This window comes from Paenibacillus sp. CB74, from assembly GCF_055687625.1.
In genome coordinates this window covers 346,028-461,370 of record NZ_JBVMUS010000002.1, presented here as the reverse complement: position 1 = coordinate 461,370, position 115,343 = coordinate 346,028, and the positions used below count along the sequence as shown (strand labels likewise).

The 115,343-nt window shown below is 38.5% G+C and carries 111 protein-coding genes, 3 pseudogenes and 1 riboswitch (2 of these 115 running past the window's edge); of the genes and pseudogenes, 77 read left to right on the top strand and 37 right to left on the bottom strand.

Annotated elements, in window-relative coordinates:
- The 17 genes from ACX9NY_RS32340 to ACX9NY_RS32260 form a co-directional block, all read right to left on the bottom strand.
- On the bottom strand, positions 1-435 hold the 5' end (the start) of the coding sequence (locus ACX9NY_RS32340) for a GGDEF domain-containing protein (RefSeq protein ID WP_472479758.1). 768 nt of this gene lie to the left of the window's left edge; the window shows 435 of its 1,203 coding nt (coding positions 1-435); the start codon lies at positions 433-435; the stop codon falls past the left edge of the window.
- The gene (locus ACX9NY_RS32335; RefSeq protein ID WP_472479756.1) at positions 383-3,766 is read right to left on the bottom strand and encodes a DUF5704 domain-containing protein; all 3,384 of its coding nucleotides are present in this window, start codon (positions 3,764-3,766) and stop codon (positions 383-385) included. Before ACX9NY_RS32335 ends, ACX9NY_RS32340 begins: the two co-directional genes overlap by 53 nt.
- 9 nt (positions 3,767-3,775) lie before the next feature.
- Positions 3,776-5,113 (bottom strand): S-layer homology domain-containing protein, encoded by a 1,338-nt coding sequence (locus tag ACX9NY_RS32330; RefSeq protein WP_472479754.1) that lies wholly within the window; start codon positions 5,111-5,113, stop codon positions 3,776-3,778.
- A gap of 83 nt (positions 5,114-5,196) precedes the next feature.
- Complete coding sequence (locus ACX9NY_RS32325; RefSeq protein WP_472479752.1) at positions 5,197-6,273, bottom strand: hypothetical protein; 1,077 nt, start codon at positions 6,271-6,273, stop codon at positions 5,197-5,199.
- A 21-nt stretch (positions 6,274-6,294) separates the two neighbouring features.
- On the bottom strand, positions 6,295-8,100 hold the full coding sequence (gene ltrA / locus ACX9NY_RS32320; protein WP_472479750.1) for a group II intron reverse transcriptase/maturase: 1,806 nt from the start codon (positions 8,098-8,100) through the stop codon (positions 6,295-6,297).
- A gap of 696 nt (positions 8,101-8,796) precedes the next feature.
- Complete coding sequence (locus ACX9NY_RS32315) at positions 8,797-9,360, bottom strand: hypothetical protein (protein WP_472479748.1); 564 nt, start codon at positions 9,358-9,360, stop codon at positions 8,797-8,799.
- A gap of 12 nt (positions 9,361-9,372) precedes the next feature.
- The gene (locus ACX9NY_RS32310) at positions 9,373-9,759 is read right to left on the bottom strand and encodes a hypothetical protein (protein ID WP_472479746.1); all 387 of its coding nucleotides are present in this window, start codon (positions 9,757-9,759) and stop codon (positions 9,373-9,375) included.
- A 66-nt stretch (positions 9,760-9,825) separates the two neighbouring features.
- Positions 9,826-10,302 (bottom strand): ABC transporter permease, encoded by a 477-nt coding sequence (locus tag ACX9NY_RS32305; RefSeq protein ID WP_264932540.1) that lies wholly within the window; start codon positions 10,300-10,302, stop codon positions 9,826-9,828.
- Between the two features lie 24 nt (positions 10,303-10,326).
- Positions 10,327-10,806: an ABC transporter permease gene (locus ACX9NY_RS32300; protein WP_472479744.1), complete on the bottom strand. Its 480-nt coding sequence runs from the start codon at positions 10,804-10,806 to the stop codon at positions 10,327-10,329.
- 17 nt (positions 10,807-10,823) lie between these two features.
- On the bottom strand, positions 10,824-12,908 hold the full coding sequence (locus ACX9NY_RS32295; protein WP_472479742.1) for a hypothetical protein: 2,085 nt from the start codon (positions 12,906-12,908) through the stop codon (positions 10,824-10,826).
- A gap of 4 nt (positions 12,909-12,912) precedes the next feature.
- Positions 12,913-14,688, bottom strand: a complete 1,776-nt coding sequence (locus ACX9NY_RS32290; protein WP_472479740.1) for a pilus assembly protein CpaF — start codon at positions 14,686-14,688, stop codon at positions 12,913-12,915.
- Positions 14,688-15,521 carry a chromosome partitioning protein ParA gene (locus ACX9NY_RS32285; RefSeq protein ID WP_472479738.1) on the bottom strand — a complete coding sequence of 278 codons (834 nt, stop codon included), beginning with the start codon at positions 15,519-15,521 and terminating at the stop codon, positions 14,688-14,690. The genes ACX9NY_RS32290 and ACX9NY_RS32285 overlap by 1 nt, the downstream gene beginning before the upstream one ends.
- A gap of 2 nt (positions 15,522-15,523) precedes the next feature.
- Positions 15,524-16,201 carry a hypothetical protein gene (locus ACX9NY_RS32280; RefSeq protein ID WP_472479736.1) on the bottom strand — a complete coding sequence of 226 codons (678 nt, stop codon included), beginning with the start codon at positions 16,199-16,201 and terminating at the stop codon, positions 15,524-15,526.
- A 15-nt stretch (positions 16,202-16,216) separates the two neighbouring features.
- Positions 16,217-17,305 (bottom strand): SAF domain-containing protein, encoded by a 1,089-nt coding sequence (locus ACX9NY_RS32275; protein WP_472479734.1) that lies wholly within the window; start codon positions 17,303-17,305, stop codon positions 16,217-16,219.
- A gap of 19 nt (positions 17,306-17,324) precedes the next feature.
- Entirely contained in the window at positions 17,325-18,722 is a 1,398-nt protein-coding gene (locus ACX9NY_RS32270) for a hypothetical protein (RefSeq protein WP_472479732.1), read from the bottom strand.
- Positions 18,703-18,969 carry a helix-turn-helix transcriptional regulator gene (locus tag ACX9NY_RS32265; protein ID WP_472479730.1) on the bottom strand — a complete coding sequence of 89 codons (267 nt, stop codon included), beginning with the start codon at positions 18,967-18,969 and terminating at the stop codon, positions 18,703-18,705. The genes ACX9NY_RS32270 and ACX9NY_RS32265 overlap by 20 nt, the downstream gene beginning before the upstream one ends.
- Before the next feature lie 157 nt (positions 18,970-19,126).
- Entirely contained in the window at positions 19,127-19,861 is a 735-nt protein-coding gene (locus ACX9NY_RS32260) for a hypothetical protein (RefSeq protein WP_472479728.1), read from the bottom strand.
- A 569-nt stretch (positions 19,862-20,430) separates the two neighbouring features.
- On the opposite strand from ACX9NY_RS32260, the gene ACX9NY_RS32255 reads away from it, so the two are divergent.
- The 3 genes from ACX9NY_RS32255 to ACX9NY_RS32245 all read left to right on the top strand — a co-directional run bounded on the left by ACX9NY_RS32255 (position 20,431) and on the right by ACX9NY_RS32245 (position 25,481).
- Entirely contained in the window at positions 20,431-21,693 is a 1,263-nt protein-coding gene (locus ACX9NY_RS32255) for a ParM/StbA family protein (protein WP_472479726.1), read from the top strand.
- A 58-nt stretch (positions 21,694-21,751) separates the two neighbouring features.
- The gene (locus ACX9NY_RS32250) at positions 21,752-22,171 is read left to right on the top strand and encodes a hypothetical protein (protein ID WP_472479724.1); all 420 of its coding nucleotides are present in this window, start codon (positions 21,752-21,754) and stop codon (positions 22,169-22,171) included.
- Between the two features lie 1,936 nt (positions 22,172-24,107).
- On the top strand, positions 24,108-25,481 hold the full coding sequence (locus ACX9NY_RS32245; protein ID WP_472479722.1) for a replication-relaxation family protein: 1,374 nt from the start codon (positions 24,108-24,110) through the stop codon (positions 25,479-25,481).
- Here the strand turns inward: ACX9NY_RS32245 and ACX9NY_RS32240 are convergent.
- The gene (locus tag ACX9NY_RS32240; RefSeq protein WP_472479720.1) at positions 25,478-25,765 is read right to left on the bottom strand and encodes a hypothetical protein; all 288 of its coding nucleotides are present in this window, start codon (positions 25,763-25,765) and stop codon (positions 25,478-25,480) included. The genes ACX9NY_RS32245 and ACX9NY_RS32240 overlap by 4 nt on opposite strands.
- A gap of 1 nt (position 25,766) precedes the next feature.
- Positions 25,767-26,411, bottom strand: a complete 645-nt coding sequence (locus ACX9NY_RS32235) for a hypothetical protein (RefSeq protein WP_472479718.1) — start codon at positions 26,409-26,411, stop codon at positions 25,767-25,769.
- A gap of 793 nt (positions 26,412-27,204) precedes the next feature.
- On the opposite strand from ACX9NY_RS32235, the gene ACX9NY_RS32230 reads away from it, so the two are divergent.
- From ACX9NY_RS32230 to ACX9NY_RS32200, 7 genes are all read left to right on the top strand, one after another.
- Positions 27,205-27,549: a helix-turn-helix domain-containing protein gene (locus tag ACX9NY_RS32230; protein WP_472479549.1), complete on the top strand. Its 345-nt coding sequence runs from the start codon at positions 27,205-27,207 to the stop codon at positions 27,547-27,549.
- Positions 27,550-27,767: 218 nt separating this feature from the next.
- Complete coding sequence (locus tag ACX9NY_RS32225; RefSeq protein ID WP_472479716.1) at positions 27,768-28,784, top strand: SMODS domain-containing nucleotidyltransferase; 1,017 nt, start codon at positions 27,768-27,770, stop codon at positions 28,782-28,784.
- Positions 28,781-29,242, top strand: a complete 462-nt coding sequence (locus ACX9NY_RS32220; protein ID WP_079350254.1) for a type II CBASS E2 protein — start codon at positions 28,781-28,783, stop codon at positions 29,240-29,242. The genes ACX9NY_RS32225 and ACX9NY_RS32220 overlap by 4 nt, the downstream gene beginning before the upstream one ends.
- A 1-nt stretch (position 29,243) precedes the next feature.
- On the top strand, positions 29,244-30,209 hold the full coding sequence (locus tag ACX9NY_RS32215) for a CBASS cGAMP-activated phospholipase (protein ID WP_079350253.1): 966 nt from the start codon (positions 29,244-29,246) through the stop codon (positions 30,207-30,209).
- 294 nt (positions 30,210-30,503) lie between these two features.
- Positions 30,504-31,199: a hypothetical protein gene (locus ACX9NY_RS32210; protein ID WP_472479714.1), complete on the top strand. Its 696-nt coding sequence runs from the start codon at positions 30,504-30,506 to the stop codon at positions 31,197-31,199.
- Between the two features lie 229 nt (positions 31,200-31,428).
- Positions 31,429-31,659 carry an NAD(P)-binding protein gene (locus ACX9NY_RS32205; RefSeq protein WP_472479712.1) on the top strand — a complete coding sequence of 77 codons (231 nt, stop codon included), beginning with the start codon at positions 31,429-31,431 and terminating at the stop codon, positions 31,657-31,659.
- On the top strand, positions 31,598-32,137 hold the full coding sequence (locus ACX9NY_RS32200; protein WP_472479710.1) for an NAD(P)-binding domain-containing protein: 540 nt from the start codon (positions 31,598-31,600) through the stop codon (positions 32,135-32,137). The genes ACX9NY_RS32205 and ACX9NY_RS32200 overlap by 62 nt, the downstream gene beginning before the upstream one ends.
- A 366-nt stretch (positions 32,138-32,503) precedes the next feature.
- Here ACX9NY_RS32200 and ACX9NY_RS32195 read toward each other — a convergent pair.
- A pseudogene (locus ACX9NY_RS32195) lies at positions 32,504-32,690 on the bottom strand (hypothetical protein); the annotation flags it as partial.
- A gap of 370 nt (positions 32,691-33,060) precedes the next feature.
- Here ACX9NY_RS32195 and ACX9NY_RS32190 point away from each other — a divergent pair.
- From ACX9NY_RS32190 to asnB, 8 genes are all read left to right on the top strand, one after another.
- The gene (locus ACX9NY_RS32190; RefSeq protein WP_472479708.1) at positions 33,061-33,627 is read left to right on the top strand and encodes a YdhK family protein; all 567 of its coding nucleotides are present in this window, start codon (positions 33,061-33,063) and stop codon (positions 33,625-33,627) included.
- Positions 33,628-34,071: 444 nt separating this feature from the next.
- Positions 34,072-35,058: a stage II sporulation protein P gene (gene spoIIP / locus ACX9NY_RS32185; protein ID WP_472479706.1), complete on the top strand. Its 987-nt coding sequence runs from the start codon at positions 34,072-34,074 to the stop codon at positions 35,056-35,058.
- Between the two features lie 277 nt (positions 35,059-35,335).
- A complete protein-coding gene (locus ACX9NY_RS32180) occupies positions 35,336-36,238 on the top strand; it encodes a WD40/YVTN/BNR-like repeat-containing protein (protein ID WP_472479704.1) in 903 nt (300 codons plus the stop codon).
- Between the two features lie 209 nt (positions 36,239-36,447).
- Positions 36,448-37,077, top strand: coding sequence for a nitrite reductase (locus tag ACX9NY_RS32175; protein WP_472479702.1), 630 nt, complete (start codon positions 36,448-36,450; stop codon positions 37,075-37,077).
- Positions 37,078-37,255: 178 nt separating this feature from the next.
- Entirely contained in the window at positions 37,256-38,647 is a 1,392-nt protein-coding gene (locus tag ACX9NY_RS32170; RefSeq protein WP_472479700.1) for a sensor histidine kinase, read from the top strand.
- 110 nt (positions 38,648-38,757) lie between these two features.
- Positions 38,758-39,465 (top strand): response regulator transcription factor, encoded by a 708-nt coding sequence (locus ACX9NY_RS32165; protein ID WP_472479698.1) that lies wholly within the window; start codon positions 38,758-38,760, stop codon positions 39,463-39,465.
- A gap of 170 nt (positions 39,466-39,635) precedes the next feature.
- Positions 39,636-39,769, top strand: a riboswitch (cyclic di-AMP (ydaO/yuaA leader).
- A 5-nt stretch (positions 39,770-39,774) separates the two neighbouring features.
- Positions 39,775-40,248 carry a C40 family peptidase gene (locus ACX9NY_RS32160; RefSeq protein ID WP_472479696.1) on the top strand — a complete coding sequence of 158 codons (474 nt, stop codon included), beginning with the start codon at positions 39,775-39,777 and terminating at the stop codon, positions 40,246-40,248.
- 213 nt (positions 40,249-40,461) lie between these two features.
- On the top strand, positions 40,462-42,357 hold the full coding sequence (gene asnB, locus ACX9NY_RS32155; RefSeq protein ID WP_472479694.1) for an asparagine synthase (glutamine-hydrolyzing): 1,896 nt from the start codon (positions 40,462-40,464) through the stop codon (positions 42,355-42,357).
- A gap of 545 nt (positions 42,358-42,902) precedes the next feature.
- Here the strand turns inward: asnB and ACX9NY_RS32150 are convergent.
- Complete coding sequence (locus ACX9NY_RS32150; RefSeq protein WP_472479692.1) at positions 42,903-44,501, bottom strand: multicopper oxidase family protein; 1,599 nt, start codon at positions 44,499-44,501, stop codon at positions 42,903-42,905.
- A gap of 148 nt (positions 44,502-44,649) precedes the next feature.
- Between ACX9NY_RS32150 and ACX9NY_RS32145 the strand changes: the two genes are divergently transcribed.
- The 9 genes from ACX9NY_RS32145 to ACX9NY_RS32105 all read left to right on the top strand — a co-directional run bounded on the left by ACX9NY_RS32145 (position 44,650) and on the right by ACX9NY_RS32105 (position 52,375).
- Positions 44,650-44,970 carry a metal-sensitive transcriptional regulator gene (locus ACX9NY_RS32145; protein WP_079350242.1) on the top strand — a complete coding sequence of 107 codons (321 nt, stop codon included), beginning with the start codon at positions 44,650-44,652 and terminating at the stop codon, positions 44,968-44,970.
- Positions 44,971-45,164: 194 nt separating this feature from the next.
- Entirely contained in the window at positions 45,165-45,347 is a 183-nt protein-coding gene (locus tag ACX9NY_RS32140) for a metal-sensing transcriptional repressor (RefSeq protein ID WP_258377758.1), read from the top strand.
- A gap of 98 nt (positions 45,348-45,445) precedes the next feature.
- Positions 45,446-45,649 carry a cation transporter gene (locus tag ACX9NY_RS32135; RefSeq protein WP_472479689.1) on the top strand — a complete coding sequence of 68 codons (204 nt, stop codon included), beginning with the start codon at positions 45,446-45,448 and terminating at the stop codon, positions 45,647-45,649.
- A gap of 54 nt (positions 45,650-45,703) precedes the next feature.
- Positions 45,704-45,940: a glutaredoxin family protein gene (locus ACX9NY_RS32130; RefSeq protein WP_110821630.1), complete on the top strand. Its 237-nt coding sequence runs from the start codon at positions 45,704-45,706 to the stop codon at positions 45,938-45,940.
- 243 nt (positions 45,941-46,183) lie between these two features.
- Entirely contained in the window at positions 46,184-46,513 is a 330-nt protein-coding gene (locus ACX9NY_RS32125; RefSeq protein ID WP_110821631.1) for a four-helix bundle copper-binding protein, read from the top strand.
- Positions 46,514-46,771: 258 nt separating this feature from the next.
- Positions 46,772-46,969, top strand: a complete 198-nt coding sequence (locus ACX9NY_RS32120) for a cation transporter (RefSeq protein WP_472479686.1) — start codon at positions 46,772-46,774, stop codon at positions 46,967-46,969.
- Between the two features lie 19 nt (positions 46,970-46,988).
- Positions 46,989-49,424 (top strand): heavy metal translocating P-type ATPase, encoded by a 2,436-nt coding sequence (locus ACX9NY_RS32115; RefSeq protein ID WP_472479684.1) that lies wholly within the window; start codon positions 46,989-46,991, stop codon positions 49,422-49,424.
- A gap of 170 nt (positions 49,425-49,594) precedes the next feature.
- Complete coding sequence (locus ACX9NY_RS32110) at positions 49,595-50,212, top strand: TVP38/TMEM64 family protein (RefSeq protein ID WP_472479682.1); 618 nt, start codon at positions 49,595-49,597, stop codon at positions 50,210-50,212.
- Between the two features lie 174 nt (positions 50,213-50,386).
- Positions 50,387-52,375, top strand: coding sequence for a peptidoglycan D,D-transpeptidase FtsI family protein (locus tag ACX9NY_RS32105; protein ID WP_472479680.1), 1,989 nt, complete (start codon positions 50,387-50,389; stop codon positions 52,373-52,375).
- A 717-nt stretch (positions 52,376-53,092) separates the two neighbouring features.
- On the opposite strand, the gene ACX9NY_RS32100 is transcribed toward ACX9NY_RS32105, so the two are convergent.
- The gene (locus ACX9NY_RS32100; protein WP_472479678.1) at positions 53,093-54,151 is read right to left on the bottom strand and encodes a flavin-containing monooxygenase; all 1,059 of its coding nucleotides are present in this window, start codon (positions 54,149-54,151) and stop codon (positions 53,093-53,095) included.
- 133 nt (positions 54,152-54,284) lie between these two features.
- On the opposite strand from ACX9NY_RS32100, the gene ACX9NY_RS32095 reads away from it, so the two are divergent.
- From ACX9NY_RS32095 to ACX9NY_RS32085, 3 genes are all read left to right on the top strand, one after another.
- Complete coding sequence (locus ACX9NY_RS32095) at positions 54,285-54,653, top strand: ArsR/SmtB family transcription factor (protein ID WP_110821637.1); 369 nt, start codon at positions 54,285-54,287, stop codon at positions 54,651-54,653.
- On the top strand, positions 54,640-56,769 hold the full coding sequence (locus ACX9NY_RS32090) for a heavy metal translocating P-type ATPase (RefSeq protein WP_472479675.1): 2,130 nt from the start codon (positions 54,640-54,642) through the stop codon (positions 56,767-56,769). Before ACX9NY_RS32095 ends, ACX9NY_RS32090 begins: the two co-directional genes overlap by 14 nt.
- Positions 56,770-56,927: 158 nt before the next feature.
- Positions 56,928-58,288, top strand: a protein-coding gene (locus tag ACX9NY_RS32085; RefSeq protein ID WP_472479673.1) for an IS3 family transposase whose coding sequence is annotated in 2 segments (ribosomal slippage) — positions 56,928-57,384 and positions 57,384-58,288 — 1,362 coding nt in all. Because the reading frame shifts where the segments join, the coding sequence is not laid out codon by codon here.
- 207 nt (positions 58,289-58,495) lie between these two features.
- On the opposite strand, the gene ACX9NY_RS32080 is transcribed toward ACX9NY_RS32085, so the two are convergent.
- On the bottom strand, positions 58,496-59,350 hold the full coding sequence (locus ACX9NY_RS32080) for a cupredoxin domain-containing protein (RefSeq protein WP_472479671.1): 855 nt from the start codon (positions 59,348-59,350) through the stop codon (positions 58,496-58,498).
- A gap of 692 nt (positions 59,351-60,042) precedes the next feature.
- Between ACX9NY_RS32080 and ACX9NY_RS32075 the strand changes: the two genes are divergently transcribed.
- The 5 genes from ACX9NY_RS32075 (at position 60,043) to ACX9NY_RS32055 (ending at position 65,822) form a co-directional block, all read left to right on the top strand.
- Positions 60,043-61,203: a hypothetical protein gene (locus ACX9NY_RS32075; protein WP_472479669.1), complete on the top strand. Its 1,161-nt coding sequence runs from the start codon at positions 60,043-60,045 to the stop codon at positions 61,201-61,203.
- Positions 61,163-62,140, top strand: a complete 978-nt coding sequence (locus ACX9NY_RS32070) for a hypothetical protein (protein ID WP_472479667.1) — start codon at positions 61,163-61,165, stop codon at positions 62,138-62,140. Before ACX9NY_RS32075 ends, ACX9NY_RS32070 begins: the two co-directional genes overlap by 41 nt.
- 627 nt (positions 62,141-62,767) lie before the next feature.
- On the top strand, positions 62,768-63,835 hold the full coding sequence (locus ACX9NY_RS32065) for a flavin-containing monooxygenase (RefSeq protein WP_472479665.1): 1,068 nt from the start codon (positions 62,768-62,770) through the stop codon (positions 63,833-63,835).
- 89 nt (positions 63,836-63,924) lie between these two features.
- Positions 63,925-64,341: a MarR family winged helix-turn-helix transcriptional regulator gene (locus ACX9NY_RS32060; protein WP_471773748.1), complete on the top strand. Its 417-nt coding sequence runs from the start codon at positions 63,925-63,927 to the stop codon at positions 64,339-64,341.
- Between the two features lie 80 nt (positions 64,342-64,421).
- On the top strand, positions 64,422-65,822 hold the full coding sequence (locus ACX9NY_RS32055) for an NAD(P)-binding domain-containing protein (protein WP_472479663.1): 1,401 nt from the start codon (positions 64,422-64,424) through the stop codon (positions 65,820-65,822).
- A gap of 339 nt (positions 65,823-66,161) precedes the next feature.
- Here the strand turns inward: ACX9NY_RS32055 and ACX9NY_RS32050 are convergent, their stop codons facing one another.
- On the bottom strand, positions 66,162-67,151 hold the full coding sequence (locus tag ACX9NY_RS32050) for an arsenic resistance protein (protein WP_472479661.1): 990 nt from the start codon (positions 67,149-67,151) through the stop codon (positions 66,162-66,164).
- 166 nt (positions 67,152-67,317) lie between these two features.
- Here ACX9NY_RS32050 and ACX9NY_RS32045 point away from each other — a divergent pair, with 166 nt between their 5' ends.
- Complete coding sequence (locus tag ACX9NY_RS32045; RefSeq protein ID WP_472479659.1) at positions 67,318-68,343, top strand: hypothetical protein; 1,026 nt, start codon at positions 67,318-67,320, stop codon at positions 68,341-68,343.
- 96 nt (positions 68,344-68,439) lie between these two features.
- Here the strand turns inward: ACX9NY_RS32045 and ACX9NY_RS32040 are convergent, their stop codons facing one another.
- The 3 genes and pseudogenes from ACX9NY_RS32040 to ACX9NY_RS32030 all read right to left on the bottom strand — a co-directional run bounded on the left by ACX9NY_RS32040 (position 68,440) and on the right by ACX9NY_RS32030 (position 69,433).
- A complete protein-coding gene (locus ACX9NY_RS32040) occupies positions 68,440-68,580 on the bottom strand; it encodes a hypothetical protein (protein WP_472480370.1) in 141 nt (46 codons plus the stop codon).
- A gap of 45 nt (positions 68,581-68,625) precedes the next feature.
- A pseudogene (locus tag ACX9NY_RS32035) lies at positions 68,626-68,802 on the bottom strand (helix-turn-helix domain-containing protein); the annotation flags it as partial.
- Positions 68,803-69,010: 208 nt separating this feature from the next.
- On the bottom strand, positions 69,011-69,433 hold the full coding sequence (locus ACX9NY_RS32030) for a hypothetical protein (protein ID WP_472479657.1): 423 nt from the start codon (positions 69,431-69,433) through the stop codon (positions 69,011-69,013).
- Between the two features lie 342 nt (positions 69,434-69,775).
- On the opposite strand from ACX9NY_RS32030, the gene ACX9NY_RS32025 reads away from it, so the two are divergent.
- The 7 genes from ACX9NY_RS32025 to ACX9NY_RS31995 all read left to right on the top strand — a co-directional run bounded on the left by ACX9NY_RS32025 (position 69,776) and on the right by ACX9NY_RS31995 (position 77,900).
- Positions 69,776-70,318, top strand: coding sequence for a hypothetical protein (locus ACX9NY_RS32025; protein WP_472479655.1), 543 nt, complete (start codon positions 69,776-69,778; stop codon positions 70,316-70,318).
- Between the two features lie 14 nt (positions 70,319-70,332).
- Complete coding sequence (locus ACX9NY_RS32020) at positions 70,333-70,503, top strand: hypothetical protein (RefSeq protein WP_472479653.1); 171 nt, start codon at positions 70,333-70,335, stop codon at positions 70,501-70,503.
- A gap of 115 nt (positions 70,504-70,618) precedes the next feature.
- On the top strand, positions 70,619-71,458 hold the full coding sequence (locus ACX9NY_RS32015; RefSeq protein WP_472479651.1) for a hypothetical protein: 840 nt from the start codon (positions 70,619-70,621) through the stop codon (positions 71,456-71,458).
- Between the two features lie 425 nt (positions 71,459-71,883).
- On the top strand, positions 71,884-72,168 hold the full coding sequence (locus tag ACX9NY_RS32010) for a hypothetical protein (RefSeq protein ID WP_472479649.1): 285 nt from the start codon (positions 71,884-71,886) through the stop codon (positions 72,166-72,168).
- Between the two features lie 589 nt (positions 72,169-72,757).
- Entirely contained in the window at positions 72,758-74,665 is a 1,908-nt protein-coding gene (locus tag ACX9NY_RS32005; protein ID WP_472479647.1) for a hypothetical protein, read from the top strand.
- Between the two features lie 14 nt (positions 74,666-74,679).
- Positions 74,680-77,169 carry a hypothetical protein gene (locus ACX9NY_RS32000; protein ID WP_472479645.1) on the top strand — a complete coding sequence of 830 codons (2,490 nt, stop codon included), beginning with the start codon at positions 74,680-74,682 and terminating at the stop codon, positions 77,167-77,169.
- A gap of 260 nt (positions 77,170-77,429) precedes the next feature.
- Positions 77,430-77,900 (top strand): hypothetical protein, encoded by a 471-nt coding sequence (locus tag ACX9NY_RS31995; RefSeq protein ID WP_472479643.1) that lies wholly within the window; start codon positions 77,430-77,432, stop codon positions 77,898-77,900.
- Positions 77,901-78,004: 104 nt separating this feature from the next.
- On the opposite strand, the gene ACX9NY_RS31990 is transcribed toward ACX9NY_RS31995, so the two are convergent.
- Positions 78,005-80,380, bottom strand: coding sequence for an ATP-dependent DNA helicase (locus tag ACX9NY_RS31990; protein WP_472479641.1), 2,376 nt, complete (start codon positions 80,378-80,380; stop codon positions 78,005-78,007).
- Positions 80,381-80,856: 476 nt separating this feature from the next.
- Between ACX9NY_RS31990 and ACX9NY_RS31985 the strand changes: the two genes are divergently transcribed.
- The 4 genes from ACX9NY_RS31985 to ACX9NY_RS31970 all read left to right on the top strand — a co-directional run bounded on the left by ACX9NY_RS31985 (position 80,857) and on the right by ACX9NY_RS31970 (position 83,721).
- Positions 80,857-81,312, top strand: coding sequence for a hypothetical protein (locus tag ACX9NY_RS31985; protein WP_472479639.1), 456 nt, complete (start codon positions 80,857-80,859; stop codon positions 81,310-81,312).
- Between the two features lie 39 nt (positions 81,313-81,351).
- Positions 81,352-81,855, top strand: a complete 504-nt coding sequence (locus ACX9NY_RS31980) for a hypothetical protein (protein ID WP_472479637.1) — start codon at positions 81,352-81,354, stop codon at positions 81,853-81,855.
- A gap of 103 nt (positions 81,856-81,958) precedes the next feature.
- A complete protein-coding gene (locus ACX9NY_RS31975; protein WP_472479635.1) occupies positions 81,959-82,468 on the top strand; it encodes a hypothetical protein in 510 nt (169 codons plus the stop codon).
- A 683-nt stretch (positions 82,469-83,151) separates the two neighbouring features.
- The gene (locus tag ACX9NY_RS31970; RefSeq protein WP_472479633.1) at positions 83,152-83,721 is read left to right on the top strand and encodes a hypothetical protein; all 570 of its coding nucleotides are present in this window, start codon (positions 83,152-83,154) and stop codon (positions 83,719-83,721) included.
- Between the two features lie 278 nt (positions 83,722-83,999).
- Here the strand turns inward: ACX9NY_RS31970 and ACX9NY_RS31965 are convergent, their stop codons facing one another.
- Both ACX9NY_RS31965 and ACX9NY_RS31960 read right to left on the bottom strand, forming a co-directional pair.
- Positions 84,000-84,233 carry a hypothetical protein gene (locus tag ACX9NY_RS31965; RefSeq protein ID WP_472479631.1) on the bottom strand — a complete coding sequence of 78 codons (234 nt, stop codon included), beginning with the start codon at positions 84,231-84,233 and terminating at the stop codon, positions 84,000-84,002.
- Between the two features lie 94 nt (positions 84,234-84,327).
- Positions 84,328-86,880 (bottom strand): TPM domain-containing protein, encoded by a 2,553-nt coding sequence (locus tag ACX9NY_RS31960; protein WP_472479629.1) that lies wholly within the window; start codon positions 86,878-86,880, stop codon positions 84,328-84,330.
- Between the two features lie 192 nt (positions 86,881-87,072).
- Between ACX9NY_RS31960 and ACX9NY_RS31955 the strand changes: the two genes are divergently transcribed.
- The 18 genes from ACX9NY_RS31955 to ACX9NY_RS31870 all read left to right on the top strand — a co-directional run bounded on the left by ACX9NY_RS31955 (position 87,073) and on the right by ACX9NY_RS31870 (position 97,852).
- Positions 87,073-87,795: an AbiU2 domain-containing protein gene (locus ACX9NY_RS31955; protein ID WP_472479627.1), complete on the top strand. Its 723-nt coding sequence runs from the start codon at positions 87,073-87,075 to the stop codon at positions 87,793-87,795.
- Positions 87,796-88,000: 205 nt separating this feature from the next.
- Positions 88,001-89,383 (top strand): hypothetical protein, encoded by a 1,383-nt coding sequence (locus tag ACX9NY_RS31950; RefSeq protein WP_472479625.1) that lies wholly within the window; start codon positions 88,001-88,003, stop codon positions 89,381-89,383.
- A 226-nt stretch (positions 89,384-89,609) separates the two neighbouring features.
- The gene (locus tag ACX9NY_RS31945; RefSeq protein ID WP_472479623.1) at positions 89,610-90,203 is read left to right on the top strand and encodes a hypothetical protein; all 594 of its coding nucleotides are present in this window, start codon (positions 89,610-89,612) and stop codon (positions 90,201-90,203) included.
- A 140-nt stretch (positions 90,204-90,343) separates the two neighbouring features.
- Positions 90,344-90,472, top strand: a complete 129-nt coding sequence (locus ACX9NY_RS31940; protein WP_472479621.1) for a hypothetical protein — start codon at positions 90,344-90,346, stop codon at positions 90,470-90,472.
- A 253-nt stretch (positions 90,473-90,725) separates the two neighbouring features.
- The gene (locus tag ACX9NY_RS31935) at positions 90,726-91,172 is read left to right on the top strand and encodes a hypothetical protein (RefSeq protein WP_472479619.1); all 447 of its coding nucleotides are present in this window, start codon (positions 90,726-90,728) and stop codon (positions 91,170-91,172) included.
- Positions 91,173-91,208: 36 nt separating this feature from the next.
- Positions 91,209-91,337: a hypothetical protein gene (locus tag ACX9NY_RS31930; protein ID WP_472479617.1), complete on the top strand. Its 129-nt coding sequence runs from the start codon at positions 91,209-91,211 to the stop codon at positions 91,335-91,337.
- A gap of 218 nt (positions 91,338-91,555) precedes the next feature.
- Positions 91,556-91,699 (top strand): hypothetical protein, encoded by a 144-nt coding sequence (locus tag ACX9NY_RS31925; RefSeq protein ID WP_472479615.1) that lies wholly within the window; start codon positions 91,556-91,558, stop codon positions 91,697-91,699.
- A gap of 162 nt (positions 91,700-91,861) precedes the next feature.
- Positions 91,862-92,215 carry a hypothetical protein gene (locus ACX9NY_RS31920; protein ID WP_472479613.1) on the top strand — a complete coding sequence of 118 codons (354 nt, stop codon included), beginning with the start codon at positions 91,862-91,864 and terminating at the stop codon, positions 92,213-92,215.
- A 274-nt stretch (positions 92,216-92,489) separates the two neighbouring features.
- Positions 92,490-92,882: a LytTR family transcriptional regulator DNA-binding domain-containing protein gene (locus ACX9NY_RS31915; protein WP_472479611.1), complete on the top strand. Its 393-nt coding sequence runs from the start codon at positions 92,490-92,492 to the stop codon at positions 92,880-92,882.
- Between the two features lie 30 nt (positions 92,883-92,912).
- Positions 92,913-93,167 carry a hypothetical protein gene (locus ACX9NY_RS31910; protein WP_264932580.1) on the top strand — a complete coding sequence of 85 codons (255 nt, stop codon included), beginning with the start codon at positions 92,913-92,915 and terminating at the stop codon, positions 93,165-93,167.
- Between the two features lie 38 nt (positions 93,168-93,205).
- Positions 93,206-94,444 (top strand): RES family NAD+ phosphorylase, encoded by a 1,239-nt coding sequence (locus tag ACX9NY_RS31905; RefSeq protein ID WP_472479609.1) that lies wholly within the window; start codon positions 93,206-93,208, stop codon positions 94,442-94,444.
- A 234-nt stretch (positions 94,445-94,678) separates the two neighbouring features.
- Entirely contained in the window at positions 94,679-95,125 is a 447-nt protein-coding gene (locus ACX9NY_RS31900; RefSeq protein ID WP_472479607.1) for a hypothetical protein, read from the top strand.
- 101 nt (positions 95,126-95,226) lie between these two features.
- The gene (locus ACX9NY_RS31895; protein ID WP_472479605.1) at positions 95,227-95,748 is read left to right on the top strand and encodes a hypothetical protein; all 522 of its coding nucleotides are present in this window, start codon (positions 95,227-95,229) and stop codon (positions 95,746-95,748) included.
- A 13-nt stretch (positions 95,749-95,761) separates the two neighbouring features.
- Entirely contained in the window at positions 95,762-95,992 is a 231-nt protein-coding gene (locus tag ACX9NY_RS31890) for a hypothetical protein (protein WP_472479603.1), read from the top strand.
- A 94-nt stretch (positions 95,993-96,086) separates the two neighbouring features.
- Positions 96,087-96,290, top strand: a complete 204-nt coding sequence (locus ACX9NY_RS31885) for a hypothetical protein (RefSeq protein ID WP_472479601.1) — start codon at positions 96,087-96,089, stop codon at positions 96,288-96,290.
- A gap of 238 nt (positions 96,291-96,528) precedes the next feature.
- Positions 96,529-96,723, top strand: coding sequence for a hypothetical protein (locus ACX9NY_RS31880; RefSeq protein WP_472479599.1), 195 nt, complete (start codon positions 96,529-96,531; stop codon positions 96,721-96,723).
- Between the two features lie 64 nt (positions 96,724-96,787).
- The gene (locus ACX9NY_RS31875; protein WP_472479597.1) at positions 96,788-97,657 is read left to right on the top strand and encodes an N-6 DNA methylase; all 870 of its coding nucleotides are present in this window, start codon (positions 96,788-96,790) and stop codon (positions 97,655-97,657) included.
- A 15-nt stretch (positions 97,658-97,672) separates the two neighbouring features.
- Positions 97,673-97,852: a hypothetical protein gene (locus tag ACX9NY_RS31870; protein WP_264932588.1), complete on the top strand. Its 180-nt coding sequence runs from the start codon at positions 97,673-97,675 to the stop codon at positions 97,850-97,852.
- 37 nt (positions 97,853-97,889) lie between these two features.
- On the opposite strand, the gene ACX9NY_RS31865 is transcribed toward ACX9NY_RS31870, so the two are convergent.
- A complete protein-coding gene (locus tag ACX9NY_RS31865) occupies positions 97,890-98,270 on the bottom strand; it encodes a hypothetical protein (RefSeq protein ID WP_472479595.1) in 381 nt (126 codons plus the stop codon).
- Between the two features lie 177 nt (positions 98,271-98,447).
- Here ACX9NY_RS31865 and ACX9NY_RS31860 point away from each other — a divergent pair, with 177 nt between their 5' ends.
- From ACX9NY_RS31860 to ACX9NY_RS31845, 4 genes and pseudogenes are all read left to right on the top strand, one after another.
- Positions 98,448-99,128, top strand: coding sequence for a DsbA family protein (locus ACX9NY_RS31860; protein WP_472479593.1), 681 nt, complete (start codon positions 98,448-98,450; stop codon positions 99,126-99,128).
- Between the two features lie 548 nt (positions 99,129-99,676).
- Positions 99,677-100,075, top strand: coding sequence for a hypothetical protein (locus tag ACX9NY_RS31855; protein WP_472479591.1), 399 nt, complete (start codon positions 99,677-99,679; stop codon positions 100,073-100,075).
- A 37-nt stretch (positions 100,076-100,112) separates the two neighbouring features.
- Positions 100,113-100,640, top strand: coding sequence for a hypothetical protein (locus ACX9NY_RS31850; protein ID WP_472479589.1), 528 nt, complete (start codon positions 100,113-100,115; stop codon positions 100,638-100,640).
- A 69-nt stretch (positions 100,641-100,709) separates the two neighbouring features.
- Positions 100,710-100,899: pseudogene (locus ACX9NY_RS31845) on the top strand (ISL3 family transposase); the annotation flags it as partial.
- Positions 100,900-101,121: 222 nt separating this feature from the next.
- Here ACX9NY_RS31845 and ACX9NY_RS31840 read toward each other — a convergent pair.
- On the bottom strand, positions 101,122-102,204 hold the full coding sequence (locus tag ACX9NY_RS31840; RefSeq protein WP_472479587.1) for a DUF4238 domain-containing protein: 1,083 nt from the start codon (positions 102,202-102,204) through the stop codon (positions 101,122-101,124).
- Positions 102,205-102,348: 144 nt separating this feature from the next.
- Positions 102,349-102,738: a hypothetical protein gene (locus tag ACX9NY_RS31835; protein WP_472479585.1), complete on the bottom strand. Its 390-nt coding sequence runs from the start codon at positions 102,736-102,738 to the stop codon at positions 102,349-102,351.
- A gap of 735 nt (positions 102,739-103,473) precedes the next feature.
- On the opposite strand from ACX9NY_RS31835, the gene ACX9NY_RS31830 reads away from it, so the two are divergent.
- A complete protein-coding gene (locus ACX9NY_RS31830) occupies positions 103,474-103,908 on the top strand; it encodes a hypothetical protein (RefSeq protein ID WP_472479583.1) in 435 nt (144 codons plus the stop codon).
- Positions 103,909-103,940: 32 nt separating this feature from the next.
- Complete coding sequence (locus tag ACX9NY_RS31825; RefSeq protein ID WP_472479581.1) at positions 103,941-104,603, top strand: hypothetical protein; 663 nt, start codon at positions 103,941-103,943, stop codon at positions 104,601-104,603.
- An 85-nt stretch (positions 104,604-104,688) separates the two neighbouring features.
- On the opposite strand, the gene ACX9NY_RS31820 is transcribed toward ACX9NY_RS31825, so the two are convergent.
- Positions 104,689-105,189 (bottom strand): hypothetical protein, encoded by a 501-nt coding sequence (locus ACX9NY_RS31820; protein ID WP_472479579.1) that lies wholly within the window; start codon positions 105,187-105,189, stop codon positions 104,689-104,691.
- Positions 105,190-105,298: 109 nt separating this feature from the next.
- Positions 105,299-106,597: a hypothetical protein gene (locus tag ACX9NY_RS31815; protein WP_472479577.1), complete on the bottom strand. Its 1,299-nt coding sequence runs from the start codon at positions 106,595-106,597 to the stop codon at positions 105,299-105,301.
- A gap of 392 nt (positions 106,598-106,989) precedes the next feature.
- On the opposite strand from ACX9NY_RS31815, the gene ACX9NY_RS31810 reads away from it, so the two are divergent.
- The 5 genes from ACX9NY_RS31810 to ACX9NY_RS31790 all read left to right on the top strand — a co-directional run bounded on the left by ACX9NY_RS31810 (position 106,990) and on the right by ACX9NY_RS31790 (position 113,810).
- On the top strand, positions 106,990-108,042 hold the full coding sequence (locus tag ACX9NY_RS31810; RefSeq protein ID WP_472479575.1) for a hypothetical protein: 1,053 nt from the start codon (positions 106,990-106,992) through the stop codon (positions 108,040-108,042).
- Between the two features lie 305 nt (positions 108,043-108,347).
- Complete coding sequence (locus ACX9NY_RS31805) at positions 108,348-108,662, top strand: hypothetical protein (RefSeq protein ID WP_472479573.1); 315 nt, start codon at positions 108,348-108,350, stop codon at positions 108,660-108,662.
- 191 nt (positions 108,663-108,853) lie between these two features.
- Positions 108,854-110,143 carry a hypothetical protein gene (locus tag ACX9NY_RS31800; RefSeq protein WP_472479571.1) on the top strand — a complete coding sequence of 430 codons (1,290 nt, stop codon included), beginning with the start codon at positions 108,854-108,856 and terminating at the stop codon, positions 110,141-110,143.
- A gap of 612 nt (positions 110,144-110,755) precedes the next feature.
- Positions 110,756-112,312 (top strand): hypothetical protein, encoded by a 1,557-nt coding sequence (locus ACX9NY_RS31795; protein ID WP_472479569.1) that lies wholly within the window; start codon positions 110,756-110,758, stop codon positions 112,310-112,312.
- Between the two features lie 721 nt (positions 112,313-113,033).
- The gene (locus ACX9NY_RS31790) at positions 113,034-113,810 is read left to right on the top strand and encodes a hypothetical protein (protein WP_472479567.1); all 777 of its coding nucleotides are present in this window, start codon (positions 113,034-113,036) and stop codon (positions 113,808-113,810) included.
- 52 nt (positions 113,811-113,862) lie between these two features.
- On the opposite strand, the gene ACX9NY_RS31785 is transcribed toward ACX9NY_RS31790, so the two are convergent.
- On the bottom strand, positions 113,863-114,327 hold the full coding sequence (locus ACX9NY_RS31785) for a hypothetical protein (RefSeq protein WP_472479565.1): 465 nt from the start codon (positions 114,325-114,327) through the stop codon (positions 113,863-113,865).
- A gap of 80 nt (positions 114,328-114,407) precedes the next feature.
- Complete coding sequence (locus ACX9NY_RS31780; protein WP_472479563.1) at positions 114,408-114,686, bottom strand: hypothetical protein; 279 nt, start codon at positions 114,684-114,686, stop codon at positions 114,408-114,410.
- A gap of 210 nt (positions 114,687-114,896) precedes the next feature.
- On the opposite strand from ACX9NY_RS31780, the gene ACX9NY_RS31775 reads away from it, so the two are divergent.
- Positions 114,897-115,343 carry the start of a type IV secretory system conjugative DNA transfer family protein gene (locus ACX9NY_RS31775; RefSeq protein WP_472479561.1) on the top strand. 2,505 nt of this gene lie beyond the right edge of the window, so the window shows 447 of its 2,952 coding nt (coding positions 1-447); its start codon is at positions 114,897-114,899; its stop codon lies beyond the right edge, outside the window.

Sequence of the window (115,343 nt, the reverse complement as noted above, 5' to 3'; positions counted from 1 at the left end):
GAAGGCTACAAGGAGTAAACCATAGCCAATATATCTCTCGGTGTTTTTTTGTTCCCAATAGAGATGGGATAACATAACTAAGAAAATAAGAGTCATGGTTAATGAAATCTTCCAAGATGAATCACTAAATGCATACAGTGTAATGCCGATGAACTGAAAAAACATCCAGACCGTAGATACGATCAACAATGGTAAATAAGGCTTCCTTCTCACTTGGTACAATTGGAAAGTAACATACGCAATGATTAATACTACAGGGATTGTGAATAAGAAACCTGTGCCCAGTGATATACCATTCAAACGATTCCACTCCTTGTAACCAAAAGAAGCACCACTAAACCAAAATTGGTCTAGTGGTGCTTCCACTGATTCTTTATTATGTTTAATGCGTGCCAGAACTGTTGAAGTCATCGTATGATGATTTGTTCGCATCATAGTACATTACATCACCATCAATAGAGCTAAAGTTCACTCCATATGGTGTTGTGAATGACGAACTGAATCCTTCCATATCTCGCCACTGATTATTATACGTTCCGTAGAAGCTTGAACCAGGTCTACGAATGTACTGTAAATGAGGCTTAGACGTATCCCCATTTCTGATGGTATCCACTGTGAAATTCACAACAATGTAACCTTCTTTCAGGAACACTTTAGATTTATCATCTAATTTACCTCCATAAGATGCTAGGTTAGTTCCTCTTGGTACTGCGTACACAGCAGCCGGCAAGCTGTATTCACCATACCACTGCTGTACAGAAGCATTCGCTTTATAGATGTCCACTCCACCAGGAAGATTATTCATTGTGCCAATAAAAGTGCGTAAAGGCGCGGTTAGAATCTGTACATCGTAACCACCAACATAAGTGGCCTTTGAAGTATTCTTTAAATAATCTTGCATGTATTTTTGTTTAGGTGTAGACCATCCTCTTGAACTTGCGAACATTTCCCACAACGTACTGGACGTGTTAACAATGCTTTGTTGAGGCACATTCCGTAGTCTTGAATTTAGGGTCACGTTACGTTTCTCTACATCGGCTGTCGTGCCAACTTTGATGAACTTCGCCTTATCTGAGTGATAGTAGAGATCCACCAATCTTCGGTTCTTCCCGTCTTTCGAGACAAAGTAGAATTCCGGAGTTACGCGTACACCGTCTTTATCATCGGCCATGTTCCCTTTTGTTTTAAGATCAAATTTGAAAGTATAACCTGTCTTCACTGTTATATTTTGAAGCCCCTTGATCGGGTTACTTCCCTGGCGAACAGGAAGAACAAAGTTGTTCGCACTTGTTCTATTAGCTCCATCTATTCCTTTTCCACCAACCCAGAAGCTGTTACCTGTTGGTGTACTGCTTCCTTTGGCTTTCCGGAAAAAAGTCTCCCAATTGAAATCAGCAATATCTGTAATATGGAAATCATAGACGCGTCCTACAACATCAATAGGAACTGAGTCCGTTGCTACGTGATTAGCCAAATTAAGGTTTGCTTGAGACTCCGTTGTAAAGTTAGATGGGGCATTCTCAGCGATTGTCCGGAATAACACATCATAGTAGCCCTCATCAACCCAAACTGGTAAGAAGAACGTCTGAGTTTCTTGAGCAACCGGTATTGAGATCCAGGTTCCCTTAGGATAAAACTTAGATTTATCTCCACTGTATACATCGAATGGGAAGTATACCTGTTTATCACGCACGGACTTCGCATAATCCCGATTGCCATAACCCAGAATATTTCGATGCTGGCCATTCGTTGGCATACTCACCGTAAATGGTCGATCTAAAATGGTTGAGTTCCGAGCAGTCGCAGGTATCGTCTTCTGGTTGTGCGCTCGATCATCAGAAGTTGAAGCGTAAATGACAACCGGTGTGTGTACTGTGACCGTGTTAATGCCATTAATATCAAACTTCTGAGGTGAACCACCATTAATGTTTCCTGGTGTAATCACTTCATAATGGATATCTCCGGTACTCTCCGTATCGGCTTTATTGATCAACGTGTTACTGATCAAATAATTCGTACCGTAGAGCACATTCTGATTAATCATTGTCGATGAAGGAATGGTACCAGGTGTTGGCCCAGTTTCTTCATAATAGCTTCCATCCATAACCCTCGAATTCTCGAACACGAGAGTGTCATTTTTTACTTTGATTTTCCCGGTTTGTGCTTCTGCAGCCGATTTAAATAACCCCGTCTCGTCAGGTACTGTCTCCCCTACCTCTTGCGAACCTAAATTAACTGTAGGCAGCGGGGGGTCAACAATATGTTCCCGAAGTTCCGTACTGTTAGTGACGGACACAAATGGCGGTGTATAGCCTTTCGGAGTTAATTTAACAGATCCATTCGGCAAAGCATAGTTAGATAAGTTCGCTTCTTTGATTTTGTACACTTCTAGATTGTCTACTTGCCAGTATGAATAATTACGTTTAACTTCGATTTCCTTAGTTACTGGTTCCGGAGTCCGTTCTTCTCGTGCCGGTGTTCCAGGATTATTGGGTCCCGTACCAGGTACAGCAGGAATTTGTTTTACCTTAATATAGAGTTTAGTGACAGTTACTTTGTAGGTACAAGACCCTGTGTAATTTGCAAACTCATTTTTAAATAGATAATTTAAGGCGTTAACTTGACCAAAAAGTGTTTCGGAAGTAGGAATGCCTTTAGAAACATCAAATTTTTCTGCTCCTCTATTATCAGCTTTAATCACTGCAGAAGTTCGAGGATTCATTGCAGTTGCTGGTGATTGAATCGTTGTTCCTTTTAATGGAGGTGTACATCCAACGGTAATAGGTTGGCATTCCGGTCGGTTAGGATCAGTTGCACAGCTGGGAACCTCACACTCACCAGTTGATGGATCAATAGTACAGCCACTAACTTTTCGATAAACCCCTACAACGTTTGTACCACCAAGATAGTTTGTGAAATTCCGAGAGTTTAATGACGTATCAGTGCCACTGTCTGGATCAGCTTGGCCAGTCTGGACAAAATTCTGTTCATTTAATTTCCTCTTTGACTGTATGTACGATTTTACTAGTACATACTCACTACCGTTAAACGGAGTCTTTTTATCTAAAACAACATTAACTGGTTTTCCCACTGGCCAATTATGTTCAGGTGGTTTAGCTGGATTATCAACTTTTTCTGTTAATATTTCCTCAGCATCTACAGTACGATATATTTTTGTAACAGGATAGTAGGGATTTACGACTAATGGAATATCATAATACTGTCTAAATCCACCTGGATCAGCCCAACCTTCAGCATTCTTAATGCTTTGGAGTGTCTTATGATCCTGGTTCACTTCGTTTGATCCATGCATTACACGAAAGATAGCACTTAGCCAGATTTGTCCACTGCCCTCCATAGAACCTAATCCGGCAGCTTCAAGTGCATCGTTCAATTTCTCAGCAGGAATTTTAAACGCCGTTCTAACTTTTCCACCTGGTAAACTTACTCCAGCTCCATCTTGCTCAATTCTCACCTCTCCAAATGATCCACCACTTTGGGGTGCACAATCAGTATTGGTGCATCTTGCACTTCGTGTGATAGTGAAACCTACTGTTTTATACTTAATGCTAGTTGTAGCTTCGGTAGAGACAGTTGTAAATCGTATCATTCCGTCTTGCTCACTATAAGTTATATTTTCATATGGAATCGTAGCTGGGGCGTCTGCTGCAGATGCTATGCCCATAGGGAGCAAACCAACGATCATTTCCATAATAAGAGCGATAGAAACAATCACAAATAATATTCTCATTTTACTTTTTTTCATTTGGGTTACCTACTTTGCAACGCGAACTATGGACCCAAAGTTGAACAGGGAGGTCAATCCACCAACTTTTAAATCTAAATCGTTAGCATTGGTCGTTAGAGGAATATCTGCATAGCCCTCATAGCGCGTACCCTTCTTAAATTTAATTGAATGATCACCCATGAAAGGATCGAACATTACACTTTCATATTTATTAAAGTTTTGTAAGGTGAATTCAAATTTAATTCGAATGTAGTATTCTCCAAACCTTTTAGACAGCATAACCATCGAGGGCTCAGCAACAACATTCCCTGTAATAATAATTTTGTTACTTTTTACATACTGCACATACCTTTTCATGTCAGCAAGCATTACTCGACTGGATTGATTAGCATTTGCAAAAGCCTTAGTTGCCCACTTTTCGTCAATTGTTCTGTAATCAACATTTAGAATCTGAGCGTAATATGACTCGGTTGTTTTCTTCCATAAATCTAATGTTGGTTTAGAATTGTAAGCAATATCATTTTTGGATAACTGTATAGAATTTGTATCGATAGTTTGGTATGGCTTCATTTCGTACATTTCATTTGGATATTCTTCAAGGATATACGGATAATTCTTCGCATTTTTTGGGAGATTGGTCGTACGGATTACATGTCCCCAGAAATCGGTTTTCGCGTTCATCGCTTTTTCTGCATTCGCTAATGCCACTGCGTCTACTTTCAACGTCTCTCCGCTTCTAACCTTGTTAATGCGATCGATGACCGTCAGAGCCTGGGCACGGGTTGTAGTACCATCGGGGTCGAGTTTACCGTTACCAACCCCTGAAATCAGACCATTTTTTACGGCTATGTACATGAATTCCTTGTCACTTGCTGCAGTTTTATTAATTGCACGTACCGCCACATGGACCATTTCTAGACGAGTCATTGGCTTAGACCAATCGCTTGAAGGGAAATCCGACTCATTATACAGATTGTTGGCCTTTGCCGTGCTAACATAAGGACCATACCAAGTACCACCATTCGTAGTACCAACCTCATAGCCCAATGAGCCTACAGTAAGTTTAATAAACTCTGCACGTGTAACTTTGTTATTCGGGTAGAACAAGCCATCCGGGTAACCACTGACGATCCCCTGCTTAATAGCCGCCAGAATGCTAGATTCTGCCCAGTGTCCTTTGATATCTTTAAATGTCGCAACAACTGCACTGACAAGCTGTGTTGCACCATCTTTCAACTTGTCTGAAGCATCCAGCAGCGTATCTGTAATACTTTCTTTCTCCAAAGCATAAACGTTGCTAACTTGTAAGGTACTTGCTGAAAGTATAGTTAAAGCCGCGGTTGATGCAAGAATTACTTTCTTCATTATTGGTCCTCATTTCCTAATGATTAGTATGTTATTAGTCCAATAGTAACTTGTACCAGTATCTGTGTCCAACGACGAGAGATTTATTTATTTGAACAGCTCAGCGGATGATAACCTTCAAGTGCAGCATCTTTTTTCGATGTAAAGGTCTCCTCACTCACATACGATGATTTGCATACTGTTCGATCATAATAGTATTTGATTCCGTTTGCTGTAATCCCTACAATAGAAGGCTTTTTGATAATACGTGCCCCACCTAGTGCATAGTTATTGTAGTATTCCGTTCCTACTGGAATACCTTGTACGAAAGATAACACCCCAACATCATCCACTGTGTTGTTCCATTCCTCTTGATCAATTGAAGGTAGTGTGAATGTGTACGTTACACCATACCGTTTAACCAGAGTATTGTGTTTGTTGATTTCATATTGCAAATCTTGCTGAATAAGTGAAACAATTGTGCTACGTCTTACAGTGTCAAAACGTTTGGGATCTTGAATCAAAGGCGAAGTGTTGCCATTCCACATCTCAGCAACAAATTTTTGGCCACTATCGGCATTGACATCAAACAAGTAGCCCTTCTTCAATTCTTTTGTTGTGGAATCGAACACCGTCACATAATCGTCCAGCGTGAAGGAAATAAGGTTTCCCTTCTCATCCTTGTAACTGTAAGGTTTCTTGACTGACCAGACATGTTTTAGTGCTTTCTGACCCGTTGAATCTGCAAACTCTTGTTCAGACAAGATATAATATCCATCGTAGCCAATGACTACTAAGGCCGGTACATATCTATTAAGAGTACCCTGAGCGTATGGATCGTCTTGCACATCAAAGTTTAAATACATCGTCTGAAAGAATGCCTCGGCAGCTGCCTCTTTGTTAACACGAACATTTTTTGCAGATTCGTATAATGATTCTGATCCTTGAGAAGCATTGTTCAAAAGCATCAGAGTTGCATCCTGAGTAGCAGCATCGATTGCTGCGTTATACCTTGTTTCTAAAAACAGGGCTTTCTTTTGCGCTTCAATGTTAAACGTGTTTATGATAATAAAAGGTAAAATGATAATGACTGCTAACACAGCAAAATTAATAGAAATAGGTAAGGATTTGATATAATCACCGCCTTTTCCCCTTCTCCACACCGTGCGTGCGACTTTCATCGCACACGGCGCTCCATCTTTTTAGATTTTTATTACAATAGGTTCCAAGTTACTCATTTTTCGGTACAGGTTGATTTTCTGAATCGTAGAGTCTGAAAATCCAAACGGCGACATGAGTTTGACAATCGTCTCTGATTTTGTAGCATGAACAAGTTTATGGATATCTTTGTGTAGAATACGTAGATTGCTAAAATCGTCTGTCCCACCTAAATGGATTGGCAAAAGATGATGGCAATGCACGTAATCAGCAGTTAGTAAAATGCCAGATATCTCGCATTTGCCACCCTGCATACTATATCTACTCAGTCTGTTATCCAGGTATTCAATGCTACGGTTTGGTATGTTTGACTGCATTAGTTTAATTAGTTCATATCTAATATCCGTCTTTAAATCCCTATGAAGTCTCTTTCTTCCTTCTGATGTATACGGATTTAACGTCTGCTGAAAGCATAGGTTGTTAACCGTTTTTACATCTCTGAACGGAAAGAGATATACACCTGCGACCTTAAAGGTTCTATATCTGTTCCTGTAGAACTTCTTGAAGGTTGGCGGGGCATTATCAGGATATTGGTATTTACCAATAACTTTGAGACGATTGTATGTGAATGCTTTCAGATCAAAGGCAAGTCGTGAGAACTCTACACTAACATGTGTTGCACGTGAAAAGTAATTGTGTAAACCAAGTACAAAGCTATTGAAGAGAAGAGCGTTTTGAGTAATTGGTGCTTTGTGCAGATTCTTAATGCGCTCTCTTGCTTGCTTCTTGATTTCTGCTCTCTTCTTTTCATTTATACCCGTATAGGCGACTCTTCTTTTTCCTTTTTTCTCAGCCCATATTGTGAATCCCAGGAAATCAGATTTACGTTTCCTGAGGTTTACAATCTGTGATTTTTCGGGTGAGATGTCTAGTTTAAGGCGGTCTCTAAGATAGAGTCTTACAGCGTGATACCACTTCTGAGCTGATTTCCAATCCCGACAAAGAATTTTAAAATCATCGGCGTATCGCACAATATATCCTTCTTTAAGATTGGTTTTCTTGAGTGCTCTGATCCTGTGATAGTCTCCTGCATAGGCGTATTGAGTTTCGAAGTTTGTCCATTGTCCTGCAACCCACTGATCCAAGTCATTTAATACTACATTTGACAGGAGAGGAGATAAGATTCCACCTTGTGGTGTGCCTTTCAACGGTATCCCTTCATCTTCAATTTCAGCTTTAAGCATTTTGCTGATGATTCGAAGTACTCTTTTATCCCTAATACCCATATTCCATAGTTGTTTCAAAAGCAATGTGTGGTTCACATTATCGAAGAATCCTTGAATATCAACATCAACGACATAATGGAGATTGGTTGTGTTTATAAGATGTTGTACTCTCGCTAGAGCGTTGTGTGTTGATCTTACCGGTCTAAACCCGTAACTATGTTTATAGAAGTAAGCTTCCGCAATTGGTTCAATAATTTGTTTAAAACATTGCTGAATGATTCTGTCAACTATGCATGGAATGCCTAACGGTCTTTTCTTTCCATTAGGTTTTGGTATAAGGACTCGCCTAACCTTTTTGGGTTGATAATTCAAAAGCTTGTTTCTTACGTGGCTCACAATCTCTTCTTCTGTTAGTGTCTTTATATTCTCTATGGTTTTGCCATCTGTTCCTGATGTAAGTGAGCCTTTGTTTGATTTAATTGTTCGAAAAGCTAGGAGGATGTTCTGATGTGAGTTTATTAGCCCGTATAAATTATCGAACTTTTTTCTTCCTAGTGCTTTTTCGTGTAAATCAGTAAAAGTACTCGTCATGTCGTAGTAGTCCCAGTATCGAAGAGTTTGCACTGTGGCTTCACCTCCTTACGGTGATTCCCCACGTTCCTACCTGATCGGTGCAATTCACTTTTCGGAAAAATTGTTTATTATCTAAAAAGACTTGAGGCTGTTCCTCCGTAGCCATTACAGCCACTTCATTGGTCGTGCCTCTACTCTCACAAGGATTAGTACATTTCAGCAAATTTCTGCCTTATAGTAGACGTCTAGGATGACAGTCCTGTAAATCGACGTTCCTTGCTTTCCTTGTACCTTGTGACCTAGCTATGCTTGCTAGACCTTAGGTGCCTCCTTTGAGCCTGTGGACTTGATATCGCCATTGTTCGATATAGCGTGTTTCCTAGACTACAATCGTACTCTACGCTATCCACCCTGACTTCTGTCAGTACATATGTTTCCATATGTTATGAATTTAGACCCGTACATTCGGAGGTTCGTCAGGTTTTTTACAACCATTCTCACCATAGTCCGCTTTTCAGCCATCCGGCATATCAGTTAGCATACCTTCTCAATAGAGTGGCTCCAGCTTCCCTTCTGCCGACTTCACCTGTGCTTCATACCCGACACGCTGTCCGTGTCACGCACGCAGGAGATTAACGGAATTGTTTCAGGATACATGGTTCCCTCTTTCCAATTCTCGGTCGCAAAGTTGGACTTATTTAGTTAAGTCCCCGCTTTTCCCGAATTGTTCGGTTATAGCGGAACAAGTCACACGAAATCTTCATTGCTTATCATCCCCCCATAAGGGATATTAATTTTCGCGTCTGTCGTGTTACTATTTGTGAAAAAGTCCCTCATGATTTGTGCTGGTGTCCGATTCGTGTTTTTAATTTGAACTGAAAAATAGTCACCTTTGGACATCTTGTACCAACGACTTGGATCATCCTTGGTCTTCACATTTGTAGGGAAGAGAACCGGCATAATTTGATCATTAAAAAACTCATCATAGTTTAATGTGAACCCACCCAAGAAAGCAGGACTATTGGGGTTTGTCATGTTGTCGTAATTGGGATCATAGGTTTTGTGTTTATGGTACATGGTAACCTCATATGTATTACCAGTGGTAGATAGTTCTTCAAAAAAATCATTATACATGGTCGGTGTGATATATCCCTTGTCTCTCACCGAATCAACAAAATTTGTAACCGATTTGAATGCTACTAAAAAGGATAAATCATCCTGTTTCTGAGCAGAATTGTCCAACGGAAAAACATACATCAGAATTACAGCTAGAATTGCAGCCAATATCTTACTAACCGAATTTATCATCATTGTCCACCCATCTTATTGTGCTGTATATTTCACTTTGGTTATTTCACCTGCAGTGTTTCTTTCATAATTAGCAATAAATTTCTTGTCAGAAGGTACTTTCGTTAAGTCGATATCTTCAAACTCTAGTGTTTTAGAAAATAAAATTCCGTTAACCTCCACATCAATTTGTGTATCTGGAATCTGGGCTATGGTAAGAGCTACCTCACTGCTGAATATTACAGACTGTTCCGGAATCTTTAAGTCAGTGTATGTGGTTCTATCTTGTTCCTGTTTGTTGATACTCACGAGTTTTAAAACATTTTTGGTCTCATTGCTCAAATTTATGGCTGTAGCTAATCCAATTACGAATAAGATGGACATGGACCCGAGGAACAGCCAACTTCGGATATGGTTGGTCAAGTGCAGCAATCCTCCTTGTTAAAAATAGGGAGTGGCAAGCAAGGGTATTGCCCACCACTCATATTTTTATTTCTGTACAAATGTAATTCCACGAACCACGTTGTTGCCATCATAAACAATTTTTGATTCGAAATTACCTGAAGGATTTACATAATCGTTAGAAGCTTCATCACTTGCTTTTGCGAGTGTACCTGTTGCAGTTCCCGTTGTAATGGCTCCGTAAGTCGGTGAACCAGTGGTGAGGTTTACCATGTTGTTATACCAAGCTCCAGTTGCATTTTTACCAGTGATGACTTGAATACCAAACTGATCTTTATTCGAGTACTTACGTAATGCATTAAGAACCTGGTTCCCAGAAACGGTCGTACTGTCATAAACGGTGAAAGTAGCTTGTGACAGTTCTCTTTGAATATCCGAGAAATTGTTTTGAGCTGTTTTGGTTGCTTCTTGTGCCGAAACAAACAACAGCACTACGATGGTGATTAAGGCAATCGTTAAAAAGATACCCGCAGCGACTTTAAGAGCAGATGAAGCATTATTCATTTCTAATTCCCCCCATGAATTAAATTATTGTTGTACAAATACCAATCCTCGAACGACTCCACTTTTGTCATATACAAGAGAAGATTTGAACGTACCGCTTGGATTAACATACTCATTGTGAGAATCTGCTGAAGTATTAGCGACAACGCCTGAAGCTGAGCCTGAAATAGATCCGTAGGTTGTAGATCCGACTGGGTCAGTCACGTTTACTACCTTGTTGTACCAAGTACCTGCAGTGTTTTTACCTGTCTTGATCTGAATTCCAAACTGCTCTCTTGATGCATATTTCCGAGTTGCGTTGAGAACTTGACTGCCTGAAATCGTAGTGCCGTCATATACCGCGTATGATGCTTGAGACAATTCAGTTTGAATCTCCGAGAAATTGTTTTGAGCTGTTTTGGTTGCTTCTTGTGCCGAGACAAACAACAATACGACAATAGTGATCAATGCAATCGTTAAAAAGATACCGGCTGCTACTTTTAAAGCTGATGAAGCATTATTCATGAATCATTCACTCCCGTTTATAAGTTTGTAATTTTGTCATAGTAACTGGTCATCTGAGTAAAACTCATGTATACCAACGGTAAGACCAGGTACAAAAATACCAAAGCATAGAGTGGTGCGAAGCCTATGTTGCGTCCCCACTCTTTTTTTGAATCAATCACTTTTTCGTAATCCTGTTTTCGTTGTTCAAAGTTAAACGCCCGATCCGTTTCCAAATCCTCAAATGCCTCATTCACAGGAATCTGCATAACGGATACTTCCAGTCGTTCCACCGTGCGAACAAATGAAGTGAAAGGTGCGTCTTCTTTTAATTGTTCTAATGCCTCTACTGGGCCAGCATCGTAGTGCAACAAACACTTTTGAAGAGGTTCTTTGAATATAGTAGAAAACCGCTCCATCCACTCTAATATGGTCTCTACGGAAATTCGTTCAATCTCAGAGAGCATAGAAATGATCGAGTGCAATTGTTCTACTTCATTCTGCATGTCCATCCTTCTCAATTTACTCTGGAAGGCCAACACAATAACCGGTATGTGGTATGAGAAAATACCGATAAGCAACGCGATGAGAAACTCCCACCATTTCAAGTATTCATTTTCAAAAAGCAGATGCTTATTCAAGATTCTTACTAACGTTGAATCTATATACTTTTCATCTGCATTGGGTACTTCTTTTTGAATTGCTAATCGGATACGATCACTTAAATTATCTTTCACCCCCTTCATCTGCAGAATAATTCTTCGATCAAGATCAGTTGCCTGGATCGCTTTTTCTTTCTCAAATTCATTCAACTCCCCGAAGATAACATCCGTCTTCGTAGGTGCGTACAACGTGTTATGCGCAGAAAATGAATGCATGTATATGAATGATGAGATAAGAACAATGAACATAACAACCGAAAGAACGATCCTATGAATATAAAACCATTCAAGTGGTAAAGGTGAATTTGACTCTTTAAGAAGTTTGATAAGCTTAGGTTTCTTATTCTCTGGTGGCATCAAACGATCAACGATGAAACGAATAGGTGCAAACTCATACAACCGTTTCTCCCACTTAAACCTCTTTAACTTGGCTACATATTTGCCCTCATTAGTCTCTTGCAGTTTTTTAACAAGGATGTAACCCAGTAAGATAACAAGAAAGATGACGAGCTTCATTATGAATCCCAATTTTGATGTGTAGAACTCTGTCATGGTTGGGAAACTGCTTTTCGCCCAATCCTCAATAGGTTTAACAAACAATACCGGTGCAACGGCAATGACCGTTAAAAAACTTAGATGGTAATTGAGCTGTTGTCTTCGGATTATTTCTAAATTAATCTCTTTTTTTAACTTATCCAACGCTGATAGAAAGCGCGATGAACCATCTTTCAATTTTTTATCCCCGAACTCTTTAGTCAGGAATGTTAGTCCAGCGAAAATTTTTAAGAATCGATTGGGAGCCACTTCGTAGTATTCTTCAAGGGCCTTAACTGGTTCGGGTGATCCAAGAATCCCATAGATCCGATTAGCATGTAGAGCAACTTCATTGGAATTCGCTTCAGCTGCATCATATATCGCTTCATCCACCATAGAATGACGGTGAAAGTGATATCGAACGTCTGAGGTCAAATCAGACATTTGTTGCATCAGACGATCTTCAACTCGATTAATGAATCTGTGCATGAGGTGACCGTGTATAACCAGTGCGCCTAAAAGGATCAAAAACGAAGTTAGGAGATCCTGATTCATAAAGATGAGAAACAGCAATGTAAACATGACCAAAATTAGCGATGTGTAAACAATTTTCATGATTTGTTTACGAAGTGTCATTTCGTCATAAGCATGAACATTTGTAATTTTTCTGCGTACACTTTTCACATACCGATTAATAAAGGGAAGATGCGCTATTCTTCGGTATGTTCCCAGATAAAGCCGATCAAAGAAAACATCAATTTTTTTCTTTATTCCTGTCTTCTTCGGATTAATCAGATCACGGAATAGGTTCTCTTCTTGCAACTCTGCACTAGACTCTATTTTTCTTCTTATGAATTTTTGAATCATAATGAGGATCAATGGAATGACTAGACAAGCTGCAGCCACATAAATCAGTATAGTGATCATCTAGTCACCTCCAGTTATGATTCAAGAAAGCAGAAAACTTCTCTGCATCCGATGGAGTCATTCTATCTTTCATTTCAGAGATGCTCTTCTCCGATAGTGCAGAGCCGACTACGTATTCCCCATCTTTATACTCGATAACATTACTCCCCAGCTCTTTAGCATCAAGATCTGTGCCTGTTTCGGTAATACGTTCAATGTAACGGTGACCATCAAAATCTTTTCTTAGGTGAATATCAAAATTTATGACTTGCATGACTTGCTCCTGAGCGATTCGTTCATTATTAAAGATATTTTGTTTCAACAATGAGTTACGTAGGGAAAATACCAGATCATTAAACGTCTTTGCATGGTGTGTGAAAAGTGTGAACAAGCTCGCTACCTGCCCCATCTGAATCATCCAAGCAGCTACAGGATCTGAAGCAACCTCACCCAAGATATTTACTGCACCATCTGTTTTCTTTTGTAGGTCTAGTCCCTCTTGGCCCGAGACAGTGTCTGTTTCTCTAAAGCTCAAAATGTTCCGTTGGGAGTAAATCTTACGTAACCTGAGCTCGAAAGCCATTTCTTGAACACGTAAGGAATGCCAACCATAAATGTGTTTGATCATAGCCATAAGCAACGTAGTTTTACCTGATCCCTGAGGACCTGTTATTGCAGTAATTCGTTCTCCTTTGGTAAGAAACATCAGAAGATTAATGGGTAGCTGTGCATTTTTGTCTGTGATAATGCTCTCCAACGTGGAGATATTGGAATCGAATTTACGAACGAAGAAAGCCCATGTTTCAGCAAGTTTTGGTCTTACAACAACAACACGACTTCCATCTTTCATATCGTTCACTTTATATCCGTTACTCTCAGAAAGTTGACCAGGATTATTATGCTTATAGATGGTCTGACCAACCCGTCTAAGTTCATGTTCTGATCCAAAGGAGAGAAAGGCCAAGTTGATGAGTTTACCTCCGAAGAAGATCCAGACACTATCACTGGCCCTTGGTTCGGTTGAAGGTTTTAGTTGCTGTGAGTAAGAATCATAATCACCAACCACATGCATAAAGGATTCAGGTATACCGGATACACCTCCTGATACACCATCAATCCGCATGTCTCTTATCTCATCAACCACACCGAATCCTTTCATGTTTTGATAGACTCGTTGTACGATGATTTGAAGTTTCTCATCAAAGGTCAGATTCTTGTATTCTTTATTGAAGATATCAGAGATTTCGGCCTCATTAATGATGTAAGACTCCGTTTCTCCATTCTCAATTTCTGATTTCAATTCATCTAACTTATGGTCCAGAATTAATCGTGTTAACGCATCAAATCCATATTTTTTCTTGTACATGAATAAGAGAATTTCGAACTTATCTTGAATGGATAGTTTTTTTCTATTGTCGAATGGAATGACTAAATTAATGTTCGTTTCATTGAGATCATAGGTTTTATTTAAAGCGTCATAGATGAACGTTTTCACATAGGTCTTGTCATTCAGATCACCGTTACTACAACCCTTTAAGGCACTTTTCAGTTCCAACCGTTTTCTCTTCAAACGTGAGTACTCTTCATCGGTTAACCTCATATCATTGAGGTTAACATTCGTGAATTTATTAAAGGTTTCCAGTATGTACTCACCAATTTTGATCAATGAATACTTGGCAATTTTCGGGTCGACTTTATGGGTAACACCCTTCTTTTCGGTGAACTTATGATAAAGGAAGTACGCACCCAAAAGAGTAATTATCACAATCATGAATATGTTGACTAATTGTGGTGATGGCATTATTCTTCTCCCTCCTCCTGCTGATCACCCTTAAGGCCAAGTGTCGCAATAATCGCATTCCCTAATGCTGCGGAGCTATTGAAAAACTCCCATGTTTCATGCTTCTTGTTGACGTTACGGTTACGTAAAAAGAAATCTAGAACATTTCTGTCATTGATGGCATCCATGTATGGACTGCAATGAGGTACGGTGTGAATTTTCTGTTTCACACCGTATTTCCGAGCAATATTTTTTGCTGAATACTTGGAATCAGCATGATAGTTACCAAGGACGATAATGAATTTTTTATCATTAAGGACTTCGTGATATTCTGTCTTATTGAAGAAATTGTCCAATAGCGATACGTTCTGATTCAAACAGACAACGACCAGATCACTCGATTTCAGAACGACATTTGACAACTGATTTCCGTTGCCACTATTTACATCGACAAAGGTCAAATCATATGCTTTGTCAGCCTCATTCAGTATTTCGGGCATCGCATATGAAATTTGCTGATGTGAAGATTCATCAGGTTTGCTTGTCCCGTGTAGTAAATCCAGTTTCCCTTGTATTAAAGGGGACGTATTTGAACGAATGGATTCTGCATTCAGACGATTACTCTTTGCTAATCTTTCTAAAGAATCAATCCCAAAATCCGAAAATGTGAGTTGTAGATCCCTACTAGACTCCATCTTCTTGAAGGCTTCTTCCAGAGTTGAACGATTCCAGTGAGTATGACTTACCAGAGTACTCAACTGATGTTTCATCGCAATTCCTGTCGCTACGGCGATCAGGTTTGAAGTTGTTGCTACTTGACCATGACGTGGTCCCCAGAATGCAATTGTTGTCATAGTTATCCTCTCCGTGCTTTGCTGAAAGCACTTGCCACTTCTTTGGAGCTGGTTGGTTCAATGTCACCAATCAATGATTCCAATGTTTTCCGGTATCCTCTTGAATACTTTTTCAAATTAACCTTTTCGCTGTGACTATTTTCTACAGCACGTAAATAATCCAGCTCGTTAAATTCAAAAGTGTAAAAATCGTCAGAGCGAAGAATGTAATCATTATTCAGGAAGTCATATACGTAATCCTCATCCATGTGCGTTGATACATAGGGATGAATAATTAGCTTCATTAAATAGGTTGCTTTTTCTTGTGCAGCAATGATTTCATCTACTAAGGTTTTTGTCTTAGAGAGATCGCTACGATCAAAACTGGTAATGATGTATATATGATCGAATTCCTTCAATGAAGCACCTTTTAAAAAGGTGCTGCTATCCGTTTCAATCTGAACGTAATCGTACCCATCTGTTTTAGCTTCATTAAGTGTTCGGTGATTCAGAGCACAATCAAATCCAGAAAATTCGATTTTGTTAAGCTTCCCCCCAATATCCGGAACAACATGGTTTAGATATGAGGAGGTACTCCCATCAATGTGCAACGACTTTAGGCCGGTATTGGATACTACATTAATTAAGTTCAAGAGTACTTTTGATTTATCAGAGGAGCCAATAAACAGAACTTTTTTCAATGGAATCTTCCTTCCTTATGGATTCACAGAATCCGTATTTTGTTGGAATATATCGTCTTGTTTATCTGTTGGAATCGTGTTATCGGTTGCTGGTTGTACAATCTCTGCCTTATTCTCAGTAACCGGTGTCGCATCCGGTGTACTTTGTACGTTATTAGACGAATTAGCTTCTGAATTATTAGTTCCCGTCACGGTTCCATATCCCCCATCTTCTGCTGAGACTTGGGTATTGGTATTATTCACTTCATAACTAAGATCCCCGGTGGTGTATTTCATTTTATCCACTTCATCCACTTTCTTGAGATCCCTTTCCAATTGCTCACGCATCTGTCTATTCAATCCCATTTTGGCCACTGCCAGAATATTAGGATCATTTTGCATGAGTTGCATTACTTCAGAATTCACAGGATAGGTCGTTTGTGCCTTGTCTTGGAACTCAGGATCAACATAACTTAAAGCGTAGATCTTTCCGCCATTTATGAATGCATCCACAATCGCACTGGAAATGGTCAGAATTTCACTTTCATTCATTTCGTACCACACTGTCCCAGAAGCGCCAGCCAACTTTTTCACCTTTTTCTTACTAAGTACAATGTAATCTTGTCCAGTAGGGAAATTAATCCGGACATCCACGAATTGATCTTGAGTCAAATCAGACGGCAATTTCATGACATTAAACTCTTGGTACCTCAAATCATTAGGAGTAACTCCTTCACTGTATAAAATACTCGGGATAATAGTTGTATTTTTAGCAGCAGGAATCTTGATGATTTTGCTTACAATCTGTTTGATATCGGTAATACTATCCTCTGGGGCATCATCCATGCTGATCTCTTTTTGTAGCAGGTCATCTTTACGAATTTTATCTCCTGCTTTCAAGTTCCGCTTTAATTGATAGATCATCACTTTCTTTGCTTGCTCTGCTCTCATTTCAGCTTCCATCTTATCAACCTGAGCTTGATAGGTTTTTCGAAGTTCGATCTGTTCTTTCTTATGTTGAATACTGTTAAATGCGATAATGCCTGTGCTAGCTGCTCCAGTAACCACCACTCCAACTAGACCCGCTAAAAGTAAATGCTTTGTTCTTTGTCTTATTTTAGACATATGATAATTTCCCCTCTCATTATGAGTAGATCATTTTAATTAGCAAAACTATGGTAACTATGATGCAAATACCCAAGGCTATTAAGGTTTTCTTATGTTTGCTCTTCAAAGCCAGGTTTTGGTCAGATGTTGCCTCAATAACTTCTTCAAAGATGAGATCCAACTCCTTACGCGATTTAAAAGGATCGATGTGTTGAGGTATAACGTGTACTTTCTCCAATGAGAGATCTTTAGTCACGTCATTCTTTGTCTGATTATCAGTTAAAGGGAGAAATACGTTCCATTTGAAGCTATTGTCGACATGTTCATTCTCCAAGAAAAAGTCTTTAAGATGTCTCAGTTTGTATTCAATGCCACTTCCAACTACGATTTGAATGTCTGCACGTAGAAATTCTTCAAAATAGGATGTGTCTCTGTAATTCCCTAAATCTAAGACAACAAAGTTATAATCTTGTGAAAGTAAAGATACAATGTCTTCTTGCATGTGCGTTGATTTAAAATAATCAACTCCATCAATTTGAAAACTGCTTGTTTGAAAAGAATAATTTCCGTCTTTGATACCTTCATAGGTCAGTTCTATGTAATCAAAGTCCTCGCTTCGATTGCATTCAACCAAGGCTACCCTATTTCCCTTTCTAGATAAGAAACCACTCAGTGAAATAGCTGAATGTGTAGTTCCAATTCCGGAGATTACACCAACTACCCCAATTACAACGGTCCCAATAATCTTATTCTTAATAACTATTCTTTCTTTTGCCGCTGGAAAGGCGATTTCAAAATTCTCAATATCATCATCAATGACCAAATTACGCTTAGTAGGTACCGTCTTATTAGCTGTATTGCTCTCAAGTTGTTTCGTTGATTCAGATGTTGTCTTCTGGGGTTCGGTTCCATTAACCGTTTGTTCTACCCTTTTTATTAATACTTCATTTGCCCCTCTATTAATTTTCCTCCATCGAATCGACTCATTAACCTCTCTATAATGAGATACCTCTTGAAAGTTTTTAGGGGTAACTAAGCTATTGATGAGTTCTTGAACATTGATAGATGACTGTTGTAAGAAAATATTGTAGATTCCACAACTGATTAACTCAAAAAGAAATGGATGGCCGGCAGATTCATTAGACAGAATTGTTATAGCGATGGAGCTGTATTCGTTTCGAACAGTCAATAGCGTGTCAGACAACACATCTAAACGCTTATCACTTCCTCTCTGGGCTAAATCAGAGGTCATAATAATTCCATCGAGCGGTAGATCCTTATTGTTTTCGAGGGCTTCGAACAAGTGATCAGACAACATCACCGTCTCTACTACTTTATGGCCAAGCTTCTCCACATTCAGTTTTAAACTATTCGCAAATTCAGGATTCTGAGAGGCGATCAGAATATGTAGAGGTTTATCGTTGTTGTTCTGCATCGTTGTATATCACCCCTATCGACACCTCAGAATTACTTTCATCTGCCCAAATTTCTTCTCCAAAGATATTTTGAATAGTCTCTTTTACAATTGAATCCGGTTCTTCCTTATCGGTTTCGTATCTACTTACCGTACCCTGATAAACTTTTGGCCCACTTTTTCTAATTCGCTCGGCTAATTCTTCTTGGGTCCAATGCCTTCTCGTTCTCAAAACCTTTAGCTTTTCAGAAGGTTTTACGATGATCATCGTTACCAAACACCCCTTAATGTTCATATAAAAACAAAAAAAACACGCCAACCAACCCAAATAGGGTTTAGTCAGCGTGCTTCGCTTTATGACAGTTAGATATTATATTTATACAAAATTGCTACAGACATAATCCTAGTATAATCTAAACAGACTGTCAATCCGTATTTTCAATCATTGAATTCTTCATCTCATGCATGCGCGCTTCTTTATTATCATCTATATACTTTTGAACAAACTCCATCTTCTTGGCCACGTCTTCTTTCTTAATGAAGATACCCGTTCTTACAGGATTCTTATTCCAGAGCTCTTCTGCTTCACTTTTCAAGATTAACTTCACTCGATTTTCTGTTGTCCAAAGGTTTAGCTGCGCTTCATGTATCATTTTTTCCTGTTCCTTAGCCCTTCTCTCTTCTTCACGGGCTACCTCACTTGGATCTGGCAGAGCCAGTTGTTTCGCTTTCTCCCTCCGCTCCAGCTCTTCGATCATTTCTTGATGCATTTCACGTTTTAATAAGGATACTTGTTCTTCAATCTGCTGAAGCATAGCGTTCTGCAATTCAATAAGATTTAAATCACTTGGCGATCCATCTTCCTGGTCATCATAATACAAGTTATCGAATTTTTCCCTCAAACTTGGAACAATGCTACTCATAGAGATCTTTTGACCGAATTTTTGGCGATAGTTATAAATAAACTCTGCTATATTTAGCTCTAACGGGCTCAAAACACGTTCTCGTTTGTTATTTGCAGTTCTTGGTAGTGAATGAACTTTTAAATTTTCCAATTCATTAAACCAATTACGTAGTGTTGCCATTTGAACATGTACATCTCTATCCTTTAGCTTCTCTGCCGCCTTGCCTATAGTCAGATAGTCTTCAAATTGAATCATAACTTCCCTCCTTATACCAATATCATTGTATACAATTCTACCATTTTATTTTGATAATATAAATGAAAGTATTTAGAGTTGAAAACGATTTGCATTCTATATGTTCATAGGCAAACAGCGCATCACCGACTTCTAATTCATAATAAATATATAATATAAATAACATATACCTTGACACCATGGATATTTGTATTATAAATCTCGTTATATAATGATTATATATTCATGGTATATGTATGATTACCAAACAAGTATAGGGTTTTTGTATTATAAATTCACAATATATTCACCAAATAGAATGAGTATATATAATCCCCCACCCATATATATTTATAATAAAAACACAATATATTATATTTTTATTCTATATTCACTTTATAGGGTTGGACCCTAAATATACATACAAATAGGATACAAACTACATTTATCATACAAATACTTTTAAAATATCTTCCTTCATCTCTATTTGTATGATATAATTGCACTAAACTAAGTTAAGTTAAATTAACTTAGTTTAACTTAACTTAATTTAACTTAACTTAACTTATACCCAATATGGAGGTTATCAAATGCTATCTACTGAAACTGTACTCAACATGCTCGCTGGAGCTGATGGAAGTAACTCAGCTGGGAAATTTTCCTTTTTAAATCGATCAGGCAACATTGAAAGTTTTACTATTCCTACAATTATGGCACCTGCAGATGAAAAAGGAGATCCACTGAAGAAAAATACAAATGTCGATTCAACAGACCGGCTTCATGTGCGGATCATTTCTAACTCTCTGCAGCGTACATACTTTTTCGTCGGAGATGCCGCGCGTGGGAAAGAGGGTTTGCTAGAACCGCAAACGGATGAAAAAACTCAAATCATAGAAAACAAATCTACAAGCGACCTTAATTTTGTAAATATACTTACTGGCTTAGCTATAGCAGCAATTAAGAGATTCACTGAAGAATTAAGTGAATCTAAAACACTTAACGTCAATGTCCCGTACCATGGAGGACTTCCCATTGTAGAGTTCAAAGAAATGGGAGGGGAGGATTTCCTTGAACGCATTAAAGGTAGTCATTCTATTACATTCCTTGATGGTCTTCACCAAGGGATCACCGTAAATTTGATTGTAGACAGTGGTGAAATCTACATTGAAGGTGCTACTACACAAATTTCTCTCACCAATAACATAAAAAATAATGAGATAGTTGATATATTGGATATCGCTTCGAAGTTCGAAGAAGGGGATTATGTGGTTGGAGATCTTGGAGCAGGATCGTTAGATGTTGCATTGTTCGAGCATGACGGTTTAAATGGTACTAGCAGTACTAATTACTCCTTTGGTACAAACCTATTTATTGATCGGATGATTACGGAGATTGCTGCGCTCCCTCAATTCGATGAGATCCGAACATTCTTAGAAGAGTCTGGAGAAAGCATTAAATCACCATACACAAACAGGGATGAATTTATGAAGAGAGTAATCAAACCCGTAATCACTGAAATGATAACGACTAAAGAAAAGAACTTTAAACCGAAGTTTACTGCATCTTGGGGTATGGAACGAGATGTTGAAGTAACTGAGATCGTGTTAAAACATATGAAAGATTATTATGACGGTGCTCTAAAAATTCTTAAACAATTTTCCATAACGAAAGCTCAAAATGCTAAATATTTCTTCTTAGTAGGTGGCGGATTATTGTTTGCATATCCTTATTTCAAAGATATTCAATACTTCCAACTACCACCCAAAGAAATGATTCTAGAATCGCCTTACTTCACAAGTAGAGCATATTTGATAGCTGCTAAACTTGAAGAAGAATTTAAAAAGGAAGACTAAATAGCAGCTGAATTAAACGCAGTGTTAGGAAAGGAGGGAGAGCCGAAGAGCGCATAATATGACCAAACCAATATTTCAACGTGGAGTAGGGAAGACGTTTACGCCGGCACGTTCCAATGAAGATAAAGAAGATTACATCGATATACTCAACCAAATTTATCACGAAAAGAACTTCACAAGCAGTAATAAGTTCTTAGAGTTTATATGTAAAGAAGCAATTGAGTATATACGACTAAGGGAACAACATGATGGTAGTCTCCCTATGAAACAAACCCAAAACAGTACTACAATGGGCAATGTAAATACACAGCCTCACTCACCAATAGAAGAGGTTACTGGCACTGAAAATAGTCATCAGTCAGCTCTCACTACCAAAACTGACACTGTGAGCAATCCACTTGATGCACAAGCTACACAAGAAAAATCAGCAGCTGAAAGAGCGAGAGAAAGGCTTGCAAAGACCAGGTTAAAACCATAAAAAAACGGTAGAATGGCACTCTTATAGAGTGTCGTTCTACCGTTTTTTTTATGAAAGGCGACACTATTATCGCATTTTCTAGCCCAAACAGGTAATTACTCTTTTAACCGTGTTGTTGATTGATTTTCATACAGTTGGGGAACCGGTTGCATTAGATTCAAGGAGTAGATAAATCTTCATTCACCAATTCTCAGCAAAAGTTTTCACTTTGGTAACTACAGAATAAACTCTCTCATAATTACAGAGTTAAATGATTATGGGCCAACAATTTATACCTTAAAATCTATGTTCCTTTGTAGAGAGGGCAGGGCATATATCGTTGTTGCCTCAATCAGCAACGGAGTATGAGAATAGAACCCAGGTTGAATTGAGAGATGATGGCTATACCTACCTCGACCCTTGATACACAAGGCGGTATGAACGAGACACAACACTGAACGCTATTTAGCTAACCATATCAGAACGCTGCACAAGACTTACCTCTTCCGGACGATATATAACTGATCTATCTAAAGGAAATTTGCTTCTCTGACCACCATCGACCAGTGGAATACTCAATAAATGTTGAGAAGACCAGAAACGTGATCACTGACTCGAAGTTTCGGTGATTTATTACCATTCAGTTCTAAGCTCCATTGAGCATACAAATCGTCTCAGCATACAACTAGTGAGTCAGAAGCTTTACAGTGGTCTTGATAGGGACTTTGCGCTACTTCAGCGATAAGGTCGTACTGAAAAGCACCTGACCAATGGAAGAGGGCTGTTATCGTAGCACATTGGCTATTGCTCGTGATTCTTCATCACCCTGGTGAAGGATTACCGTAGGCTACATACGTTACTTTTACATTATCTAGCTCATGATGCGATTGTTCTCATGAATGTTTATAGAGCTTCTAAGATATAGGTTTTCCAACAAAGTATGCTTCATATTAAACTACGTTATGACTAAAGATGCTTACTTTGTCATCTGCTCATACTGGGATTGGATGCGAAAGAAATAGATAGTATTTATTCGATCCACGATTTAATGACCTACGCTAGCACCATGCATTTTCATTTTGTCATCACTCGGTCTTCTTCGAACTTAAATGACCTATTTGAAACAGTTTCCCACTGCTAGGCTTATATCTTCAAATCCATGTAGACTCATTGACTCGATCACTTGTAACAAACATTAGGTTAGAGTATCCGTATAAGATGAGTTTCTTAATGCCCCCATAACGATGGCTTCTTACTGGATAGAACTTATACGAAAGAATATTCGATCTAAAACAAAGAGAACGGGTCAGGACCAAGTGGGTACTGCTTCGTTCTTTTACTTTTTACATCTCAGAGGACAATGGTAAAGGATAGAGATGAAAGACATAAGAGATAGGACCATTGGAAGGACATTAGATTAAAACAACCAATTAAACTCTCTAATGCCCATGCTACCTCACAAAAGTCATTTTTCTATAGTACGTGACTACCGATCATCAAGGAGTATGGACTCAATATAGGCATTTTCAATGCCACACTGACTGAAAAGGGGAAAAAACACTGATATGCATCCATATAATGGTTATTTTTTAACTTAAGTTAAATTAAATTAAGTTAAATTAAGTTAACTTAACTTAATTTAACATTCGATATATTCCCACATGTTTTCTAATCGATAGATTGGAGTTGTAGAAGGTGGAATTGATTGTGTATTCCTGTGAATCCTCGGAAGTGTAAACAACAGGGGCAATAGAAAGAGAAACAGAGAGAGTAGGTTCCACTATCAAATCTATAGATTAAAATCATATAAGATCGGTCCGAAAAATTTGCTCTCTGGCGCCGATTTTGCTAGTTTTTAAGGATTGAAACAAAGGAGTATTTTTCATGCGTGAATAAATACGTGCAAAGGTACGTCTTATTTCAGCATTAATCAGACAGTATAGAGAGGAACGAGTTTATGCCTACCATTGGTCATGCGTATTTGAGTAATAAAGAAATTGATATCATCACAAACCTGTTTCGTTTCAGAAGCGGTACAGCCTTACAACTCACATATATATTAGAGCCAGCACTAGTGGAGGCAGATTCAGCATTGAATACCGCTCAAAACGGCTACACCGGTAGGGTGAAATACATTGCTAAAATTCTAAATGGGTTAACCAAGAAGGGGCTTGTCGCTATTTTTAAGGTCATACATACACCTAAGTACGTGTATTATCTGACGCAAGAGGGTTTAAACACGGCATATACGATACTAGAGATCGAGGAGCATTCCGCGTTGATCGCAGGTGGATGGGAAGGAGATTATGGTTACTTTGATTACTCTCTGTATAAACCCACTCAAGACAGATTTGCTCATCATGATCTCACAACTCATTTTCAGATTCTAATGATGCACTATGCCGGTGTTTATCAATACGAATATGATTGGATCGACAACCGATACGCATCAACAGAATTCGCTGTGAAAAGTGGGAAAACAACCAAACGGTTTTTCCGACCAGATGGTGAGTTTAAGATAATCCGGCCTGGTCATCGAGATCATTACTGGTTAGAAGTAGACATGTCTACAGAAAGGGGAGAAAAGTTAGCTGATAAATTTGAAACTTATAGGCAGTATCTTGATTACGTGACTGAAGGGATCAAATTCGATGAAGCGAACGACACCCCAAATTCAATCATGTTTCACTCTGCAGCTAGTTATGTTCAAAAACGTTGGACATCTGTTCTAGTTGCATTTATCAGTAGAATGGGAGAGTATGCTTCGTTAGTTAATCTACGTCTGACTAACAACACAACACTTAATGATGCTGTATCCGCGGAAATAAACAAATACCAGCTCCAAGATAAGCTTAAGAGTAATCTTAAGAATTATCTCCTTCAAGAATCCGGATTCAAGGGGATTCTAAATCAAAACGGTAAGAATACATTTGTTAAGCTATTGCCTGAAGATGAATTGATTTTAGGAAACTGGTCACCCAACCTTATCATCGTCGAGAATCCAGATTTAACAAATCAAGTGCTCTTGTTCGAAAATTACGATGGTTATGAGAGTATTGGCCTTGCACGAGCTATAGACTTCTACAAAAAATTCAGCACGCTAACTATCGGGAAAAGCGATAAGATTACCGATGTAATACCAGTCTTGTGCTATTACGACAACAAGGTTAACGAACTGCCCTTCAAAGGAACCCTATTAGAAAAAGAAACCAGAAATATATTCAGCAAATTAATCTTTCATGATGTTAAAAATAATCTATGGTTTGATGGTCAAACGAATCAACCCATATTAAATAATCCCTTGATGTACAGAACACGCAAAAATCATTAAGAGGATTTCCTTGATTTTCGAACGTGGCTACGTTTAGTTCGCAATTCTGGAACGATTGCATCAACAATCCTGGATGTACTATCCGAAAATGCTTCCTCAATAAAAGTCTGCATCACACGAGAAGATAGCATCTCCGGAGTAATCTCATAATCAACATCAATTTTTTCATTAATGGCATCACAGATCATTTGTAGTTGATAGTGGCTATGTCTTTTTATCCGGAAGGATATCAGCCTATACTTCGTGTGCTCCCGTATCCAAGCACCAATAGCGCTTGCTAGCATACTACTTACCCCCTTTACGATGTAGGACGCTCCAGACGCTGTGCGAAGTGTCTTGGCTATGGATAACGTCCTCCTTCAGGTTTACTGCGTTTGTTTGCCAGACCTCACTAGGTGAAGCCTCAACTATCACAGCAGGGGCAGAGGTATAACTCGTCTGCCCCCCCAGTGGTTGAGCGTTTAACAGCATAGCTTGCTTGTCCACTCCTGGTGCAATTCGATTCATAAGGCTATCCTTATGCAAAGCATACTTGAGTAGAGCATGAGTGGCATGAGATAAATAAGAAGTCCCTAATGCGATTTGATATTCACTTAGTTTATCGTTAATCTCTTTATTGACTCTTACTTTAAAGCGAACACGGAAATCAGTAACATCGAAATATTCTTCAATCCGTTTCGCATCCATGTGTCCCATGAAAGTTATATTACCGACTGTGTAATCCCTCTTATAAAAATTACTAAAGAATCTCAGACATTCCTCATCTTGAATTGCAGTAGTAACCAGTAGGGCACCAACTTCTCCTTCGGAAATATTTAAAACATTACTAATCCGATGTATCCATACCTTATAGACCTCCGGTATATAGGGAGCAATGGGGATCTTCTTATCTGAGCGTTGCTTACGTTTTACCATCCTCTCAGTCATCATTCAAACTCCTCTCATACTGTTATCGTCGGCACTCCGTGCCAGAGTTCCTATTTTAATTTATGTAATAGGGAGGTATGGTAGAACGCGAATCTGCTCATACTTATAGAAAAAACAGATGGGTGGAATCCAAAATGCAAAAGAGAAGTAATGTGTTCCCTAATCTAACCGGGAAGAATGCTAAGGTTCTCGCACAGGACACAATAGCCCTGGCTAAAGAGCTCGGATACAAAATAAAAAAGAAAAATGCAAAAACCACCGCCCGCCCTCATCGCTGAACGATCATGACTTTCAACATTGAATTATCAGGTTAGTTGTCAAAGATAACCGTTAAGGATATGATCGTATCTACTCCTCTATACAGTAATCGTTATAGCATCAGAGATATGAAAGACGAGGATTTTATCAGTTTCGTGAACTTTTGTGTGAACAAAACCCGAAAAGCCTTGTGTAGCAAGGGTTTCAGCCTACCTCTTTAGTATGAGGGGAAGATTCAAATGGTATCTTTATTAAAGAATGATACTTTGCGATAGCGCCAAAATCGGAAATTCCCCCAAAGTTTGCAATCTTCCCTTATTTCATGCCGTGAAACACTACGCGTGTTCAGTTACATTATAGTTGGTAAATTGACATTATAGTTTGACAATTGCCATTATAGTTGGTAAATGGACATTATAGTTGGTAAGTGAAATGACGATCAAGATTAATAAAATCAATAACTTGTAGAGTAATATTAAACAGTCCTGATGATTAAATGTCATCAGGACTGTTCTTTAATTTGTAGGGGGTTGTTAATTTGTCCACCATTGGAGAACGAATTAGAAGCATCCGGAAGCTACATAAGTATAATCAAACGGAGTTTGCAGTAATCATTGGGGTTTCTCAGGGGACACTGAGTGAGTTGGAACTAGATAAATATAAACCTTCGTTAGACATTGTTATGGCACTTCACGATCAATTTAAAACAGATCTCTATTGGTTAGTTTATGGACTTGACCAAGTCAGTGATGTATCTATCAGTAAAGGCCTTGGAGATAGTGAAGTCAGACTTATTTCAGAATATAGGAATTTAAAACCAAGTGACCAGGATGAAATTAGAGACTTTATCAAGCTGAAAATACATCGATATCATTTAAAGTAAAGATTTATTGAGGCGTTACATTTCAAATAAATAATATAGTAAGAGGGTAGTGCTGAGAGAAATAATCAGACACTATCTTTTTTTATTGTCAGGCATCAATAAGTTACTTATTGAAAAGGTGAAATTCTTCTTATCAACAGTACATACACAATATATTGTGTTATAATGTATTATCGACACTATAATTAGTGTGTAAAACGAATTTTAGGAGGAAAATCATGAAACTATCTGATCATTTCAAGCAACTACTTGGGGATATCTCATTAAATCCTGCTCGGGTAGACAGAATCGATAGTGCATATGAAACTTGGAATAATATTCTAGAGAATGATGATGAGATTAAGGAGAAGTATCTTGATTTTTTTCTCCAAGGTTCTTATGCTACTAAAACTTCAATTAGACCTCAGAAGCAGGGAGAAGAATTTGATGTTGATGTTGTCCTAAAGCTTGATTTAGCCGATGATATAACTCCTAAAGACGCATTAGATTGGCTTGTTAAACGTATGAAAACAAATGAGAGTTACAAAGATAAAATCAAGGCAAGAGATCGTTGTGTTCGTATAAATTATGCTAGTGATTTTCATATGGACATCGTCTTAGCTAAGACGTCAGATAACGACCATATTTTAATACCTAGTAAAAAAGAGGGCGAGTGGAAGAAGACTAATCCCGAAGGGTTTCAAGAATGGTGTAGAGATGTTCACTATGATCATAATGAACAATTTAGGAAAATCACAAAATTACTCAGATATTGGAGAGATCATAAGGTAGGTAAACAAACAGCTCCAAAATCAATATTATTAACTACTTTGATCGGAAATAGTATGGTTGGGAAGAATTCTGTAGCCGAAAGCTTGTTAGAGACCATAAAGCAAATACTTATTGATATTGATTCGTATATTCAACTTGATGATACTGTTTTTATTGAAAATCCTTCGTTAACCGAAGAAAATTTGGCAAGGGATTGGGATAAGGAAAAACTTGAAAAATTCAAGAAAAAGCTTTCCAATCTAAAAGATGACGTTCAGGATGCCTATGATGAGAGTAAAAAAGCTGAGAGTATTAAGAAGTGGCAAGCTATCTTTGATAAATTCCCGATAGAGCTCAATGAAGCATCTGCAATGTCAACTAGAATTAATGCGGGAGCTGTTTTAGTAAACACAAGTGGCCTATTAAACACAGAAGAGGGGATTAACTCACCGAAGCATCGTTTCTTTGGGGTGAACAACCAATGATAAAGAAACGAAAAAAAAGAATTCCACCTAGACGCGTACACTCATTAAACTTAGCTTTGCAAAACTTCTGGATAAAAAAGTACTTTCCTCAGTTCGAATATCAAGATGACGCCAAACAGTGGAGTGGCAGATTAATATCCACGCATATGCAGCAAAGCTATTCAGTCAAAATTGTTTATAAATCTGAATACCCTCAAGTGTTTATTACACATCCGCAAATTATAAAAAATAGTCCGCATACATACGACGATAATTCTTTGTGTCTGTATTATCCACCAGATAAGAGTTATAAAAAGGATAAACTAATTGCAAAGACGATCATTCCTTGGACCTGTGAGTGGCTATATTACTATGAAATCTGGTTAGAGACAGGGGTTTGGTGGGGACCTGAGGCCCCCCATAGCATTCATTCTTCCAAAGGAGAAAAGATTTTAAGAAAAATCGGTAGGGGGCTTTGATGTGAACTGGGAGCAAATTAAGAGTAATGGCTGGATACCACGTGACGGGAAAAACTTACGCATATTATCTCTTGATGGGGGTGGCATTAGAGGAATATTCCCTGCAAGATATCTAGCGAAATTTGAGAAAGAGACAGGCATGCCCGTAAATCAATATTTTGACATGATCGTTGGAACATCGACTGGGGGAATATTGGCATTAGGGCTCTCTATTGGGATACCAGCAGATGAGTTAGTCACATTTTATGTATCTAACGCGCAAAACATTTTCAAGAAAAGAATGTTTAGTATGAGAGGTATATTGACTAACCAATATAAGAATACGGGGCTACGTGAAAAACTGGCAGAGGTATTTAAAGATAACAAGATGATTGATGCTCAAACCATGCTATGTATTCCTTCCGTTGAGCATAGTAGGGCCTCGCCCAAAGTATTCAAAACTCCACACTGTCAGCACTTGTTTAATGACGCTCAATATCTGATGTCAGATGTTGCTTTAGCAACTTCAGCTGCTCCAACATATTTTCCTGCAGTTTCGATCGACGGCAATGATTGTAAAATTGATGGAGGACTCTGGGCTAATAATCCGGCTTTAGTGGGTATAGCTGAAGCTTTTGTTCTTGGTTATGATGTGAGTACGATAAGAATGCTATCATTGGGGACAGGATCTCATATCTATAACGTGAATAATAAGATAGCTGAGAAGAGTTCACTCATTAGGTATCGAGATCGAATTGTGGATCTTACCATGCAACTGCAAACGACTAGTGCAGCATACACTGCCGGCCATTTATTAAATGAGAATATACATCGTGTTGATTTTCAATTGAAGCAGCCGATGAGGTTATCTGAAACTAAGTTATCTAAGCTAAATGAATTACAACACGAGGCAGATACTCAGTTTATAAGTTCTTATATGAAAGTAAGCTCATTGTTCTTACAAAGTGCCACTAAATCAGTCGGGTAGTATTTTGGACGTCACATTCATTTCAATCAGTGATGAAAATAGATAATTAATAATTCGATACACTCCCATTAAGAGCGATCACATTGAGATTGCTCTTTTCTATGTGTTTAAAAAAATGAAATTAGTTAATACATGATCCTAACTTGACGAAAAGGGGAAATGGGAGTGCCTTTCAAAGCTTTGGAGGAATTTGTGGAGAACTCACAGTACAGTAAGATGGTAAAGCTAAAAAAATGTATGGATCTACTTCGAGTATCTATAGGAGAGGATCAAATCAAACGAGGCTTAAGACGAATGGAGTGGACTGAATTAGGGATTGTCGGTTCATTTAGTTCGATGAATGTATATGAGAAGCACAATAAGGAATTAATGGAGTGCTTCGATAATCATGGTGTAATAGGGCAAGTCATGAACATAAAATGGAGGGAACTACTATCGCATGAGCAGGTGCTTATTTCAGGCCTATGTAAACCGAAAGAGCCTTATATAAGGTTTACCCCAAAAAGAAACAGGAATGAGTCTGCTTATGATTTTGATGTATACCAGTTAAAACTAGTGAACCAGTCGATCCATTCGCAGTTGATTGAATGGAAATCAAATAAGTGGCTGTATAACCGTTTATTCGACTCGTGGGTGATTATTCGTAAACGAGCTCTTCAGGGACTATTGGAACAAAAAAAACGTAAAGAGATCTTGCCAGTCGGAAGTATTTCTTTGATTCAGTCCGATCCGGAGATAAGCTCTTTACACGTGCAAAAATATCTGGGAAATGAACCACTTATAAGTCGCGGTGGTGTGGATATGTCGAAAGTAAAAGAGTACGCGGCAAGAGGATTTTTTTCTCTACCTGAGATTCAACAGATACAGAAAATATCAGATGTAAGAAGCGCATATACTTTAATGGAACTTACCAGGGAGCGAAGGTTAGCTACCCAGATAAATCAGAAACAATTTTTATACGCTAGGTTAAGTCGAGAATCACAGATCTAAGTCTTTCATCATAATAATTGTATTTTGCAAATAAATCTTTAAAATGAACATATACCGATGTTTGAATAAAGAGGAAGCCAAGGCCTAGAAGAACGCAATGCAAGGTTTAAGGTCACAGTATTGTAGAGAAAATTTTATCCACTATAATCAGTTAAATCGTTGTAGTAATTTGAAAGAACTCCTTTTTAAATTATACTTGCAAAATGAAAATAATTTTAGAGAATAGAATATGAAACAGATCTTGAATGTCATTGTCATTGGTGGGGGCCAGGCTGGGTTGGCTTCTGGGTATCATCTGAAAAAGAGGGTGTCCTTCTTAATTTTAGAGGCAGGTGAAGATGCAGCAGGGGCATGGCCCCAGAATTACGAAAGTCTCAAATTGTTTTCCCCGGCAATCTATGCATCTCTGCCAGGACTACCCATTACATCTCCGGGAGATCGCTTATCCTCATCGGGATGAGGTCATTCAATACTTGAAGGAGTATGCCTCTCATTTTGAATTACCTTTAGTTTATTACAGTCGTGTTGAGAACGTATCTAAAGAATACGATTATTTCAGAGTGGAGACTTCCGCGGGAAAGACATATTTTGCACGGAAGCTGATCTCCGCTACTGGCTCCTACTGCAGACCCTTTATGCATTTAATAAATAAGCAAGATGAATTTACAGGTTCAATTCTACATTCTGAAACTTACAGCACTCCGGTTTCATTTCAAGATCAGAAGGTCGTTGTCATAGGAAGAGGGAATTCAGCGGTTCAGATTGCCATGGAATTATCGGGAGTAGCCGATACCAAACTTGCCGTGCGAGAGCCGGTGGCACTCATTCCACACCGCCTCCTGGGCCAAGATATTCACTTTTGCCCTTTTTATTTATTTCCAGTAGGTGTCGCACTTCATATTACAATCCGTCAAATAAAAAAAGCCTGCCGGCTTTAATAGCAGGTAGGCCATTGGCCTTTCCAGAGAATTAGGGAATGGAGTCGATACCGGAGCTACGAATAGCCCAGTGTGTTGTTTCTGACCATTTATTTTAATGGATCATTTTTAGTGTATCCTAAATTTGCAGTTCTATACGTTAAGAATGCCCACCATCGCCTATAATGGTGGGCATCTGATTTAGGTAGGTAGACTTCATGGTCTAAATCGACATAATTTGCAAATGTTCAAGAATTGTACGGGATATTTCTTACATACATAAGAACCCCCGCCGTCCAGAAGTGAGGGTTCCTTTTAACAAACCGTTTGAAAGGGGTTCCGTTCATTATATACAGAGTCACAACAAACCATTCTTATTGTTTTTAATTAATCTGAAACAACAAATCCGTCAAAGTTCTCAGGTCCTACACGAATCGTACCTAGCAAGTTGGAACTTATAAATGGAGTGTAAGTCAATTGCGGCGTAATTGGCGGGTTAAAGTCATCTGCAGAGTACGTAATAAACTTGTGGTGCAAGTACTTTTAAACTGAATGTCGATGTAGCGGAGTAGATATATTCAGGAAGACGGAGATGCTGGATGTCTGACTTGCGGCAACCTATTATTACACCGTGCGCAAGAAGACAAACGAGGTGCGAAAAGAAAATATGGTTTTAAAAAGGAATTTCGCTAATACCTGAGTTTAATTTGATGAAAAGAGAGATATATGGGTTACCTTGAGAGCTTTACAGGATTTTGTAGAGAACTGAAAATTCGCTAATTTTTTTTCCTGCGATAAAAGTGACCTAGAGCATAACGGTAGTGTTACTTTATAAATAAAAATGATCAGTAGGGAAATCTTCACAATATCTTCAAAGTTTTTGGGTAAAATGTTAGAGTGCCTCGACTATACCCACCCACAAAAAAAAATTAAAGTAAAGGTGTGTGACAACAGTGAAAAAAATATTCATTTTACTTAGCTTGGCAGCTATATTGGTTTTAAGTGCATGTGGAAACAATGAGAACACTAACAATTCCAATACGGGCTCAGAAAGCGAGCATTCGAATATGGGTGAGATGGATCATTCAGGATCGGGTGAAGTTCCAGAAGGGTTAAAAGAATCCGCGAATCCGACCTATAAAGTTGGAGACGAAGCCGTCATTCTTGCCAGTCACATGGAAGGTATGGACGGAGCAAAGGCAAACGTAGTAGGCGCTTATGATACAGTAGCATACGCAGTAACTTTTACTCCAACGACTGGAGGTGATCCAATACCGAATCATAAGTGGGTTATTCAAGAAGAACTCAAAGATGCAGGTAGCGAGCCCTTAAAACCAGGGACCAAAGTTACCCTTGAAGCTGAACATATGGAAGGTATGATGGGTGCTGAGGCCACTATTGACTCGGTTGAGAAGACAACAATTTATATGGTGGATTATACACCAACTAACGGTGGAAACCCGGTTAAAAATCACCAATGGTTAGTAGAGAGTGAGCTTTCAACAAAATAGACCCCGTATGGAATGACGTCAGAAATGACGTCATTCTTTTCTTTTTCTGCGCAACATCAAGGTTTATAATTTTGGGTCGAAGTTAAATTACATACTTTAATTGTCTCTAGTGTTCAAAATTAAATTTATGTTTAGGGAAGATTGATGTTTACCTTTTAAAGATATGTCCTTGAAGTATCGGAGTACCTTTTTTTACAAATTTCAGCCCTTAAGTCGATAACTGTCCCTATGAACAGACACTCTAAAAACGGTGTAAACATAAGGGGATTTATAACTATGAAATATATATGGCCAAAAGAGAACAGACTAGATTATATAAATCCATAGGAAAGCTATGAGAGCCTTCCTATTTTTATTGTGGGCTGGGATAGGAATGTTGTTCTATTCTATGAAAAAGTGAATAGAAATAATAGAGACAAAATGAAAAAGAGAGGGAGAAACGAAATGGCTCGAAAAACAAGAATGGGAAAGTTAGTCGTTTTTACATTTCTATCATCTTTCATTATCTCCTTGAAAGTTATCCCTATGTACATTGACTTAACTCCATTAGAGGAAATCTTACCTCAACGCAGTCAGGTAGAGGTAAAGGATATCACTGCAGATCAATCGGCCGGCGCAGTATCAAAAGAGATACCCAAACTAAGTAAGAACACGCAGAATTCTGAAGATAAGCTAACCAACCCTCCGACTAAAACAGAAAATACAAACCATGAGCATGTGACTAAGAAGCCAAACAACGTATCTGTAACGAAAAATATAACCCATCAAAAAAGTGCTTCTCGATCCACCCAACCACAAGTTCTTATTTATCATACTCATAATCGTGAATCTTGGTTACCAGAGCTGCAAGGCAAAACCTCTGCCGATGAAGCATTTGATTCTAATACTAATGTCACCTTACTGGGAAAGGACCTCACGAATAAATTATTAGCGAAAGGGATGAATGTGATTCAATCTACTGTAGACTATCCGAGTATAGTCAAGAACTTCGAATACGCTAAATCCTACAGTTATTCAAAGACTACGTTGAGCCAGGAATTGTCTAACCACAAATCCATTGACTATGTTTTTGATATCCATCGTGATTCACAACCAAAAGATCAAACGACCATTGTTTTTGACAAGCTTAATTATGCGCAATTATATTTTGTTGTAGGAAAGGAAAATCCCAACTGGAAAGAAACGATGAAATTTGCCACCAGATTACAAAACAAATTAAACAAAAAAATACCAGGATTATCGAAGGGCATATACTCAAAAGATCATTCTAATGGTAACGGAAAATACAACCAATCGCTTGCTGAATCTAGTGCCCTTATCGAAATCGGCGGTGTAGAAAATGTATTAGAAGAAAATTACAGGACGATTTCAATATTGGCCGATGTAATTCACCAAATCTGGCATGAAGACCATGGATCAACACTTTCATAGTAGCAAGATATCGTCCACACCCTAATTAGCTTTCGCTGATTGGGTTTTTTTATTGCGATTTCTCCCCAATTTAAAGCGAAGTCGAAATTATGACTATTGGCTATATTCATCCATGAAGCTTAACCATATGGCTCAAGCTGTTAAATGAATAATTTTTAGGCTATACCATCATGTACTAATAGAGTTTCCTCCTCATTTCTACGCTAAAACCCGCAGAATCTTCACAATTTTTCTCTATAATGACCTAACATTATCAGTGGTGAGGAGAGAACGGTACATGCCTATAAAGAAAAAAGGGTTTACCTTGGGTATCGGCTTTTATTTCGCATTATTATTAGTGGTGATTGTCGGTTTTGCTATTTGGGGAGGGGTTAAAAAGGAATCAAATTTGGATGTATTAACAGCCCAGACCAACACCCATCCTCATATCTTTAGTTATGCAGCCAATGATACAACCATATGGATGGGTACTCATAACGGAGTATATGAACTTATAGATCAAAAATGGCAGCGAACTTTTAAAGATCTTATGACAAGTGATGTGATGGCAATTGAAACGAATCCCAATAATCCCTTAAACATTATTGTTGCAGGGCATGGATTTGTAAAACGTTCTAATGATGGCGGGGAGACCTGGGAAACTGCTGAGAATGGTCTTCCAAGTCAAGCAAAACCCAATGAGCCGGATGTACACTATTTAGCAATGGATCCGAAGAACTCAAGTCATTTATTTGCGATGCTCGCTGGTGCTGACAAAAATTTGTATGAAACGAAAGATGGAGGTGAACAGTGGCAAAATGTCGGGAGCATACCTCAAGGGGCTTATTCCATTTCCATACTTCCCTCGGCTACAGAAACCATTTTGGCTGCTACGGAAACAGGTCTGGTTCGCTATAACATCAAGGGCAGCGATATAGAGCAAATCCAGATTACCAACGAGCCAGCATACGAGGTACTTTCTTTATCCGATGGAGGCACGATTATCATGACAGAAAGTGGTCTTTTAAAATCTACAGATTTAGAAAAGTGGTCTGACCTTGAGGTAGACTTACATGGTGAGATGCCTTTGGGGATCAAAGGTTCAAAGCAAGATCCAAATCGGCTGATCATCGTGACAGATCAGTATTCGGTTTATGAAAGCAATGATGGTGGAGCAAAATGGTCTTTAAGGGAATCATGAAGAACAGCTCAGATATAATCCGATCCTTACTACGGACAGATGGATATCTGTAAGGATATTGTCAATAATGATAGGTTGAATAGAATTTTCATCATACTATGTAGTGAAAAGAAAGGGTTGAATATAATACCATAGGGGGGTATACTAAAGTCGTTAAATTACGATCAAGGTATCCAAGGAAAAATAAATCGGTTAAAGGGGAAAAAAAGGTGGACAATGAAAGGTTGATGATTGCGGTTTCTCCACCGGTTCAAGTAGGAGGAAGCTTATTTACTGCGGAACAACTTTCAGCCATTAGTAAACTTATGGGTCCAGAGCAAAAGACTGAAATGACTCTGTTTAAACAATTATATATTGAAGTATCGGTTGAATCGGAAAGGATTATAACGGACAATCTTCGAAGCATTGGACTTGAGGTAAACCCAGCAGGTTTTGCAACCAAGAGCTTGATAGCCTGCAACTTCTGTAGGGGAGCTGAGGATGCTGGACTAGATATTGCTCAAAAATTAAATAAAGCTATAGCGGGTATATTGACACCGACACCTCTTAAGGTCGGATATGCTGGCTGCGCACTTGGGACTAGTGAACCCCTTCTGAGAGATATCGGCATCGTTAAAATGAAAGAGAAATTCGATATTTATGTTGGTGGAGATCCAAAGGGAATTAAAGCTTCTTTAGCGGAACTTTTTTTAGCTGGTTTAACGGAGGCGGAAGTGACACAAACTGTATTGAACATAATTGATTACTACAAAGTACACGCAAAAGGTAAAGAAAAATTCAGTAAGTTTTTGAAGAGAATCTCTGTTGAAGAATTAAAGGGAGTGGCTTTAAATTTATAGTAAATGGCGAAAATGAAATCAACCACTGAATGGGGAAAGTCCATTGTAATATCTAAATTTAATGCATAGTACTGTTCAAAGTAAAAAATAGTCTCGTCCTTTCTGAGGGGAGAATTTATGAAGTCGCCATTTTGGCGACTGTTTTGTTTTCTTAATAACGATAAAAAAGGTGATGCATTTGACATGGAATAAAATTCATTTGAAACTGAGCTTTACCATTTTCAGTTTGTTTATTGGAATTTTAATATTGCTAAGTATTGTACTTAACCTCATATTTACGAATTTCTTATCATCTAAAGTCCACGATGAAGCCAACGAGTTAGCAGCACATTTGTCCTCTATGCTTGAGGAGCAAGGTAACGGTGCAGAACAAATGGCCGATTTTACGGGGGTACAGATGTATATTTTGAGCTCAAAAGGAACCTTCCTTGAATCAAAGGCTTCAGGCACTCCTACCCTTCCTGAATATATCTGGGAGAATGATAAATTGTTAGAAGGGCAGAAGGTGGAAAAAGAATTCACTTTTAATAACAAACTTTACTTGCTTCATGGTATCCCCGTGACCACAATTCCAACAGTCAAAGGAATTTATGTGATTAGTTCTCTAGAAAACATGAAAGAATCGATCCAAACGATCAGAAATTTACTTTTTATAGCCGGCATTGGATCACTGTTGCTCGCGATGGGATGCATCTTTTTTTTATCTAAAAGATTATCTAATCCCTTGTTAAAAATTGAAAAAGCAACTCGTCAGATTGCCAAAGGAGAACTGAATTTAAAAATTCCTGTAGAAACTAAAGATGAGATTGGTTCATTGTCACAAGCCATAAACGACCTGGCTAGAGAATTAAAGCAATATCGAGATAATCGTTCTGAGTTTTTTGCCAACGTCTCCCATGAATTGAGGACACCCATTACTTACTTGGAAGGGTATGCGGATATTTTGGCAAAAGATCTTGTGGAAAATGAAGAAGAAAAGAAAAAATATCTACAAATTATTTCAGAGGAAGCACAACGTTTGAATGTAATCATAAATGATCTCTTTGAACTGTCTAAAATGGAGGAAGGTAAAATTGACTTGAAGCTAATGTCAGTCGAACCCACTTCGATCATCCAGAGGTCTATAGATAAGGTTCAATTAAAAGCCCAAGAGAAAGATCTTACTATTCAAAGTAAGTTGAGTCCCGTACCCCATATTTTTGTGGACCCCAATCGGTTAGAACAGATCATTTTAAACCTATTGGATAATGCAATTCGTTACACAGCTGATGGGAATATCCAAGTTTCACTAACTTCCGAAGTAGGTGGAGTAGCGATTAATATTAGCGATTCCGGACCAGGGATTTCAGCTGAAGAACTTCCATTCATATTTGAACGCTTTTACAGAGTTGAGAAATCTAGGTCACGTGAATATGGAGGAACAGGACTTGGGCTGTCTATTGTTCAAAGTCTTGTGTTACAACAAGGAGGAACAATAAATGTAGAGAGTAAGATTGGAGTGGGCACATCATTTAAAATATTTTTCCCTCCCATCACATCTTCATTGAAACCACATAGCTTTAAATTATAATATGTGAATCAAATGAGCTAATGATTTTAAAAGTCACAGTAAGAAGAAAAAGTTCATGGCCTTTGGTGTAGGCTATGATGTTATAGATTTTATTGGGTGGTGGTGACCGTATGAATAAGTTGAAAGCATTAGTTATTGATGACGAATGGAATATGAGAAATCTCTTGCGTATTTATTTAACTAAAGAAGGTTTTGATATTACGGAAGCTCATAATGGAACCGAAGCTCTGTCCTATCTTCAGAAACATTCGTATCATGTCATTTTATTAGACGTTATGATGCCGGATATGGATGGTTGGCATCTTTGTAAAAAAATCAGAGATTTTAGTGAAACACCAATATTGATGCTTACAGCTCGAGGGGATGTGAAGGATAAGGTACATGGGTTAGGTGTAGGAGCAGATGATTATATGGTGAAACCTGTTAATTCGGATGAGCTTATTGCTCGCCTGTATGCGCTTATTCGACGTTCTTCTCAGTCTTCGAGCTTAAAAGAAGCCGGTAAAAAGATCGTGTATTCGGATCTGATTATTTATCCAGATAGAAGACAGGTGTTGGTATTAGACACAGGTCTGGAGTTTACCCAAAAAGAACTTGATATCCTGCTTATATTGGCGGGAAATCCACAAAGAGTCTTCTCTAGAGATGAAATCATAGAACGTCTGTGGGGAAATGATTTTTTCGGGGATAATCGAGTCGTTGATACTCATATCAAAAATATCCGCGAGAAACTGCAGTTGGCTGGATTAAACCAAAACCCCATTCAAACGGTTTGGGGTATAGGTTATAAGTGGTTATATAGTGTAGAGGGGCCGTGAGCGATACTGTATTGTCCGTTAACAAAAAAAGGAATGCGTTAAGAAGCGATTGCTTACCTGAATTCGACAGGGGGCGGTCGCTTCATTTTTTCGTAGACTAAGATTTACGAAATTTCTACATAAAATCCACACAATTTAAAACTATAATACTCATTATGGTTACAAATTTTTAACTATTTTTGCCGAATTTCGTCTTGAAAACGGGGGAACCATTTGTTGGGTGAATTATTCTTGCACAAAAAGAATATAGGGATCCTTTAACCGAATCCTTAAGCTAACTCCGTAGGCAACAAAGGGAGGAACAAGAGTTTGAAAAAAGTAATTTTGTCGGTGCTTGGAGCAACAGTTTTATTTACGTCCACTGCAACGGGAGCATTTGCTAGTCAGGCAAAACTAACTGCAGAAGTAAAAGAAGTAGTTGGAACACCATACCTATATGGCGGCACAACGACATCGGGTTTTGATTGTTCCGGCTTTATCTTGTATGTATTTAATGCGTTTAAATTAGATTTGCCGCGTACCTCCAGTATGCAAGCAAAGAAGGGATCGTTTGTAGAGAAAGAAGAACTCCGTCCAGGAGATCTCGTCTTCTTCAATACGAATGGTCGTAGCATCTCCCATGCAGGTATTTATGTAGGTAATAATCAATTTGCACATTCTTCAAGCAGTAAAGGTGTTCGAATTAGTAGCTTATCTGAAAGTTATTATAAAACCAGATATGTTACAGCTCGCCGAGTGGTTAGCGAGCAGAACTACCTTAAAATGATTGACGATAGTCATTAAAAAAATGGACGAGCTCGTGAGTAATTCACGGGTTTGTCCATTTTGTTTCATAACTACCTCTGAACAGATACCATCATTTTTAGTCGAACAAAACCTGAAAATAAATAGATAACTAAGGAAACTGTGATTTATAGTACAGACCATATTATTTTCACAAATTCCACATACATGAAGGCTAAACTAATCTTATATTGAATAGAGGAGATTAGCCAAATGTGTGGATTTGTAAGTATATATAACAAATATCGTATGCCAGTAGATGCAAACCTTCTGCAAAATATGACAGACTCCATAGCTCATCGTGGCCCAGATGATGAAGGTATGTACATCAATGATCATATCGGTTTGGGCTTCAGGAGATTAAGTATACTGGATATCGCGCACGGGGCGCAGCCCATGACCAATAAGACCAGAGATATTTGGCTTGTATTCAATGGGGAGATTTATAATTATAAAGAGTTGAAGGATTGGTTAAGCCAAAAAGGTTATACATTTTATACAGATTCGGATACTGAAGTGCTGCTGAGGCTTTACGAAGACGTTGGAATTAAATGTGTCAGCTATTTACGGGGCATGTTTGGTTTCACCATATGGGATCGAAAAAAAGATCTTTTATTTGCGGCAAGGGATCATTTCGGAATAAAGCCTGTATATTTCAGTGAAACCGCCTTTGGATACATGATTGGTTCTGAAATTAAATCGATACTGGCTTCAGGCAGGATTGATCGGGAAGTAGATGAAAATGCGCTATATCATTATCTTACATTTCAATATGTACCTGAACCTTCAACCATGTTCAAAGGAATCCATAAATTGAAAGCCGGCCATTATTTGATTGTACAGGATCATGGATTGATCATTAAACCGTATTACGAAGTGAAGTTTGAGCCAAATGAAAACAGGTCCTATTCCGATTTAGTAGAGGAGACTCGATCGGTAATAACGGAATCGGTGTGTATTCACAAGAACTCAGATGTCCCCAGGGGCGCATTCTTATCGGGCGGTATTGATTCAAGCAGTTTAGTTGGATTACTTCATCAATTGGAACCAACCCAAACATTCAGCGTTGGATTCGATATGCCAGGATATAGTGAATTGGATGATGCCAGAAAGACAGCCGCTTATTTGGGGACTGAGCATCATGAAATTCGGATTAATGCCCGCGACTATATAGATATACTACCTTCTCTAATATGGCATATGGATGAGCCAGTAGCAGACCCCTCAGCCGTGGGTCTCTACTTTGTATCGAGGTTGGCTAGTCAGCATGTTAAAATGGCCTTCTCAGGAGAGGGCGCGGATGAATTTTTTGGGGGCTACAACATTTATCAGGAACCTTATGCTCTCCGTATGTTTCAGGATCTTCCAGGAAGATTGAGAAGTCTTGCAGGACATCTTGGAAGGTTAATGCCCGACGGCATGAAAGGCAAGGGATTTTTGGAAAGAGGTAGTCTTATTCTACAAGAACGTTACTTTGGGAATGCGAAAATTTTTATGGATCATGAAAAAGATAAGGTATTAGCACCATGGTTAACGAAACAGGGGGTATGTGAACCGACTCTTCAGGTGACTAAGCCGCTTTATAAACAAGCGAAGTTATATGATGAAGTCACGCAGATGCAGTATATTGATATTCATACTTGGCTGCGTGGAAACATCCTGATGAAAGCAGATAAAATGTCGATGGCTAATTCCTTGGAACTTCGGGTTCCCTTTGTGGACACAAAAGTATTTGAGTTAGCTGCTACAATTCCAACAAAGTATAAAGTTACACCTACAGCAACCAAATTATTGCTCCGTGAAGCTATGAAAGGTGTGGTGCCACCTGATGTACAGTACCGAAAAAAATTAGGTTTTCCTGTACCTACCAGGGTATGGTTGAAAAGTGAATGGTACACATGGGCTAAAAATCTGATTATGACGGCAGACGTAGATCAATGGATCAATAAAACGTATGTCTTGCAGCTACTTGAGATCCATAAGGAAGGGAAAATGGATGCAAGCCGTAAATTGTGGACCATCCTTGTATTTATCTTATGGCATCAAATATATATTGAAGATCGTGTGTATTCCTTTTCCGTTCCTTCTTCCAAAAGAATGATTTTATAATCCTTATCTTTAATAAAGTTCTCCAAAGAAGATGAGAAAACAAAAACGAAAAACGAGCCTTTGCTGAACAAAAATGACCAACATTTTTGAAAAGCTGATGGTATCAATCCCTCGAGATAGAGATCATGTTAAAATGAGCTCATTATACCGGGGGATTTTCTTATGCCACCCAAATAGGAGAAAGCAATAAGCAATAGGAATGTTCGTCTGATGGCAGATCAACAACCGAATGAGAGTGACGTTTAAGATCAAGAGCGTGGACCAAATCCGGAGATAGAACGCAAAAATCATTTTTGTTACTGAAAATTGAGGAACTAAATCTAGAGAAACCCATAATTTGTAGCAGTAGGGCCTACATTATGTCAGTATCGCTTGTTTTACAATTAGGGGCATCAAAACAAATGCGGCGATCACTCCTCGGTTGGATTCCGGAGAAGATCGCCGCATAATGGATTCTTCTGTTTTTTAGTATCTCATTGACTAGACTTGACATTTGTATCAGCAGTTTATAGTAGAGCGTGGAAAATGCTTCTCATTAATTATCCTTATTCAGCCACGTTATCTACATTCGGATCAGGTGTATAGTTACTTTCATAATCTGTATACACTACTTCCGTTACCATTCCCGCGGAAGCATGGTGCAAATCATGGCAATGGAACATCCAATCTCCTGGGTTATCGGCTTCAAAAGCAACAACGTAGGTTTCTCCTGGTTTAACATTTAGGGTATCTTTCATGATCGTTGACCCCTGATAGGATTGACCATTTTTACTTAGTACTTGGAAAAATTGACCATGGAGATGCATGGGATGGTCATCCGTCTTGGACTGATTTACAAAAGTAACTTTGACCTTGTCACCTTTCTTGACTTGTATGACATCTGTATCCGGAAACACCTTTCCGTTGATTGTGTAAACCATTTCTCCGTCTTTCATCTCCGTATTTAAATTCATAGTCACGTTCTGATCAAATGTTTGATTCAAAGAAAATTTAGGATTTGAAATGTTACCGTATTTCTCTAAATCAAACACGGGAAGCTTGAGAGAAGTATTAGAAATGTCATTTTGAACTTTTGAACCTTCATATTGGATAACGGCTTTCATATTTTGTATCGGTTTTTCAGTTCCGTGTTCCTCAAGTAGCCAGGAGCCTGGATTGTCCGCTGTAAATTCAATATCATAACGTTCTCCAGGAGCAATAGAAAGAATTTGATCTTTAATCACCCCGGGTTCATTAATAGGCTGACCATCCGAAGCAATTACTTTAAAATTGTGGCCATGTAAGTGCATTTGATGACTGATAAATCCTGCATTAATTAGGCGAATTCTAACTTTATCTCCTTCTTTCACAGCTAGCTTCTCAATGGCAGGACCTGTTTTTCCGTTTACCGTGTATAGGTCATACATGCTCATATCATGTCCGCCCATACTCAACGTGTCCTCGTCCATATTCTTATCCGAATCGGACATATTCATTTCATTATGATCCATATCTTTCATATCCTTGCTGTCGGAATCCCCCATACTCATGTCGCCAGAACTCATCCATTCATCTAACATAAGAGTGTAGTCCCGGTCATAGTCATTTTTGAGTTCTTCAACAACAAGCGAACCATACAGTCCTTTATCCACTTGGTTTACACTGTCTTGGTGAGAATGGTACCAATAGGTACCTGGTACATTGGCTTTGAAAACATACGTAAATGTTTTACCTGGTTCAACAGCATCTTGTGTGACGCCAGGTATGCCATCCATATTATTGGGAACCGGATAGCCGTGCCAATGAATGGAGACAGGCTGATTCAATTCATTTTTTAAATTGATTTTTACGTTATCTCCAACTTTTACACGGATTTGAGGTCCGGGGACAGAATTGTTGAATGTCCAAACAGGTAATATCTTACCTTTGGAAACTTCAAGATTGCTCTCTTGGGCAGTGATCGTGAATTCTTTACCGTTTACCACTGGAGTAGCAGATGTGAATTTCCCGGTATTAGGACTGGAATTAACCGTTGTAGGATTATTCATATTTGAATGATTCATTTCTTCCATTGCGTTGTTTTTAATAGCATTTGCACATCCCGTAGCAAAAATAGCAAAAGAACTAATTACGATAATTCTCTTTATAAGCATAGATTTTTTCATATATCTTTCCTCCATGTTTTGTATTTGTTTGGTAATAACAATAATAGTATAGATAATTTATGTAGAAATAATGTGGTTGATTTTCATTTTGTATAGTATAGGGGGGCTATAGTATAATAAATGTATAAAGAAAAGGAGTGATCGGAACATGGGGGATTTAATTCAAGAGCAGGAGTCATGTAACACCGAAGAACGTAGAAGTCATCATTCTGAGAAAACAAAGAATAATTTGATTAGCCGGCTTAACAGAATTGAGGGACAAGTTAGAGGACTAAAGGGATTAATAGAAAAGGACACTTATTGTGATAATGTGCTGAATCAAATCTCTTCAGTCCAAGCAGCATTGAACGGGGTAGGTAAACTTTTGTTAGAGCATCACATGAAAAGCTGTGTAATGGAACGCATTCAGGAAGGTGAAAACGAAGTTATTGATGAATTATTAGTTACTATAAATAAATTAATCAAATAGTGTTGTAAACAAAAGAGGGTTCTTGCAACCCTTTTTTGTTTACAGCAAAATATTTTGACAAATATACGGTAGGGGGGTATTCTAATGAAAAAGGAGGTGTGTACATTGAATGACATTCCATTGGACAATATAGAACTAGGTTATTCATCCAAATACAATCGGAACAGTTACCATTCATCAAAAGAGAAAATAATATGCCAATTCGTCTAAATCGTATTGAAGGAAAGATAAGGCGAATCAAGGGTCTTATTGAGAAAGATAACTACTGCGATCAAGTATTGAATCAAATTTCGGCTGCTGAGGCAGGGCTAAATGATGTCAGCAACGTTCTTTTGAGAGGGCGGATTGAGGACTTTGTGGTGGATCGGGATCAATAAGGTGATACTGAAGTGGTGAATGAATTAATGAAAACAATTCAATCCATAATGAAATAACATATATTGAAATCACAATTAAAAGGGGAGAGTATTCGAAAATGGAAAATGTTACGCTAAAAGTTAAAGGAATGTCATGTGGACATTGTGTAAACTCAATAGAAGGGGCTCTGAATCAGATAGGAGCTGACGCAAAAGTGATTCTTGCCGACGAAAAAGTTGAAGTGAAATTTGATGAAACAAAACTTAAGCTCTCGGTTATTAAAGAAGCGATAGAAAATCAAGGTTACGAAATAGTTGAATAACGTTTGTAGTCGATCTTCTTGAACTGTAAGATCACATAGAAGAAGGTGAAGCGTATGAATGTCGAGGTATATACAACGCCAACTTGTGAAGATTGCAAAAATTTCAAAAAATTCTTAAATGATCATCAAATACTGTATACAGAGTTTAGTATAGCTGATAATCCAGAAAATGCTGTTATACTTCGTGAACGAACAGGTAAAAACCTGGTACCTACAATTTTCATTGATAATGAAGTTTATTTCGGATTTGTCTTCAATCGTCAAGAAATTGAGCAAAAACTTCTTGATTAGGAAAGGATATATGCAAAATCGATTTACTAACCTAAGGTATAGGTTATTTCTGCCAACTCACTAAGATGAAATTAGAGCATATGGAATTAAAATTTCTAAACCATTAAAACGGATTACACATGAATCCCTTATTCTCTAGAGTAGTTGATTATCTTCTGAAATGCTCCATGAATAGAATATTTCTATATGGGGTATATATAGAATAGGGACTACCCTAAATTTATATATAAAGGAGATTTATTAATGTCACATCAAAAGTACAAAGAGTGTATTGAAGAGTGTTTAAAATGTATGGTCGCATGTAATCATTGTTATGTTTCTTGTTTGGATGAAGAGCATGTTGGAATGATGAAGGAATGTATTCGATTGGATCGTGAATGTGCGGATATCTGCGAATTTGCCGCTCATGCGATGTCGATCAATAGTAAATATGCTAAAGCTATATGTCTGGTTTGTGCAGAAGCTTGTGAAGCGTGTGGAAACGAATGTAAAAAACATGATCTTGAGCATTGTCAGCAATGCGCAGAAGCATGCTTTGCTTGTGCAAAAATCTGTCGTGAAATGGCCGCTTAATAAAAAACAAGTAACACCTAAGGGGTTTTCTCAGAATCAGTTCTTAAATTCCGAGAAAACCCCTTCTTTAACGAATTCCTAAGAAACAATCGATTTATGTAAAGGGAATAACAAATAACATAATACATATCAACAATAAAATGGGCTGAAAATTATCGAGTCTTGCTTGACATAATATAGGGTAGGGGGGTATTGTATTCATATGGAGTCAAGCAAATCTTACGAAATATAAATCTCGAATAAAAGGAGTAATGAATTATGCAAAATGTAGTGTTAAATGTGAAAGGCATGTCTTGTGGGCATTGTGTCAACTCGATCGAAGGTGCTTTAAAATCACTCGGTGTTCACGGGGATGTTAATCTTGAAAATGGCACTGTTACCGTAGTATATGATGAAAATAAGGTGACTCTAGAGCGCATTAAAGAGACTATTGAAGAGCAAGGATACGAAGTCTAAAAGGTGAGGTGTATATGTAGTGTCAACAATCGAAGAGAAAAAAGCACAAACATCACTTCAACTCACAGGTATGACTTGTGCCGCTTGTGCTTTAAAAATTGAAAAGGTTCTGAACAAGCTGGAAGGCGTATCAGAAGCTAACGTAAACTTTGCGATGGAAAAGGCGACAGTAACGTATGACCCGAGTAAAGTCGACATCGGTAAGATGGAAGCAAGCATTGAGAAGCTTGGCTACAGTACAGTTAAGGAAGCTGTTGATTTGGAACTTGTCGGTATGACTTGTGCGGCTTGTGCCTTGAAAATCGAGAAGACTCTGAATAAGTTACCCGGCGTAAGCACGGCCACCGTTAATTTCGCCATGGAAGTTGCTCATGTCGAATATAATCCGGCAGATGTTTCTGTGACTGATATGCAAAAGAGAGTAGAGAAACTTGGATATCAAGTTGTACCCAAACAGGAACAAAGCGACCCGGCGGAACGTCGACAAAAAGAATTATCAAAACAAAAACGGAAACTTCTTATTTCTGCTATTTTATCATTTCCCTTGCTCTGGGCGATGGTAAGTCACTTTTCATTCACTTCGTGGGTATGGCTGCCAGATCTCTTTATGAATCCATGGTTCCAATTGATTTTAGCAACTCCTGTTCAATTTTATATCGGAAGACCCTTCTATATTGGTGCATATAAAGCATTACGTAATGGTAGTGCGAACATGGACGTTCTCGTTTCATTAGGGACCTCAGCAGCCTACTTTTACAGTCTATATCTAACCGTTGTGTGGGCGTTTGAAGGCGGTAGCGTACATCATGGCCCAGCGATGTACTATGAGACAAGTGCCGTGTTGATTACATTAGTGGTAATGGGGAAACTGTTTGAATCCCTGGCAAAAGGACGTACGTCTGAAGCCATTAAATCACTAATGGGACTTCAAGCCAAGACAGCAATAGTTGTCCGAGAAGGTCAAGAATTGACCATTCCCGTGGAAGAAGTGATTGCAGGTGATGTTGTAATTGTTCGCCCAGGTAGTAAAGTGCCTGTCGATGGGGAAGTTCTGGAAGGCCTATCATCTGTGGATGAATCGATGCTTACAGGCGAAAGCCTCCCTGTTGAAAAAAAAGCTGGGTATGCTGTTATTGGAGCCACCATTAACAAAAACGGTGTGCTTCGAATTAAAGCAACAAAAGTAGGTAAAGAAACTGCTCTTGCACAAATTATTAAAGTGGTCGAGGAAGCGCAAGGTTCAAAAGCTCCTATTCAACGGGTAGCCGACGTCATCTCCGGGATCTTTGTACCTATTGTTGTAGGTGTCGCTGTAGTGGCATTCTTGGTATGGTACTTTATAGTTACACCTGGTGACTTTGCAGGTTCTTTAGAAAAAGCAATTGCAATTCTGGTTATTGCTTGTCCTTGTGCTCTAGGGCTTGCTACACCAACCTCAATTATGGCTGGTTCTGGGCGCGCAGCTGAACTTGGAATCTTATTTAAAGGTGGAGAACATCTGGAACAGACCCATAAAATTGATGCGATCATTCTCGATAAAACAGGTACAGTAACAAAAGGTAAACCTGAACTTACCGATGTTTTGGTCGATGGAGATGAAACAGAATTCCTTAAACTTGTGGGGGCAGCTGAGAAAAATTCAGAACATCCATTGGCCGAGGCTATAGTTGCGGGTATTATGGAAAGAAATATTGAACTGCCCGGGACAGAATCCTTTGAAGCCATTCCAGGTTTTGGAATCAAGGCTACTGTTGATGGTAAAGAATTATTAATTGGTACCCGTCGCCTCATGGATAAATTCGATGTAGAAGCAAAACAAGCTTACACTACGATGTCTACTTTAGAGGAATCTGGGAAAACGGCTATGCTTGTCGCTATCAATAAAGAGTATGCGGGTATGGTTGCTGTGGCAGATACTATCAAAGAAACCTCACAAGCTGCTGTCAGCCGTTTAAAAGAAATGGGTATCCAGGTCATTATGATTACAGGGGACAATGAAAGGACGGCAAAAGCGATAGCGGCTCAAGTGGGAATTGATCACGTCCTCGCTGAAGTTCTTCCTGAAGGAAAAGCGGATGAAGTTAAAAAGTTGCAAGCTCAAGGTAAAAAGGTAGCGATGGTAGGAGATGGTATCAACGATGCTCCGGCCCTTGCTATGGCAGATATCGGGATGGCTATTGGCACGGGGACGGACGTGGCTATGGAAGCTGCTGATGTAACTTTGATGCGTGGCGATCTATCAAGTATCCCAGATGCCATCTATATGAGTCGTAAAACGATGACTAACATTAAACAAAATCTATTCTGGGCACTCGGTTACAATACGCTGGGTATTCCGATAGCCGCAATCGGCCTCTTGGCCCCATGGGTAGCAGGTGCTGCGATGGCATTGAGTTCAGTATCCGTTGTTCTTAATGCACTTCGGTTACAACGTGTGAAAATACGTAATTCATAGAAGCGACGTGATTAAAGCTAATAAATGTATAAAATATATTTTGTTATAGATTCTATTGTTGTTATATTATATAAAAGTACCCACGCAGGGATACGGGGTATCCCTTGCGTGGGTGCTTTAGTGAAGAAAAGGCACACATAAATTAGAAATCCGTTCAGGAGAATGTTAGGTTGAAAAAATGGGTTATATTCGGTGCTAACCTGATTATGTTTATTCTCATTTTCAGTAAGCGAGATTCATTGTATGCATGGATTGCTGGGGAGAATACGCCTAGTTTTCCCCTGATGTTTCTCGTTGTGACTATGCTTGCTATATTTCCTGTGGTCCCATTCGGCATCGTAGGTGGAGTGATAGGCGCTAAATATGGTGTAGTATGGGGCAGTGTTTTGAACGTGGCCACCTCCACTTTAGCGGCAAGCATTGTCTATGTATTGGCAAAGTCCTCTCTTCATTCTTGGGGAAGCAGGATCATTCGGAGATTTACCTTCCTAAACGAATTGCATACGACGAGCAGCCAGCGCCTGTTTTGGACGATTCTTTTTGCTCGCATCATACCCTTTTTCCCAGCTGCTGCAATCAATATTTACGCTGGCGTATTCCATTTAAATTTTAGGATTTTCATACTTGCAACCTGTATAGGTAAAATCCCTGCTATGATTGCCTTTGCGTATATAGGGCATGAATTTTGGAATAATGGAACACGCTTGGTACAAGTCAGTCTTGTCTATGCTTCATTTTTATTATTGGTTTTTATCGGGAATAGAATATTTCTTTGTCACAAAGAATAGTTACAATTCCATAAGGTGAATTTAAAAAGCACTACGTTCTTCGTAGTGCTTTTTTGCTTTTGAATTCGTTCGTTCATTTGAAATTTTATTGTATTGATATAACAAAATCCACACTTACTTCAAATTTAAACTTTACACTATTTCTTAAGAACAAACCAAGAGGAGTAGTATCAGATGAACAATCATCACGATGTAGAAGAAGCCAACCAAAAGAGTTCCAATTTACGCATTAACTTTTTCTTTTTTTTATCCTTTGTCATTTTTTCAATTATTATCATTCGTCTTGCTGTTATACAATTTGTAGAAGGCCCTGAACTTGCCCGTTTACAAAATGAAAGTGTCACCAGATCGAGTCCTATGCTACCCGTCCGAGGTACCATCTATGATTCATCAGGCAAAGTGAAACTGGCATATTCTGAACCTATTCAGTCGCTATATATCACTTTATATAAAAATTATAGTCAACAGGAAGGTGGTCCTGAAAACCCAAATCGTGAGGAAGCTAAACAATTTGCAGAGAAACTATATGGAGTGTTTCAGGAATTTAAAGATCCTGGGAGCAAAGAATTGTCGGTAGAAGATATATTAAATGCGATGGACCTGCAATATCGACAGACTCAAGGTTATTCTCCGAGATTGATCAAGAGTGAATTATCCGATAGAGAAGTCGCTTATTTTCTTCAAAACAAAAATATCATTCCTGGATTGAGTGTAGTGGAGGAAAGTAAACGTAAATATGATGAAGATAGTGTGGCTGTTCAAGCTATTGGTTACATGAAAACATTTAAAACATCAAAGACTCTAGAGAAATACAAAGAAATTGATAATCTAAATCAAACTGAAACTAATCCCGGACTTGTATATTCTGAGCTGGAAAGTGTTGGTGTTGATGGTCTTGAACTTCAATATCAGGATGTGCTACGAGGACAAAGTGGTTATAAAGAGATCCCAATTAATGCATTGAATTTGCCTGAAGAAGGCGGGAACATGCTCCCTCCAAAAAAAGGGTTCGATATCATCTCGACCATCAACAAAAAAGTACAAGTTCAAACAGAACAAGCTATTAAAGAACAGTTGGATTGGCTACGGCGAACTCCTGTTTCAGGAAAGCTTCACTCCAATGCAAAAACAGCATTTGCTGTCGCTATGGAAGTGGATACCGGTAATGTCGTGGCTATGGCAAGTATGCCGGATTATGATCCGAATGCGGAATGGGATTATGAAAAGATAAAATACATCTATAGAAATGGAACAGTTGAATCTTTCCCCCCAAACGATACCGGAAAGCACCCAGAGTCAACCGTATTATTGGGGTCAACAATTAAACCATTGAGTGTTTTAATTGGCCTAAATGAAGGTTTTTTTGCTCCAAATTCAACATATCAGGATCGAGGATACGCGGAGTTTGGTAAAGACCGTACCAGAGTCAGGAACTCCTCAGGTAGCGTATATGGGCTCTTAAATCCGGAAACAGCAATTATGAAATCATCCAATGCTTTTATGATTGACATGATCGGTGAGCAGCTTTGGAATAAGTATAATGTTGAAGGAATTAAAGTATGGGATGGATACATGAAAGAGTTTGGCTTGGGCGTTGACACCGGAGTGGATTTACCCAAAGAATTTAGAGGCAGAATTGAATATAACCAGGAAAACCAATCTGCACTCACAGGCTTGGCTTTTGCTTCATTTGGACAACAAGGGAAGTATACAACGATGCAGCTTGCACAATATACTGTGATGTTAGCCAATAAAGGAAAACGTCTAGAACCACACTTGGTAAAAGAAATACGTGACTCGGAAGGAAATATAGTTAAAAAAGTTAAACCTATAATACTGAATACAGCAAATTATGAAGACAGATACTGGCGAACCATTCAACGTGGAATGTCTACCAATGTAGATGCCGCTTTCAGTGGGTTTCCATATGATTTCGCAAGAAAGACAGGTACCTCCCAACAAACCATTTATATTAATGGTCAGTCGATTAATGTTGAGAACGGGGTATTCATCGCCTTTGCACCTCGTGAAAATCCAAAATTGGCAGTAGCCGTGGTTGTACCTGAAGGGGGGTACGGATCAAGTAGCGCAGCACCCATTGCTCGTAAAATATTTGATGCCTATGATAAGGAATATGGTCTGGAACCCAATTCAGCAAAGTGATCCTAAGATTAAAGCAATAATAATTGTTCAATTGAGATATAGTTGATGTAAAAAAGAGTTTAATAATAGAACAAGATGAATGCTTAACAAGAAGAAAAGTGGCTAATATTAAAGCTGTTATTTAGGACATAAGGCTTATATCTACTTCCTTTATTCTTCTTCGTTAATTTATTTGATTAAAAAGTACTTTTAACGATAATTTTAATCAAAATATCTGAGGTGGAGGGCAGGCAGGACTTGCTTCTGGGTATCATTTATAGAGGAAAGATGTTTCCCTTCTTATCTTGGAAGCAGATGGAGAAGCAGCAAGCATGCCTCATTGTTACGATGTTTGACGCTATTTTCAACCGCTGAATGTCTCTATCGGGCTTTATCGGGGTCAAGAATATACTTGCTAGAAAGTCGCCAAGTTTTTTGCTTTTTTAGGGTATCAAGTTCTTGTCCCAAGCTAAGGACAAGAACTTATTGCCGATTAGAGGGCATTCTAATCAAGACTAGCTCATAAATACAGCAAATGGACTAAAATCTTCGGGTCCTGCTCTTGATATTGCTTCTGTTCTAAATTAGTTTTGATAAACCGCACTTCCATTTGTTAATGGAGTAAACAATTAGGGTGCTGTTCATTTATGTTCGACTGCCCACATTTTTTTTAGGAGTTATCGTTTTCTATTCACGGTCAATAAACTCACGCGCAGCATAGGAGATATCTAAACTCAATTATTGGTTAGTAGTTAGAGTTAAATGATCAACGATTCTTTGAGCATCATATTTTATCCAGCCCAACAGTGCTGAGCCTCTAGAACTTTGCCATGGTAACCCGACATAGTACAGTCCAGTAACTTGGGAAATACCTTCATTATGTTGAATTCGACCAAAAGAATCAAATGCATCCTGAATATCAATCCAATTATCATCTCTCATAAATCCAGTAGCCCATATTACATTATTCACCTCGACCTGAGCTCCATCCTCAAAATAAATATAATTGCCACTAGCGTTCAGTGTGCGAGGAGAAAGATTTATTTTTCCACTTTTAATTAGTTGTCTTAATTCAACTCCATACACTTGCTCAGTCTGGTTTTTCAGCCATCTCCCAACTGGACTCTGAGTGTTAGCACGAAGAAAACCGAGTTTTTCAAAGTACCAGAAAATGCTTCGATTCATGATATACAAGGGTTTGAACGAAATTTCACGTGCTACGGATATGTATACTGAATTGTTTTTAGTTTGATCTTTTGCTAACTCCACTGCTATTTGAGCACCTGAATTCCCACCACCAACAACCAGCGTGCTTCCAGGGCTTAATTGATCCGGATTTAAGTATTCTGAAGAGTGTAACTGTATAACGCCCTCTGACAAGGACTTAGAAAAGGGTGGAACTCTTTTCACTTGAAAGGGACCTGTTGCAACGATAATTTTGCGCGCCTCCATAATACCATCGGTTGATTCTACTATGAAGTGATTATCATTCTTCCAAAGTCGTTTAATTAGACATTTCAGCTTGATCGGGAGCTCCATGTAATTTGCATATGATTCAAGATAACTGGCAATCTCATCTTTACTCGGTAAACCATTTTTATCCCCATTCAACAGCATTCCTGGTAATCCATCATACATACGAGGCGTAAAGAGATGAAGTGATTCGTAGCGGCGTCGCCAAGAATCGCCTATTGATGATGCAGAGTCCAGAATCATAAAGTTTAGACAAGTTTGTTTTAAGTAATACCCTGCGGCTAATCCTGCTTGTCCAGCACCAATAACTAACACATCGTACATAGTTATCCTCCTTAAATTGAGTTAATACAAGCTATTCGTTCGCTATCAATCAAACTTCGGTTTGATTGAGCTATTATAATATGGTAAGGTAACAATAATCAAACAAGAATTTGATTGAGTGGAGGGTATATTTATGAAGGATAGTTGTGAAATCTACTGTTATGACGAGCCTAAGGTTCGTAAAGTGCAAAAGGCATTGGAGCAGCAAGATATAAAAAGCATGTCCAAGATGTTTAAAGTCTTGGCAGATGAAACTCGAATGAAGATTGCGTTTGCTTTATGTGAAGAAGACGAACTTTGTGTATGTGACGTCGCCAACATTACGGGGTCCTCACTTGCTACCGCATCTCACCATTTGCGGTCGCTAAAACAGCTTGGAGTAGCTAAATACAGGAAAGAAGGAAAGTTGGCGTTTTATTCACTGGAAGATGATTACGTACGCCAATTAGTTCATTTAGCTTCAACACATAGCAAGGAGTTGATGACGCATGCAACAACATGAGGAAGAAAAAAGTAACAAAGAGGTCTATCGTGTACAAGGGTTTACCTGTACAAATTGTGCTGGTAAATTTGAAAGTAACGTAAAAAATCTTCCTGGTGTCACAGACGCACAGGTTAATTTTGGGGCAGCCAAAATTACTGTTATGGGAAATGCAACGGTCGAAGAGTTAGAAAAGGCAGGTGCCTTTGAAAACCTAAAGATAACACCTGCAAAACAACGGATAGTAGAAAAGAAAGAGCCTTTTTGGAAAGAGAATTGGAATGTGCTTTTGTCACTTTTGTTGATGGCGGCAGGTTATTACTTAGCCTCGTATTATGGAGAAGAAGCACTCGTTCCTGCGTTAGCATTTGGTGCAGCTATAATTATTGGCGGATATGAACTGTTTAAAAAAGGGATCAAGAACTTATTTCAGCTGCAATTTGATATGAATACGCTGATGACTGTTGCCATCATTGGAGCAGCTGCTATCGGAGAGTGGGGCGAAGGTGCTGTTGTTGTGTTGCTCTTTGCCATTAGTGAAGCGTTAGAACGTTATTCTATGCAAAAAGCACGTCAATCGATCCGATCACTTATGGACATTGCACCCAAGGAAGCTCTGATTCGACGTGGTTCTGCTGAAATGACTATAAGTGTTGATGATATCCATGTTGGAGACGTAATGATCGTCAAGCCAGGACAAAAATTGGCTATGGATGGAGTTGTAATAAAAGGAACGTCGACGTTAAATCAGGCGGCAATCACGGGAGAGTCTGTTCCTGTCGCTAAAACTGTTGACGATGAAGTGTTTGCCGGTACCCTAAACGAGGAAGGATTGCTTGAAGTCAGAGTTACCAAACATGTTGAAGATACAACAATCTCAAAAATCATTCATCTCGTGGAAGAGGCACAAGCTGAACGAGCACCATCTCAAGCTTTTGTGGACCGGTTTGCTAAATACTACACGCCTGCCATTATGGTAATGGCTTTGGGCATCGCCATTATTCCGCCTTTGTTGGGTGGAGACTGGGGAGATTGGATATATTCTGGGTTGTCCTTGCTTGTAGTAGGGTGTCCTTGTGCCTTGGTTATATCTACACCAATTTCGATTGTTACGGCTATTGGAAATGCAGCGAGAAACGGTGTATTGATTAAAGGGGGCATCCATCTTGAAGAAGCTGGGCGCATTTCGGCTGTTGCATTTGATAAAACAGGTACCCTTACTAAAGGATTCCCGGAGGTAACGGATATTACTGTTTTTGGAGAACATAGTGAGGTTGAGATGCTTTCCATTGCTGCTGTAATTGAAAAAGGGTCACAACATCCATTAGCATCAGCCATTGTCCGGAAAGCGGAACAAATGGGTGCCGATCTCTCCATTTCAGTTGATCACTTTCAATCAATCACAGGGAAGGGTGTCAAAGCTTCGGTTGGGCAACAACAATATTATATTGGTAGCCCTAAGCTATTTGATGAACTGGAAGCTGATGTTTCCGGTACAATACGTGAGCAGATTGTTAAACTTCAGATGCAAGGGAAAACGGTAATGGTGCTGGGGACGCATCAAGAGGTCATTGCCTTAGTTGCCGTGGCTGATGCCGTACGTGATTCCAGTAAGGCTGTTATTAGTGAATTACATTCTATAGGCGTAAAAAAGACAATCATGCTCACTGGTGACAACCAAGCGACAGCTAATGCAATTGGGCAGCAATTAGGTGTAGCAGAGATTAAAGCGGAACTGTTACCTCAAGACAAATTGGATTACATTAAGCAGCTCCGGGGAGAGTATTCCCATGTAGCTATGGTGGGCGACGGAGTAAATGATGCACCTGCACTTGCGGCTTCCACTGTGGGTATAGCCATGGGTGGCGCAGGTACGGATACTGCTCTTGAGACGGCCGATATCGCACTAATGGCAGATGATTTACGGAAATTGCCCTACACTATCCGTTTAAGTAAAAAAACACTGGCGATCATTAAACAAAACGTGGGCTTTTCATTAGGGATAAAGTTGTTAGCTTTAATACTAATCGTTCCGGGATGGCTTACTCTATGGCTTGCTATTCTGGCTGATATGGGAGCAACTTTGATTGTGACCCTTAACAGTTTGAGGCTTTTAAAGATACAAAAAGAAAAGTAATACGATCTGACCGCTAAAAGGCGGTCTTTTTGTGTAAATACTATACTCCTTACTTACGATTGAAATACCCTACTCGTTAGCTTAATGAAAAGACAGCCGACTAATTAGTGAACTGCACCCCATTTGTTAGACACACTAACAATGGAGGTGCAGTTTTTTTGCCTAAATTCAGTTTAGATGAGAAATTGAAAGCCATTCATAGATATCAGAATGGTGCTGAAGGAGTCAAAAGTATTGCAAAATCATTACGGATAAATCATGAAACTTTACGTATGTGGATTAGGCAATACGAATATCACGGCGTCAAAGCTTTTGAAAAGAGCTATACAGCTTACACTAAGACATTTAAACTAGACGTACTCACCTATATGAACGAGAATGGGACGTCTCCAAATGAAGCTGCGGTCATATTCAATATACCCTCTCCTGGGATTATTAGAAAATGGCGTATTCAATTCAATGAGGATGGAATGGACGGCCTGAAATCAAAGAAAAAGGGGCGTCCACTCATGAAAAATACGAACAAAAATATGACGAAGAAGCTAGAACCTGCCGATGAATCAGTCGAAGTTCTACAAGCTGAATTAGAACGTTTACGTATGGAAAACGCTTATTTAAAAAAGTTGAATGCCTTAGTTCAAAACAAGGAAAAATCACCAAACAAGACAAAGCGCAAGTAGTCTACGAATTAAGGCTTGAATTCCCGGTGGTTGCATTGCTAGCGTTCGCTGAAGTCCCACGTAGCACCTTCTATTACTGGGTGAAACAGTTTGACAAGCCCGATCTAGACGCAGACCTGAAACTCCTTATTCAATCCATTTACGAGGAACATCAGGGGCGTTATGGCTATCGTCGTATCCGTGATGAACTAGTTAATCGTGAACACCGAGTTAACCATAAAAAAGTACAGCGTATCATGAAAGAATTAGGCCTGAAATCAGTAGTGCGTATAAAAAAATATCGTTCCTATAAAGGAACAGTGGGTAAAATTGCACCAAACGTACTGGATCGTAACTTTCAGGCAGAAAAACCAAATGAGAAATGGGTTACCGATATTACGGAATTTAAGTTGTTTGGAGAAAAACTTTATCTATCACCTGTTCTAGATTTATTTAACGGTGAAATTATCACTTACACAGTAGGATCTCGCCCTACTTATTCATTAGTCTCCGACATGCTAAATAAAGCTTTTAAACGCTTATCCAATGAGGATAAGCTCCTCCTGCATTCGGATCAGGGCTGGCACTACCAGATGAAGCAGTATCAACATGCTTTGAAGGAACGGGCGATAATCCAGAGCATGTCACGCAAAGGAAATTGCTACGATAATGCAGTAATGGAGAACTTCTTTGGCATTATGAAGTCAGAATTTCTCTATCATAATGAGTTTGAAAGTGTAGATGACTTCAAGCAAGAACTAGCACGATACATCGATTACTACAATCACAAACGCATCAAGTCAAAATTAAAAGGCATGAGCCCGGTACAATACCGAGTTCATGCCAAACAGGTTGCATAATAATATTTGTCTAACTTTAAGGGGTCACTTCATTAGTCGGCTGTCTACTTGAATTATAATAATGCGTTCTATTGGGTCTCACAACAAACTTATGCTTCTAAGTTGCATTAAAAAAGGAAAGCATGCCCCCCCCCTTTAAAACGGACATTACAAGCCAAACTATGGGATAATAGCGTTTTTACTGTGCGGAAACCAGTCGAAACTCGATTATACAACTGTAATAGTCCCATAATACATATACATACCACAATTGAAATGGTATGTTCCAGGTTTCAAATTATCTAAAGTAATGAAGTTATCTCCCTTTTCAAGGTAAACATCAATGCCTAAATCTGTAGATCCAACACTTTTTATACACGTATAGCCTGATTGTTTTATGAAATTTAACTTTGTCGGAACACCGGCTTTGACTACAATATTTTCTTGGCTAAAGCCATTGGTTTTTACATCTACTGAAATAACTTGATAGCCTGCATTTTCTTGAACAGAATTCTGTTCCTTAATTTGAGAAGAAACTACAGAGGTTCGATTATCTTGATACTGATTAAATAGCAGCAAACCCACCGATACAGTTCCAAAGGCAACAGTTATTATTCCTGCGATAAAGGGCACGCTAATCCCACTGCTTGTTTTTTTATTGGTTTCATTTGAATCTGAACTTGTTATTTGAAGAATCACACATATTATAAGGATAAATAGGATATCAACAAACAATGCCATGATATAGGTAAAACCAAGCATAGATCCGAGCATGGCTCCCATCATTCCACCCATAATTCCAGCTAACATTCCATCTAACGATGCCAGTACACTCACAGGTTTTCCTGTAAAGTAACCGGTCCCCAAACCGAATAAAATAGCGATGATGGAAGGGACAGCCAAATCATGATCAAACACAATGCCTAGTTGAAAACCAAGGGCAAGACTAGACATCATTCCAATGCTCATGGCGATCATCATTCCATGCATACCTGTGACTCTATCTTTTCGTCTATAGGTATTCAACACGACGTACCCGGATAAAATGGTAATCATCACTATGCTTAATAATGTAAGTAACATTATCATAAGCCTCCCGATATATAAAATTTTAAATAAACCTGTACTACACATTGTAGTGCATTTATAAAAACAATGCAGTTTAAATTCGAAACATTCTCTAATTATTCATAAAATTTTAAGTAAATAGCTCAAAGAAGGAAAACTATTCGGGTATGGGATTTATCCATAAAGGCTCTTACAGCTAAAACAAGTAGGGGATGGATGCTCATCATTTACTGTGTGTAGGTAGGGGAGATATGTAGTTAGTCGATAGAATATATTAGAGAATATATTCGCAGTGAAGGAAATTTGCTGATAAGTCTGTCCTACCTGTAAGCACCTTCTGCACTAACCTTAGATTATATATTCTCATACCTTGGTGATATATACTAACCTTCCTTAACTAAAATGATGGAAGGTTTTTCTCATTGAGTTTAATATCAAAGAAAGTCAAAGGGATGTGCATTGACAAGCAGAAACAATATGTATCCACCATGGGACATATATCTTCGAAAATGGAAAGGATATATTTCTTTATCATATATTGTATGTTATGATCCATAGGAAAATAGTATTAAATATTGATACATATTTAAAGTAATCTTGTTTAATCGACGAAGAATTGAATTCAATTCTTATTATTCTTTTGAACATCCTAAAAGCGTAAAAATTATGATACTCTGAGTAAAAATTGATTAGACGGAGTGACTATCATGGACACTATCAGAACTCGTGCCCAACTAGAATTATTATTTGATAATATCCTTACTAGGAATCATACGGACCATGCAACATATCAAAAATATGGTTATGGTCGCAATGCATTAAAGACGTATATTATCGAAATACATGAAATCAACAAACAAACTAATTATGATTCATTGCTGTCAACACTCTTGTCTAAAGCATTGGAAGTTGATGATAAATCTAAAGTTATTGAAACTGAAGAAGAATCTCTCTTAAGGCTACATACAAGTGATGGGGACTATTTTATTGATACTACATCTAGAAGATATGTTATTCTTCATTCTGCTAGTTCAACAAAAATTACTGATCGCTTTATTAGAAAGTTTCAAAATACAAAGGGCTTAGATACATTATGGTTACCTGTTCCGCTCTTACTTCAAACCATAGACTTCGGAAAGCTTTGGGGTATTGGTGTAAAGTACAAAGAGGCTTTAGAAGATTCTCTTATTGAAGGAAACGACAGCACAGAAGATGTCCAAGATGTAAGTTTGAATATAAATAGACATTTTGCAAAGAATTTTTTTCAAATTCTCATGAAATCAGAATTTTCCCATATGATGGGTTTATCTAAAGTCTCTCTTTTAAGAAAAGAAGATGAAGGAGAAAATTTACAGAAATCTAGCTTCATTATTGATGATATTAGATTTGATGGAAAGATAACTGCTAAGGGGAATTCTTACTCAAATCATTCTCAAGTTGTGCATAATCTTGTTGATTTATATAGTTCAGCAATTAGCAATATTGAGAGTTACGGTCTTAGTTTTGAAGAAGGATTTTTGTCAGGAACCCCAATTACAATTAAATTCAGTAAGAGGGTTCAACCCAATAAATTGGTTGATTTCTTATTTTCAGGAGAAGAGCCATTTCGATTATGGGGAATGCCTAACGATCTAGGACGCGACCAATACCGTGTGTATGCAGTTGACATGCATCATGGAAATTCAGGCGCTAAACTGACTTTTGAAATTGATCAGGAATTTATCCGAGTATCTTTACCAAAGTATTCTTGTGGCAATACAATTCTTAGGCTTCTCGCTAATATTAATCACTACATCGATGCGATGGCCACTTTGGAGGTAGGAGAGTTTGGACTCAAGGTTGACTTATCTAGAGCAGGACTTAGTTAACATTCTCGCTAGCATGACACTTAATATTGCCAATTATCCTAAAGTTTTTTTCGAGGCAGGTTATAGAATTGAATTTACTGAACGAGAATTTGATGTCCAACAGAAAGGAAAAGATGTTGAAGTAAAATTTGATTTGGTGTTAAACAATTTAGAAAAAAACCACGCAATTTCTTTTGAATGTAAAAGTGGGAAAACTGAAGCTAAGCAATTGAGTAAATATGGTGAATTATCACCTCAAGAAATGGTTGAAAATGGGGGAGTATCTTCGAATGATCTATCTACACACACCCATGATATTGCCATAGTTTATAATAAAAATAACCATGAATATATCATTGAGGAAACAAAACAATATGATTTTATACTGTTTTCTGTTTCAAAAGAACCAACTCTTATTGCTTCTACCGGTAAGACTATATATGACGATGACTTAGAATTCTTTTTTTCACAGCCAATAGATTATCCAAGTTTCATACATGAAGTCTTCAAAATTGGTGCCTCTACTCCAAAATCAAAATATATTTCTCTTGTTTCTGCAAGCCTTGTCGAATTATCCCTTAATGATAAAGAAGTTTTCACGCTGCAGGATCTAGCAGCTTCAGTTGCTACAACTTACCCGGGTCTTTACCCTTTGAAATTAGGAAAGCGACTATGTAAAGAAATAGAAAATAAGATTGAAATAGTTCTTAATGACGGTGTACAACATGAATTAAAAGGTTTTGTTTCATGGGACTCCAAAACTAAATCTGGTAGGCTTATGAGAATCAAGCCTGGTTGCAAACCGTCGACATTTAAGACTTTCAGGGATCTGGCTCAAGAAATGTCGGAGAGACTGAGAACAAATTCCCCAATTAATCCGAAATATAAAACCAATAGAGAAAAAATCTTTGAATCTCAAGTCACTATTGATGATTTAGTTCCAGAAGGACAACTATAATCTGGATTTCATTATGGAGTATTTGAAACTCATTGGTTTTCCTATTTTTTATTGCAATTGCTTATTGTGAATGATGTAACCTTCTTTATATTCACAAAAATCCGCCAGACCTCTATTCACATATTACTTGCAGAGACTCTTGAATTTATTTCTTATGAGGAAGCTGCCTTTTGGCAGTTTTTTTGTAATTTGTAGGATATTTAAAATTTTGAGGAGTAAAAGATACTCTTATTCAAGCTCTGCTCAAAAACTAGTGAAAATTTTCAGGTTCTCTTGAGTTGAATAAAACTTAATAATACAGTTAATAACTTTCCCTACTATTAATTAAAGCGGTGAGAATTAATGAGTATAGAGAATAGCCGCCTATATAAAGGTATACTATATTTGGAATAATGGACATGAGCCTACATGATTACATTGGTTTTATGACGTGGAGCGTTTCCATAAGTAAATGTTTATAATTTTTTTGCTGAGTGTTTTAATGAACACTTACAGCTTAGCTTTTAAGATGAGATAACTAGTCATCGAAGGAAAAATACTTGCAATTTGCAAATAATTAATTATACTAAAATGAATACATACCTTGTGAGAATGAATCACTCTAATTATATTTGAAGGAGATGTGTTATGGAACCAATCTGGGATGTCATTGTTATTGGTGGAGGTCAGGCAGGGCTTGCTTCCGGTTATCATTTTAAAAAAAGAGGGCTGTCTTTTTTGATTTTGGAGTCAGGAGGAGAAGCGGTAGGGGCGTGGCCACAGTATTACGATAATTTAAAGTTATTCTCACCGGCCAAGTACTCGTCTCTGCCGGGGCTTTCGATAGATTCTCCAGGGGATCGATACCCACAACGTGATGAAGTTATTCAATACTTGAAGGACTATGCTTCTCATTTTGGATTGCCTTTGGTTTATAACAGCCATGTAGATCAAGTATCCAAAGAATCCGGGGTTTTTACAGTAACAACTTCAAGTGGAAAGAAATACTTGGCTCGCAATCTGATTTCGGCGACTGGATCGTTTAGTAGGCCCTATACCCCTTCGATTCCAAACCATGAACAATTTGAGGGGGAAATCTTACATTCCGCGACATATAAATCACCAGCCCCTTTTCATGATCAATCGGTCATTGTGGTAGGGAGAGGAAATTCCGCAGTTCAGATTGCCATGGAACTATCCGAAGTAGCAGATACAACACTTGCAGTTAGAGAACCAGTAGCCCTTATCCCGCAACGACTCTTGGGACAGGATATTCACTTCTGGTTTAAGCTAACGGGGATCGATTCGTTTTGGAAATTAGGAAAGTCATTTGCAAACGGTTCATCGGTTCTGGATTTGGAGGGATACAAGCAACGGCTTAAAGCGGGAAACCCGAAACAAAAGAAAATGTTCACGGCATTTTATGACAGTGGGGTGATCTGGTCCGATGGAACACAAGAAGAGGTTCAAACCGTCATTTTCGCGACAGGATATCGCTCTAACGTTTCTTATATTGATGCATTAGGTGGATTGGATGGCCAAGGCGAACCCGAGCAGAAGAACGGGATTAGCAAGACAATCCCTGGACTTTATTTTGTAGGCTTGTCTGGACAGCGCTCCTTTGCATCAGCAACTCTTCGGGGTGTGGGGCCAGATGCTGAGTATGTCGTTAAGCATATCCAAAACAATTTAGAAAAGCAGAATAATATACATTAGTTGCAATATACAAATAATATGATTATAATAGACACCAAGAGGTGATCATCTTGCCGGATAACCAAAACCCAAGAGAGTTATTACAGATCATGGTACGTCGCTTCGGCTTGCTGGATAAAAATTGTTGCACGGTTGGAGAGCAGGAAATATCTTTAATCCAAAGTCATATCCTATATGAAATTGACCATCAACATGAGCCATCCATGCAACAAATTGCCGAAACGCTAGCCATGGATATTACAACCTTTAGTCGTCAAATACAGACGTTGATTAAGAAAAACCTGGTCTTAAAAACACCTCATCCTGAAGATCGGAGAGTATACATTCTGAGATTGACGGTAGAGGGGAAGTTTGTAGCGACAGCTATAGATCATCGGATGAATACACATCTGGAAGAGGTTTTTTCTTTCATGACCGATACAGAAAAAGCAATCGTTATGCAATCTGTTAAACTGCTTAATGAGAGTATGTTAAAATCGAAAATGTGCTGTACGCCAGTGGGGTAATGAGCAGTATTACCCCGTTACATTTCTCTAATACTTGTAGTTTGCAAATATATTTAACTAACTACTGGAGGTCATTTGAAATGAAAAACATTGAATTTAAACAAGTCGAGTCCTGTTGTGAACCTAAGCTCATGGAAAAGAAGATCTCTCTTCAAGATCCTGTACACCAAGGAGAGCTATCTCATTTACCTGTAGCCATCATTGGTGCTGGGCCTATTGGTCTGGCAGCAGCAGCACATCTGATTGAAGCTGGCCAATCATTTATCATTTTTGAGGCGGGGAGTAAAGTAGGTGAGAATATCTCAAAGTGGGGCCATGTTCGTCTATTTTCTCCATGGCAGTATAACGTAGATAAAGCAGCAGAGAGGTTGTTGACAAAGAATGGGTGGACTGCCCCATCTCCAGACGAATTACCGACGGGTCATGAGCTGCGTTATCTGTATTTACTTCCGCTCGCAAAACTTCCGAAAATTCAAAATGATCTTCATTTAAATACACGTATTGTGGGGATTAGTCGCAAAAATACAGATAAAATGAAAACCGTAGGCCGCGAGAAACAACCCTTTATGATCTATGTTGAAGAGGATGGGAAGAATAGGCAGTATGAAGCTAGAGCTGTGATCGATGCTTCAGGAACGTGGGAACACGCTAACCCTGTGCTTTCTAGTGGTGTACTCACTCCTGAAGAGAAAGCTCTTCATGACCGTATATTCTATGGCATTCCGGATGTACTAGGGGAAGCGCGGGAGCGTTTCACGAATAAACATGTTGCCGTTGTAGGAGGTGGACATTCGGCCTTGAATACGTTACTTGATCTATCCAGTCTGCAAGAAATGGATTCAGGTACAAAACTGACCTGGTTGATGAGAAGAGATCAAGTAGAGGAAGCTTATGGTGGAGAAGCGAATGATCAACTGGAAGCCAGAGGTGAACTAGGAAGTCGAATTCATCAACTCGTTGATACTGGAAAGGTCAACGTGATAACGCCATTTCATATTCAGGAACTTCAGCAGAAAGGCGATCAAGTCACTATCATTGGAGAGCAACGTGGTGTAATTCAGGAAGTAGCTCAAGTGGATGAGATCATTGTGAATACAGGTAGCAGACCCGACTTTACCTTCTTAAGAGAGTTGAGGCTTAGCATTGACCAGATTACCGAAAGTGTCGAAACCCTGGCACCATTAATTGATCCGAATGTTCATAGCTGCGGCACCGTTCGTCCACATGGGGAGAAAGAACTCCGTCATATGGAACAAGGGTTGTATATTGTAGGTATGAAGAGTTATGGACGTGCACCTACTTTCCTGATGGCTACTGGATATGAACAGGTTCGTTCGGTGGTTGCTTTTCTGGCGGGTGACCTAGAGGCAGCTTTAAAAGTAGAGTTGGATCTGCCTGAGACCGGTGTATGCAGTGTGAATCGATCTCAGGTGAGAATAGTCGAGCAAACAAGTGGTTGTAGTTCTTCTTGTTCTAATTGAAATAAAGCATAAATTTGTCGTGAGTCTGCATTAGAAGGGTTAAAGGTAATTCAAAATGACAGCTGATTAATTAGTGGGCTGTCATTTTGCTAAATCTAACGCGCAGGTTAACACACCAATTTAAAAGTTAATTTTAGATATTTCTTTTTCTAAAATAGACACAGTTTGCTAATCTTTATATCAACATAACCTTAAACAGTGGCAAGCAACTTGCTTCATTTGCCACTGTAACTACACCTAAGAAAAGTATAAAATAAAGAATCAGGGTCTTGTTCTTAGTAGAGACAAGACCCTGATTCTTTATTGTTTAGCTACTACACTCCTGAATATAATGATTATTCAGTCGATGTTTTGTTCCATGGATTTATCAGGTAAAATAACTCTGGGAACTAGACGGATATAGATCAGCTCTCCGACTAGTTCGACAATAGTTTGCGTGACGATAATAGCCGCAACGAGCGAACTCCATTGATCAGGTAAGGAGAGAGCAAGAGGAAGCACGACTAAAGAATTTCGGGTTCCTGCACTAAACACAACAGCCCGTCCTGAGCGTATGTCCAAGGAGAAACATTTTACAATCAAGCGAGTAATAAGTGGCATAATGATCATAAATGCAATATATACAGGAATGACTTTCACGATTGTATCTGCATAAGATGACAGTTTGCTCATTTGTGATGCTACGATGACAAATAATGTGAGTGCCATGAGTGGTACAGGAAGCCAAGCAGAAGCCTCTAATACAGAATTAAACCCTTTTTTAGCGAATATTTGAGTAAGTATGGCCAAAAACAACGGTAACAGAATTATGATCACAAAAGCTTCAATAAAAGGGCCTGGCTTAACCAACTCAGCTGTTTGTTCTCCCATAAAGAGCCATAGGTAGGCTGGTAAAAAAATCATTTGTGTCACAAAAAGAATAGGCGTAGATAAAAGCATGGCTCGTTCATTCCCTTTGCCCAGAAAGGTAAATACAATCACATAATCAATACAAGGCGTAAGAAGCACTAGATACACGCCAAGTAATATAGGTGACTGTTCTTGAGGTAAGAATTGCGAGAGTAGCCATACAACCAGAGGTACGGCGATATAATTTGCGACTAAAAGGGCGTAAATAAAACGTGGGTTTCCCATAGATTCCTTAATCGAAAGGAACGGAATTTGCGTGAACATCCCGAACATCAAGCCGGCAATAATGAGTGAAATCAGAACATGATTATCGAACAGCGACATTGTCTCGGGCATTATTAAACCTGCAATAGCTGCAATGACAAGGGCAACTACGTATATCCAAATTTGGTTATGCTCCAATTTTTCACGAGATACCATGGTGAACGACGTCTCCTTTAATTTATAATCTATTGAAAAACAAAGAGAACGTGCACGAATGAGATTTATCTTAGTATCTGAGAGAAAAGTAAGCACCAAAGTTGTTTTTTTGGGTAATTTGCGATTATACTTTATCACAAATAACCTGTTTTGTAGGAGTGAGCTTATGGACATCATTAACTTCCATCAACAACAAATCGAGCAACTGGAGATGAAACGTAATGAGATCCTCTCCATGGCAGATGAATTACCAGATGCAGCATTTTATATATTTCAGATCAATGCACAGATCCGAGATGCGATGATGAGAGGGGATAGGTTAAAAACGGAATTCTCTCCGCGAAAATGTAACCAGTGTAAGCAATCTATAAAAGAAGAAATCACTGACAAGATACAATCCAAGTTAAACATCTGCAGCCGGTGTCTACAAACCATAAGGGGAGTAGTGACGAACGCAGAAATTGAAGAGAAATTAAAACTCAAAAATGGAACAGTTAAAAATGACATCAACTATAAACTGAAACCTCTAGTAGGTACGTCTCTCATCAGAAAATCAAATAAGATCTGGTTAATACATAAGTCGGTCACGGATATGTTCTATAATCCTAACTTCAACAAAAATGAGGTTCGGTTGAATTGGATAGGGGAGATGGAGGAAAGAGTACAGTCTTTGCGAAAAAGAAAAGAAATCCTTACCGGTATGAAAGATTCTCTTAACGGTGCAATACTGCAACTCTTTAGTTTGGATTCACAGATTAAAGACTACGAGGATCGACTCTCAATCGTTACAGGTGATCGATATCCTTTTAGATGCTCCCTTTGCACGGGATGGGTAAAAGGGTCTGATAAACCTGTACTGCTGCAAGAGACGACCATCTGCCATCATTGTAGTCTCACTATGGAGCAAGTAAAGACATTTGGAGAGATTGAAGAAATCCTAGGATTACGGAATGGGCGTATTCACAAAGATAAGGATAGAGGGGTTTTAGAGCCGTATCTGAATAGCAAACTACTCTGGAAATCGGGTTCCATTTGGTTATTCCATCTAAATGCAGCGAAACTGCATTATACGCCCGAGGATTTTAAGCCTGAAGAACCAGCATATAATGCGATTCCAACCTCACTTATGGAGCGCTCAAAAGCGATATATCAAAAAATACAGGAAGAGAAGAGCAGTACAGCCAACGGATAAGATTGTTATAGATGATCGTTGCCCACTAGACATAACTAAAAGGACACTGTGATTTCAGTGTCCTTTCTTGTGACTGTTGTGGAGATAGGAAAGCATTCACCCTTTGGTCAGCGTAGTTATCTTCATCTTGGCCAGGTTCCGAACTAAATCACGTACAGCTGCTTCTACAATAGGATCGTCTTTCAGACTTACCTGGTAGTTCTCTTCAGCTTCACTAATGATATGTGTAAAGACCAAGCAACTGCTCGTTCCCCCCCTAACATCCCTACCATATAGCCAATCTAAGGATACTTCATATAAATCAGCAAGTTTGATAAGAATCTCAGAATCTGGATCTCGGTAGGATCTCTCATTACCCGATATTGTCCCATAGGAAACCCCTACCTTACTACCAACCATTCGTTGAGTGAGTTTTTTGTTTTTCCTTGCCTTTTTGAGCCGAATACCCAGATTACTCATTTTGCTCTTCTTCTAGTCTACGAAGTATCTTATACTCGGTCTCCGTATCAATAATAGTTACTTTCTCAGAATTTAGTATTGCCAGTACAATCATCATATGACGTCGTGTACAACCCACTGACCCTGTAACCCCAAAAGTGGTTCGATTCATCTCCAAATCCTTCACCCCCTTATGATAAGTAGTTCAATGAACATGATGGTTAAGGCATCATGTCGCAGATAAATGTGTATAGGACCACATAATATCCCCCCATAGGTCTGTGATTTTTAAGCCTGGTGCTAAACGCGAAAAATTCTGGATCGGAGTAGCTGCGTTAACAACAATCGTTACACCATTGTAGGTTGCATTCAGATTAATACCGTTCTGAAAAGCATTAAAGGCCTCAAAGGGATCAATATACGTTACTTCCGATATTTCAGGGACAAACGGCTCCCAATGACAACTCATTGTTCCCATGTTAAGGCATAGTTCTATCTTTCCAGGTTCGAAATCTGGATGATCGTAGTAAAAGAATCCATTTCCTTTTCTAATCACGGATATACGCTGATTGTCCATTTTCATACTTTCTATCATATAAGCATACTCGCCAACCTCTAAAGAACCTAGCATCTGTGCTGTAGTCATACTCATCTAACGTGTCCCCCAAGCTATTTTGATACCAGAGTATCATGTCTTAAGAAAATCGAGTAATAGAGCAGGGGATAGCCCACTTGTCTTCCGTAACGACTCCATGGTAGACTAAGTTTCATATTATTCCATTTCATTCATCTCTTATTAACTCTGGCACGCGCCTTATGGGTTACTGGTTATTTTTAAAGAAGCGCTCTTCCGAGTGATCTCAATCTGCTTAAGTGTAACTATTACTTATGCTGTATTGTCATTGGGAGGAACGCTTCTTTTTTGCGTGTCCGTTTACAACCCATTTCAGCAAAATCTCGAAACAAATGTTATAATTAAAGGAGGAAATGTTTAATGCGTAACCTGCAAGACACCCTGACCAATCCTAACACCGTAGTCGATGTCCTCATTGATGACTTAACACTATGTTTGGTACATTCGGAAAATGGGGAAGAATATGATACTGTCTTTGAACCCTTAACGAAGAAGGATCTGTATAAACTCACCCCTTCTGAAGGCTGGACCAATTTTAACTGGAAATCGGAATTTGATGCCCCTGGCCGGCACGTTATCAAACTGATGGTCAAAGGGTCAGATCAAATTGAAGGATTGATCAGTTATGAAATTGCACAAGGATATGTGAGTATAAACTTAGTAGAGAGCGCACCCCGAAATGTCGGCAAAAACAAGCTTTTTATTGGGGTTGATGCTCATTTATTCGCCATTGCATGCAAGTTAAGTTTCGATCTAGGTTTTGACGGTGTAGTTTCTTTTATTGCCAAGACGAACCTTATTGAACACTACCGAGATAAATTAGGTGCCATCCTTCTTGGAAACCACGCGATGGCGATAGAAACACCGGAAGCTTTAGAGTTGGTGAAACATTACTTTAAGTGAGGAAGGTGATTGTAATGACATCGAATGATAACAAATTCGTGAAAGCTTTTGAAGAAGCGGAAGAAGTGGGTAATGGCGTATATGCTGTCCCCCCACAAAACAATGTTGAAAGACAAGAACTTGATCGGTTGATGCAAGAATATCTGATCACTAAACGGAACATTAAACCCGCAAAGAAAGGGTAATGGTACCAGCTGCACAAACATCCCTTCTTGGAGATGTAATAAAGATTCATTTACTTAAGGTCAAGCAGATTATTGCTTGGCCTTTTTGCATTCTTAAAATATTGGAGGAACTTATATGTTAAACGCGGCATTAAAACAAATGATTAAAGAATACTTGGAGCAAAATCAAATTAAGCTGACCCCCGCACAAATAGAACAAGCCTTACAAGGTGTTGTATATGCAGCCCAAGAAACGATAAATGATTCCATCCCTACTGCAGTTAGCCTTGCACTTGAATCACCATCGGTTTCGAATACAAGTAATGTTGAGGCAGATCAGTCCTTCCCAGAAGAAAGTCAACCGAATATAGAAACGAATACAACAATTGAGGTCCATACACCGAAAGGCTTGATTTGTGCTTACTCCGTCCTTGAAGAGAATTATCCAGGGTTGAAAGTAACCGTTAACGGTGAGGATCTAGTCGCTGTTGAGTACGATTCTGACCGGAACCAGCACGTGATACGTATATGGAAGCAGGGACAAGAAGAACCGGCTTATGTACAGAGTGTAGAAGACTACTGGATTAAGACAGATGAATTCCAATATGTCCGAGTAGATAGTCCCACAGTATTCACAGTTATTGATATCACTGAACTCCCTCCAGAAATTTCCGATCATATTGAAGAGAAATACATTCTACGCATGATGACCGTTGATCTCAATGAATACTCCACAGTGCAAGTCACAGACATCCTAAAATCCTATGGATACGAATTACTGCCCTTCACTAGAGAAATTGTCATAGAAAACACGGTGGAAAATATATATTCATCGAGCATTGATAATAATCGGATTATTGCAGAATGTATTGCAGAGACATACATCGTTTCTGAATCTGAATTAACATTACGTTTTAAAGACCAGCCTGAACTAAATCAATATCTTGCAGCTCATCAAATTGATTCATATGAATAATCACTTTGAGTTAATGACGTTAGTTGTAAATACATGCCATTCCTTTTGGGAGTATGAAACCATTGAGAGCTTCATGATAGACAATGGCGAGAGGGAAATATACAGGATACTCGGATGGTTTCCAAAGGGAACTAATGTAACCTATACAGAGCTTAATGCCATAACAACTGAGACTGAGTGGATCGTGGCGATCATTGATAAGGAAGGTGTGCATGACCTCCATAAAGTGCCTTCTACCTCGGAGTTGAGATGCAACTTAACAGAGTATCAAAACTCTGCCCGTTGCCTGGAGCACGTGACCATTTATCCTGCTCACCGCCTCATCATTAATCCGCTGAATGATTTAAATTAAGTTAAGTTAATTTAACTTAGTTTATTTCCATTCAAGTCTGAAAATTAGTTGAATAAGGGGTGGCGGAATTTCTTTGAACAACAACCAGCGTAAGGACCACACACTTGAGATCAGTCAATGGATCATCATTGGCGTTGTTGAGTTAGGTATACAATTCGAACAATCCTTTAATCTAATCAAGCGAGTATATAGTGACGTTTGGGGGACAGAGATACCTGATTTAAACCGCGTTCGAAATCGAAGTCATGAGAGATATAAAGAATTACAATATAAATTGGAGAGAAATGAACTGTTTAGTGAGAGAGACCATCATGAATTGATCTATCTTCAAATTGCATTATGCGAGATTGGCGAGTAATAAATTCATTACTATAAGAGCACTATCAACAAATGTTGATGGTGCTTCTTTGACTATTTAAAAATAAAGAAGATCCGAATATAGAATGCCATTATAGTTTGCCAATTGACATTATAGTTGGTAAATGGACATTATAGTTGGTAAATATGTGTGCCAATAAATCATTTGAATCGAGTGGTTTACCAACTTTAATGTAAAGGTTTTCATCTGTTAACAGTCAATAACACCTATAGAATGCTGCTTCATCACTTACCAACTATAATGTAACTTACGGTTTCAGTTACAGTTATTAGCGCCGTTTCTTTTCAGCTAGGTTTCATTAAAGTAGCAGTAAGCGTTAAATTTTGGGGAGGGGGGAGGTGCTTGCTCTATCGCGGGTAATATGATAATATTCAAAAACACCAATGAATTACTCACGATAGACTCCAGCATGCGCTAAAGAGTCCCTACCTTAAAAAGCACTTTATCAAGTTAACGAACAGCCTTAGGTTGTAATTCCACCTTTTTGCTGTTCATTAATAGGATAAAGTGCTTTTTTTTGCGCACTTTCACAACCCAAACTAAACTACGTACAGAGAGGATCATCAACATGCAGACATGGATTTCAAATCAAGAACTATTCCCTAACATGAATCAGGAGCTCTTACAAGATTTACTCAATTTCAAGGATGGTGACAAAGAAAAGAGAGCACGATTTGCAATCAAGTATAATCTTTCGTACCTAGGGGAAATCGCTGAGCGTTGGCATGAACGTAACATCGTACACAATACAGATGATCTTCGTTCATTGATTCTGGGCCTCGTACTTGCCGGCAGAGACAACTATCTGTATGACCAGGAAGTGCTCTTTGTATCCAGTGTTCGTCAGTATCTTGTCAACGACTGGGATTCACTAGCAGCTGCAGCTCTTCTAAATTTCTCTTGGAGTAAATTTAGAGATCCAATCGAAGCCAGAGATATCTTAGAAAGATTGCAAGAAGAAGATATTTCATCTCTCCCCCCCAATGACGGTGTACTTATAATTAGTCTGTTATCTGATATTTTCTTATATAATTCAAAAAATGAGGGATTATTAGACTTCATCATTAAGCAGCTGGAGCAATTAGAGCTGGACTTGAGTGGCAGTCATGAGAACTACCCGTTAGTCATCTTGTTAAGCGATGCATACGTGCGGTTAGGTAAGCCATCTTCAAAGTTATTCAAGAATAAAGCTAAAGCCAAATGGTTACGAACACTATACTTGCTTACTACCAAAGAAACCCCCACAAATACAAAGGACCACACCACGTTAGGCATCACCAGGGAGGAAGTGTTCTCCTATAACTACTTGCTATCCAATTTCGAAACCCTCGGGAAAACCTCATTTACTGGACCTGGTTTACTAAGAATGAAAAGACGGTATCTAGAATCTCATTTTTGGTCAGAATCACCCTTATCTGATCAAGTCATCGCTCAAGTGGAACGGATGAAAAAGGACGATCTAGATCATTTGCTCCATTCGAGATTTATAGATGATTCAAATAACCCCCGTTTTTTAAACCAAGACAACCTCAAATTATATCTTCAACTCGTGGAAAAGAAACTGATCACCTATTGCAATCCATCCTACATCCTGCTCATCGATCTCAAAGTTCTTTCCGAGGAACTTGAAACCAGGATCATTCAAGAGTTGCTGTTACATGTTGGATTAGCACAAGAAGAGTTTATATATCTTGAACAGTTACGCAGTAGACGTGACATTGAATGCGTTCCAACTAATTACACCTACACGAAATCACTCCTAGTCAATGGATTTATTTCCCCAAATGATATTAGCCTGTTGAAACGCCGGCAGATGGTTGGGTCCTGCATTCAGGTACTCGCAGGAGAGGACAGAATCTCTGACTTAATAGAACTTCTAAGTCAATGTGAGACACATCATCTGAAGCACCTCTTGGCTTTTCTTCAAGTGGACAGAATTTTGATTCTGATTGAACATCCCCCCTATCAAAAACTCTTGTATTACTATCTGCAAGCACTTTATCATTTCAACCCGAAAAACTATGTATCGACCATTCACCAAATTTTAGAGCAGGACAAGCTCAGATCGTTAAGCCTATTTTCTGATGAAGAACATCATCAATTGGAAAAGGATCTGATCGATTCTGCACTTCTAATCAAATCGCATCACATGACACTCGTGAGAAAGCACATGTCTGATCAAGAGCGGGTAGAAGCAGATTTAAATACCCTCTGTGAGAAGATCCAAACTACTAATGTATATGGTATGAAGGATCTCTTAATTGATAATAAAGAATCCTTCAGATCGAGCGAAAAATTACGTGCAGGATACCTAGAACGATTGATGACCTTGAAAGTAGAAAATCATCATCTTTCTAACATTGTCATGAATTATCAGATGATAAGAGTGATGAATATCTGCGAAGAACAAGAATATGCAGCATTTGAAAAATGGTTGACGAAAACAATGTTTGATCAATACGAAATCGCAAATTAAAAGGAGACATTTACATGGTATATTCATTAATCCGCAACCACATCGAAACGCTGGCAGAGGCTTCTAAGAACGGTCTGCCACTTGAGGTATTACAACAGATTACTCTAGTGAACCGAGCACATCTTCACTACCTTACACGTTACCCTGAATTCGAATCATTTACTTGGAACAAAGTCCTTTCATCCAGAATCTTAATCCAGATCGTTAACGAGCAAACCGTTCCAGATCTGCTCGTACGATTTCTGTGTTCTTCAAACCGACCTTTAGAACAGATTGAACGAATGATACAAACTGAAGGGATAGAGGACATCTATCAATTATTTGAAGATGGTCGGTTTAGTGTATATCATCAATGGGCACGTTCAGACCTATTTATAGATATCATGGAATGTTACTCTGATAAGGCCTACTTAGCACAGAATATGGAGAAATGTATCGGACCGTTCATTGAGAACATGCAACACTATGACTCAAGAGAAAAGTACAGCACTTTGTCCGAGTTAGAACGACCGGTAGCAATTCGGATGTCAAAATATACGAAACCCTTGCACTTCAGTCTAATATCACTCACAAGACATATTGAGTTCTATGAACAACTAGATAAATTTATGTCAAGAGAAGACATTGTTGATTGTATTCGGGGCTTAGAAGCAACGTTCAAGGCAGCAGTGGACCCGGAAGAGATTACTCGGGGGATTCTAGAGATGTACGCAACTGCAGCACCAGACTTAGTGAACGCATGGATTACTCAACTTTGGAGCAACTGGCTTAACCCCCCAACTGAGTTTCAATATCGCGCTCTATTCCAACATGCCTCAACACGAAAAGAACAAGATGTATATGAGGTAATCTACGGCTCTAACTCTCTGGCTGTGCAAGCCTGGGATCAGTGTAAAGATGGGGGTGATCATTTGAAGAGGTTCATCCATCGTTGTGCAGAACAAGGTAAAAAGGCCTTTCTAAAAATAGTAGTGAATAATGAGGCAGTCCATAGGCATATTAGAAGATTAGATAAGTTCCACCCTATTTTCTCTGACCATTTTCTCAACGTCATTAATGTGAATACACTTCAAGTCTCCGATTTCAAGATGAGTATGCACCAGTTAAAGGGTGAAACACTTATTAAGTATATCTCCGGAAAAGGACTGTGCGTCACTTGGAAAGAGTTTCAGTTTCTTTATAAGCAAAATGATTTAAACGTCAATTTGTACTTCCGTTTAGTTGATCTTGGAATCTCCGTGGATAAGAGACTACAATTGTGCAGAGAATTACCCGCACTTAACACGCTTACTCAGCATTTTGATAGTGAGGAATCGCTTCTTACAGCATTGGTGGGTTTGATACAAAAAGGCAACTTCAAAGATCAGTTACAAAAACAATCCTGGTATGTTAAGGGAGCAGAGGACAGTCAGTATCTGCTTATGCTTCTCCAACCAGAACGTTTTGAACGTTTTAGTGAGTATGTTACATCACCTTACGACATTAGATTTATCGTAAGTGAGTATACCCTTTTAGAGCAGACCAGTAACTTTACGGATGCTAAACGTCTTTACTTAGCTACCAATTTAGATTGCAGAGATCTCATAGAAGGCTTAAAACTGCCAGACGAATTTAAAGAAAAACATATGGATGAAATCATATCGTTTTGTTTTAAGGGTCTGGCCAAAGTCTTTTTGAAAATGTTGGGTTCATCAGAATTAAGTTCAAGACAAAAACAAAATTTAGTGCTCCTGACTAAAGCTGAGATCATGAGCAATTTAAAAAAGGTTAAGTTTGTTGAAACTGACTTTGAACTAGAGATTGGTTTACCTATTCCGGAAGCAGCCATAGAAGAATGGAAGAGAGATCGGCAGATGAAGATGGCTAGTTCTCTTGTGATGGCCGAAGCAGCCGACTATGAGACTACCATTCGTGTCGGTCAATATCCCGTGTCCACCTGTCTTCACTGGAACAAGGGGATTTATCAGCGCTGTTTACTAAGCAGTTTTGATACCAACAAGAAAATGATTACAGTGCACAACTCAAAACAGCAGTACGTGGGTAGAGCAGTCATCCGACTTACAAAAGCGATATCCCATTTGCCCAAAAAGAAACTCAGCTTCAAGGACATTACAAAACAAAAGACGGAGGTACCGGCACAACCTGTAGAGGAACGTTTTATCCTCTTCTTGGAAAGATGCTATTCCACGACTGATGGTGATGTCGCGAGAAGTATTCGTGAAGGTATTATCAAAATGGCCAAAAAGAAAGCTGAAATGATGGGTGCAACTCTTGTCGTTTCGACTAGTTATGGTCGGGCTGATTTCCCCGAAGAATTATCTTTTGTGGAAACAAAGAAAAATCTCGTCTTCATTTCACACTCGAAAAATGAATACCAGTACTTAGATTCCATGTCTGGACAAGCTTCTGAAGCAAATGAAGGAAAGTACGTACGGACTGAACTGTGGTCCGAGGGTCCTTTATTCACCCAGGAACAGGAAACTACGTCTTCTGATGTTGAATAACTCAGTTAATTTTGAAATGTGTGAACTCGCCAAAATCACACAACCTCATGTCATTTGACGGGTCGTTACGTAATTGCTATATTAATCACGTGATTTAGTATTAGCGGTATCTGCTCTTGGCGGGGGAGCTATCGTTTTGAAAACAGGCATCGAAGGATTATCTCCGATGCCTGTTTTTTTCTATTCCTATATATACTATTGCTTGATAGAAACCGTCATTAAGATTGTGAGTCATGAGACATATTAGGCTGGGGGTAAACATGATGATCCGATGGCTTGAACGTAGAAAAGAACGGAAATTAGCAGTTGCAGCATATTATGATTTATCTCGAACCATTAGAGCTACATATAAACAATTGAACTACATGCTCATACAAAAGAAGTCCATTACAGTCATTGAAGCAGAGTCTTCAGAAAATCTAACTGATCTGTATAATGAATTTTTATCCGAACAAGAGAGGGAGCGCCATGGGAAAATTCTATCCATCGATGATAAACAATTTACAACCAATGGGGTGAAGTACTTCCTGCAGATTGAGTATACGGGGCTAGTCATAGACGAGAGTGCTTACTCCCTTGAACAATTTAAAGAAATACAAGCTACTTTTAAGGAACTGGAAATGGAACAGGAAATGTTAAAGCGAAAGCTGCTGCTTGATTATAACTATGATGTAGATTTCGAAACAAAAAAAAGAAAGACACTGCTGTACATGAATCAAAAGGGGATATAGGATTTCCCCAGGTAGTCCCCCGAAGAAGAGAATGAAAAAAAAGAGGCTACCATGATCATGATAGCCTCTTTTTTGGCTTACTGGATAGCCAATCCAACAAATTATTACTGCTCCTCTGTTGCTGCAACTTCATCAACCAGGGATGCATACCTACTGAGGATCTCCTCGTTAAGATCATGTGGTTTGATTTCTAGCCAGCAAAACCCTCGGTTAGTAATCGGGGGGATTAACTCCCCTCCACAGTCCATCACTCGTTGCGACAACGCCTGTATATGTTCAGCTCCACAAACGCCGCTGCAACCGATTCTGGGATCAGTACATTTAAGCATCTGATAGCTCCGTTTGCCATCCCCTTGATATTTGCTTAACCTTTCCTGTTGTTCTTGATCTTTAAAGGGATACTCTTCAGCAATGTGAGCAAATGATTTGAAAGCAACATACAGCTGATTGACAAGATACTTGAATAAATCCTCACCCGTTTTGGGTTTGGTAGAAAACTTGAAGCCGTATTGCTTGCAGATCGCTTTAGCATATTTCTTCTGTTCGTCCGATATTTGATCCATTGATATTTTTAGTTCTTTTGCAATCTCTTTTCCTTTAAATACGACTTTCCCGGTATTTAACCTCTCCGAAATGTTCAACGCTGAACGGGAGTAGGGGGGATATGCTGCCTGGGAGCCATGTTGTCGCTTCTCTTGGAAGAAGGCTTGCACCTCTTCAAAGGAACGCGTAAATCGATATCCCTTTTCCTCGAAGCTCTTCTGAATATCCCTACCGTATTCTTGTGTAAATATCCTCGGATCTAAAATAGTGATTACACCATAGTCCTTGATATCACGTATCAGCCGGCCAACCCCTTGATTTAGTTTCACCATCATGTGGGGAAGCGTCACTTGTTTCATGAAATCATCTTCAAATCCTTGGCCGATTAACTTGATGAAAGGATCGTCTGGGACAGGGAAGGGGAGCCTGGAAAAGATAACCGAGACTAATCCCTCGCCTGGCACTGAAAACCCTGAGAAATACGAACCACTGCCTAATAACACACTGTTTTTGTCTGCCTTGAACTCAGAAGTTAATTGTTCAACGCCGGCTTGCTCTTGGTATAGGAATAACCACTGATTATCTTGGCAGATCTGCTCAATGGGTTCCCTGGCACTGGCCATGTACTGTTTAGAGGTAGATAGCAGTAAAGATGATCCCTGCGTCAGCTCCAGCAGTTGACGGTAATGGCCCATTGCGTGCTGCATCAAATCTTTTTCCTGATCATTAGGATGAGGTATGTTCTCTGGAACATAAATCAAGCTTTGTTTTGCATACTGGAATGATTCTGGAATGACCTTCAGCTCAACGTCTTCTCTACTTAGTCGCCATTGGTTCAGGAATGAAGTGAAGTCGCCATCCATCGATAAGGTACCGGACATTACAATGAGCTTGTTCTGTCCAGCCAAGTGACTAATGACACGCTTAAACTCACTCGGGAAATTGGTAGGGATACTGGTAAAGGTAGAGTCTTCATAGGTAACCCAACTTACGGAATACTTACTATTGATGAGCTGTTTAATGCTATATACAATCTTGTCTAGTTTCTCAACGTAATCACGTAGAGAGGAATCACGGTCTAGACGTTCACGTTTACTGAAGAATATCTTCTCCGAGAGTGTCTTTAACGTATTTCTAACCTCTGCAAGGTAATGAGATAGATTGGACGATATAGGATACCGGCCCAGAAGAGATTGTTTATCCTGTTCTTCCCTTCTCATAGCCTTGTTTAATTCAAGAATCAGGTTGTTATATGCAACTTTCTGGTCCTGAGGGAAATGCCAGCTTCGTGCAACCTCTGCCAAGTCTGAAGTGCTCGTAGAATCAGCAATCATACCCAAAAAGTTCTCCAGAAAATGATGAGCCTCATCAATGACAATAATGCCAGGATTCAGAGGAACAATGGCAGCCGTGGGCTCGTCTTCTAGGCGGTTAAGAACAGATCGAATCAATTGATCTTGATTCGTTACGACTAAATCCACATGCTCATCTCGAAACCGTTTACGATGATTCGCTGTTGGACAAAATCCGAGGGAACATCTCTCACAGTCAGAACGGGACCCTTTAAAGCTCACTCGGTTCCAGTCTGAGTTTCCAATACCCCCGTAATTTTTCTCAAATTCGTCTCGATGGCCCGTTGAAGAGGTTTTGAAAAATTGATCCAGCTTTTGTGATAATTCGTTATCCAATTGTTTTACAAATTGCTTCTCATGATGACAGTAGTAATGAGATTTCCCTTTGGCGAGAATGGCGGTTTTCAGCAGCTTCATATTCCTTAAAAGAGGTACTTCACTTTGCATCAATTGACTTTGAAGATTTATCGTAGCAGTTGCGTACACGACACGACTCTGGTTGTACGCACGATCAATGGAGCATTCGATCATTGCCGGCACCAACGCCCCTAATGATTTTCCCGTGCCTACAGGTGCTTCAATCACAAGTATGCGCTTACTCCGTTGTGCAGTGTGCAGAAACTCGGCTACATCTATAGCCATTTGTACCTGGCTGGTCCGTATATCCTTGCTGTTGTACTCTTCTGGAAGTTGCCTTTCGAATATATCAAGCAACAACTCTACACGGGAATTAGACATCCCCTCACCCCTTTTAAACACATATGTTCCCATTATACCACATGAAACTTGTAATCTTGTTCGCATTGGTAGAGATAAATGTAAGGATAATCCTACGCATTGTAATCAGCAACATACACGAATCAGAGATCGATTGTAAGAGAGGTTTCCACGATAGTTATGCCAGCTGCTGATGGGGGAAGAGGGACTACCCAGTTCCTGATCTATTCAGGCGTATTCAAATACACATTGATCTTGCTAGTTGGAACCAGATAATGAAACTCATCTTCAAATTTGTAAGTACACCTCGATAATTATATACTCACCTGCAGGAGAGTGATCATATGAAAATCGAAAGAAGTTTTTCAACATTTGTTACCTGCTTGTTCATCCTATTCAGCTCGTTTTTGTGGTACTTGAAATTTGATTCGGCTGATTATTCAGTCCTGATCCTAGTACTTAGTTTGATTAAATACCTCTTTGAGACAGCATTACTTGGTCTTGCATCTTTTCCTATTATGCAGATGTTCTTAACCATGAAAAACAGCTCTAGATCTAGTCCTTACTTAAAAAAGATTATCCAAGCTCCACCCATTATCCAAATCATCATCAGTGGCAGCATTTACGTTTCATTTCCAATAGCACTTGAATTCTTTGCTTCTCGTATGGAATTTAATCTGTGGTTTCTATTCCCTGTTATTGTAGTATCTAAACTCAGTTTTACTGTCTGTATTGCGTTCATGGTAATGGCCATGCAACAGCGAAATAATAAACATAATTCTGATAAATTAAGCTCCTAACAATTTTTGAAACGTTCTGAATTACGGAGGTCACTATTCATGAGCACTGAACAATTAATTGCCGCATATCCAATAAAAGAACCGAGCCAACCCGTTCCTACCTTGCTATTCTTAGGTCTCATTTTACTGTTCTTCTCATTTAGTACTTTTGGCAAAACTCGTACTAGAAGTTTTATCTCATTAATCTCGATGGCATTATCACTAGTCTTTCTAATCTGCAGTTTCACACAGAGCCTTGATGACACCTTTAAACATAGTAAAGCGAAATCAGATTGGAGAACCGAGTCATATCTCCCCTACATAAGTAGCTTGGAACTGATAGAGGAGGATGTCACCGATTATACCTTGAACGAGAATGGTTCAATTACGGCCATTGCTGTTGCAAAAGATAGCTCAATGGTTACATACGAGGGTTTGGATGAGAAAAAACAATCGACTACGGGCAAAGACTATGTGAGTTATGTCTATGTATCGGGGCTTCAATCGATCGGCATACTTGATGGAAAAGAAACACTGACCATACATTTGAAACCTGCAGAATAGCTCAGCATCCTCTTCAAGGGTACGTTCCAGTTTATCCGAGATTCTATGTAAAGCTAAATTTCTTTTAACATCAACTATCCAATTCATGGAGGTATCACTTTCAATGAGTACTGAAGAATTAATCGCGTCTTTTCCTGTTAAAGAGGTCAATTATTTTGTGTTAGTTATTTTAATTATCGCTGTAATTCTAGTCCTTGTTGCATTGACTGCTAAAGAAATTAGTTCCCCACGTACCAAAAGACATCTAGTCCCCATTGCAGGATCTATTGGTTTTGTATTCGTTTGCATAGGAGCTACTATTGGTCTAATTAATCATAGCGATCATCAAGTAGCTGTTATGGATTGGAAAACAACAACGTATCAATTGTATTTAGACGACCAGCAAACATTAGAGGAGGAAGTGACTGATTATAATGTGAACGAGGATGGCTCCATCACTGCCATTGCTGTAGCGGTAGATCAGTCCATCGTACCCTACCGAAAATTAAGAAAAATAGAGCCGTCTACTCAGAGCAGAAACTATATTAGTTATGTGCTGGTGTCTGGACTTGAATCTGTTGGTATACCTGATGGGAAGGAACTCATCACCTTACACCTGAAGGATGCAAAGTAAGTACCGATGGAGAAGTACGATCTATAAAATGAAATTTGTCTTCACATTAAAAAGGAGGATCACCATTGATAAAATATATCCCACCCCCTGAGGAACTCTGTCATATTTGTAATGAATTCGAATCAAAGAGGGATGGAAAGTGTGTCGCATGTAATATTCGATACGGTCGCCCTTACCCTCTAACCAATGGGGTAGTGGAACGGGTTAAACGTTTCGTGTATACCTGGATGAATATCGATTCGATGTTAATCTCTTTAGCAGTATCACATCGCGAGAAGCATTGGTTCAGTGAAAATTACCGTGGGATATCAGAAGAACAATTAATCGGTTTTCGACACTTCACCAAATACATGACGAAAGAAGAAAAACGAGATCCTCAGTGGCTTTCGGAGGAAAGGGTATTGGAATTGGCAGAGATGAGTGGTGTTCATGAATATCATATCAGCACACTTGCTTCAATTTTTCATTTGAGGTACCGGTCTAACACAATTTACTACATACCGGAACAAATTCTCCTACTCAAAAATTTACATAGAACAGAGGATCTCCGTAAAGAGGTACGATATGAATTATTATATAGATCAAATCGATCCCACATTCCTAAATAATGGCTGGAACAGGGATACTGGAGCATACACGTAATACTAATCCTGCTGATATAAACAATATGAGGAGTGTCTACTTTGACAAGACAAGAAATTATTGATGCGTTTCCTAAAGATCGTTCATATGATGATATCGCTTATATATTCATGATCATAACTGCCTTCATATTTATTATTTATTCTATCCATAGATTGGTCAGTAGTCAGAACGACAAGATTACGAGAATTTTAATATGGTCAATTTTATCTATAGCAGGTGGTTTGTTCCTGTTTTCCATAACGCAAGTCATTCAAATGAACAACTATAATGAGAGTTATCCGGAATTAAAACAGGCGTGGAAGCAAGACTCATTTCTACCCTATTTGCAAAGCTTGGATGAGATCAAAGTCCCTATCTTCCAGAGTAAGTGGAACAATGAAGGTAAACTGGATATAATCTCGGATACGGACAAGTATATAAAAACGCTTACTAGTATTCGGAATTTTGATTTCTATGATTCTTCAAATCCGGATGACAAAGGGTACGTGCTAATAAAGGATCTAGGCGACCTGGATGATTTCCCTGTTTCTTCAGATGTGAAATATTATTATGAATCAACCCTGCATGTAGGTACATGGTTACCGAAGAGAGAATTTGAATTGAAATGAACCTAAGAGTGAGGGGTCTTTAGAGGTCTACATGAAGACAAATACAAAAAGAGTAGGGGCTCAAGGCTTCTACTCTTTTTGTATTCGTTTGTCATTAGGTAATATTAGATTAGAGTGAAGTTTACAACAAACACTGTCAATATTCTCATCTTGTAATCTATTCTTTATTCCCGTTTTCTGCTTAAACCGTAATTGGTAACGATCCCAGGGTAAGTGGAGCTGATTCTAAGATAAACACAAAGAGCGATCGTTTGGAATTATCTTTAGGATATACACGGTTAATCGAATCTCTTCGTTAAGTTTAATAAAAGTTCAAAAAATGACTTAGATTCGATGATATCTTCATAATCAAATTCCCTTGGAGCCCGTATAGACTCTTCATAATGACTAACTAATTCAAACAATAATTCATTTCTCTGACGTTCATCTAATCTCACAATAGTAGTCTTTACATTTTCAGTTATTTCTAATAATTCTCTTATCCGTTCGTTGTTAAAATCGATATAAGACATTTAAGCAATCCTCCTATTATTTTTTTGCTGAGTTAACGGATGCTAGATTTCTCCATTTGGTCTTAATTAGATTCTTGTATTGTTCTACTCAATCTTACCAGCTGTCACCACCAGAACTGCTACCACTATCGCTAGATCCACTATCATAACCGGAAGAGCTATTCGTGTAATAAGAACTGCTACCAACACTTGAGCTGTTGCTGGAGTGCGATGAGTAGCTGCTTGACTGACTCTGTCTCGAGACTTCTTGTCTAGCGGCCTCTGGCTGGGCACGCTCTAGTTGATCAAGACTACTCTCAGCATTTGAGAAGCTGTGAATTACCTGGGCATACAAACCCATGTTCCATAGTTGATTCAGGTTCTGTAGGCTATCCTTAGAGTTCTGAGTGTGCGTATTAATAACATGTGTTGAGCTTTGTCTACGACCTTTAGCTGATATTGCATCAAGGCGATCACTCACACTTCTAATTACTTCCTTAGCCTTCTTACGTTGATATAACAACTCATCCATTTGATTTATAGCTTTCTCCACTTGTTCCTTCCATTGAACAAAGGATTCATGTGTCTGGTTCAGTCTAACTGGATAGGTATCCAAGGATAGGCTCAGAGCGATAAACTGTTCATCAACACGCTTCAATATATCCAGGATGGAAGAAGACCTTAATTGCTCTACACCCACGTCATTATTGAGTTTTGAGAACGTAGTTGTATATCGATCATGATAACTAGCGAGACTTGCTTTGATTTGTTCACGTTTTGTCTCGCAAGATTCATGTTGATTCAGAATGGTATCCTTCAGATTATCTATTTTATCAATAATAACAAATACACTTTTTAGTTCGGTTTCCAGTTCCATGATCCGTCTGTCACTATACAATAATTCACAACTTCTTAGCACATTGCAGACGTGCTTATGTTGTTGAAGGATGTAATCATGGCTTGTTTCCATTAGGTTTAAGGTTTCTACGTCAAAGTCTCGTTTAACCGCTACATATTCACTCAGATATCTCGACTCGTCAAAATGGAAGTTAGACACATGATCGTGTAATGCCTCAATGCCCAGTTCCACTTCTTTAAAAAGTTCAAGACGCTTCTCAAGCCTTTTGTCACTTTTAAGTAATAGATCATCAATATCATTGAGGAGTTGCTTAGCAGATTTCCAGTGACCATTTTCGACTTTGCTATTCAGTAAATTCATTTTGGACATTGCTTGATGTAAGTCCCTGAAGGGATCAAAATTGACATCGAGTTTCTTCCGCTCTACCTGTCGAATCAATTCCCGATTTTTATTCTCTAGTACTCTTGGTAGGTCTCGTATAGTCTCAAGTAATTCAGGCAGTTCTTGAATTAAATTCGATATGGTCTGTAATCGCTGGGTGGCATTCTCCAGATCCGTTGATACATCCTCTAGGTTCTCACGAGCTTGAGCATGCAGATATTCACTCGTGCTTTGTTCATGCGTCACCGTATCGAGTAACTGTTGTAGGTTTATTTGTTGCTGATACGAGATTTGTTCAATATCCTTCGTTAAGGTATGGACCATCAGGTTTACTTTGGCCATAGATTCGTCAGCTAATATCCCAAACTGTTCATACACTTCAAGCTTTTTTGTGATCCGTTTAAGGCTAACTTCATAATTTCCAATAAACTTAACATGTTCCTCGTAAGTAGCTTCTATTGTTCTTGGAGTAAACACGAAGGGGGCAAAGACTTTCCCCTTTTTTACACCATTCAGTAAATGTTCAACTCGGTCCTTCAGATTGGTGAAGTCCTTATTTAATTCCGATAGCTTTTCCACCGCTCTCTGACCGTCATAAGATTTCAGCAGTAAATCTATTCTAAGGCCAGCAGAATGAATTATCTTTAAAACCTCTTTAGCCTTTTCTCTTAATTTCTCATTTCGTTGTTGAATGTCATGTAAATTCATAAGTAAAACAAACATGACGAACAGACATCCCCCACCGAGTACTATTAAGCCTACCCACTTCAAATAATGGAGAAGGCTTTGTTTTAAATCTTCAACGGCCATCTCTTGAGATGGTGATGCATCATTCGGCCCACTTGTCTCAGGTACAACCGGCGGGGGAGAAGTCTCTGCGATATCCTGGCTAGATATTTTTTCTGTTTCTTGAACAAGTGCCTTGATACCATCGGCAAACTTTCCTTGTTTCGCTAGAGGAGTGAAGTTCTTTCCAACCAAACGGTCAATGACTGATCGTGATTCATAACCTGTTCCTGCATAGTTAGCAGGTAGCTGGTCTAGTCTGTACTGCAACTCCGGATTTCTAAAGTACAATTGAATTCGCCGGTCATTTTTAGATAGGACCGTCAGCACATCAGAAGGAACGAGCCCCCAAGAGTCATAGAGCTGTGAGGCATAATCATTTGCGGATAGATCTCCAAACGAAGAGACCGTAACCACATAGTAATCGAGATTTTTGGCTTCTTGAATGGCCGCTTCAATACTAGGTATTTCTCTGGCTGAAAACATTTCCCCTCGGTCATACACATGCCGGTCATCTTTAGCTGGAATTTGGCTAGCAGCTGCTGTTAGTGGAAAAAGGATCTGCATAACCAAAAATGCCGTTAATAGTGTCCCTACAAGAGTAACGATCCATTTACTCCATCCATGTACTTTAATTTTCAAAGCGATTCCTCCATTGATCATTGTTATTGTGGGAACATTGTATCTTTATCGATGCGAGACGACAAATATTGGAGGGGATCATCTGAAATTATGCACTGACATAGACTAATGATATTGTCTTGTTAACCGAACTCTTATTCCTGTAAAATAGATTTACACTGGATGTATTGATCCAGTAAAGATGTGAATTGCTTGAAATACATAAGAGGAGGGGTCTTTCTGGACTACACCAAGGAAGAGTTTGAAAGAATGCTAAACCTTATAGCTGATGATTATGTATTGGTTCGATCAAAATTTGAATTGTATTGTAAATTGACAGAGGTAAGTGATCTTCATAATGAATTAATGAGTGAAATTTCACCCGGTTTCTTCACCCTTGTTTTTGATGCGTTAATTAGTGACATATTTATCAATCTCACAAAATTAATCGACCACAAAGATGAAGCTGTTGGAACTATTTATACGTTAATCCTTGATTCCAACAACTCAAAAGATTTATTTCGTCATAAGAATAGAATTACTGAAATTTATAAAGCCAGTCATCAAAGGGAATTAAGAAGACAAGGTAAAGTGTTATCTAAAGTGCAGTATATCCGTAATAAAAAATTCGCACATCTTGACCCCATTTATCAACTAGACCGACAACAGATTATTGAGGACAAATTCATATCTTTTGACGATCTGAGAGAAGTTTTTGTGGTTCTACACAGGGTTTTAAATCACTACCACCAAGCTTTCTTTGGAAGAAAATTAGATCCATTTGCAAAAAATGCAACTGATGTGATCAAACTTATCGAAGCGATGGCATACTACAAACAAGGCTACATAAGAGAAACAAACGTAAACCTCCTGGCTGCTGGGTTAATGCCATCTAAGACCGGTAGAATATCGATGGATGATCTCGAAGAAGTGTAGAATTGCTTGAACTTAATACATGCTAGAGTATAATAACATTATATCTATTATTTCCCTTGTCCTTAGGCACGCGCCGAAAGGTTTTATACGAAGCACTATTACTTTTACTATTTAGCATTTAAGTTGGAATCCCAACTTCCTCATGCTGACTGTAGAACGTGAATAGTGCTTTTTGTGTCCAAATAATCCACTGGAGGTCATACGTATGCAACTATTACACATTGAAATTCAAGGTTTCAAAGGATTCAGGTACTGGTCTTCTGAAATAAATGACGATTCGTTCGCTACTCTTACCCCCAGCACATCAACAGATGTCACAGAAGCCATCATATGGTGCTTAAAGGGCTGTGACAGACGAGGAGAGACACAGGGTATCCGAAAACGATTGCTACACCCCGAACATAATATGATACGTGTTAAAACCACCTGGAGGCATTCAGATCAGCCAGACAACCATATTGAGATTGTACGAGAGACTTCCTTCAGACGAAAGACTTTGCTCTTGAATCAGAGGCCTATCAATCAGGACGACATCAACTCCTTAATGCAGCCCATCGACTTACAACTCGGAATTCTCTCCCCAATGTATTTTAGCTCCCTAACCATCCCTAAATTTCAAACAGCCATTACTAATCTTCTTTTCGATGTATCCCACAGCCCTAACAATAATGAAGCCCCCACTAAAGAGGATCATCTTACCCCGGAAGCTATCTTCACTCAGTTGGAGATATTACGAGATTATGTGAATGAATCCAAAACATACGTGATAGACGCAAAGAATCAAATGGCAAAAGCAAAACTAACCTCATGCCTATCTGATACACAACAAGCCCTAAAAAATGAGCAAGAAAAGCTAATGCTGAAAATGCAGGAGATTTGTCTGGAAGATGGACCCGCTCGTCCGGATATTCTTATTGAATGGAAGGAAGAATTAGAATCGCTGGGGACGTTGTATCGCAGCCGTGTAGATGACTGGAAGGAACTAAAAGCTGCAGGTGAGGTAAAACAGCTGGAATCTATTAAGAAGCACTGTGAATCCTTAATACACGAGGGCACAATATTGAAATCCCAGATAGAGAACGAGGAAGAATTCTGGAAGTCCCAGGTTTTAGAATTTGAAAAGGACAAATCACATCGACTTCAATTACTACAACGAGACCTGGAACGACTTAAAGCAACCCAGACACTCCGAAAAAATGCAGAAAACAGAGAAGACCAACTCCAATTGAACTATGAACAAGTTGTTCTCGCACTGGAAGAAGCAAAACGTGAAATGAGAGCTTTATCTAAACACCGGCTGTCCTATGTCCAACAACAAGTTAACGAGGCTAATACGCTATTCAATGATATTAAAATTACCTTGAATCATCACTGGATCAAGGGCGAAGCCAAAATAAAATTAGATATAAGATTCAAACAGATGCCACTGTACGATTTATCGCCAGAGGACCAGGTTCAATGTTCATTAGAGTTTATTATGTATATGATGGAAACGAATCGGAATGTGATTGAGACTCATGAATTTATAAAGTCACCCCAAAGTAATAGTTTTGACATCGAGAAGGGTATAAACTCAAAAATTAGCTAATAACAGAAACAGCAGTGACCGTGGGGTTACTGCTGTTTCTGTTGTTGTCGTTATACATATGAACAGATTTATTTAGATGAACCTTACCAGACATAGACACATTCGAATCTAGAAACTCAAAATTATACGACTCGGCTCGATTATTATATACTTTGATTGATTTTATTCATTCACTCTATTTTCGAGTTATACAAGCTATAGAGAAAAAATGATGGGAGGGACCCTTATGGGACTCGATGAGGCAAAAGGATTATTCAATGAACTAACTGACTTGGATTATATTAAGACACGCTTGAGAGGATACATGTGGATTGACGACAAGTTAAAGGTCGAACATCATTTATTGGGAGTACCACTCAACCAAGAAGAATTATTGTTGATGGCTGAATCAACATTTAGTAATTCCCAATATTTTGATGATCCCCTTAACCAAATTGTCTTTCAACTCGAGTATCCTGAGTTTTCTGAGTTTTTAGATTACGCTAGATCGAAATCGTCACTTCCAAAGATGTATTCAGAGATAACTGAATATGCTTATTTAGTAAAGAAGGCCAACCCCAAAGGATATGTGCCCTCAGGTAAGGCCCAGGCAATCATTATGGCAATTTTTTCACTTATTGTTTTCACGTACATAATCGTCATCCGTTTTTTAGATCCTATACAAAGCTATATTGCTTTAGGATTCACCTGTGCGTCAGTTGTAACATTCTATCTACTGTTCAACAAAGTTAGACGTGTAGATCAAGCAAAGGATCAATTAAAAGGGATGAAAAAATCTATATTGGCCTCTCGTGAACGGCGTTTAGAGGCTTATCTTTGAAACGATATTAAAGAAAATCTGAGGGTTTTCTTTCCAGCCCCTGGAGGAATTTATAGTTTGGCTGTCTATCGTGTGTGCACCTGCATTCCAAGCGAAGTTTTGCTCTAACGAACTGTAGGAAAAAAGGGGGATTATCAGGTATGACGATTATAGAAATGGTTGTTACTGTTGTCGTAACAAGTTTGATCTGCACAGGTTTAACTTGGGTTTTGTTTAAGGCTGTTGACGCTCTAAAACCAGCGAGGAGGGATGAACATGGCGATCATTAACTCGTCGTTGTAAGATTCTATCTACTATTCAACAAATTTAGACGTGTAGATCAAGCTTCTTACCTAGAACTGAACTAGCGAGGGCTATTCAGGAACAATTGTCTCTATTTACTCGTTTAGGTTTTGACTTTAGAATAAGGTGGACTGTCTTTTGTACCTCTTTCATAATTGGTTGTAGCCTTAAGCAACAAAATCAATGTTAAAATGGAATGAGTATTGCAGTACTACATCACATGTAGATAGGAGGCCTTTTATGTTATCCAGATGGCTTGATCGTATTAAGAAAAGTAGAGATGCACTTAAAGAGTACAGCGCTGTGTCGATAAAAGCGCATGCTTTACATGACGCATGGAGTAACATGCTTACAGAGGAAAAATGTATTCAAATATTACAAGCTGGTTCAGCAGATGAACTCACCGAATTATACAATGAGTTCCTTGAAGGTTTAACTAAAGTTGGTGCTGGAAAGATTCTATGTATCCAGGACAAAAATTTTACTACAAGCGGAGATATCTATTTCCTGCAAATTGAGTATACAACCCTTGGAATCAAAGATGTTTTCTATGAACAATATCATGCTTTGAAGTTTGAGTATGATAAAGCATGGACAGAGAAAGAAGTCCTGAGTAAAAAACTCAATCGATATTTTTCGTGGTTAACTGCGAACCCCCATATAAGATTTCGGTGGTTGGATAGGTAATCAGATAACATAGTTTCAAAAGAGAAGGTTTAATTTATGACACATAAAAAATTGTATGCTTTGGATACTTCTCAGATAGAAATGTCCAACTGTGCTGGTATTGTAATTGATAAAACTGACGATGGCTTGAAAACTGTTGTAGTTAAAGCCATGAAGCGGGTATAAGTTCGTATTGGCTGTATCAATCCAGCTATGCAGCAGAGAATGTGGATTTTGTTAGTTCGCCTTTAGTTGAAACTGAAATAGATCTTTTTCTTATAAAAGGGGATCTTATATCACAGTTAAAACAGACACTAGCGATGAATCATCAAGCGTTACGTTTTATTCAACATACTGGTGATTGATCTCACGACCTCATTCATAGAAAGCTAGGGGGGCATGAAATGGTGCAATTATTTGTAGTCGAAATGTGGGATACGTCCATCGAGATATCTATTCGGGCTGGTGTTTACGCTAACATTCTAGATGAGGCTGAAGAGGTTGATGGGTACGTTATACAACTGGTTAATGCTAATCTACTGAAGTAGTTTTGGTACATATTGAAGGCTATAAAGATCTATGAGAAAATTACAACTTATAATGCCATATTCCTCCCTGAAAGATGACAGTGATATATTTATCAGTGACCACTTAATTAATGCCGGCCACCAAGTTGAAAGTATATTAAATCCAAATCGTGGAGGGAAACAATGAGAAAAGATACAGCGGCAATCATCGCGAGTCTCAAGAACAGAGAAGGCATAAACTACTTCCCAAGTGGTCAAAGATATAGCCCTAATGGAGGATTTGTGGTAACAGTTGATGGATTTGTTTGCCCTCTTGATTCTCTTTCTACAACAACAGCATTATTTCCAATTCGAATCAATAAAGACAACCAATTGGAATGTGATGAAACGGTCAGTGATACAAATACTGTTTTTGAAGTTCGAGGTAAACATGATCTCCGTAGTGCTGTAGAAAGATATAACGATATCATTACTGAAAAAGTACGGAATAATGAAAATGAAAAATACAATAAACTCGCTGGTTACTGTGCATTTTAAATATTCTTTAACATCAAAAAAGGATTTGCTCTTGCAAATCCTTTTTTGTGTTTATATTTCATAAAGAGAAGCTTCACTAAAGAGTTGAATCCATCTTAACAATCTCCCATTCAAATTCGGGTCTTCGCCGGCTAAATTATCTTTAAGAATAAACTCCTCCGAATGATTATTGTTTGCTCAAAAGAATTAAACTGAAAATGATTAAGTTAGCTAGTAATGGTCTGGTCCAGATAGTATGATACTAAGATAATTGAACACTTTGGAGGTTAATCCTATGCAAATTCAAGTTTTTAGCATGACCACACAGGCACCTGATCCTAAACGTATTGAAATCCTCAAGGAACTAGACCCAGACCAGCCCGTAGAGGATGAAACGCTCTACACGCCACACCTTATTTCTCAAGATGACGTACTGTATATCAAAAGAGAACGAAAACATCATCTCTATGAGATCAAAACAATGGACAACGAAATATTGGCATTTCCATCAGCATCCTACATGGTTCCACATCTCTCACTGATTCAAGTTGATCGCGGTATTTACGTTAATCTGAATAACGCGAAACAATTGAATGACAACAGCGAACTGGAATTAGTAAACGGAGACACCGTTCCCGTTTCGATGAGAAAACTGGATGATGTGAAAAACCTGCTAACTATTAAATAGTAGTATGAGGCATGTATGGAGGCGTGAATTATGGCTGACGTGACTTTATTTGATTTGGACATCTTAGATTGCAAAGATGTCGATTACTCTGAAGAAAGTGTCATGTACAATGCTGTTACTTTCCATCTTGAGTCGCTAAAGATGTTCGACGGGAACAGTGTAGAAATTAGTGAGGACTGGCAGATCAAAATTTGGTCTGAAGATGGGCAGCAGATCCTTAAGCAGTTTTTTCTGATTGAGAACCAGGAGTTTAAGAGAAAACTTTATCAAGCCTACCCATTGTAGATGGTAGCTGTTGCAAAAGAGAGGGGGGATCATTCTCCATGGATTTAATTTTTGAGCTACATAATGGAGTCGTGTGCACTTCATGTGGAACCAAACTCTTTGGGTTGTTTGATTATCATGGGAAGCCCATCGCAAACTATGAAAAATACGTCCAAGATTTGCAGGCTGGGGTGAATGACGAATTTGTCTGTTCATTATGCGAGGATCACATTCAAATCGGGCAAAATTTCCACAAGTTAACCGTACCTTATGATGTGACTTGGACGTTAATTGATATCATTGGAAGCGACATTCAGCAGTGCGAACACTGTATGAGCGCTGAAATGCCATTCATAGTAGACACAGGTATATTCGGTAGATCCGTTGGCGAGTATCTTCATGAAGCACATGTTCCAGATGAACTGATTCCTGCTATTACCGACCTGGTCAACTGTAAATGCGGGTATGGGAGAGAGCCAGCGACCGGTAATAATCCAGAAGCCGGTATTTTCAAACAGACGGATGAGGTATTCACTAATCGTGATTTTCTCTTGGGCTTTGATGGGAAAAAATTCTTTCAGTTTGCAAAAAAATATAATGTAACGATTTTTGAAGACGATTTACTGGACTTCAAAAATCACCTCAAGAAGTCTCCATTATTCGGAAGTGATCATCCCGTAGGGAACGCCATTTATAAAATCCTTGAGGAACACTTCAAGTATGAGAATTATACTGTGGTGAAGCAGGGAGAACAAACATTGTATAGGGGACGTGCCCACGATAGCCTTGCCAAGCAATTTGAGTACCATCAACTGGGGGCGGCTCCACTTGGTAAGTCTTCTCATGGGCGGTATAACGCTATTGGTGTGCCGGTGTTCTATGCAGCAGATCAAAAGGAAGCTATTCCCTACGAGCTGCGGCCCAAGTATAACCAGTCCATAGATATCGGAACATTCCAAATTACGAAGAAAGAATTTAAGCTATTCGATATCGGCCATTTTGATTCTCACTTTATTGGCTTTTTTAATGAAATTACTTTAGATGAAAGTAATTTTAAAGAATCCTACTTACTACCGAATTTTATTGGCGCTTGTTGTAACAAGATCGGATACGATGGTGTAGTGTATAAAGGTGTTCATGAGGGTACTTCGAAAATTGCCTATACTAATTATGCCTTGTTTAACATGGAGATTGAACTTGATTTGACTCCATCTGCTAAAGTGGAGACCTATGACCTTACTTTTAATATCTCCATGCAAAAACGGGAATTCAAAAAGAACCTTGAACACCACTTTTGACCCCTGTATCTTGTCTGTAACATGATCTCGTGATACGATAAGCCTATTAAATCCAAACGACAATTATAGGCTACGACACGCGTCATCTAGCCATTCCAAATTAAACACATTTACATGTCTAAATCACCCAAAGGTGAAATTCTACCTTTTTCCGGAGATTAGACTGTGAATGTGTTTTTTTGTCGTTCCCGGATTTTCACAACCCATTGCTAAATTCCAAGGAGGAACATTCACATGCAAACTATGCAGAAGGAGAAAGCTAATCAACTCATCAATGATCTGTTAAACGGGACAACGTTACAAATGACTGGATTAGAGTATCTAGCGCTGTGCTTCTATATTGAGAGAAGTGGCTCACCCTTGAGTGAAAAAATGCAAGATCTGCGAAGCTCGGTTAATCGACCATTGTCCATGGGCCGTATTGGGTACTATGATATTTACTTCCTTCCCGAGGGAGAACTTTTGTCGGAAGCGAACGCGTCTGAAATCTTATTGAATGACCTTCATTACATGGGAATAAGACTGTTACGACAAACGAATCAACATTACCATTACTTTGGATTTTCTCCTCAAGGAAAAGGTGAAGAGATCCGCGTATCCCTCATAAAGGATGAAGCGGGATTGTTCCGAATTGAACAACGTTATCCGCGTGATCATTGGACATGCATCGGCTCATTTTAAATCGATGAAAGTAACAAGAGTATGAGTGTTGGTAAATGCGGATAATGCTATAATTCAATTAATTAATACTACATCCAAATTATCACTCGGGAGTGAGTTATATGAAAGCAGATGAACTATTCGAGATACGGAATGACAAGCCAATTGTGATGTTCAACAAATTGATTGAAATAACTGAATGTGACTTTGATGAAAACATGAAAGCTAGATTGGTTAACATGAGTGATGCTGAGAATGACTGTTATCGGCTTACTTTTGATTTTTCTGAATTCGAAGAATATAACAAAAAGCATGAAAAACCTACCTTTCGGGATCATCAAAATCATCCAACACTCACTTGGAGTGAAAGTAGATTCTATCCAGCGAATAAACTAGAAACTTTCTATATTGATCACGACTCAGAGATAGATTTTCTTCAGATCATACCTGAGCCTTTAATGACCAGTGATCCAGAACCCCCACATTTAAACAATCTCAACAAGGAATTCGATATCCCAGAAGAGGTAGAAGCCTTAGCCTGGGTTGTTGATCAGTTTGAAAAAGTACTACAGGGAGAGAAAGCTGCTAATGTGGAAGAATGTCTCTCACACGCTCATACAATTTTAGCCAAATACGAAAAATAATCAGGAGGAACTCATGTTAGAGAACATTAAAGCAGGGGATAACATCGAGATAGTCTTCAAACAAGATATCACGATTGCGCTTGTAAAAAACGTTTCCACATTAGGTGTTATCACACTGCAAGAGCCTTATAACAACCGTAAAAGGATCTACACAACAGATCATTACACCACTAAGGGCTTTCTGGTTTCGCACCTTGGCACAATGAATGGAACCTGCATCTCCATTAGACTTGCCAAAGCATGAGCTGGCATCTTTCAAAAGCTAATGACATCATCATGTGTGGAGAGTCAACTTCGAAAAAGTGGCATGGAAAACTAAAAATGGAGTGTACAATAAAATGCTAAATACAAATTTGCAAGTAACCTGTTCTGTGTGCAGGAATGAGAAGATAATCAAAATTAATCAATCTGACCTTGAAAGCTATCAAAATGGTAGTAATGCCCAGCATGCGTTTCCTTACTTGTCTGCTGCCGATAGAGAACTAATTATTTCAAATATTTGTGGACCTTGTTTTGGAAGTATGTTTGCTGATGAAGCATGAAACCGCATATATAAAGATTAACCACAACTTGTATGATGAGGCTTCCATGTACAAAGGTGATCTTTTGATTCTATTGATGAACCATGTTACTATGTAAACATTAAATTAGATTATTTCTAGGCTCCTGCATGCGCGAGAGAGCCCTTTAGAGCACATTCCAATTATGAACATATAAGTGAAAGTCAACTTATACGTCCAATTTGGAGTGTGCTTTTTCAATTTCAAGGAGGAATCGAAGATGGATTTAGAAGAACATCAATTACGCATTGAACGACTACGAAGTAAAAGCCGTAAGACCACAGAACAAGAGAATATGAATGCACTGATAGACGGAATAATTAACGATGAACTCTCTATCAAAGACGTACTGTCATTCACGACTATTCCTGAAAAGGAACTCGTAAGATTGATCGAAGAGCGCCAAGCCAAGTAAATCTTATAGTTTCTTACCCTCTGCACGGGGAAAATACATGTTCTCCCGTGCAGGAGGGGAACACTTGGAGAAATTTACGATGGATTATAATATAACTCGATTCAGTCAAGAACAACTTTACAAGCTTCAACATAATGTTCAAATGTATGCCACACACACAAATGGTCTACCACAGTCACATAGAGATGTTTTCACTAAAAAGGGATGGTTACTTCCATTTCTTTACGGTTACGATAGCTTACTATGGGGCCGCTGGGACTATTGGATGGATATAGTCGCAAAGGGAACGATTCAAGGTAGTGGTCCTATCCCTCAGATTACCTGGAGTAGTAAAGGCCAAACAGGTGTTACACAAACACTGAAGATGTTTGAAACATGCTTAAACCATCCGGAATCAACCATTCATACTTTTGCCGAGTGGCTGCTTTGGTCATTAAATACGTACGATGTGAAGGAACTTAAAATTTCGGAAGAGTTAAATGAACATTACTATAGAAAGTTTGATTTATTCCAGGTGCTTGATCATCCTTTTGATTATCTATCAGAAGCCCTGATGCACGAAACAGGAAAAGGGTATCATTCTGGCATGGGCTATTATCCGACACCGCTGTCATTAACTCAGTTGATGGCGTCATTAACGTATGGAGGAATAAACGCAGAGGATTACAAAAAGCAAACCGCTTACGATCCTTGTGTTGGTTGTGGGGCGTTATTACTTCCTGCCTCCAATTATTATCTTAGAGCATATGCGCAGGACATTTCACTTATTGCTACCCAATTATGTAAGATCCAATTTCTATTTTATGCACCATGGTTTGCTTATCCAGCTAATGTAAAAGGTTTTGATGAGGAGTCAGAACCCATCCAGGTCTCAATAAGTCCTGAAGGAGAAGGGCAGTTTGTATTCAATTTCGAAGAACTCATTACCTCATGAAGGAGATAGATCAAGATGACAAGAGTTACATTTAAAACATATGGTGAGATTAAACATATGTTTATCGAAGAAACCGAAGTAGAAGCCGTTGAAACGTGGGGTAACTTATGGGGTAGAAATAGTTTACATACTGAGATTATCCATGTAGGTAATGCAACGAGCACATCTGATTTCGGAGGATTTGTTAAACAATAATAGTAAGAAAAGATCCTGTCACTGACAGGATCTTTTTCTATTCGGAGAGATCATTTCTTTCGGATACTCTCCTGTTATTGTCGTAATCCTTCGGGTCGATAATTTCATCATGGCCAGATAAGAGCTCCGGATTAAACAGTTTTAAAGCGATGCCCATTCTCATAGGAAGGTTGAATTCTCCTAGCTTCGTTAAATATAAGAGCGACCCCGCACAATAGGTAGCATCGTCAACCTGATCGACTTTATCCGTTTTGTTGTAATCAATGGTTTTATGACAATGAAACGGGCGATCTTCGTGCAATGAGTGAATAATGTCTTGCATCCGGTTTGGATGAAGAGAGGGAAGCATGGTTCCATCCTTCCGGAACGGGCAATCCGCGCAAGGTTTCTTCAAGCTAAAAATACGATTAACATCCATATGTATCAACTTCCTTTAAACGATTTACAATCACTTCATTCCTTCTCACCTCAATTTTACTACACTATTAAGGCCAGAGATAATTTGCACACCATTTTTTTATAGTGATCTACTTCATTTCAAATAACGGAGGACATGTTTAAGATCAAAGTATAATTGAGAAGGGGAGTTTTAAGGATGAAATTCAAAAGGCTTTTCATTCTATGTGCAGCGGTTATGGTGGTTTGTGCTATGGCCATATTGCTAGCATTCATGAATAAAGAAGATTCACTCGATACCTTGCCGAATTATACCCTAGATAAAGAGAAAATCGTTGTGGACGGTTTTAACTATGAGAACCAACCTGTCTTAGGGTCACCTTTAGCAAAAGTTAAAGTAATTGAATTTGCTGATTTCAAATGTCCAGCTTGTCGAAATTGGTCTTCGGATCACTTTCAAACATTGAAGAGAGACTACATCGATACAGGTAAAGTACAGTTCTACTTTGCTAATTACGCGTTCCTTGATCGTGATTCATACCTTGCTGGTATAGCTGGGGAAGCCATATACCAACAGAGTAATGAGAAGTTTTGGGAGTTCTATGAACTGCTATATCAAAACCAGGGTGACCCAACGACCATATGGGCCACACCTAAATTTTTAGTTGACCTGGTTGAGCAAAACATGGAAGGGATCGATATGGAGCTCTTTCAAAAGAACCTAAAGAATTTTGATTACTTACACCAGGTCAAGGAAGATTACAAAATAGGTGGCTACTACGGCGTAAATGGTACACCTACCTTTTTCATCAACGATCAAATTGTCAGAATTTCCTCTTATGAGGACTTGTTTAGACAAATCGATACCGTAATAGAATAGCATGAAGAAGCCCACCTGCAGCTGGTGGGCTTTTTTCGTTCTTACATGTGGAGCTGACTTTCATTACTCGATTACAAGAGGTACAGGTACAATAGAGAACATTATATGTGTTTTCGTTCGAGGAGGACTTAAAATTACGTACGTATTGTTGGTACTTGCTGTCATAGGTTTTGTTGTTTCTTCTATGAAGATGTCTCGTCTAATTAAGAACTACCAGGCCACTGATCATCACTGGTATAACCTTAGTTACTGTCTGTTTTCCTGTGGTATCCATGTCCTGTTATTTTGTGCGTTTGTACCGGTACCAGCAAATTGGATGAAATAAACACCGTGCCCGAAAAACCCGTTTATCTCATCTTATACTATTCCCCCGAGGTGAGCTGGAGACTTTAAGATCGTGCACGTTAGGTTTCAATTTAACCAAGTAAAATGGTTTTCCATCAAATCGCATTTCTTCTACATTGTATGATCTATCCTTCAGGGTAGATCCAAAAATTGATAACTATAAAAAGAATTCTCCAATAAATACATACCAAGGAGTTGGAACAATGTTTAGTTTTGAATATTCAGTCACTATAGATGCATCTCAAATAAAGGGAATCCAACTAACATGTAAGATCAGTTACAGTGATCCTGTATTTGAGCAGAGAATCATTAACATTTTGAATAACCAGAGTCTTTATTTTTATGTTGATGATGAAGAAGGAACTTGGTTGACTAAAAAATTAGGGGACGAAATAAATATGAAAATTTTCTTAAGTTATCATTTTTTTAATTTTAGAAAAATTAACGATGAATTCAGACAAAAAGAAATATTAATCCCTGTGAAATATTTTGAAAATCTAGAACGAGTAAAGTATCTATTCGAAAAGAAGATAAATAAAGTATTCAAGAAGGAAATCAAATATTTTAATAAGCTAAACGCAATAAATAAAGGTTACAATTAGAATTTCAAATTTTAGAAATATGGAGGTAGGTGACTTTATGGAAAATATCGCACAAAAATATTTTGGGAATATGGCTGAAGAACTTCAAAACAGTCCAATTATGAATAGGTTAGGATCTGGAAAGAGCTTTTTGCGGGCCGAAAATCCGAATACCACAGAATACTTGTTCTTTGAAGAAGTTCTAAAGCTTTACCGTTCAGGCACTCATTTAGAATGGATTGTGCTTCACGATGAAGATGGTAAAGAAGTGCTGAGGTTTCGGAATAACTCTTTGTACTTCGTCACTGTAGTTGAGAATGGTTCCACCACAGATACTCGTAAAACAGAATTCATTCTGCCTATTAACCAAATTGCAAATGGTAAATGGTCAATTATCGCTGATGCCACTTACCGCAAGGGTGATCGAGTAGAACTTACATCTTCAGGTTTTGAGGATAGAGGTTACTTTTCTGGCGATACAGGCGTTGTAATTGAGACTCGTGAAGATAGATACACTCAAGACATACATGTTCAATGGGACAATGGTGCGGAAACGTGCTGGATATCAGCAGAGGACTTCGTATAATAACTATGGATATACTCAACCTCAGAGAATTTCACATCATATCCATTGCCAAAAACGAACACGACTTCCAGAGCAAAGATTCCAAAGGAACTCCAATCTGCTTTTGAGCCTCTTACAAAGGCCATGACGAATTGGGAGTCTCTGAACAGCCCTTATACGTGTAATGAACCGTTTGGGCAGAGGATACTTCTTTGAAGCCCTTAGAGCCAAGATGCTCTTTACAGAGGGTCTTGCAAAGATACGTAAGCCAAAGTACCAAATTCCACCTTGATTGAGAAATTGGAGAAGGGTGAGTTATAGGCCCTTTTCCACTATAAAATCCGAATACCCAAAAAGTTTAAATGAGGTGTACGCTCATTTAAACTTTTACTGTCTTATAATTTGCTGTCTGTTTCCTGCGCGATCCATATCCTGTTATTTTGTACTTTTGTTGCGGTACCGGCGAATTAGATAAAATAAACACCGAACCCGAAAAACCCGCTTAGCTCATCTTGTACTCTTCATCTTGTTGTCTTAAATATTCACGAATAGCAGCAGATGATCGATGTAATCCCCCCATATGAATTGGCAGTTTCAGACCTTCTGCAAATTCAGTAAACTTCAACCAGGAAAAGTCGATGTTTTTTCTTACTCGGTTGCTTCTAAATTGTATTATGTGTCCATCACTTGATTTGGATGAAGTAAATTTAGTGATCTCTCGATCTAGATCAGCTATTTTAGGATCATTTCGGCACTTTCGGTGTAGCTCGTTTATATAATCTTCTTTTGTCTTATGAGCACAAAATACATTGTTGTGAGCATTTAAGAAAAATAGCTGATTCAGTTGATCAACTTCTTTTGCTTTTCTCAGCCAAAGAATATTATTGTCTTGATGAGGAATATGGTAAATGTCCTGGTCGTAGAGGAGAAGGCACACATGTGGAGAAAGGGGGATAAAGAATTGCGCTCCCCTACTTATGTTTCCAAATCCCCCGTAATACTTCTTTTTTAGATAAAATGAATTATACCTGACCACAGGATGATCGGATGTTATAAATTGTCTTGTCCCACCCGTTCTCTCTATAATTAATAGAGGTTCTAAATCAAGGACCAGTTCAAGACTCTCTATGGCTTGTTGGATGGCCAAATTAGCTGGCTCATTTAAAGTTATTTGAAATTTATCCAAATCAACATCCTTAAACTGAGGGTTTAATTCGATGCTTGATTTCAGGACACTGTCTACCGTGTTGTTGAGCGAATCGGCTGTCTTCAAGTGCCGCGCTTCACTGATTAAAACAAATAATATAAGATTTAAGTAATCCTCTAGGTCATCAGGAAGGGTGTTCGTTTTTAGAATATATTGAATAATTAGAGCTGCTGGGGTTTCATTTTTTTCACCCAAAAAATTCTCTATTTGATTGTCAGCTCCGTAGAAATTATTTCTTTGACACATGTTCTTAATAGAAGCTTCACTTACAAACAATCCTCTAGATAGATTAAAGCTTGCGATAGACTTTCTATTTTCAGAGAAGTTCCTCAGATAAAACTTAGGTACATAGTGTTGCCTGTTTTTCTCAGCCATCATATTCACCCAATCTCTATGATATTGATCTCACCTAAAAGATGTATACCAGGTTAACTCAGATTATGCATAATCTCTTGATAAATGATATCCTATCATGCCTATATTAAAACAAACAAAAAAAGTTTAAATGAGCTGTACGCTCATTTAAACTTTTAACCGGCTTATAATTTTCTTGCGATTGACCTTAAATTCTTCCTTTAGATCTTTATTATAGGTAACGACTATAGAGAAAGTTCCTGATCCATGTTCAACAATCTGCATATATTCGACTTCACGTTTTTCTTTCAGAATCGTTGAATGAATCATACTTAATGCATCCACCAAATTAATCTCAGACTTCATTTTGAGAGCTGTGAACAGGTATGTAATTCCACAAATAAAAAGAACCAATAAAGGTATCCATCTTATCCATGGAATAATCTCAAATAAATATTGAACATCATCGACCCACCAAATATAAAATACACTTACTAAAATTAAGACTGCATAAAATTGATACTTTATTAGTTTGTGTTCAATCAAGTCATTAGACATTTTATCATCCCCTAAGTTAACTATATTGTTTATGTTATTAACGGAACATATCTCCGTTCTATAATCACTTTTCTTTCAACCGTAAACAATTCACTATGTCCTTCAGAAAATTCAACTAATATTAAGAACTTTTCACCTGTTTGATCCATAAGCTGCACAAATCTAGTCTTACCACCTTCGTCCAGAATAGTTTTCCTCACTACTCTTATAGAATCGAACATCTTTTTTTGTGGATTTGCTAGATGTATAGAGATTTTGTACACTATCCCACTAAAAATAAGAAGAATGAAAGGCAGCCACCTAATATCAAACAATGAAGAGGATGCGAGTAGAAATTGAAGATCTATGCACCATGCATAATATATGCTTACTATGATTATGCATAAATAAAATTGATACTCCATTAATTTGTGTTCAATAATGTTCCTAAACAATTCTGATTCCTCCAGGTGAATTTTCGTATAATTATCATACCTCAGATACCATTTCTTGTACATTTCACCCGAAGCTGACTTCAAGCTTCAATTTTCCTTGTTAATGTGATAGGATATCAACATATATTTTATTTTTTTATTGGATTCTGACATGCGTTAAGAATCATGTTTAAATCACCTTTAAAGCGTTTCTTCGAGATTATGATCAACCATATGGTTGAATTTCGCTTTGCGATCATACTCTGGGAGAAGCGCTTTTTTGCGTTTTCATCACAACCCAAATCATTTAAAGGAGAAAATTATGCAAACTGAATCAAACAACATCACCCCAACCTTCATCGGCTTATCTCACCAATTTCACAATGTACATTCGGAAACGCTAGTGCCAGTCTCCGATGGAAACACTCTGGGGACAGCTATGGATGCTCTCTTACGGAGTAGTCAGTTACAAGACATGGTTTACTTCTACACCCAAATCGATAATTTGTGGGTGATTTACTCTGGAGACCTTAATCATGAGACTAACACATCGAATTCAATTGGGATCGTTGCTGCAATTGAGATCGCAGAGGGAGAATATGATTATCGGGTTAATTTGATTAATGGTTTCACGTATACACATGATATCAATCTGGCGACTATCTTTCCTATCAATCAGCATTCATTAAGAAAAGATAGTAGCGAGATTCTTGTGCCCGTTACTCAAGTAAGTGGTCAATTAAAAAGAATATTCTAAATCAATCAAAAATAGAAAGAGGAACATCAATCATGAATTATAACATCACTGCAGGTTCAATCGTCGTGACAGCTGACTCACGTTACTTAGTAATCTCAGCTTTGGAGCAAACCGAATATAAATACATAACAATAGGAGAAGGGGAATGGTCACTCTGTGAGTCAACCTTCTCAACTCCACTGGATCTGCTTCTTCATCTTCAGAAGAATTCCGACATCATACGTGTCATTTCAGATGAAGATGTATTACCTTTGATTCCATGGGGGGACGAAGGAGACAAAGACCAAATTAATCCGGACCAAGGACCTTTCTTAATAAGGGTGAGGGATAAAGAGCACTTCATCTACTTATCTGAATGTAGTGGTGAAGAAGGCTATACTGATGATATTGATCAGGCTAGATTGTTTATCCATTACAGCGAGTTACCACCGTTACGGAGAGATGAAGAGGTATGTTTTGCTCCAGACCATCTGCCACAACGCATAGTGTCCATCCAAGGGTATTCTTATATCTATAACATCGAGACCAATGCAACTTCCATAGTCTTCGACAAGATCATATCTAAAATATCTCAAACAGATACTACCTATTCTGATGATGACATTCTACCTGAGCTGATTGCTCATGGTTTTACTGCTGTCAAAGTCGAGAAATATTGCCCAAATCCAGATCAAGTAATTCCTTTTAAGTGGTAGATCATAAAAGTATAAAAGACAACCTTCTATAATAGAAGGTTGTCTTTTTGTGTTTATATTTTAATTGAGTGGGGGGCCAGTTTCACTAATACTCCATACTTACATCCGGTTGAAGTAATGGAATGGTGACTACCTCTTGTGTATGTTGATTGTAGGTTAATATTGTAGCTTCAGATGGAATGTTTGCATCATTAAGTTCGATAAGCACAACATGCCCCCTGTACGATAAGAGGTTAACTTGATGGGCTGTATCCTCCGGTAGAGGAGGTAGCACAATTTTAGAAATCTCTGAACGATATGCATTTGATGAGCTGGCTATGAAGCGATCAAGCTTATCCTGCACGGTATCCCAGGCTTGTTTCAGACGCTTAAGATACCCATCAGACTCTTGCCACGAACCGGATGCTTTCAACCCTGCATAGTAAAGGAATCTATCTTCTAGAGAATCATAAAAGTATCCGGAACCCCATTGGGTGGGATAGCACTTTCCTGCAATAATACCCTGTTGATCTACCCATTCATCAGGTACATTCGATTCCAAAATATACGTATCATTGCTTTCAACCAAATATTGTTCTCCGAACATGTTCTACTCCTTTTAAAGCGAAATATCAATAAGAGTTCATCGTACTCTTAACGTACATTTTTCGAGGGATAGAGTCAAATTCAGGAAGAACGTTTGAGTATTGAGTTGATTACTGAAGATTAGAATAGGAACTCAAATCAAGTTTCTTACCAAGTTTTTGCTCGGCAGCTTCTTGAATCTCTAAGACTAAATCTGGGCAATTCGTTCCCTTATATATTTGGTATGTTGTATTCATAACCTTGAGTAAATCATAATATTCTGCCTCATCTAGGCTTTCTAAGGTTACCATCCGTTTGATGAGGCTAAATCTCGAATATGCCTCTGTATAAGTATCCGACTGTGAGTAGTATCTGAAAATTAACTTCACCAAATCCTGAGGTCTTTTTAATACATCTGTCAATTTTTTATAGGCTCTCAGACAGATTAAAGTGATTGTTCGACCTTGGAGATATTCCGTTGTATTAATGAGGTGTTGATCCAAACTTGCACTCAGGAAAACTGATCTCACATAGAATGTCTGTTTTTTCTTTATGTTCTCTTCAATATCTTTTTGTATATCCTTATCAAGTAATCTGAACAGGCGTGGATTAACAATGAAAAATTCAATCATTTTACTAAGTTGATCATGATTAGGGATAACTTTACTATAGAATACTTGGTCACTCGAAACGCAACGGAATACTATTTCTGGATATAAGTTGGTTATCAAATGAAGTGTCCGTGCATTTACAACTCGGTTCTGATTGCACAAATCATCCTCTAACTTAAAAGTATACTTCCAAAGCTTCTTGAATAAACTCTCAATCGCCTTTTCATTCAAGTCTTTCAAGTACCTATGTATAAACATATGGTCGTATTCGGTATCCTCGTCAGCTCTTGCGTATAATTCAGGCATTCTATTCTTAATAATATCGTCTACCAGCCTTGCAGTGTGAACCGACGACTTTGTCAGAACCCCCTCGAGCATACTTCGTATATGAGCCCTAACGTCTTCTTTAGAGGGTGTAAATAGTGTGTTTTCTTCAGTATCCAGTATGTTAGGATGTGAAGAAAGATTTCGCTGAATTTTCAAATGATCAATAGCTGCTTTATCTCCCATCTCAAGAAGTTTGGTTTCCTTAAAAACTTTATCCACTAAATCGCTCTCCCATTTCGAAGAGAATTTCTCTGGATTTTTATTTTTTTCTGCATCTACCTCACGCAGAATTTGCGCTGCGCCTTGATCATTCTCGCGCTCAACCTGATCTTTTAACTTGAAGACCAAATCTGAGATAACGATGGTATACAATGATGCCACGGCAGACCTATAATTACCGATTGCGTACGAACTCATAACCTCACGAAAATATTCTTTGGTTTTGGGATGTGAAATTTTTTCTGAAGCTAAATCAATTGAATAATCTTGCATGATGGAATCCCCCTAAGCGATGCCTTCATTAAAAGGCTATCTGATATGTATTGGTATTGCTTTACTTCATCAAACCATGAAGCTAACCAATCAACTTTTATTGTACACGTAATCCTTAAGCTATGTCCGTAAACTTGAACGGCAAGTTCTAGGTAATTCATTCTAAAATATAAGCATAGATGCTGATGTACCACTAACAGTGTGATATAATCAAACATAACTCACAACATTTTTGATTGGTTACGGCATGCGCCTTAATAACCTATATTCATATCCAAAAGCACTTCTAACTAGTGATGAATCTACAACTGACAAAATCAGTTTGATTATCTCTGGAGAGAAGTGCTTTTTTTGTCGTGGGCACATTTTACTTATAGAGAGGAACTTACACCATGAATACTGATCTAACCAGAGGAAATAATCTATTCGATGTACCTCATAAACTAGGCACACCCGAAGGTGTCTGCTATACCTTCTCGGTACCGGAATTTATCGAGAGCACTAAAACCATGACCTTAGATCGATTTGGTAAAGAACTACACTTCAATGTACATTCAGATTCACAAGGATATCTAGCTCTTGAGCTGAGCCAACCTGCTCAGGCCATCGAAGTGGGTGATCGTCCCTATGTTGTTCCTTCATTCCAATTTCTCCTGGATAGTGGTTACAGAGTTCATCAACCACATTTATTAGCGATAGATTTTGTTGCCCTCATTTTCAACATTTCAGTACAATATGTGGACTGGATATTGTTAGACAGAAAAACACAAGTTATTGAAGTGAAAATATTGAATCAACCAAAGGAACAATTTTTTGTCGTTATACATCCATCTAATCCTGACTTCCTGCGGTGTGGCAGAGTCAAGCCAAACCCAAATGGGTTCATGGATAGTCTACTCTTAGAATTCAGCGATCAATCCGTAGCCCAAATGTTTAAGCATCAGATTGTGGAAGTTGAATCTAGAGATTATGATTACTTATTGAGCGTCCTAGAATCCAAAGAACACGTTCGAAGCATTTTGAGCAAATACACAACGTCATTGGAATATGAGTATTATCTTGAAACTTCTATAGATAGCCAAGCATACATGACCCTCTATGAAGTTTCTCCATTATTCACAGCAACGTACGATGGATCGATGATAGCTTTTAATCAGCATGAGCAAGTTCTGAACAGTATTAATGCGAATGAAAACTCCAATTTGGTCAAAATCACATTTGAAGAATTTTCAAATTTATCAAATGAGATAGCCAGCAACATGGACCCTTCGGATGATGATTTCAAACTTTCATCTGATCAGAAAATAACCATAAATCATTTAAAAAATGTACTGTTTGAACTCAGTAAAAGTTGTGATTCCGATGAGCAATTTAACGACTGGTTATCCCGTAAGAAGTGGTTTACTCGGAGCATAGATGACTTGCTTGCAGACATACAGGATTGATCCTCTTCACCCCTTGTAAGCTATAAAAACTTGAATAGCCCTGGTACTCTGTTCCAGAGTGCCGGGGTTATGAGTGCGATGGATCAGATAAGCATCAGGTAGGAGAGACCCTAGCAAAACTAAGTTAAGTTAAGTTAACTTAGTTTAATTTAACTTCTCCTTTTAAGATGAAATTTGACTACATCCGTAGAAAAAAGCATAATGGATAAAACACAATGAACGAACCTAAAGGGAAGCACCCTGCGACATTTCGCGGGGTGCTTTTTCTGTTTTTATAGAAAATATCCATATAGGAGGACTTACATATGTTTAACGAGAAAATCATTGAATTGTACTTAAGCGAGATTGAGTATTTGAATAATTCATACCGAGAAGTGTGCGCCTATAGCGAAGACCTGAACTGGATCAATACAGAAATCTTAAAGGCAGAAAGCTCAAAGATTATTGAATCTGATTATGTGCAGTCATTGTTCAAATATAAAAAGCAATTAGAAGATCGTGTAAAGAGAAATACCGCGTATCGAATTGACCGTGATAAAGGACATCTAATGGGGTGTATATCCGAGCTTGCAAATAAACGAATCACAGTCGGGCCAGAGGAAACGGAACCCGCGTATTGAATGGGTTTCTAAAGGAAGGAAATGAGTTTTACTGTTGCTGGATTGCTAAACCATCATGTGATATAGTAAATCAAAATCATATTGAACACACATCAGAAGCACTGATGACAACTAATCCCAGTAGGGATTTTTCTGTCTTCGGTGCTTTTACTTTTTGTTTATTAAATATACAATAGGAAGGAGAAGCAACAATGATGGAGGAGACGGCGATGAATGCAATCCGTAATACGTTGCGGCAGGAATCTCAGAATTTAATTGAAGTTAGACTTGAACTTCGAAGATTAAATCTTATTCAATCGGCTATTGATGATCAATTAGCCCCCCAAATACAAATGGCCGCAAAAAAACTTGTTAAACATAAAACCATGCAGCTAAATCTACAATTCACTTCACTCGGTCAAGAGTTTAATCAGCTAACTCGCCAAATCACTGAGGATGAGCGTAATGGTACTCCTATACATGAAGTAAAATATCAAGCGTTTTATACGATGGAACTAGAGTATAAAATACTGGAAAGAGCACTAGAAATCAAAAAAATTGAGAACCGAAAGATTCCGGATACACCGATCGAAACCAACTTAATTGAGCACGGGTTATTTGGTGCAGGATCACATTCAAAAGAAGTGATGAAACGAAAGTTCACGGGTGGAGTGGTCCAACAAACCAGAAACGGTTTTCGACGGCTGTATTACGAAAACAACAACGGTGTCTTTCTAGGTACGTTTGATGCTAAAGTGTTAGCAGGACTAACCAAATTATATTTTGAAAATGGAAAGCAGCAGCAATTTTCTTTTAACTTCAATGAGTTGGTAAGAGCTATGGATACGGACCCTTCAGGTAAAGAATACATTGAGTTATATGAGAGTCTGGTTAATATCTCTAGAACTCAAATCATCATGGAAGAATACTATATGCCTGGTAATAAGGTAAGACAACGGACATTATTGTACCATCCTCTGGACACCGTAGAATTTATATTACGGGAGGGTGAGGAACCTGGTAAAGAAAGAGCAGCGAGTGTATCATTTCACAACTTGATACACAAATCACTTCAAGCCGGTAATTTCTTGCATATGAACGTAGTTTTATTTAATGATTTCCACAAGCCGATTACAAAATTACTTTACGTAAACATGATTAATTCATGTGCCCAAAATATTACCAGTTATCATGTTGATACTTTAACTCAACACCTCAATCTTCAAACTAAGAACAAATCACTGGTAGTCAACGGCCTAGTAGAGGCATTTCAGGAGCTTAAAGTAATGGGCGTTATCAATTCGTTCAATATTACTTATGGAGCCAGAAAGAGTGTACAATATATCAATTTCGAACCTGGAGACCTGCTACAGCTACAAAATAAATTTCCAATTGAAATTGACTCCAATATGGATTCAATCCATGAATCCTTTCAGCTTGATCAGCAACAGCATGAATCCTTTCATGAATCCTTTCAATTACTATTTGACCAAAAAAAATGAACTGCTAATTGATAGCAGTTCATTTTTTGGCGCTTTGATAAATTATTTTTATTGGGGTGATAAAAATGATAGATGAATTTATTCATAAACAACTATATACTGAACCCCGAAGTGAACTATATACTGAGCCCCGTCCTATATACTGAACCCCTAACCAAACTATATACTGAACCCCGTCCTATATACTGAACCCCTAACCAAACTATATACTGAACCCCGTCTTATATACTGAACCCCGAACTATATACTGAACCCCCAGGCGAACTATATACTGAACCCCGATTGACCAATTGTTTTTAGTAGTGATATTGTCATGGTATAGACCTGTGGATGATTCGACTTGTTTCGCAAGTTATACACAGGTGGATAAATAAAAAGAGCCCTTTAACAAAGGACTCTGTGTGGATATCGATGTGCTACCAACACAGGATATCCAAGTATTCCATTTAGGAGATCACCGGCAGCCACCAGATCTCTCAATCAAAGCTTGCTTTCCTCGAAAAAAGTCGAGAAGAGTAGGCCTGCTTTCTTGTTGTCTTATAATTATATTTTAGCAAAATAGACGTTTGAAGTCCATACATAATCAACTGGTAAAAGGAGGTGTATAAAAGCATGTACGATCTTATTATGGGTAACAAACAGGGCGTAGAACATAGTATTCCTACTTCACCAGTCAAAATAACATCATTATTTATCAACGCACTCTTTGATATCAATCTGAATTTTTCTTCACGTGAGACATTTTCGTTCCGTGATGGAGGGACGGAAAGATTAAAGGATCATGTTACCCATGCTGATCTGCAGTTAGCTTTTATACTCTTCCGCTGCTGTAATACCTATGGTTATCTTGAGCTCACTAACCGTAAAGCCATCTATCGTAGGTTAGAGTTAGAATTTGAGGTTCCCATCAGTGAAGGCCAGTTCTATGTTGCTATAGAGAAGTTCATTGCTCATCAACTGATTAAAACAGAAAAGAGTTCAGACGGAGATACCAGGTATAGACTCAACTATTTTATGAATGAGAAAAAAAATACCATAGGCCATTATGTGCTGTTCCATCCTTTTGTTTTCTCAAAAGCGTTCCATGAGCTTACCCTTGCCGAGAAAAAGCTTATTATCTCGGCGTATACCCAAACTAGTGGAAGTAGCCATAAAGTAATCACCCGAAATTTGAAGCAAAAATTCGGGTCGTTTAAGCATGTCCAATTTTCCGGATTGCTTCTCTTTTTGCATAAAACGCAAAGAAGTCATGTTTCCAGCTTATTGGATAACTTTAAATCTATTGTGGTGCCTGTGAGTCATATGACCAGAACACACTTGTTCGAATGCTCTGAGCTTCAGAAAGCCACCATAGGCTATAAGGCAGTGTTAAAATTCAATCCCGAATTCTTGATCCCCGTGAGGAAAGAAGATCCTACCAGTTACTTCAAACCTATCGATGCTTGTGCTATGTTCACCAAGTTTTATGCGTTCTTGAAGAGAGAAGCAGATGCATATGGTGTTGGAGATATCCTGGCAGATCGTGAAATTGCAAACAGACTAGTGAAAAGCTTGCGCTTTTCTAGCAAACGTCTCATTCGGTATGCACTTCATGAGTTAAAATCTTATACGAAAACAAAGGGAAGTATTCCAAGGAATCCTGAATTCTTCATCAAAGATCAAATCACAGAGAAGTTTAACCACCTACTGTCTGACGTTTTGACTAAATCTGGCGCGCATGAGTTTGTACGTTTCCCAGAAACGAAAGAAGAAGATGTTAAGGATCGTTATTTCACTTTCTCGTATGCAGCAGCTAAATCTAAATTAGGGATTAAAAAGTTAAGAGCTCACTTAACTGAGGTGGTACATGATCTGTCTAATCGCTATCCCATTAAAGCATGGGAAAAAGCGGATTATGGAGCACCACCCGAATCACATCCCTACCAGGAACTATCGAGGTATATCAACCTTGATTATGTAAAAGAACAAGCCGTGTCCCAGAAGGTTGATCCGTTCTATTACGCAGATCTTGAGTATAATGCGTCCATCGCCATTCGAAACAAAGATCCAAAACATGTGGAAGAATGGATCATAGGCGAGATCAGCAGACTACCTAAGAGCCCTGGCCAACGGGCATTACCATACAATTTCAGACTTGAGAAATATATATTCCCCGATATTATCTCCTAGCCGCTCTCAAAAAAATTAATTTTTGAGGGCTATTCGACGTTATTCTCCTGGCTACTTCCTATCATAAATCTCATCGATGCACAGAAAATCATACTTCATTATTTATCATCATCATCTCTTGTTATCCGACTCACTAAAATAGAAAAAGTTATTCACATCCAAACTGCCACATTTTCATATTAATCCAAGTTAAAATAAGTACATATATTGTGCATAAGTTCACATAAATCTAGAAATCTAGTAACCTGAGATGAAAATGTTGCAAAATCATATTTTACCAAGTTAATTATTGTTATTAAAACGATTAGATCACTAAATCAATATCACTTTGTTTTATATGTATAAGATAGAAGGTAAACTCGCTTTTATATTCCACAACCTTACTTAAAACTTTGTTTAATATAGTGGTTGGTCTCCTAAACCCTTGATCCTACAGGCTTTTTTGCACAATATCACGTCTAGTATCTATTTCTTTATAGTGTCTATTACCTTATCTTTAATATCTTATTAATACCTTAATCATCATAAGCATATTCCATCTCAATCTTCTCAAATTCACCATTCTTCGAAAAAGAGCTTTTCAAGATGAAAAGGTTATATAAATATACTTTGCTTTACAAATAAATAGCACCTATGAAATAATAAAAACATTATTAAAAAAATATCATTACATAAAGGGAAGCACCCTTAAACAACATTGATCTCATGGGGAGATTAGTTTGTGTTGTTTAAGGGTGCTTTTTCTATTTTGAAAGGGGAAGGTAATATGAACACAACAAATCAACGAGTTTTTCTTCACAACATGTACTTTTACAAACGCAGCTTCAACTTCGAGGTGTACACGCTGCTTCAGGCTATGATCAATTGTAACGTCAATGTACTTGTTAATGGTGTAAAAGGAGCTGCAGTAAACGATCTACTCAAATCTTTGTTTGACGCAAAGAATCAATCAGGCTCCACTCTAACGATTGGTACTGATCTGAAACACTTATATCCTAAGCGCAACATTAAACACATGGAAAGAGACGATCAAATTAACGAGGTTGATGTATCCGGAGTAAACACAATGCTCGTGAACGGTGTGAATCAGACTAATTTGAGACTATTTCTGAAGATGTGTAAAGATTCCCAAGGTATTGGTTCGCTGGAAGGAAAAACTCTTAATTATGCGCTGGATGAACTTGTTGATTTAATGGACGACAAATCTAGTCTCGAGGACATTGCTGCTATTGATTTTGTTCTTACAATTGAGTCATCCAAACTGGTATCAATGTCAGAGGTAATCTTAGAGGAAGGGGAATTAAAGTTAAGACCTTTTGCAGAGTACATTGGCGGGAACGAATATCGCTTCACGAATAACGTATCAGAGCAAAAATTGATTCAAATGAAAGAAACAAATTATGAAGAGGCCGAGCGATTTACTCAATCTCTCAGCACCTACCAGAATGAGCTACCGGAGCATGTTTCTTCGAGGAATCAATATTTTCAGGCACAATAAACAGATACTCCGAAGTCATAAAAAAAGAGAGGTTTTATCCTCTCCTGGTGCATTACTTTCTTCTATCGTAATCCGTAACATGTACTAGTTCATACTCATAGGCTCTTCTAAACAAATCTTCAGCTGATATGCCTGATGAGGAGATTTGTGCGACAATTCTCTTTGCCTCCAGATCGGTATGAGCATTCAGCTGCTCAGGGAGTTTAAACAATAACACGATGAAATTTCTTATTTTTGATTTGTACAGAGTGGTAACGTCAATGCATTCCTCTATCGTGTTATCGAATCCAGTCCAAATATCAGCGATGATAAAGGATGAATTATAGTCAAAGCTAATCGCTAGGAACTTTTGATCAGCGGAAAACGCTGAAGAATCAGATGTTCTACAAAGGAAAGCTCTTTGGGCCAAAAGCATAATATCGTCTTTTGATAACGATGATAGTAATTGTGTTTTTTCAGAAGGTGGACCTGGTTTACTGAGCACTTGATAGATTTCATTCATATTTTGTAACGACATGTTAGTGTGATTCCTCCATAAATTCAATGTGAACACATTATAGCTGAGGTTTTAAAATTCGAGTAATGATCAACTGAGATCTACTCCTGGTTAAATTGCTTTTGTAACAATTGAAAGTATTTATTCGTCTCAATCATTTCATTTTTCGTCAGGTAAACTAATAGTTTACGGTCAGACAGTACCTTAATTTCGGCCTTCTCTTCATCAGATAAAACTCTATTCTCAGAAATAGTAGTGATTAGGACCTCACGAAAATTTGCTTCTTTCTGACCTTTAATCTTTTTAGATTCACGATAAGATGATGTGAATTTGATAATGAGTAAGACAATAATGCTTGAGATGATGATCAAATTTAGCAAATCGGGAACACTCCTTATTTTTTTACTCGATCTCTGTACTTCCGAGAGTATCTTATAAAATTACGAGGCAAACGTCTAATTGCATACTTCATAAAACCGGAAGCACCGGAATGGACCCGTCATGGGTTCGTTCCGGTGCTTTTTTTCGCACATTCTACAAGGCTATGTACTCCAGACTAAGCCAACACATTGAAGAAAGGAGAGATTATTTTGGCAAATGCTGCAGAAGATGAGATTCCAGCAACAAAGGAAATGCCCATCATTGAAGCATACTCACGTAAGCTATGGGTGAATGTCCGCGAAAAGATATTTGAATACTACCGGTCTTATTTCCACACGTTTCTAGTGAGCATTCTGATGGTTGTCAACGTGGTTACAGCTTACTCTGCACTCATTATCTATTTATCACAGTGGAAACATGATAGTGGAAATTTTATGAGTGTGCTGGAGATTTTCTTTCAGGAGCCGCCCATGTTCTTGGCTCAAGTACTGATCTTCCCATTTATTCAACTGGATGAAAATATGAGACTCTGGTGCATCTTCTTCCTTAACCTGCCGGTATTTACATGGTTGTATTCTTCCGTTGTTCAACCTATCGAACGGGGACATAAAAAATATCTGGATTGGAGGGGGAAGCGAGGCAGGATTGTTTCCGCA

Bases quoted from the DNA above. Each gene is read 5' to 3' on its own strand.
- ACX9NY_RS32335 (WP_472479756.1), bottom strand. From the start codon at position 3,766: ATGAAAAAAAGTAAAATGAGAATATTATTTGTGATTGTTTCTATCGCT.
- ACX9NY_RS32330 (WP_472479754.1), bottom strand. From the start codon at position 5,113: ATGAAGAAAGTAATTCTTGCATCAACCGCGGCTTTAACTATACTTTCA.
- ACX9NY_RS32325 (WP_472479752.1), bottom strand. From the start codon at position 6,273: ATGAAAGTCGCACGCACGGTGTGGAGAAGGGGAAAAGGCGGTGATTAT.
- ACX9NY_RS32315 (WP_472479748.1), bottom strand. From the start codon at position 9,360: ATGATGATAAATTCGGTTAGTAAGATATTGGCTGCAATTCTAGCTGTA.
- ACX9NY_RS32305 (WP_264932540.1), bottom strand. From the start codon at position 10,302: ATGAATAATGCTTCATCTGCTCTTAAAGTCGCTGCGGGTATCTTTTTA.
- ACX9NY_RS32300 (WP_472479744.1), bottom strand. From the start codon at position 10,806: ATGAATAATGCTTCATCAGCTTTAAAAGTAGCAGCCGGTATCTTTTTA.
- ACX9NY_RS32295 (WP_472479742.1), bottom strand. From the start codon at position 12,908: ATGATCACTATACTGATTTATGTGGCTGCAGCTTGTCTAGTCATTCCA.
- ACX9NY_RS32290 (WP_472479740.1), bottom strand. From the start codon at position 14,688: ATGCCATCACCACAATTAGTCAACATATTCATGATTGTGATAATTACT.
- ACX9NY_RS32285 (WP_472479738.1), bottom strand. From the start codon at position 15,521: ATGACAACAATTGCATTCTGGGGACCACGTCATGGTCAAGTAGCAACA.
- ACX9NY_RS32275 (WP_472479734.1), bottom strand. From the start codon at position 17,305: ATGTCTAAAATAAGACAAAGAACAAAGCATTTACTTTTAGCGGGTCTA.
- ACX9NY_RS32270 (WP_472479732.1), bottom strand. From the start codon at position 18,722: ATGCAGAACAACAACGATAAACCTCTACATATTCTGATCGCCTCTCAG.
- ACX9NY_RS32265 (WP_472479730.1), bottom strand. From the start codon at position 18,969: ATGATCATCGTAAAACCTTCTGAAAAGCTAAAGGTTTTGAGAACGAGA.
- ACX9NY_RS32260 (WP_472479728.1), bottom strand. From the start codon at position 19,861: ATGATTCAATTTGAAGACTATCTGACTATAGGCAAGGCGGCAGAGAAG.
- ACX9NY_RS32255 (WP_472479726.1), top strand. From the start codon at position 20,431: ATGCTATCTACTGAAACTGTACTCAACATGCTCGCTGGAGCTGATGGA.
- ACX9NY_RS32250 (WP_472479724.1), top strand. From the start codon at position 21,752: ATGACCAAACCAATATTTCAACGTGGAGTAGGGAAGACGTTTACGCCG.
- ACX9NY_RS32245 (WP_472479722.1), top strand. From the start codon at position 24,108: ATGCCTACCATTGGTCATGCGTATTTGAGTAATAAAGAAATTGATATC.
- ACX9NY_RS32240 (WP_472479720.1), bottom strand. From the start codon at position 25,765: ATGCTAGCAAGCGCTATTGGTGCTTGGATACGGGAGCACACGAAGTAT.
- ACX9NY_RS32235 (WP_472479718.1), bottom strand. From the start codon at position 26,411: ATGATGACTGAGAGGATGGTAAAACGTAAGCAACGCTCAGATAAGAAG.
- ACX9NY_RS32225 (WP_472479716.1), top strand. From the start codon at position 27,768: ATGAAACTATCTGATCATTTCAAGCAACTACTTGGGGATATCTCATTA.
- ACX9NY_RS32220 (WP_079350254.1), top strand. From the start codon at position 28,781: ATGATAAAGAAACGAAAAAAAAGAATTCCACCTAGACGCGTACACTCA.
- ACX9NY_RS32210 (WP_472479714.1), top strand. From the start codon at position 30,504: ATGGAGTGGACTGAATTAGGGATTGTCGGTTCATTTAGTTCGATGAAT.
- ACX9NY_RS32205 (WP_472479712.1), top strand. From the start codon at position 31,429: ATGAAACAGATCTTGAATGTCATTGTCATTGGTGGGGGCCAGGCTGGG.
- ACX9NY_RS32200 (WP_472479710.1), top strand. From the start codon at position 31,598: ATGCATCTCTGCCAGGACTACCCATTACATCTCCGGGAGATCGCTTAT.
- spoIIP (WP_472479706.1), top strand. From the start codon at position 34,072: ATGGCTCGAAAAACAAGAATGGGAAAGTTAGTCGTTTTTACATTTCTA.
- ACX9NY_RS32180 (WP_472479704.1), top strand. From the start codon at position 35,336: ATGCCTATAAAGAAAAAAGGGTTTACCTTGGGTATCGGCTTTTATTTC.
- ACX9NY_RS32165 (WP_472479698.1), top strand. From the start codon at position 38,758: ATGAATAAGTTGAAAGCATTAGTTATTGATGACGAATGGAATATGAGA.
- asnB (WP_472479694.1), top strand. From the start codon at position 40,462: ATGTGTGGATTTGTAAGTATATATAACAAATATCGTATGCCAGTAGAT.
- ACX9NY_RS32150 (WP_472479692.1), bottom strand. From the start codon at position 44,501: ATGAAAAAATCTATGCTTATAAAGAGAATTATCGTAATTAGTTCTTTT.
- ACX9NY_RS32145 (WP_079350242.1), top strand. From the start codon at position 44,650: ATGGGGGATTTAATTCAAGAGCAGGAGTCATGTAACACCGAAGAACGT.
- ACX9NY_RS32140 (WP_258377758.1), top strand. From the start codon at position 45,165: ATGCCAATTCGTCTAAATCGTATTGAAGGAAAGATAAGGCGAATCAAG.
- ACX9NY_RS32135 (WP_472479689.1), top strand. From the start codon at position 45,446: ATGGAAAATGTTACGCTAAAAGTTAAAGGAATGTCATGTGGACATTGT.
- ACX9NY_RS32130 (WP_110821630.1), top strand. From the start codon at position 45,704: ATGAATGTCGAGGTATATACAACGCCAACTTGTGAAGATTGCAAAAAT.
- ACX9NY_RS32125 (WP_110821631.1), top strand. From the start codon at position 46,184: ATGTCACATCAAAAGTACAAAGAGTGTATTGAAGAGTGTTTAAAATGT.
- ACX9NY_RS32120 (WP_472479686.1), top strand. From the start codon at position 46,772: ATGCAAAATGTAGTGTTAAATGTGAAAGGCATGTCTTGTGGGCATTGT.
- ACX9NY_RS32105 (WP_472479680.1), top strand. From the start codon at position 50,387: ATGAACAATCATCACGATGTAGAAGAAGCCAACCAAAAGAGTTCCAAT.
- ACX9NY_RS32100 (WP_472479678.1), bottom strand. From the start codon at position 54,151: ATGTACGATGTGTTAGTTATTGGTGCTGGACAAGCAGGATTAGCCGCA.
- ACX9NY_RS32095 (WP_110821637.1), top strand. From the start codon at position 54,285: ATGAAGGATAGTTGTGAAATCTACTGTTATGACGAGCCTAAGGTTCGT.
- ACX9NY_RS32090 (WP_472479675.1), top strand. From the start codon at position 54,640: ATGCAACAACATGAGGAAGAAAAAAGTAACAAAGAGGTCTATCGTGTA.
- ACX9NY_RS32080 (WP_472479671.1), bottom strand. From the start codon at position 59,350: ATGTTACTTACATTATTAAGCATAGTGATGATTACCATTTTATCCGGG.
- ACX9NY_RS32075 (WP_472479669.1), top strand. From the start codon at position 60,043: ATGGACACTATCAGAACTCGTGCCCAACTAGAATTATTATTTGATAAT.
- ACX9NY_RS32065 (WP_472479665.1), top strand. From the start codon at position 62,768: ATGGAACCAATCTGGGATGTCATTGTTATTGGTGGAGGTCAGGCAGGG.
- ACX9NY_RS32060 (WP_471773748.1), top strand. From the start codon at position 63,925: ATGGTACGTCGCTTCGGCTTGCTGGATAAAAATTGTTGCACGGTTGGA.
- ACX9NY_RS32055 (WP_472479663.1), top strand. From the start codon at position 64,422: ATGAAAAACATTGAATTTAAACAAGTCGAGTCCTGTTGTGAACCTAAG.
- ACX9NY_RS32050 (WP_472479661.1), bottom strand. From the start codon at position 67,151: ATGGTATCTCGTGAAAAATTGGAGCATAACCAAATTTGGATATACGTA.
- ACX9NY_RS32045 (WP_472479659.1), top strand. From the start codon at position 67,318: ATGGACATCATTAACTTCCATCAACAACAAATCGAGCAACTGGAGATG.
- ACX9NY_RS32030 (WP_472479657.1), bottom strand. From the start codon at position 69,433: ATGAGTATGACTACAGCACAGATGCTAGGTTCTTTAGAGGTTGGCGAG.
- ACX9NY_RS32025 (WP_472479655.1), top strand. From the start codon at position 69,776: ATGCGTAACCTGCAAGACACCCTGACCAATCCTAACACCGTAGTCGAT.
- ACX9NY_RS32020 (WP_472479653.1), top strand. From the start codon at position 70,333: ATGACATCGAATGATAACAAATTCGTGAAAGCTTTTGAAGAAGCGGAA.
- ACX9NY_RS32015 (WP_472479651.1), top strand. From the start codon at position 70,619: ATGTTAAACGCGGCATTAAAACAAATGATTAAAGAATACTTGGAGCAA.
- ACX9NY_RS32005 (WP_472479647.1), top strand. From the start codon at position 72,758: ATGCAGACATGGATTTCAAATCAAGAACTATTCCCTAACATGAATCAG.
- ACX9NY_RS32000 (WP_472479645.1), top strand. From the start codon at position 74,680: ATGGTATATTCATTAATCCGCAACCACATCGAAACGCTGGCAGAGGCT.
- ACX9NY_RS31995 (WP_472479643.1), top strand. From the start codon at position 77,430: ATGATGATCCGATGGCTTGAACGTAGAAAAGAACGGAAATTAGCAGTT.
- ACX9NY_RS31985 (WP_472479639.1), top strand. From the start codon at position 80,857: ATGAAAATCGAAAGAAGTTTTTCAACATTTGTTACCTGCTTGTTCATC.
- ACX9NY_RS31980 (WP_472479637.1), top strand. From the start codon at position 81,352: ATGAGCACTGAACAATTAATTGCCGCATATCCAATAAAAGAACCGAGC.
- ACX9NY_RS31975 (WP_472479635.1), top strand. From the start codon at position 81,959: ATGAGTACTGAAGAATTAATCGCGTCTTTTCCTGTTAAAGAGGTCAAT.
- ACX9NY_RS31965 (WP_472479631.1), bottom strand. From the start codon at position 84,233: ATGTCTTATATCGATTTTAACAACGAACGGATAAGAGAATTATTAGAA.
- ACX9NY_RS31950 (WP_472479625.1), top strand. From the start codon at position 88,001: ATGCAACTATTACACATTGAAATTCAAGGTTTCAAAGGATTCAGGTAC.
- ACX9NY_RS31945 (WP_472479623.1), top strand. From the start codon at position 89,610: ATGGGACTCGATGAGGCAAAAGGATTATTCAATGAACTAACTGACTTG.
- ACX9NY_RS31940 (WP_472479621.1), top strand. From the start codon at position 90,344: ATGACGATTATAGAAATGGTTGTTACTGTTGTCGTAACAAGTTTGATC.
- ACX9NY_RS31935 (WP_472479619.1), top strand. From the start codon at position 90,726: ATGTTATCCAGATGGCTTGATCGTATTAAGAAAAGTAGAGATGCACTT.
- ACX9NY_RS31930 (WP_472479617.1), top strand. From the start codon at position 91,209: ATGACACATAAAAAATTGTATGCTTTGGATACTTCTCAGATAGAAATG.
- ACX9NY_RS31925 (WP_472479615.1), top strand. From the start codon at position 91,556: ATGGTGCAATTATTTGTAGTCGAAATGTGGGATACGTCCATCGAGATA.
- ACX9NY_RS31920 (WP_472479613.1), top strand. From the start codon at position 91,862: ATGAGAAAAGATACAGCGGCAATCATCGCGAGTCTCAAGAACAGAGAA.
- ACX9NY_RS31915 (WP_472479611.1), top strand. From the start codon at position 92,490: ATGCAAATTCAAGTTTTTAGCATGACCACACAGGCACCTGATCCTAAA.
- ACX9NY_RS31910 (WP_264932580.1), top strand. From the start codon at position 92,913: ATGGCTGACGTGACTTTATTTGATTTGGACATCTTAGATTGCAAAGAT.
- ACX9NY_RS31905 (WP_472479609.1), top strand. From the start codon at position 93,206: ATGGATTTAATTTTTGAGCTACATAATGGAGTCGTGTGCACTTCATGT.
- ACX9NY_RS31900 (WP_472479607.1), top strand. From the start codon at position 94,679: ATGCAAACTATGCAGAAGGAGAAAGCTAATCAACTCATCAATGATCTG.
- ACX9NY_RS31895 (WP_472479605.1), top strand. From the start codon at position 95,227: ATGAAAGCAGATGAACTATTCGAGATACGGAATGACAAGCCAATTGTG.
- ACX9NY_RS31890 (WP_472479603.1), top strand. From the start codon at position 95,762: ATGTTAGAGAACATTAAAGCAGGGGATAACATCGAGATAGTCTTCAAA.
- ACX9NY_RS31885 (WP_472479601.1), top strand. From the start codon at position 96,087: ATGCTAAATACAAATTTGCAAGTAACCTGTTCTGTGTGCAGGAATGAG.
- ACX9NY_RS31880 (WP_472479599.1), top strand. From the start codon at position 96,529: ATGGATTTAGAAGAACATCAATTACGCATTGAACGACTACGAAGTAAA.
- ACX9NY_RS31870 (WP_264932588.1), top strand. From the start codon at position 97,673: ATGACAAGAGTTACATTTAAAACATATGGTGAGATTAAACATATGTTT.
- ACX9NY_RS31865 (WP_472479595.1), bottom strand. From the start codon at position 98,270: ATGGATGTTAATCGTATTTTTAGCTTGAAGAAACCTTGCGCGGATTGC.
- ACX9NY_RS31860 (WP_472479593.1), top strand. From the start codon at position 98,448: ATGAAATTCAAAAGGCTTTTCATTCTATGTGCAGCGGTTATGGTGGTT.
- ACX9NY_RS31855 (WP_472479591.1), top strand. From the start codon at position 99,677: ATGTTTAGTTTTGAATATTCAGTCACTATAGATGCATCTCAAATAAAG.
- ACX9NY_RS31850 (WP_472479589.1), top strand. From the start codon at position 100,113: ATGGAAAATATCGCACAAAAATATTTTGGGAATATGGCTGAAGAACTT.
- ACX9NY_RS31840 (WP_472479587.1), bottom strand. From the start codon at position 102,204: ATGATGGCTGAGAAAAACAGGCAACACTATGTACCTAAGTTTTATCTG.
- ACX9NY_RS31835 (WP_472479585.1), bottom strand. From the start codon at position 102,738: ATGTCTAATGACTTGATTGAACACAAACTAATAAAGTATCAATTTTAT.
- ACX9NY_RS31830 (WP_472479583.1), top strand. From the start codon at position 103,474: ATGCAAACTGAATCAAACAACATCACCCCAACCTTCATCGGCTTATCT.
- ACX9NY_RS31825 (WP_472479581.1), top strand. From the start codon at position 103,941: ATGAATTATAACATCACTGCAGGTTCAATCGTCGTGACAGCTGACTCA.
- ACX9NY_RS31820 (WP_472479579.1), bottom strand. From the start codon at position 105,189: ATGTTCGGAGAACAATATTTGGTTGAAAGCAATGATACGTATATTTTG.
- ACX9NY_RS31815 (WP_472479577.1), bottom strand. From the start codon at position 106,597: ATGCAAGATTATTCAATTGATTTAGCTTCAGAAAAAATTTCACATCCC.
- ACX9NY_RS31810 (WP_472479575.1), top strand. From the start codon at position 106,990: ATGAATACTGATCTAACCAGAGGAAATAATCTATTCGATGTACCTCAT.
- ACX9NY_RS31805 (WP_472479573.1), top strand. From the start codon at position 108,348: ATGTTTAACGAGAAAATCATTGAATTGTACTTAAGCGAGATTGAGTAT.
- ACX9NY_RS31800 (WP_472479571.1), top strand. From the start codon at position 108,854: ATGATGGAGGAGACGGCGATGAATGCAATCCGTAATACGTTGCGGCAG.
- ACX9NY_RS31795 (WP_472479569.1), top strand. From the start codon at position 110,756: ATGTACGATCTTATTATGGGTAACAAACAGGGCGTAGAACATAGTATT.
- ACX9NY_RS31785 (WP_472479565.1), bottom strand. From the start codon at position 114,327: ATGTCGTTACAAAATATGAATGAAATCTATCAAGTGCTCAGTAAACCA.